This window comes from Anaerotignum neopropionicum, from assembly GCF_001571775.1.
Lineage (GTDB): Bacteria > Bacillota > Clostridia > Lachnospirales > Anaerotignaceae > Chakrabartyella > Chakrabartyella neopropionicum.
The window spans coordinates 576,482-691,824 of sequence record NZ_LRVM01000001.1 but is presented as its reverse complement, the minus strand read 5'-3'; the positions used below and the strand labels follow the sequence as shown (position 1 = coordinate 691,824).

Annotated in this window: 117 protein-coding genes, 1 tRNA gene and 2 other annotated features (2 of these 120 running past the window's edge); of the genes, 20 read left to right on the top strand and 98 right to left on the bottom strand. The window is 42.4% G+C overall.

Features of this window, described 5'->3' with window-relative positions; all coding sequences use genetic code 11:
* Both CLNEO_RS03310 and CLNEO_RS03305 read right to left on the bottom strand, forming a co-directional pair.
* Positions 1–661 carry the beginning of a hypothetical protein gene (locus tag CLNEO_RS03310; RefSeq protein WP_066084284.1) on the bottom strand. It extends 1,370 nt beyond the left edge of the window, so the window shows 661 of its 2,031 coding nt (coding positions 1–661); its start codon is at positions 659–661; its stop codon lies off the left edge, out of view.
* A 23-nt stretch (positions 662–684) separates the two neighbouring features.
* Entirely contained in the window at positions 685–933 is a 249-nt protein-coding gene (locus tag CLNEO_RS03305; protein ID WP_157723470.1) for a hypothetical protein, read from the bottom strand.
* Positions 934–1,217: 284 nt separating this feature from the next.
* On the opposite strand from CLNEO_RS03305, the gene CLNEO_RS03300 reads away from it, so the two are divergent.
* A complete protein-coding gene (locus CLNEO_RS03300; protein WP_066084278.1) occupies positions 1,218–2,225 on the top strand; it encodes a M23 family metallopeptidase in 1,008 nt (335 codons plus the stop codon).
* 322 nt (positions 2,226–2,547) lie between these two features.
* Here the strand turns inward: CLNEO_RS03300 and CLNEO_RS03295 are convergent, their stop codons facing one another.
* The 9 genes from CLNEO_RS03295 to CLNEO_RS03255 all read right to left on the bottom strand — a co-directional run bounded on the left by CLNEO_RS03295 (position 2,548) and on the right by CLNEO_RS03255 (position 12,421).
* Positions 2,548–3,453, bottom strand: coding sequence for a DMT family transporter (locus CLNEO_RS03295; protein WP_066084274.1), 906 nt, complete (start codon positions 3,451–3,453; stop codon positions 2,548–2,550).
* Positions 3,454–3,466: 13 nt separating this feature from the next.
* The gene (addA, locus tag CLNEO_RS03290) at positions 3,467–7,138 is read right to left on the bottom strand and encodes a helicase-exonuclease AddAB subunit AddA (RefSeq protein ID WP_066084271.1); all 3,672 of its coding nucleotides are present in this window, start codon (positions 7,136–7,138) and stop codon (positions 3,467–3,469) included.
* 20 nt (positions 7,139–7,158) lie between these two features.
* Entirely contained in the window at positions 7,159–7,740 is a 582-nt protein-coding gene (locus CLNEO_RS03285) for a hypothetical protein (RefSeq protein WP_157723468.1), read from the bottom strand.
* A gap of 327 nt (positions 7,741–8,067) precedes the next feature.
* Positions 8,068–8,271 carry a hypothetical protein gene (locus CLNEO_RS03280; RefSeq protein ID WP_066084264.1) on the bottom strand — a complete coding sequence of 68 codons (204 nt, stop codon included), beginning with the start codon at positions 8,269–8,271 and terminating at the stop codon, positions 8,068–8,070.
* Positions 8,272–8,406: 135 nt separating this feature from the next.
* Positions 8,407–8,679, bottom strand: a complete 273-nt coding sequence (locus tag CLNEO_RS03275) for a hypothetical protein (RefSeq protein WP_066084261.1) — start codon at positions 8,677–8,679, stop codon at positions 8,407–8,409.
* Between the two features lie 84 nt (positions 8,680–8,763).
* Positions 8,764–9,225, bottom strand: a complete 462-nt coding sequence (gene nrdR, locus CLNEO_RS03270) for a transcriptional regulator NrdR (protein WP_066084259.1) — start codon at positions 9,223–9,225, stop codon at positions 8,764–8,766.
* A gap of 80 nt (positions 9,226–9,305) precedes the next feature.
* Positions 9,306–9,572, bottom strand: coding sequence for a YlmC/YmxH family sporulation protein (locus CLNEO_RS03265; protein WP_066084256.1), 267 nt, complete (start codon positions 9,570–9,572; stop codon positions 9,306–9,308).
* A 189-nt stretch (positions 9,573–9,761) separates the two neighbouring features.
* Positions 9,762–11,726: a HAMP domain-containing sensor histidine kinase gene (locus tag CLNEO_RS03260; RefSeq protein ID WP_066084253.1), complete on the bottom strand. Its 1,965-nt coding sequence runs from the start codon at positions 11,724–11,726 to the stop codon at positions 9,762–9,764.
* The gene (locus tag CLNEO_RS03255) at positions 11,723–12,421 is read right to left on the bottom strand and encodes a response regulator transcription factor (protein ID WP_066084250.1); all 699 of its coding nucleotides are present in this window, start codon (positions 12,419–12,421) and stop codon (positions 11,723–11,725) included. Before CLNEO_RS03255 ends, CLNEO_RS03260 begins: the two co-directional genes overlap by 4 nt.
* A 197-nt stretch (positions 12,422–12,618) precedes the next feature.
* Between CLNEO_RS03255 and CLNEO_RS03250 the strand changes: the two genes are divergently transcribed.
* Positions 12,619–13,848, top strand: a complete 1,230-nt coding sequence (locus CLNEO_RS03250) for a glycosyltransferase family 2 protein (RefSeq protein ID WP_066084247.1) — start codon at positions 12,619–12,621, stop codon at positions 13,846–13,848.
* Positions 13,849–14,020: 172 nt separating this feature from the next.
* On the opposite strand, the gene CLNEO_RS16390 is transcribed toward CLNEO_RS03250, so the two are convergent.
* The 3 genes from CLNEO_RS16390 to CLNEO_RS03240 form a co-directional block, all read right to left on the bottom strand.
* A complete protein-coding gene (locus tag CLNEO_RS16390; RefSeq protein ID WP_278276611.1) occupies positions 14,021–14,149 on the bottom strand; it encodes a hypothetical protein in 129 nt (42 codons plus the stop codon).
* Positions 14,150–14,198: 49 nt separating this feature from the next.
* Complete coding sequence (locus CLNEO_RS03245) at positions 14,199–15,350, bottom strand: DUF2812 domain-containing protein (RefSeq protein WP_066084245.1); 1,152 nt, start codon at positions 15,348–15,350, stop codon at positions 14,199–14,201.
* 228 nt (positions 15,351–15,578) lie between these two features.
* Positions 15,579–16,007: a transcriptional regulator PerR gene (locus CLNEO_RS03240; protein WP_066084242.1), complete on the bottom strand. Its 429-nt coding sequence runs from the start codon at positions 16,005–16,007 to the stop codon at positions 15,579–15,581.
* A gap of 163 nt (positions 16,008–16,170) precedes the next feature.
* Between CLNEO_RS03240 and trmL the strand changes: the two genes are divergently transcribed.
* Entirely contained in the window at positions 16,171–16,659 is a 489-nt protein-coding gene (gene trmL, locus CLNEO_RS03235) for a tRNA (uridine(34)/cytosine(34)/5-carboxymethylaminomethyluridine(34)-2'-O)-methyltransferase TrmL (RefSeq protein WP_066084240.1), read from the top strand.
* A gap of 181 nt (positions 16,660–16,840) precedes the next feature.
* On the opposite strand, the gene CLNEO_RS03230 is transcribed toward trmL, so the two are convergent.
* From CLNEO_RS03230 to CLNEO_RS03215, 4 genes are all read right to left on the bottom strand, one after another.
* Entirely contained in the window at positions 16,841–17,875 is a 1,035-nt protein-coding gene (locus tag CLNEO_RS03230) for a PocR ligand-binding domain-containing protein (RefSeq protein WP_066084237.1), read from the bottom strand.
* A gap of 335 nt (positions 17,876–18,210) precedes the next feature.
* On the bottom strand, positions 18,211–18,495 hold the full coding sequence (locus tag CLNEO_RS03225) for a hypothetical protein (protein ID WP_066084235.1): 285 nt from the start codon (positions 18,493–18,495) through the stop codon (positions 18,211–18,213).
* 291 nt (positions 18,496–18,786) lie between these two features.
* Complete coding sequence (locus tag CLNEO_RS03220) at positions 18,787–19,899, bottom strand: aminotransferase class I/II-fold pyridoxal phosphate-dependent enzyme (protein ID WP_066084233.1); 1,113 nt, start codon at positions 19,897–19,899, stop codon at positions 18,787–18,789.
* A gap of 165 nt (positions 19,900–20,064) precedes the next feature.
* Positions 20,065–22,737 (bottom strand): calcium-translocating P-type ATPase, PMCA-type, encoded by a 2,673-nt coding sequence (locus CLNEO_RS03215; protein ID WP_242864143.1) that lies wholly within the window; start codon positions 22,735–22,737, stop codon positions 20,065–20,067.
* 90 nt (positions 22,738–22,827) lie between these two features.
* On the opposite strand from CLNEO_RS03215, the gene CLNEO_RS03210 reads away from it, so the two are divergent.
* Both CLNEO_RS03210 and CLNEO_RS03205 read left to right on the top strand, forming a co-directional pair.
* Positions 22,828–23,412: a manganese efflux pump gene (locus tag CLNEO_RS03210; RefSeq protein ID WP_066084231.1), complete on the top strand. Its 585-nt coding sequence runs from the start codon at positions 22,828–22,830 to the stop codon at positions 23,410–23,412.
* Between the two features lie 119 nt (positions 23,413–23,531).
* Positions 23,532–23,798, top strand: coding sequence for a hypothetical protein (locus tag CLNEO_RS03205; RefSeq protein ID WP_066084230.1), 267 nt, complete (start codon positions 23,532–23,534; stop codon positions 23,796–23,798).
* 342 nt (positions 23,799–24,140) lie between these two features.
* Here the strand turns inward: CLNEO_RS03205 and CLNEO_RS03200 are convergent, their stop codons facing one another.
* The 4 genes from CLNEO_RS03200 to CLNEO_RS03185 all read right to left on the bottom strand — a co-directional run bounded on the left by CLNEO_RS03200 (position 24,141) and on the right by CLNEO_RS03185 (position 28,669).
* On the bottom strand, positions 24,141–24,905 hold the full coding sequence (locus CLNEO_RS03200; RefSeq protein WP_066084228.1) for a MerR family transcriptional regulator: 765 nt from the start codon (positions 24,903–24,905) through the stop codon (positions 24,141–24,143).
* A gap of 126 nt (positions 24,906–25,031) precedes the next feature.
* Positions 25,032–26,987 carry a TRAP transporter permease gene (locus CLNEO_RS03195; RefSeq protein ID WP_330382548.1) on the bottom strand — a complete coding sequence of 652 codons (1,956 nt, stop codon included), beginning with the start codon at positions 26,985–26,987 and terminating at the stop codon, positions 25,032–25,034.
* A 170-nt stretch (positions 26,988–27,157) separates the two neighbouring features.
* Positions 27,158–27,607 (bottom strand): DUF1850 domain-containing protein, encoded by a 450-nt coding sequence (locus CLNEO_RS03190; protein ID WP_162266452.1) that lies wholly within the window; start codon positions 27,605–27,607, stop codon positions 27,158–27,160.
* A gap of 57 nt (positions 27,608–27,664) precedes the next feature.
* A complete protein-coding gene (locus tag CLNEO_RS03185) occupies positions 27,665–28,669 on the bottom strand; it encodes a TAXI family TRAP transporter solute-binding subunit (RefSeq protein WP_066084222.1) in 1,005 nt (334 codons plus the stop codon).
* A 424-nt stretch (positions 28,670–29,093) separates the two neighbouring features.
* On the opposite strand from CLNEO_RS03185, the gene CLNEO_RS03180 reads away from it, so the two are divergent.
* Entirely contained in the window at positions 29,094–29,807 is a 714-nt protein-coding gene (locus CLNEO_RS03180; protein WP_066084220.1) for a M48 family metallopeptidase, read from the top strand.
* A 73-nt stretch (positions 29,808–29,880) separates the two neighbouring features.
* A tRNA-Met gene (locus CLNEO_RS03175) sits at positions 29,881–29,954 on the top strand.
* 696 nt (positions 29,955–30,650) lie between these two features.
* Here CLNEO_RS03175 and fliJ read toward each other — a convergent pair.
* The 26 genes from fliJ to glgB form a co-directional block, all read right to left on the bottom strand.
* Positions 30,651–31,082 (bottom strand): flagellar export protein FliJ, encoded by a 432-nt coding sequence (fliJ, locus tag CLNEO_RS03165; RefSeq protein ID WP_066084214.1) that lies wholly within the window; start codon positions 31,080–31,082, stop codon positions 30,651–30,653.
* A 27-nt stretch (positions 31,083–31,109) separates the two neighbouring features.
* Positions 31,110–32,417, bottom strand: a complete 1,308-nt coding sequence (fliI, locus tag CLNEO_RS03160) for a flagellar protein export ATPase FliI (protein ID WP_201032849.1) — start codon at positions 32,415–32,417, stop codon at positions 31,110–31,112.
* Positions 32,404–33,282, bottom strand: a complete 879-nt coding sequence (locus CLNEO_RS03155) for a FliH/SctL family protein (protein ID WP_066084209.1) — start codon at positions 33,280–33,282, stop codon at positions 32,404–32,406. The genes fliI and CLNEO_RS03155 overlap by 14 nt, the downstream gene beginning before the upstream one ends.
* Positions 33,266–34,276 carry a flagellar motor switch protein FliG gene (gene fliG / locus CLNEO_RS03150; protein WP_066084206.1) on the bottom strand — a complete coding sequence of 337 codons (1,011 nt, stop codon included), beginning with the start codon at positions 34,274–34,276 and terminating at the stop codon, positions 33,266–33,268. The genes CLNEO_RS03155 and fliG overlap by 17 nt, the downstream gene beginning before the upstream one ends.
* A gap of 2 nt (positions 34,277–34,278) precedes the next feature.
* Entirely contained in the window at positions 34,279–35,886 is a 1,608-nt protein-coding gene (gene fliF / locus CLNEO_RS03145) for a flagellar basal-body MS-ring/collar protein FliF (RefSeq protein ID WP_066084203.1), read from the bottom strand.
* A 66-nt stretch (positions 35,887–35,952) separates the two neighbouring features.
* On the bottom strand, positions 35,953–36,255 hold the full coding sequence (gene fliE / locus CLNEO_RS03140; RefSeq protein ID WP_066084200.1) for a flagellar hook-basal body complex protein FliE: 303 nt from the start codon (positions 36,253–36,255) through the stop codon (positions 35,953–35,955).
* A gap of 17 nt (positions 36,256–36,272) precedes the next feature.
* Positions 36,273–36,716 (bottom strand): flagellar basal body rod protein FlgC, encoded by a 444-nt coding sequence (gene flgC, locus CLNEO_RS03135; RefSeq protein ID WP_066084197.1) that lies wholly within the window; start codon positions 36,714–36,716, stop codon positions 36,273–36,275.
* 23 nt (positions 36,717–36,739) lie between these two features.
* Positions 36,740–37,108, bottom strand: coding sequence for a flagellar basal body rod protein FlgB (gene flgB / locus CLNEO_RS03130; protein ID WP_242864142.1), 369 nt, complete (start codon positions 37,106–37,108; stop codon positions 36,740–36,742).
* A gap of 497 nt (positions 37,109–37,605) precedes the next feature.
* A complete protein-coding gene (ppdK, locus tag CLNEO_RS03125) occupies positions 37,606–40,251 on the bottom strand; it encodes a pyruvate, phosphate dikinase (protein ID WP_066084194.1) in 2,646 nt (881 codons plus the stop codon).
* Positions 40,252–41,136: 885 nt separating this feature from the next.
* Entirely contained in the window at positions 41,137–42,525 is a 1,389-nt protein-coding gene (locus CLNEO_RS03120; RefSeq protein ID WP_066084187.1) for a glycine--tRNA ligase, read from the bottom strand.
* Between the two features lie 81 nt (positions 42,526–42,606).
* Positions 42,607–42,787 (bottom strand) — a binding site (T-box leader).
* A 59-nt stretch (positions 42,788–42,846) separates the two neighbouring features.
* Entirely contained in the window at positions 42,847–43,575 is a 729-nt protein-coding gene (gene recO / locus CLNEO_RS03110) for a DNA repair protein RecO (RefSeq protein WP_066084183.1), read from the bottom strand.
* Positions 43,576–44,148: 573 nt separating this feature from the next.
* Entirely contained in the window at positions 44,149–45,051 is a 903-nt protein-coding gene (gene era / locus CLNEO_RS03105) for a GTPase Era (RefSeq protein ID WP_066084178.1), read from the bottom strand.
* Positions 45,048–45,503: a hypothetical protein gene (locus tag CLNEO_RS03100; protein ID WP_066084175.1), complete on the bottom strand. Its 456-nt coding sequence runs from the start codon at positions 45,501–45,503 to the stop codon at positions 45,048–45,050. Before CLNEO_RS03100 ends, era begins: the two co-directional genes overlap by 4 nt.
* 396 nt (positions 45,504–45,899) lie before the next feature.
* Positions 45,900–46,466 (bottom strand): uracil-DNA glycosylase, encoded by a 567-nt coding sequence (locus CLNEO_RS03095; protein WP_066084173.1) that lies wholly within the window; start codon positions 46,464–46,466, stop codon positions 45,900–45,902.
* Positions 46,467–46,609: 143 nt separating this feature from the next.
* The gene (gene cdd, locus CLNEO_RS03090; RefSeq protein WP_066084170.1) at positions 46,610–47,038 is read right to left on the bottom strand and encodes a cytidine deaminase; all 429 of its coding nucleotides are present in this window, start codon (positions 47,036–47,038) and stop codon (positions 46,610–46,612) included.
* Between the two features lie 13 nt (positions 47,039–47,051).
* Positions 47,052–47,522: an rRNA maturation RNase YbeY gene (ybeY, locus tag CLNEO_RS03085; RefSeq protein WP_066084166.1), complete on the bottom strand. Its 471-nt coding sequence runs from the start codon at positions 47,520–47,522 to the stop codon at positions 47,052–47,054.
* Positions 47,506–49,626 (bottom strand): HD family phosphohydrolase, encoded by a 2,121-nt coding sequence (locus CLNEO_RS03080; RefSeq protein WP_066084163.1) that lies wholly within the window; start codon positions 49,624–49,626, stop codon positions 47,506–47,508. The genes ybeY and CLNEO_RS03080 overlap by 17 nt, the downstream gene beginning before the upstream one ends.
* On the bottom strand, positions 49,595–50,596 hold the full coding sequence (locus tag CLNEO_RS03075) for a PhoH family protein (protein WP_066084161.1): 1,002 nt from the start codon (positions 50,594–50,596) through the stop codon (positions 49,595–49,597). Before CLNEO_RS03075 ends, CLNEO_RS03080 begins: the two co-directional genes overlap by 32 nt.
* The gene (gene yqfD / locus CLNEO_RS03070) at positions 50,562–51,800 is read right to left on the bottom strand and encodes a sporulation protein YqfD (protein WP_066084160.1); all 1,239 of its coding nucleotides are present in this window, start codon (positions 51,798–51,800) and stop codon (positions 50,562–50,564) included. Before yqfD ends, CLNEO_RS03075 begins: the two co-directional genes overlap by 35 nt.
* 13 nt (positions 51,801–51,813) lie before the next feature.
* Positions 51,814–52,077, bottom strand: a complete 264-nt coding sequence (yqfC, locus tag CLNEO_RS03065; RefSeq protein WP_066084155.1) for a sporulation protein YqfC — start codon at positions 52,075–52,077, stop codon at positions 51,814–51,816.
* Between the two features lie 523 nt (positions 52,078–52,600).
* Positions 52,601–53,395, bottom strand: a complete 795-nt coding sequence (locus CLNEO_RS03055; RefSeq protein ID WP_066084149.1) for an ABC transporter ATP-binding protein — start codon at positions 53,393–53,395, stop codon at positions 52,601–52,603.
* A complete protein-coding gene (locus CLNEO_RS03050) occupies positions 53,383–54,297 on the bottom strand; it encodes an ABC transporter permease (RefSeq protein ID WP_066084588.1) in 915 nt (304 codons plus the stop codon). Before CLNEO_RS03050 ends, CLNEO_RS03055 begins: the two co-directional genes overlap by 13 nt.
* A gap of 95 nt (positions 54,298–54,392) precedes the next feature.
* Complete coding sequence (locus CLNEO_RS03045) at positions 54,393–55,394, bottom strand: ABC transporter substrate-binding protein (protein WP_066084146.1); 1,002 nt, start codon at positions 55,392–55,394, stop codon at positions 54,393–54,395.
* Between the two features lie 228 nt (positions 55,395–55,622).
* Positions 55,623–56,075, bottom strand: a complete 453-nt coding sequence (locus CLNEO_RS03040; RefSeq protein WP_066084140.1) for a GatB/YqeY domain-containing protein — start codon at positions 56,073–56,075, stop codon at positions 55,623–55,625.
* Positions 56,076–56,103: 28 nt separating this feature from the next.
* The gene (gene rpsU, locus CLNEO_RS03035; RefSeq protein ID WP_022255363.1) at positions 56,104–56,280 is read right to left on the bottom strand and encodes a 30S ribosomal protein S21; all 177 of its coding nucleotides are present in this window, start codon (positions 56,278–56,280) and stop codon (positions 56,104–56,106) included.
* 268 nt (positions 56,281–56,548) lie between these two features.
* The gene (gene glgB / locus CLNEO_RS03030) at positions 56,549–58,759 is read right to left on the bottom strand and encodes a 1,4-alpha-glucan branching protein GlgB (protein ID WP_066084137.1); all 2,211 of its coding nucleotides are present in this window, start codon (positions 58,757–58,759) and stop codon (positions 56,549–56,551) included.
* A 218-nt stretch (positions 58,760–58,977) separates the two neighbouring features.
* On the opposite strand from glgB, the gene CLNEO_RS03025 reads away from it, so the two are divergent.
* Positions 58,978–60,603 carry an MBL fold metallo-hydrolase RNA specificity domain-containing protein gene (locus tag CLNEO_RS03025; RefSeq protein WP_066084135.1) on the top strand — a complete coding sequence of 542 codons (1,626 nt, stop codon included), beginning with the start codon at positions 58,978–58,980 and terminating at the stop codon, positions 60,601–60,603.
* 112 nt (positions 60,604–60,715) lie between these two features.
* On the opposite strand, the gene CLNEO_RS15710 is transcribed toward CLNEO_RS03025, so the two are convergent.
* The 7 genes from CLNEO_RS15710 to CLNEO_RS02985 all read right to left on the bottom strand — a co-directional run bounded on the left by CLNEO_RS15710 (position 60,716) and on the right by CLNEO_RS02985 (position 68,241).
* On the bottom strand, positions 60,716–60,874 hold the full coding sequence (locus tag CLNEO_RS15710) for a hypothetical protein (protein WP_157723465.1): 159 nt from the start codon (positions 60,872–60,874) through the stop codon (positions 60,716–60,718).
* A gap of 268 nt (positions 60,875–61,142) precedes the next feature.
* Complete coding sequence (locus CLNEO_RS03020) at positions 61,143–62,483, bottom strand: TldD/PmbA family protein (RefSeq protein ID WP_066084130.1); 1,341 nt, start codon at positions 62,481–62,483, stop codon at positions 61,143–61,145.
* A gap of 5 nt (positions 62,484–62,488) precedes the next feature.
* Positions 62,489–63,871, bottom strand: a complete 1,383-nt coding sequence (locus CLNEO_RS03015; protein WP_066084126.1) for a TldD/PmbA family protein — start codon at positions 63,869–63,871, stop codon at positions 62,489–62,491.
* The gene (locus CLNEO_RS03010; protein WP_066084124.1) at positions 63,865–64,428 is read right to left on the bottom strand and encodes a Holliday junction resolvase RecU; all 564 of its coding nucleotides are present in this window, start codon (positions 64,426–64,428) and stop codon (positions 63,865–63,867) included. The genes CLNEO_RS03015 and CLNEO_RS03010 overlap by 7 nt, the downstream gene beginning before the upstream one ends.
* Positions 64,429–64,773: 345 nt before the next feature.
* On the bottom strand, positions 64,774–65,565 hold the full coding sequence (locus CLNEO_RS03000; protein ID WP_066084118.1) for a divergent polysaccharide deacetylase family protein: 792 nt from the start codon (positions 65,563–65,565) through the stop codon (positions 64,774–64,776).
* 376 nt (positions 65,566–65,941) lie between these two features.
* Positions 65,942–67,312, bottom strand: coding sequence for an MATE family efflux transporter (locus CLNEO_RS02990; RefSeq protein ID WP_066084110.1), 1,371 nt, complete (start codon positions 67,310–67,312; stop codon positions 65,942–65,944).
* 443 nt (positions 67,313–67,755) lie between these two features.
* Positions 67,756–68,241 (bottom strand): zinc ribbon domain-containing protein, encoded by a 486-nt coding sequence (locus CLNEO_RS02985; protein WP_066084107.1) that lies wholly within the window; start codon positions 68,239–68,241, stop codon positions 67,756–67,758.
* 121 nt (positions 68,242–68,362) lie between these two features.
* Between CLNEO_RS02985 and CLNEO_RS02980 the strand changes: the two genes are divergently transcribed.
* The 7 genes from CLNEO_RS02980 (at position 68,363) to CLNEO_RS02950 (ending at position 76,307) form a co-directional block, all read left to right on the top strand.
* The gene (locus CLNEO_RS02980) at positions 68,363–68,542 is read left to right on the top strand and encodes a hypothetical protein (protein ID WP_066084104.1); all 180 of its coding nucleotides are present in this window, start codon (positions 68,363–68,365) and stop codon (positions 68,540–68,542) included.
* A 295-nt stretch (positions 68,543–68,837) separates the two neighbouring features.
* On the top strand, positions 68,838–69,413 hold the full coding sequence (locus CLNEO_RS02975) for a xanthine phosphoribosyltransferase (RefSeq protein WP_066084100.1): 576 nt from the start codon (positions 68,838–68,840) through the stop codon (positions 69,411–69,413).
* Positions 69,414–69,565: 152 nt separating this feature from the next.
* Positions 69,566–70,696 carry a BMP family ABC transporter substrate-binding protein gene (locus CLNEO_RS02970; protein WP_066084092.1) on the top strand — a complete coding sequence of 377 codons (1,131 nt, stop codon included), beginning with the start codon at positions 69,566–69,568 and terminating at the stop codon, positions 70,694–70,696.
* A 34-nt stretch (positions 70,697–70,730) separates the two neighbouring features.
* Positions 70,731–72,251 carry an ABC transporter ATP-binding protein gene (locus CLNEO_RS02965; protein ID WP_066084088.1) on the top strand — a complete coding sequence of 507 codons (1,521 nt, stop codon included), beginning with the start codon at positions 70,731–70,733 and terminating at the stop codon, positions 72,249–72,251.
* Positions 72,248–73,324, top strand: coding sequence for an ABC transporter permease (locus CLNEO_RS02960; RefSeq protein WP_066084082.1), 1,077 nt, complete (start codon positions 72,248–72,250; stop codon positions 73,322–73,324). Before CLNEO_RS02965 ends, CLNEO_RS02960 begins: the two co-directional genes overlap by 4 nt.
* A 1-nt stretch (position 73,325) precedes the next feature.
* Positions 73,326–74,255 carry an ABC transporter permease gene (locus CLNEO_RS02955; protein WP_066084079.1) on the top strand — a complete coding sequence of 310 codons (930 nt, stop codon included), beginning with the start codon at positions 73,326–73,328 and terminating at the stop codon, positions 74,253–74,255.
* Between the two features lie 405 nt (positions 74,256–74,660).
* Positions 74,661–76,307: a SulP family inorganic anion transporter gene (locus CLNEO_RS02950; RefSeq protein ID WP_066084077.1), complete on the top strand. Its 1,647-nt coding sequence runs from the start codon at positions 74,661–74,663 to the stop codon at positions 76,305–76,307.
* A gap of 55 nt (positions 76,308–76,362) precedes the next feature.
* Here CLNEO_RS02950 and CLNEO_RS02945 read toward each other — a convergent pair whose 3' ends face one another.
* The 6 genes from CLNEO_RS02945 to CLNEO_RS02915 form a co-directional block, all read right to left on the bottom strand.
* The gene (locus CLNEO_RS02945; RefSeq protein WP_066084074.1) at positions 76,363–76,893 is read right to left on the bottom strand and encodes a CDP-alcohol phosphatidyltransferase family protein; all 531 of its coding nucleotides are present in this window, start codon (positions 76,891–76,893) and stop codon (positions 76,363–76,365) included.
* 352 nt (positions 76,894–77,245) lie between these two features.
* Complete coding sequence (locus tag CLNEO_RS02940) at positions 77,246–78,628, bottom strand: TrpB-like pyridoxal phosphate-dependent enzyme (RefSeq protein WP_066084070.1); 1,383 nt, start codon at positions 78,626–78,628, stop codon at positions 77,246–77,248.
* 96 nt (positions 78,629–78,724) lie between these two features.
* Positions 78,725–78,967: a binding site (T-box leader), on the bottom strand.
* Positions 78,968–79,397: 430 nt separating this feature from the next.
* Positions 79,398–79,748, bottom strand: coding sequence for a CD1247 N-terminal domain-containing protein (locus CLNEO_RS02930; protein WP_157723463.1), 351 nt, complete (start codon positions 79,746–79,748; stop codon positions 79,398–79,400).
* Positions 79,749–79,859: 111 nt separating this feature from the next.
* Positions 79,860–80,423 carry an elongation factor P gene (gene efp, locus CLNEO_RS02925; protein WP_066084062.1) on the bottom strand — a complete coding sequence of 188 codons (564 nt, stop codon included), beginning with the start codon at positions 80,421–80,423 and terminating at the stop codon, positions 79,860–79,862.
* A 570-nt stretch (positions 80,424–80,993) separates the two neighbouring features.
* Positions 80,994–81,545, bottom strand: a complete 552-nt coding sequence (locus CLNEO_RS02920; protein ID WP_162266451.1) for a YqeG family HAD IIIA-type phosphatase — start codon at positions 81,543–81,545, stop codon at positions 80,994–80,996.
* A complete protein-coding gene (locus CLNEO_RS02915) occupies positions 81,502–81,849 on the bottom strand; it encodes a NifB/NifX family molybdenum-iron cluster-binding protein (RefSeq protein ID WP_066084583.1) in 348 nt (115 codons plus the stop codon). Before CLNEO_RS02915 ends, CLNEO_RS02920 begins: the two co-directional genes overlap by 44 nt.
* A 259-nt stretch (positions 81,850–82,108) precedes the next feature.
* On the opposite strand from CLNEO_RS02915, the gene CLNEO_RS02910 reads away from it, so the two are divergent.
* The 4 genes from CLNEO_RS02910 (at position 82,109) to CLNEO_RS02895 (ending at position 87,477) form a co-directional block, all read left to right on the top strand.
* The gene (locus CLNEO_RS02910; RefSeq protein WP_066084059.1) at positions 82,109–83,224 is read left to right on the top strand and encodes an aminopeptidase; all 1,116 of its coding nucleotides are present in this window, start codon (positions 82,109–82,111) and stop codon (positions 83,222–83,224) included.
* 428 nt (positions 83,225–83,652) lie between these two features.
* Positions 83,653–85,647, top strand: a complete 1,995-nt coding sequence (gene metG, locus CLNEO_RS02905; protein WP_066084055.1) for a methionine--tRNA ligase — start codon at positions 83,653–83,655, stop codon at positions 85,645–85,647.
* Complete coding sequence (locus tag CLNEO_RS02900) at positions 85,647–86,402, top strand: TatD family hydrolase (RefSeq protein ID WP_066084052.1); 756 nt, start codon at positions 85,647–85,649, stop codon at positions 86,400–86,402. The genes metG and CLNEO_RS02900 overlap by 1 nt, the downstream gene beginning before the upstream one ends.
* A gap of 280 nt (positions 86,403–86,682) precedes the next feature.
* Complete coding sequence (locus CLNEO_RS02895; protein WP_162266450.1) at positions 86,683–87,477, top strand: G5 and 3D domain-containing protein; 795 nt, start codon at positions 86,683–86,685, stop codon at positions 87,475–87,477.
* A gap of 94 nt (positions 87,478–87,571) precedes the next feature.
* On the opposite strand, the gene CLNEO_RS02890 is transcribed toward CLNEO_RS02895, so the two are convergent.
* The gene (locus tag CLNEO_RS02890) at positions 87,572–87,811 is read right to left on the bottom strand and encodes a helix-turn-helix domain-containing protein (protein WP_066084046.1); all 240 of its coding nucleotides are present in this window, start codon (positions 87,809–87,811) and stop codon (positions 87,572–87,574) included.
* 142 nt (positions 87,812–87,953) lie between these two features.
* Between CLNEO_RS02890 and CLNEO_RS02885 the strand changes: the two genes are divergently transcribed.
* Positions 87,954–88,133 carry a hypothetical protein gene (locus CLNEO_RS02885; protein ID WP_066084043.1) on the top strand — a complete coding sequence of 60 codons (180 nt, stop codon included), beginning with the start codon at positions 87,954–87,956 and terminating at the stop codon, positions 88,131–88,133.
* A 346-nt stretch (positions 88,134–88,479) separates the two neighbouring features.
* Here the strand turns inward: CLNEO_RS02885 and CLNEO_RS16035 are convergent, their stop codons facing one another.
* From CLNEO_RS16035 to CLNEO_RS02710, 36 genes are all read right to left on the bottom strand, one after another.
* A complete protein-coding gene (locus CLNEO_RS16035; RefSeq protein WP_162266449.1) occupies positions 88,480–88,902 on the bottom strand; it encodes a hypothetical protein in 423 nt (140 codons plus the stop codon).
* 587 nt (positions 88,903–89,489) lie between these two features.
* Complete coding sequence (gene thiI / locus CLNEO_RS02875; protein ID WP_066084036.1) at positions 89,490–90,665, bottom strand: tRNA uracil 4-sulfurtransferase ThiI; 1,176 nt, start codon at positions 90,663–90,665, stop codon at positions 89,490–89,492.
* Between the two features lie 12 nt (positions 90,666–90,677).
* Positions 90,678–91,826 (bottom strand): cysteine desulfurase family protein, encoded by a 1,149-nt coding sequence (locus tag CLNEO_RS02870; protein ID WP_066084034.1) that lies wholly within the window; start codon positions 91,824–91,826, stop codon positions 90,678–90,680.
* 11 nt (positions 91,827–91,837) lie between these two features.
* On the bottom strand, positions 91,838–92,563 hold the full coding sequence (locus CLNEO_RS02865) for a 16S rRNA (uracil(1498)-N(3))-methyltransferase (protein ID WP_066084031.1): 726 nt from the start codon (positions 92,561–92,563) through the stop codon (positions 91,838–91,840).
* Between the two features lie 3 nt (positions 92,564–92,566).
* Positions 92,567–93,544, bottom strand: coding sequence for a 50S ribosomal protein L11 methyltransferase (gene prmA / locus CLNEO_RS02860; RefSeq protein ID WP_066084028.1), 978 nt, complete (start codon positions 93,542–93,544; stop codon positions 92,567–92,569).
* A gap of 267 nt (positions 93,545–93,811) precedes the next feature.
* The gene (locus tag CLNEO_RS02855; RefSeq protein ID WP_066084025.1) at positions 93,812–94,546 is read right to left on the bottom strand and encodes a nucleotidyltransferase family protein; all 735 of its coding nucleotides are present in this window, start codon (positions 94,544–94,546) and stop codon (positions 93,812–93,814) included.
* A 16-nt stretch (positions 94,547–94,562) separates the two neighbouring features.
* Positions 94,563–95,549, bottom strand: coding sequence for an RluA family pseudouridine synthase (locus CLNEO_RS02850; protein WP_066084022.1), 987 nt, complete (start codon positions 95,547–95,549; stop codon positions 94,563–94,565).
* 11 nt (positions 95,550–95,560) lie between these two features.
* Positions 95,561–96,665 (bottom strand): peptide chain release factor 2 gene (prfB, locus tag CLNEO_RS02845; protein ID WP_096348788.1). Its coding sequence is split into 2 segments (ribosomal slippage): positions 95,561–96,589 and positions 96,591–96,665, totalling 1,104 coding nucleotides; the frame shifts between segments, so codons are not numbered across the junction.
* 391 nt (positions 96,666–97,056) lie between these two features.
* Positions 97,057–97,746 (bottom strand): C39 family peptidase, encoded by a 690-nt coding sequence (locus CLNEO_RS02840; RefSeq protein ID WP_066084018.1) that lies wholly within the window; start codon positions 97,744–97,746, stop codon positions 97,057–97,059.
* Entirely contained in the window at positions 97,691–100,264 is a 2,574-nt protein-coding gene (secA, locus tag CLNEO_RS02835) for a preprotein translocase subunit SecA (protein ID WP_066084015.1), read from the bottom strand. The genes CLNEO_RS02840 and secA overlap by 56 nt, the downstream gene beginning before the upstream one ends.
* A gap of 279 nt (positions 100,265–100,543) precedes the next feature.
* On the bottom strand, positions 100,544–101,188 hold the full coding sequence (locus CLNEO_RS02830) for a potassium channel family protein (RefSeq protein WP_066084011.1): 645 nt from the start codon (positions 101,186–101,188) through the stop codon (positions 100,544–100,546).
* Between the two features lie 12 nt (positions 101,189–101,200).
* Positions 101,201–102,547, bottom strand: a complete 1,347-nt coding sequence (locus CLNEO_RS02825; RefSeq protein WP_066084005.1) for a TrkH family potassium uptake protein — start codon at positions 102,545–102,547, stop codon at positions 101,201–101,203.
* Positions 102,548–102,574: 27 nt separating this feature from the next.
* On the bottom strand, positions 102,575–103,144 hold the full coding sequence (locus CLNEO_RS02820; protein WP_066084002.1) for an HD domain-containing protein: 570 nt from the start codon (positions 103,142–103,144) through the stop codon (positions 102,575–102,577).
* The gene (locus CLNEO_RS02815; RefSeq protein ID WP_066084000.1) at positions 103,141–103,728 is read right to left on the bottom strand and encodes a thymidine kinase; all 588 of its coding nucleotides are present in this window, start codon (positions 103,726–103,728) and stop codon (positions 103,141–103,143) included. The genes CLNEO_RS02820 and CLNEO_RS02815 overlap by 4 nt, the downstream gene beginning before the upstream one ends.
* Positions 103,729–103,944: 216 nt before the next feature.
* Positions 103,945–104,490 (bottom strand): ribosome hibernation-promoting factor, HPF/YfiA family, encoded by a 546-nt coding sequence (gene hpf / locus CLNEO_RS02810; protein WP_066083997.1) that lies wholly within the window; start codon positions 104,488–104,490, stop codon positions 103,945–103,947.
* Positions 104,491–105,177: 687 nt separating this feature from the next.
* Positions 105,178–105,705, bottom strand: coding sequence for an O-acetyl-ADP-ribose deacetylase (locus CLNEO_RS02805; protein WP_066083994.1), 528 nt, complete (start codon positions 105,703–105,705; stop codon positions 105,178–105,180).
* A 128-nt stretch (positions 105,706–105,833) separates the two neighbouring features.
* Positions 105,834–106,547, bottom strand: a complete 714-nt coding sequence (locus CLNEO_RS02800; RefSeq protein WP_066083992.1) for a M23 family metallopeptidase — start codon at positions 106,545–106,547, stop codon at positions 105,834–105,836.
* A 234-nt stretch (positions 106,548–106,781) separates the two neighbouring features.
* Positions 106,782–107,390: a C40 family peptidase gene (locus CLNEO_RS02795; RefSeq protein ID WP_066083989.1), complete on the bottom strand. Its 609-nt coding sequence runs from the start codon at positions 107,388–107,390 to the stop codon at positions 106,782–106,784.
* Entirely contained in the window at positions 107,387–107,740 is a 354-nt protein-coding gene (locus CLNEO_RS02790; RefSeq protein WP_066083986.1) for a hypothetical protein, read from the bottom strand. The genes CLNEO_RS02795 and CLNEO_RS02790 overlap by 4 nt, the downstream gene beginning before the upstream one ends.
* Entirely contained in the window at positions 107,724–108,026 is a 303-nt protein-coding gene (locus CLNEO_RS02785; protein ID WP_066083981.1) for a hypothetical protein, read from the bottom strand. The genes CLNEO_RS02790 and CLNEO_RS02785 overlap by 17 nt, the downstream gene beginning before the upstream one ends.
* Positions 108,023–108,322, bottom strand: a complete 300-nt coding sequence (locus tag CLNEO_RS02780) for a hypothetical protein (RefSeq protein ID WP_066083978.1) — start codon at positions 108,320–108,322, stop codon at positions 108,023–108,025. Before CLNEO_RS02780 ends, CLNEO_RS02785 begins: the two co-directional genes overlap by 4 nt.
* A 13-nt stretch (positions 108,323–108,335) precedes the next feature.
* On the bottom strand, positions 108,336–109,592 hold the full coding sequence (locus CLNEO_RS02775) for a phage tail spike protein (RefSeq protein ID WP_066083976.1): 1,257 nt from the start codon (positions 109,590–109,592) through the stop codon (positions 108,336–108,338).
* Positions 109,593–109,596: 4 nt separating this feature from the next.
* Positions 109,597–109,893, bottom strand: a complete 297-nt coding sequence (locus CLNEO_RS15700) for a hypothetical protein (protein ID WP_157723457.1) — start codon at positions 109,891–109,893, stop codon at positions 109,597–109,599.
* Positions 109,823–110,518, bottom strand: a complete 696-nt coding sequence (locus CLNEO_RS16150; RefSeq protein WP_201032847.1) for a replisome organizer — start codon at positions 110,516–110,518, stop codon at positions 109,823–109,825. The genes CLNEO_RS15700 and CLNEO_RS16150 overlap by 71 nt, the downstream gene beginning before the upstream one ends.
* On the bottom strand, positions 110,519–110,926 hold the full coding sequence (locus tag CLNEO_RS02765; RefSeq protein WP_066083973.1) for a RusA family crossover junction endodeoxyribonuclease: 408 nt from the start codon (positions 110,924–110,926) through the stop codon (positions 110,519–110,521).
* A gap of 8 nt (positions 110,927–110,934) precedes the next feature.
* A complete protein-coding gene (locus tag CLNEO_RS02760) occupies positions 110,935–111,231 on the bottom strand; it encodes a hypothetical protein (RefSeq protein WP_201032845.1) in 297 nt (98 codons plus the stop codon).
* Positions 111,228–111,770, bottom strand: a complete 543-nt coding sequence (locus CLNEO_RS02755; protein WP_066083970.1) for a hypothetical protein — start codon at positions 111,768–111,770, stop codon at positions 111,228–111,230. The genes CLNEO_RS02760 and CLNEO_RS02755 overlap by 4 nt, the downstream gene beginning before the upstream one ends.
* Before the next feature lie 4 nt (positions 111,771–111,774).
* Positions 111,775–112,284, bottom strand: a complete 510-nt coding sequence (locus tag CLNEO_RS02750) for a hypothetical protein (RefSeq protein WP_066083967.1) — start codon at positions 112,282–112,284, stop codon at positions 111,775–111,777.
* 12 nt (positions 112,285–112,296) lie between these two features.
* Entirely contained in the window at positions 112,297–112,785 is a 489-nt protein-coding gene (locus CLNEO_RS02745) for a siphovirus Gp157 family protein (protein WP_066083964.1), read from the bottom strand.
* Complete coding sequence (locus CLNEO_RS15695; RefSeq protein ID WP_157723456.1) at positions 112,782–112,934, bottom strand: hypothetical protein; 153 nt, start codon at positions 112,932–112,934, stop codon at positions 112,782–112,784. The genes CLNEO_RS02745 and CLNEO_RS15695 overlap by 4 nt, the downstream gene beginning before the upstream one ends.
* Complete coding sequence (locus CLNEO_RS02740; protein ID WP_066083961.1) at positions 112,927–113,109, bottom strand: hypothetical protein; 183 nt, start codon at positions 113,107–113,109, stop codon at positions 112,927–112,929. Before CLNEO_RS02740 ends, CLNEO_RS15695 begins: the two co-directional genes overlap by 8 nt.
* Positions 113,110–113,121: 12 nt before the next feature.
* The gene (locus tag CLNEO_RS15255) at positions 113,122–114,090 is read right to left on the bottom strand and encodes a pentapeptide repeat-containing protein (RefSeq protein WP_157723455.1); all 969 of its coding nucleotides are present in this window, start codon (positions 114,088–114,090) and stop codon (positions 113,122–113,124) included.
* Between the two features lie 39 nt (positions 114,091–114,129).
* Entirely contained in the window at positions 114,130–114,426 is a 297-nt protein-coding gene (locus tag CLNEO_RS02725; RefSeq protein WP_066083953.1) for a hypothetical protein, read from the bottom strand.
* Entirely contained in the window at positions 114,423–114,638 is a 216-nt protein-coding gene (locus CLNEO_RS02720) for a hypothetical protein (protein WP_066083950.1), read from the bottom strand. Before CLNEO_RS02720 ends, CLNEO_RS02725 begins: the two co-directional genes overlap by 4 nt.
* Positions 114,635–115,267, bottom strand: coding sequence for a hypothetical protein (locus tag CLNEO_RS02715; protein WP_066083947.1), 633 nt, complete (start codon positions 115,265–115,267; stop codon positions 114,635–114,637). Before CLNEO_RS02715 ends, CLNEO_RS02720 begins: the two co-directional genes overlap by 4 nt.
* Positions 115,264–115,343, bottom strand: the 3' end of a protein-coding gene (locus CLNEO_RS02710; RefSeq protein ID WP_066083944.1) for a hypothetical protein. Its footprint extends 106 nt past the window's final position; the window shows 80 of its 186 coding nt (coding positions 107–186); its start codon lies off the right edge, out of view; it ends in the stop codon at positions 115,264–115,266. Before CLNEO_RS02710 ends, CLNEO_RS02715 begins: the two co-directional genes overlap by 4 nt.

Genomic DNA, 115,343 nt, shown 5'->3' with positions numbered 1-115,343 from the left:
CTGATTCTTTGTTTTTTATATTTTTGTAATATAAATTACCGACATTATCCTCATTTATTCCAACTAAATAATATAACGCCTCATTATCCTCCGATGCCATTGCACCCCAAGCGGAGTAATAATAATTATATTCACCGCCAACGCTAATGGAATCATTCACCAAATAAGGCTCATTTTTTAAATCGAAAATATACAAGCCATTGTCCTTTGCGTAGGTTAGGGCGATATCCTTATTTTTTCCAAAACCCCCGCCTGTGGCATACCAACAGTAGCCCAAAAAACCGGCAAATACAACCAGTCCTAAAACTATCTTCCACCAAATTCCACCTTTTTTATTAGGAACATCTGAATTATTTTCCACATCCCAGGCGGAATTATCCACATTTTCCACAGGTTCTTCCACAGTGTTACCGTCATTCTCATCTTCATTCTCGTAGAAATCCACAGGCTCCACTTCCGTTTCCACAGATCCATCCCCATCTTTCACCTGCTTTTCCACAGAATTATCCACATTTTCTAAATTATTATCCACAGCGGCCTGTTTTGTCCCCATGTTATCTACATCCTGTTCTGCTTCATCCACATTGCTTTCCACACTTTTTATTTCCTTATCCACAGAAGTATCTGCCAACTCCTGTCCTTCTTTTCTTTGTTCTTCCAATTTAAAGCCTCCTTGTATTATTTCTAAAAATAATATTCTTTTATAATTCGTAACACCCTATGGCCCATTTTTGTTCCCTTGAAAACGCCTCTTTTCGCCAGAGCAAATCCGTGCCAACTTTTTTGTTTTTTATATTTTTTCATTTGTGTATTTTGTTTTTTATTTTTACAAAATAATCGTCGCCAAAGCAATGAAAAAGCATGCCTTCCTACATTTAAAACTATAAAACCTGCTTTTACATATTGCATCACTTTTTTTGGTTCCATATTCACAAAAACAACCCCTTCCACCGTAATAAAAAGCAGCAAACTTCCTCTCAGTTACAGTTCTTCATTTTTTTTCATGAAAACAGATTGCGTATTTTTAACAGAATTCTCATAGTGAAAACCGCTTTGACGGCCTTTCACATCATACCATATTTTGTTACTCTTAGAAAGCAAATCAACAATTATTAACTAATTGTTAACAAATTTGAATTTTTAATGAAATAAATATTTACAATTACCAATTTTTGTACTATAATGTTACATATAATTTAATTAGAAAGGATAAACCAATGGAACCCAACGAAAAGCTATCACCAGATAATCAGTCTTCGAAACACTTTTTGTCTCTCCATATTTCACACAAAGGGAACCAAAAAGCCTTTCATTTAAAAAAAGAACATACTCTGGCAATTTGTGTTGCTGCTTGTGTGTTTATCGGCGGATCTGCCGTTACCCTTGGTTCCTATTTTCATACGAAAAACGAATTGCTAGCCTCACAGCAAGAACTAATGGAGGCGGAACGTACCAATCGAAAATTAGAGCAAACCTCAGAGGTTTTGCAAGATGAGCATACCGAATATACACAAAATATTGATTCCCTGCAAGAAAAAGCGGCGGAATTGGAACAAAAAATTAACGAGTTGGAAGATGTAAAAAACAGCTTAAACGACCAGTTAAACCATATTAGCGCAAACGATAACGCTTCAGCAGAAATTTACAACGCCGTTGCCAGTTGTTTTGTAGAAGCAAAACCTGCAGCCGCTAACTTCACTCCTATTGTAACCACTTCCTTCAATAAGGTTACATCCCTAGGTGTTCAGCTGGATCGTATTGATTCCCGCATAAACCAAACTGGCTTATCGTTTTCTGTGGTGGCAACCGACGTTACCGAAACCCTTTCGGCATATAGTAACATCCCAAGCGGCCTGCCTGTTAACGGAATGCTTTCCTCCTTGTTTAACCCCAATGGACTTTCATCCATTAGCGATGGCAGAGTCCATTATGGTGTTGACATATCCACACGCAGCCGTATTCTTCCTATTGTTGCAACTGCAGCAGGAACCGTGATAGAAGCCGATTACCATTGTGCATATGGCAACTATGTATTAATTGATCACGGAAGCGGCTTTGTTACACGCTATGCCCACAATACGGAAAACCTGGTATCCCCGGGGGATGTTGTAAAAAAAGGCGATGTCATTGCAACAACGGGTGCTACAGGCCAATCTACAGGAATTCATTGCCACTATGAAGTCATATTAAATGGGGTTTTTCAAGACCCTATGGATTATCAGTAAACCAAAAGGGTGTCGACTTTGTCGACACCCTTTAAAAAACTCAATTCCTTCAAACTTTTTTCATCGTCTGCATACAAACCTTGGGCGTTGCCCTCTCACTTCCCAAGATAGGACAGACGGCGAAGCCGGCTTTTGCACAGCAAAAGTGATGACCCCCCACCTGCTTTTTGAAAAAAACAAAACCAAAAACTTTTATTAAAACCACATATTTATGGGGTTTTAGCGGATCAATGAGTGAAACCCTTGTAGGTATTCGAAAGCAAAACACTCAAAGTTTTGACTTTTTCTACGCTTTGAAAGGATGGCCCTAGGCCATCCTTTTTTATGCTTCCTCGCTTTTCTCCTCAATTTCCACTGCCTCAGGCATTTTTCCTAGGTTCATCAGCGCAACAGCGCCAACAACCAGTAAAATGCCCCCTATTTTTGAAATCGTAATACCTTCCTTGAAAACCAAAATCCCTACAATCGCCGCAACCACAGGTTCTATTGTAGCTGTTACCGACGCCTTGCTGGCAGACAAGCCGCTAAGGCCCTTTGTATAGCATAAATACGGCACAACCGTAGTCATGACTGCAAAGGTAATGTAAAGGGGCCATTGCCCTGTACTTGTAATTTGCAGCACAACATGCACAGGATTCACGCAAAAGCACATGAATACAGATGCCATGGTAAACGTATAAAAAGAAATTGTAAAGGAATTGTAGCCTCTACGCAAAGCAAATGTTCCGAAAATACTATATAATGCATAGCCAAAACCGGAGCCCAAGCCTGCCAAAAGCCCTAACGGTGTCAATAGAAATTGCCCTTCCAAAAGCCCTGTAATCAATCCGCACCCACATAGAGTCATAAGCAAAACAATTCCCTTACGCTTTGTCATCCGTTCCTTGAATAAAAAAATGGATAGCAGCATAACAATCGTCGGGGCAGTATATAGCAAAACCGCTGCAACCCCAACACTGGTTAAGTTGATGGCCTTTAAATAGCACCAGCTAAAAAAAGTAAAGCTTAAAATCCCTGTACCCACAAAATAAAAGAGGTCGCCTTTCTTTTTCAACCGAAAGCTTTTTTTATCCTTTACCAAAAGAAGGATCGCTAAAAATATTACGCTCACAACGCCCTTAATAAATAGCATTTCCATTTCGGTAAAACCGAACTTTGTAATTGCTTTAGAAAATAAACCAATTAGCCCCCAGCAAGCACCGGCAATAATAATCCACAAATAAGCCATAACGAAATCCTCTCTAAATTAAAATCTCCCGCCCCATGGCAAAAGAATAAATATAAACCTCTGTTACCGTTTTGCCCAAAGCCTGCTCCAACGCCCGCCGATATAATTCCAACTGCGTTTTGTACCGCTGGCGAAAAGCCTCCTCTTGATACATTCTATCACTTTTATAATCCAAAAGAATTATATTTTCGCCCTCTAAAAAGTAACAATCTATAATGCCGTTTAATAACACCATGTCATCAACATCTTGGTATACATCCTCTAAAAAAAGCTTTTTTGCCGCTACAAGCATGGCAAAGGAGCGCTCCTTCTCCATGGCATCCCCAGTTCTCATGCGTTTTGCTAAGGGAGAGGCAAAAAATTTCAGCAGTTCATCCCTTTTTAATGCCAAAGCCTCCCTCTGGGAAAGCTTCCCTTTTGTAATCATTTCTCCGATTAAAGCATCCAATTTTTCTTCGTCATATTCCTCACGAAAATCTGCATGCTCCATCACTGCGTGCATGGCCGTACCAATTTCCGCCGCAGTTAACGGCCTGTCCTTTTTCACAGCTTGGGGAAGCTTCAATTCTACGTTAGGCAGCCTCCCCTCGCCGGTTATTTCCTCCATATTTCGCCGCTTCACCTCGGAAATGGAAAGCTTTGAGGAAAGGGTTGCTGCCGCAATATGGGGATATTGCCATTTCAGCAAGTCAAAAATTTCTTCCTTCCTGCCGGTAAAATCCGCCTCGGTGTTCCATTGGGCAAAATAATTTTCCTGTTCCTCTGCCTCCGCCTTTTCCTCCGCTAATCGTAGCAGTATATCCCCTCTGTCTTTTAAGGTAAATATCCATGGGGAGGGTTCTTCGGGGAAAATTTCTGCTTCCCGGGGTATTTCATATTTCTCACAAAGCCCCTTCCCATGAGGATGGCGCAGCAATGCCGGCATTACCCAATCCAAATAGCGCTTGCACCGCCGCAAGCGAAACACCGATAGTCGACTTTCCCTGCCCTCAGCCACGCCTGCCCATTTTTTCACAGCTTTTTCCAAGTCCTTTACCGCTCCCGTTAAAATCAGCTTTTCCTTGGCTCTCGTTAAGGCAACATAAAGCACCCTCAGCTCCTCGGATAAATTTTCCAAGCGAATGACCTCTGCCAAAGCCGTTTTTGATAAGGTGCGGTATACCGCCCTTCTCTCCAAATCCTTATAATCCATGCCAAAGCCCCACTCCTGATGGGTAAGCACCGTTGCCCGTGCATCCATTTCATTGAATTGCTTCCCACAATCCGCAACAAAAACAACGGGAAATTCCAATCCCTTGCTCTTATGAATGGTCATCACCCGCACCAGATTTTCCCCCTCGCTTTGCAGCTTTGCCGATGCAGACTCCGCTTCCGCTGTTTTCATATCCTCCACATAGCGGACAAAGAAAAACAACCCCTTATGGCTCCCCTTTTCAAACTGCTCCGCCTTTTCCAATAGCAGCCTAAGGTTTGCCTGCCGCAAGCTGCCACCTGCGGTCATTCCCACATAATCATAATAGCCACTTTCTTCATAGAGATAGCGCAAAAGCTCATGAAGGGTCAATTCCTTCACCTTTTGCCGCCATTTTGTCAAATCCTCCATAAAAGCTTGAAGCTTTTCCTTTAATTTCAAGTCCTCTCCTTGCTTCAAATATCCCTCAATGCAGTCGAAAAACAGCCCATTTCCACCATTTAGGCGCATCTGCATCAAATCATCTGCTGAAAGGCTATACAAGGGAGAATGGAGCACAGAAATCAAAGGAATGTCCTGCCTTGGATTATCCAAAAGCCGCAGGAGATTTAAAACCGTATCCACCTCAGGCACATCATAATACCCTTCCGCCGTTTCCGCATAATAAGGAAGGCCTGCCTGTCCAAAAACATCATCAAGCACAGTCCCCCAGTTTTTCATACTGCGCAACAAAATTGCAATATCCCTATATTCCAAAGGACGATAACTGCCCCGTTCCTGATCCACCACGCAAAACCCTTCAGCCATCATTTCCTTAATTTTATTGGCAATTGCCATGGCTTCCAGCTGGCGGCGGTTTAACTCCTCCAATTCCTCCATGTCATCCTCCTCCAAAACGCTCTGGCTTTCCACCAAAAGCACCTCGTTGGCGCCCCCATGAAGGGCTTGGGTATCGGGAAAAACAGCCCCCGGATACAATGCCGCTTCGTCATTATAATCTACATCACCAAATTCCAAGGACATTAGCTGACGAAATAAAAAATTTGCCCCATCCAATACATTTTTTCGACTTCTAAAATTTTTAGAAAGTATAATTTTTCTGCATTTTCCGCCTTCCTCCAAAGGATAGGCCTGATATTTTCCATTAAAAAGCTGAGGCATTGCCAAACGAAACCGATAAATGCTCTGCTTCACATCCCCAACCATAAAACGGTTATTCTTCCCCTTGCTCTCTCCGGAAACAGCAGCTAGTATCATTTCTTGCACCATATTGCTGTCCTGATATTCGTCAATCATAATTTCATCGTACCGCTTTTGAACTTCCTCTGCCGCACCTGTAGGAATGACGTGATGCACGGTGCTTCCCTTTTCCACTAAAATTTGCAAGCAAAAATGCTCATAATCATGAAAATCGATCATGAGCTTTTCCTTTTTTGCTTCTTGAAAACGACAAAGAAACCCCGAAACCAACTGTGCCAAACCCTTTGCCACAGGATATAAGGAGCAAATCAACTCATTTTGCATCTCCTGTCCAAAGGAGAAATAGGTTTCCCCCAGCTTATTGCGCACCTCTTTTGCCTCGTTACGCAAAGTCTTGATTTCCTCTGCCACTTCCTTTTCCTCTCCACGGTAGCTTGGCAGTCTTTGAAATTCCGTTTGAATAAAGGCCATGTGCCACTGGGCATAACCGTATTCCAATGACTCCTCCAGTCCCTCCAGCCCTTCGGCTTCCTTTTCCATGCATTCCAAATAAGCCTCAAACCCAGTGGTTGCGGCGGCAACCTTCATTGCCCTTTCCAATAAATCCCTTGCAAAGGAAACATTTCCTCGGATGCCCTCCCGTATAATGTCAATCCATCTGCAAGAATCCACCGTGGCGCCATCCTCCAGCGCAAATTGCTCCGCCATTTCCTCCAATAAACCCACGGGGTCAGGATAGCCTTGGGCAAAATTGTAAAGCTGCAATATTAACTCCTTCAGCCTGCTGTCCTTCGTCTCCTCCCCAAAAGTTTCCAGCAATCGAAAGAAAACTTCATCCGCTTTTTGATAAAGCTCCTCAAAATAATCCTCTAAAACCTCTTGCTGTAACAGCTTCACCTCACCTGGATCGCCGGTTCTTACAGCAGGGTCAATGTCCAAAAGATGATAATACTCCCGAATGGTTTGCAAACAAAAGGCATGTATGGTTTTAATATCCGCACGGGCAAGCAATGTAAGCTGATTTTGCAAATGCAAATTTTGCGGCTCCTTTTCCAGCTTTTTTGCAATGGCCGCCCCAATTCTCTGGCTCATTTCAGATGCAGCCGCCTTTGTAAAGGTCACAACCAATAAGCGGTCAATATCCATAGGTGGAGCATCCGTTGTAATGCGTCTAATAATACGCTCAACCAATACCGCCGTCTTACCGCTGCCGGCAGCCGCCGAAACCAAAAGGTCACAACCCCTTGCCTCAATTGCCTGTAATTGCTCTTTTGTCCATCTGCTTTCCCCCATGGGCCATCATCCTCCAAAACTCATTCCCCCATGGCCCGCTCCATACGAACATGAAAAGGAACATATCCGGTAAACGAGCCCATAAAGCTACTATAGGAATTATACCAGAAATTCCCGATGAAAGCGAATGAAAATGCGGAAAGCTCCTTATCACCAAAAATATACCTTGCCGTTGTTTTTATAAATAAATCCTGAAAACCCGATTGATAAAGAAAGGCGCATCTTTGCAAAATATCCGCCATTTCCTTCTCATTCTTCGTTAAGTCATATACCTGAAACAAGTTGTCCTTCATATCCTCCCATGACAGACTCTTTTTTCGCCTTCTCACCATCCTGATTGTATGATGGATTGCCGCAAGCTTAAAAAAGCGCAGCATTGCTGTTTCATCCAAACGCTGAAGCTTATTTTTAAAATAATTATGCTCCATGGCTGTTTCCAAAAAGTTTTCATATGCATCTGCGGCAGTGCTTTGCGTACACTGCACATAATAATCACTATAAAAACGGTTTTCCAATTGATATGCTCTGTCTAAAAAATAAGTCTTTGAATATTCGATTAGCACCTTGCAGCGTTCATCTTTTTTTAGTCTTTCCTCTAGCACGGCGAAAACTCCCTTCAACAATAGGCTTTCTTACTCCTCTATTGTAAAGGAATATGGCCAAAGATGCCTTCTATTTCGTCCGCAAAAAAAGAAAGGCTTCCCCAAAAATCGGGAAGCCCGGCGGTGTAATCACTACACCAAGTAAAAACACTTTTTGCCAAACTCCTTTTAAAAGTCCAACCATACTAGAGGTTTTCCTTATACAAAACAATTTCTTTTCCAAAAAAACAAAGAAAACCTTCTTTTTACAACCTTTCGGTCACAAAACGAACCATTGCAAACCGCATTTCGGCCTTTTAAAGAAAAAGCCCTTTTTCGTGCGACAAATTAGCAGCAGCCACCGCTTCCAATCTGATTGCCCCAACCGCCACAGCAGCACAATAAGATCAGAATCCATAAGCAGGAGTTGTCATTTCCGCATCCACTACCGCCGCCAATGCCGCCAAGGCCGCCACCGCAGCAGCATAACAAAATAATAATCCACAAGCAAGAACTGTCACTACCACCACAACCAAAACCAAAACCACTCATACAATAATACCTCCTTAAGTAAATATGTTTTGCTTACATTTTTATCTTATGAGGTATTTTGTAAAATATTGCCTGTCTTTATTAATACTTTTTTCTTTCTTATTCATACAAAAGTCGGGAAATATCAAAACAAGCTCATGTGGGCAACACTAAATCCCCCACGGTAATCTCCACATGAAAGCCACCCATTTCATCGGCAAGGCTCACCAATAACACCCTTTCATGGTCTAAAAAATACAGCACATGGGTGGCGCTTCGTGTTTCGCCCAAAAAAATCAGCCCCTCTTTTGTGGCTTCGCCATATAACGTAACCTCAACACCTGCCGTTTTGTATTTTTCGCCAAAAAGCCTTGCCGTATTCTCTCCGTTTTTTGTCCAGGCAAACAACGCCTTTACCTTTTGTCCCATGGGAAACCTCCACAAATACTGTACAAAAAAGAGCCCTTTGAGCAAACACCCAAAGGGACTTTTTTGATGTAAAATAAAATACTTTTAAAGTATACCCCGCTTTTCGCTGAGCATTTTTTGAAGCTCATCCACAAATGTATTAATATCCTTAAACTGACGATAAACGGATGCAAAACGAACATAAGCAACTTCATCCAGCTCTTTTAAGCGATCCATCACCATGTTGCCAATCACCTTGCTGTCCACTTCCCGTTCCCCGCCGCCAATGAGTGTATTCTCCACATCATCAACCAACTCTTCAATTTGCTTTGCGGTAACAGGACGCTTATTGCAAGATTTCATGATACCGCCGATCACCTTCGTCTTGTCAAAAATCTCCCGCGTTCCATCCCGCTTAATTACAGTAATGGGAATCCTATCTATTCTTTCGTAGGTGGTAAAACGCTTTCCACAGCTTTCGCAAAGCCGACGGCGACGAATAACTGCGTTGTCATCCTGCGCCCTAGAATCAATTACCTTTGTATCTGCATAGTTGCAAAAGGACATTTCAAAATGGTATCCCCCTTTGTCTGAATTCTTACCAATTATCTATAATTATACGCAAGAATCACCCATCGGTCAAGAATTCATTCTTCGGCGATCAAAACCTCCACAGCATCCACCTCTACTAGAATAATATCGTCCCCAATGCGCTTTATACATCGCCATGGTACGAAATATAACCGCTCTTTGCAAAAAAAATTCCACTTCGCACCATCTTCCGGAATTATTAATGTGCAAATCTTCCCTGTACATGAATCAAATTCTAGATCACAAACAAAGCCCAACCGCTTTCCATCACAAATATTGATAACCTCTTTTTCCCTTAGGCACGAAAATCTCTCCCATCGCATGAATTCCCCAGCCCCTTCCCACTGCTTTTATACCAGTTTATGCCCCTTGGGCGTAAAATTCACCAAAATTCATAGGGACAAATACAATTTGCTTTTTTGATTTTCCAACGCAACCTTCCTTTGCTTTGCTTTTTCCCCACAAAAAAATGCCCGTCTTTCATGATTTCTGCAAGGCGGGCATTTTTTGGCTTATTTATTCTCTTCTAATTTATCTTCTTTTGTTTCCTTCGCTTTTGGGTGTTCCTCCGGCACTTTTGTGTTTTCCTCTTGTACCGGCGGTGGCGGTGGCGCCGGCGCCTTTGCTAAAGGACATTGCACATAGGCTTTAAATAAATCTCCCTCAATGGAAATGGTAAATCTCCCCTTTTGCAGCTCAACCAAACTGCGGGCAATGTTCAGTCCAAGCCCACTGCCCTCTGTGGAACGGGAGCTGTCTCCTCGTACAAAGCGCTCCATCAACTCATCAGGGGCAATATTCAGCTGATCTCTGGAGGTATTCTTCATAGAAATTACAGCAGCGTTTCCTTTTTTAGAAATTTCCACATAAACCCTTGTGCCTATTTGGGAATATTTACACGCATTGCTCAAAAGGTTGCTTAATATACGCCATGTTAAATTTCCATCTACCATGCCAAAAACAGGCTCTGCCGCGCTAACAACCACCTCAAGATTTGCTTGCTCCAGCTTTTCCTCATACTCTGCCACACCTTGATGCACCAATTCGCAAAGATCCGTTGGCACCAAATGGGTGGAGATATTTCCCGTAGATGCTTTGGAGGCCTCAACCAAATCCTCCGTAAGCTTTTTCAGTCTTCTGGACTGACGGTCTAAAACCTCCAGGTATTCTTGTGCTTTTCCTGTCTGCTCTTCTTTTTTAAGCAAGTCAACATAATTAATAATTGAGGTTAACGGCGTTTTAATATCATGGGAAACATTGGTAATTAACTCCGTTTTTAACCGCTCGCTTTTCATTTTCTGCTCCATGGCAATGGCGGCACCCTTGGACAGGCTGTTCAAATTGTTTCCGTGTCTGCGAAAAACACGAAACATCTTTGAGGTATCCACCTTGTAATCCAAATTACCATTGGCCAATTGCTCCCCCGCTTTTTTTAGATTTTGCAGCTGGCTTGCAACAGAGAGCACCAAAACCATTATAATGCAATTTACCAAAAAAACCCCCCCACTGTTATGGGAATTTGCAAAGTAAAATAAAGAAAGCATAAACCATGTCACTGCATATTTCCACGTCATAGGCAGGGCAGTAATTGTATCCCTTATGGTCACAAAAATTCCCACCACAAATTTCCATCCAATACGAAAAAACCAATAAGTAATAGAGTTTCTCCACCATTTCCCCATTTTCAGCCTTGTTGCAATGGTCATCAAGGCTGCTATGCCCAATACGGCTGTGTAAACAAGGACGCCGAATAAAAGGATTATGTCCCTAAAGTGATCAAAGGGATAAATCACCTGTAATCCCATTATAGGAACTACAGCCAGCATCATGAGTAAGCCAAAATAAATTTCCAACGGGATACGATCCTGAAGGTTTGGCGTAATTTCCTCGGTATTTCCCCTATGTCCAGCAGCGCAAAGCAAGTAAATGATGGAAGCAAAAAACGTCAATACACTTCCCAGCGCCAAAAGAAGCAGCCACATTCGAAACTCATGGGCTAATTCGTAAAGTCTATACGTCAAAAAATAATCATCATAGGCGGTTAATGGATTTTTTATATATGCCCGCAGCTGAAGCTCCAAGGGCGCATCGTAGGAAATCCAGCCTTCACTCACGGTATACGTTTCATAAACAGGAAAGGGGATGCTCTGCGCTAAAACAGCTGTTTCTGAAACATTTCCTTCCCCAACCTTTTCTCCGCCGGAGTCTATAATTACATATCCAAAATTGGTGTTTTCCACCCAATCTTCCAGGTCATCAGGATTATATTGATACATACCCATTACCCGATCCACATACTGATTGGTAATCCATTTGCACCAAGGCGTTTCGTAATAGGAAAGGGGCTTTCCGCTGTAAAAACCGCTTTCCCCGCCCACAACAACTGCGGATACGCTAATAAAACTCAAAACGGCAGAAATAACCGCAAGAAATAAGGCCAGCACTTTAAACCCAAGATTGTGGGTGACCTTTGTCATTCCTTTGCCTCCTTTTCCATTTTGTAGCCAAGCCCCCAAACCACCTTTAAATAGCGGGGTTCCGAGGGATTGATTTCAATTTTTTCTCGCAGATGACGAATGTGTACCGCAACAACACTGCCTGAGCCATAAGCATCTTCATTCCAAATTTGCTCATAAATCTGTGTGGATGAGAAAACACGTCCGGGATTTTCCATAAGAAGCTTTAAAATATTATATTCGCTAGGGGTTAAGGAAACAGGTTCTCCATCAATGGTAACCGTTTTGGCTTCATCGTCCAAGTCAATGCCGCCGATCACCAGATGGGACGCTTTTTTTGCCATGCCGCCCAAGGAGGTATATCGTCTTAGCTGAGAGCGCACCCGCGCCATCACCTCAATGGGGTTAAAGGGTTTGGTAATATAATCGTCTGCACCGATATTCAAGCCAAGAATTTTATCGCTGTCCTCACTTTTTGCGGTCAATAAAATAATCGGGATATTGGAGGACTCACGAAGCTTTGCCGTAGCCGAAATGCCGTCCATTTGGGGCATCATAATATCCATTAAAATCAAATGAATATCATTATTTTCCACTACCTGCAAGGCCTCTCTTCCCGTATTTGCAGTAAAAATTTTATAATTCTCGGTGGAAAGATAAATTGATAACGCAGAAACGATGTCCTTCTCATCATCACAAATTAAAATATTGTACATGCATTACACCTCCGTCATTCTGTAAATTCATTGTATAAAACTGCCCTTAAGAATCCAGCATGAAAAAAATTAATTTTCCTTTAAGATTCAGTTGTTTAGATTTTATTAAGATTTTTGTTAAGTTCTTCTTAAAATATATACCCTATATTTGGTGAAGACAATAAAAAAATTGTAATTTCTGAAAGGTGGTTCTAAAAGTGGACGAATTATTATGGGCCGCAGTGATCCTTGGAGCACTGTTGAAACTGATTAGCTTATATTTTGGAGGCATTGCCTGTTTTGCTTTAAAAAAAGAAATACCTTATCCTTCTGCAAAAAAAATGCGACGATTTGCAGTCATCACTGCCGCCAGAAATGAGGAAAGGGTAATTGGCAGCTTCATTAAAAGCGTACAAAAGCAAAACTATCCCATTGAATTGTTTGATGTATTTGTCATCCCCAATAATTGTACTGACAATACAGAGAAAGCCGCAAAAGCCCACGGTGCCGAGATTATCAACTGTCCCTTTTCAGTAACGTGCAAAGGGGATGCCTTGCATCAGGCAATGATACAATTACAGAAAAAAGGTTATGATGCTTTTTGTGTTTTTGATTCCGATAACATTGTAGACCCCAACTTTCTTTTAAAAATGAATGATGCCTTTCATGCAGGCGCAAAGGTTGCAAAGGGACGGCAACTTGCAAGCAATGCCCAGGATTCTTGGGTTTCCGGCTGCTATCATATTTATTTTAACCTTTTTCATCTGTTTTTCAATAAGGCAAGAGGCGTCTGTGGTCTTTCCGCAAAGCTGGTAGGTACAGGGTTTGCAGTAGATAAGGATGTTTTGAACCGCCTAGGCGGCTGGAATACCTCAACCATTGCTGAGGATGCGGAATTTTCTGCGCAGTGCGCCCTTTTGGGGGAACGTGTTTGGTGGGTTCCCCAGGCTATCACCTATGACGAACAGCCCACTTCCTTTCGGGTTTCCTTATTACAGCGCCGCCGTTGGTGCAGCGGCATTATGCAGGTAGGGAAGCTGCATTTGAAAAATTTAGTTAAGCGGCTTCATAGGCCAAACAGAGCCTATGCCGCAGATTTTTCCATGTTTCTCATAGGGGCCTTCGCCCAAGCCTTGTCCGTCTTTCCCCTAAGTCTTACCCTTTTGGCGGCAATCCTTGACGGTAAAGAAGGAATATTTAATTTCATGCAAGTTATGGGGCTTTACTTCGTATTTTATTATGTCATAATGTGCTTTGTGGCTGCAATACTTACCTTGCATGATGAAAATGGGAAAATTCCAAAGAAAATGCGAGCCGCAATTTTATTGTTTCCCATTTTTATGGCCTCCTGGATTCCCTTGCAGGTGATCAGCCTATTTCAGGAAACAAAAAGCTGGACAGAAATTCGCCACAACGGCCAAAGTAAAGATCGCATTCCCACAGCATAAATCGTCAACCCATAATCATAAAAGCGACAGAGCTAATCTCTGTCGCTTCAGTCTGTTAATAAAATCAAGACCTTAGGGCTTTGCCCTCAAACACCACAAGGGCTTGGGTCATCACTTTTGCTCCGCAAAAGCCAGCTTCGCTGTCTGCCCTATCTTGAGCAGTGAGTGGTCATCACTTTTGCTCCGCAAAAGCCAGCTTCGCTGTCTGCCCTATCTTGGGCAGTGAGTGGTCATCACTTTTGCTGCGCAAAGCTGTCCTACGGACAGATGGCACATCTTTGCCATTGCATCCTTGACCCATGATAATCCCATGAACATGGGATTTGCACAAAAGTTTTTGGTCTTGCTTTTTACGAAGCAGACGACTGCATAATAGCAATATAACTGTCCAGATGAGAAAGAATATCTGCCTCTCCCCAATATTTAATTTTTAAAATTTTATTGTCTTTTAACAAGAAGATGAACGCCCTGTTCTCCGATTTTTCAACCCAAGCCTGATCCAACCCTTCTTGCTCCACCTTTGTCGTATGATAAAGGCGCATCAAGGAATGCAGTGCCACATTTCCTAATTCACTGTATTTAAGTTCAATATAAGAAAAACTTAGATGGGGTTCATCCCCTATCACATTTTCGTCTGCATCATTATATGTTGTCCCCCCCTGCTCAACAATGTACTGTACAGGAGCTAATAACGAAGTTTTCTTACTCATATATGTATATCTATTAAAATATTCCATACCAGGAATGGCGGATTCAATCTCCTCTAGGGATACATAGGAAACTGGCAATTCGTTTTCAGTGATGGTAACAGGATCATTCGCCCCATTGAACTCTGATAATAAGGGAACAAGCATCAATATAAAAGCAAAAACTTGCAAAACCGTTTCCACACGAATCCATTTCGTAGTAGGCATATATGGCGAGTCCTCTTCCTCTTCCATCTCCATGCTTTCCAGTCTTCTTTTAAGGATTGCATAAGAACGATATTCACGAATCACCGCCATAATATTTAAAAATATCGCTAGAATATATGCATAACCAGTATTGATTTCATTGCCAAGAATATAATCATCTAGCCTAAAGTATAAACTTACTCCAAGCTGGAACCCCACCAAAACGAAAAAACCAAGCACTGCCAAAAGCATACTATTTCGCTTTTTTCCCTTTAAGTCTTCATAAATCCTTCGTTCTTCCTCTTTTGAAAAAGGAATGGGCTTTGGAAATTCTGTATCATTAGAAAAAACAAAAAAGAACTTTTCCACAGTTGTAACAAAATTCCATCCATTTTCTTCAAAAAGCTCCCTCATTTCCTTTGATGGAGCCTCATCTTTATCTTCAAGAGGAATAAAGCGGTATTTTATTTTTTGACAATGCCCATCTTCAAACACTGCTTTTCTTCCCTTAAAAGAGTTTAAAATGAACCCTTCTTCAGCCATTTGCTCTAACCATTGCTCCACAGTTGTGGTGTCAAATATATTCACAGGAATAAGTCGCTTTTCCATGGAAAGCCTCCTTACATGTTTAAATTTCTAATAATAGCATATTGACTATACCAATTTGACTAAATTTTGTCAACAAAATAGGCTAGTCCATAGGGACTAACCTTAAACTGTCAAAAATTTGTAAGTTTTTATTCGTAACCCCTAGGGTTCCACCAAGCAGATGTTCGCAGGCATAATCCTGTAGTTTCAAAATCTCGTAGAAAAGAAACACTTTATTCAGGCTTTCTTTCATGAATTCTCATTGTTTTCCCTGCGACATTTGCCGCAGATTCCATAAAGTATCAGCTGCTCACATCTTACTTCAAAATCCAATTCTTCGGCAATTTTTTTATGAATCTCCGTTAACTCCTCCAAGTATAAATCCCTTACCTTGCCACATTGAATACAAACCGTATGGGGATGGCATTTCACAACAGCATCATAGCGGGAACTACCTTCTCCAACATTCAGCTCCTGCACAAGGCCAAGCTGCTTAAAATAGTCTAAGGTTTTGTAAACCGTAGCCAAACTCATTGTTGGATTTGTAGGCTCTAATGCTTTATAAATGGTTTCCGCATTGGGATGCTCCGTGGTGTTTAAGAGCATATTATACACGGCAATACGCTGCGGTGTCACCTTTAACCCTTTTTCCTTTAAAATTTGTGCGGTCGCTTTCATAATCAAAACCCCTAAATGATAATTATTTTTATTTAATAATAATATACAAGAAGGAATTAGTCAATAGGTATTTTCTCCAATTTTGAACTCCCTGCCGTCAAGTATTGTTTTATTCTTACCTCTATGCTACAATTTATTACATAATTTAAAGGAGGAACGCAGTATGCATATCGTACTTTTAGAGCCTGAAATTCCGCAAAACGCCGGGAACATTGCCAGAACCTGCGCAGTTACCAACTCTGTTTTGCATTTAATCAAGCCCTTAGGCTTTTCTGTTGATGATAAATATTTAAAACGAGCAGGCTTAGACTATTGGAAGCTGCTTGATATTCGTTATTACGAAAACTTTCAGGATTTTGTGGAGAAGAATCAAGGAATTCGACTTTGGATGGCAACCACAAAAGCAAGGCATGTATATTCCGATGTAGAATACAAAGAAGACGACTTCATTATGTTTGGGCGAGAAAGCGCAGGGATTCCCGAAGAAATTCTTATGGCCCACGAAGAAACTTCCATCCGCATCCCTATGCTTGAAGCGGCAAGGAGCTTAAATTTGTCAAACTCCGTGGCAATCGTTATTTACGAAGCTTTCCGCCAGCAAGGCTTTCCCGGCATGCTTACCGAAGGTCAATTACACCGCCACACCTGGTAACCAAGGGAAGCAGCAGCAACCACTCCGCAGAAATCGCATTTTCATGTTTTATATGCACCAAACCTATAAACTCACAAAACCACCGGGCCTTCTCGAAAGACCCGGTGGAATCATTTTTTAACACTTCTATCATTCCTCTTTGATTCAAAATAGAACTTAATTCTTAGAAAACCAAGCTTTTTTACTGAAATAAATCCTCTAAGTTTTTCGCAATCACAACGGAACTATTTACCATCTTTTGCAGGTTTTCCATGGCTTCCGTCTGCTTGTTTGTATTTGTTACCGTTGCCGTGGAATCTTGAATGGTAAAATCAATCTTTTCCCTTATCTGTTCGTTTAAAACATCAATTTTTATAACGGTATCATTGGAGCTTTCAGAAAGGGTATGAATTTCCTTTGCCACAACTGCAAAAGTCCTTCCGTCGTTCCCTAATCTAGCCGCCTCAATGGAAGCATTTAAGCCTAACAGCTTTGTTTGGCTTATTATTTTTGCAATGGATTTAAGCACATCAGAAATCTCCTTGGCAACAGTGCTTACCTCTGATATTTTTTCGGATAGCTTGTTTTGACTTTGGCTCATCTCCTGTGCGGAACCTGTTAAGGTGCCTATTGTGCTAGAAATATCCCTAAAATTATTGGTTAATGCTTTCGACAATATTTCTATTTCCAATTTATTGTATCCATTCTCCGCCAGACCGTTTACGACGATAAATAAAACATCTGCCGCCGCCTGAATGTTTTTCTGTGGGACAACATCTATCCTTTGTGCCGCCGTCCATAATGCATCCGGGCTAAGGTTTAAATCCTTTGCGGTTCTTTTAATTACATCCTCCTTAGGCTGGCTATCTAAAATTTGCCCTCCCAAAACAGTCCCCAGATGGCATCCCTTTATAACAATTGGACAGGCAAAGTCCACCATATTTGCATGACAGGAGCCAATATAAGGCCGACCCATATGAACTGCCTTTTCTCCCATATCATGGTGGCAAGTAGCGCATCTGGCATCCCCGATGGATGACATATGTATATAATTATTACAAAATTCACGATAGTGACTTGGTGAAGTAATTTCCTTTCCTTCTCGATCCACGCAAACCGCCGCACAATTCATTCCCAAAGCAAAATTATCCAAAAAATCCTGCAGCACCCTAATATCAATAATATCTGTTACTTCCAGCTTGTCCAAATTAACCATACCATTGTTTAATTCTATCATCCCAATTCCCCCTTATGAACAGCTTTATCAAATTGTATCCTTATTTTAATGTTAACACCTTGCTAAACCCCTGTCAATGTAGGAAAACACAAAATATTTTTATCCATTTTTGGGGAAAAATGTCTTGTTTTGTTTTGTATGCGGAAATTTTTATTTTTTAATGTGCAGCTGCATTTTTAGAAATGTAAAACTTAATTATATGTTTAATCATAAAAATACACGCTTTAAATCTATTATTTATACCTTTCCCCTATACTGCTGTTTCCGTAGAAAACACCCCAATTTGAAAGACCAAAAATCCTTTCAACAAATGAGGTGTTCTCTTACGGTTAGTCCTATTTCGTTTCCATTCCTTCTATTGAAGCAAAAAACTGCTCGTATGTGTCCCCCCATTTTTTCCTAGGCTCCGTGGCACCAATGCAGCCGTCCTCTAAATCCGATAGATATCTTTGCCCCTGTTGATAAATTTCCCCTACGGTAATCCCACAGCCTAATTCCGTGGCCAGCTCACAAAGGGCCGCTTCCGGATCCCGAGCTTTCCTTGTTTCCAATATTTTTTTACGCAGCTTGCTGTCTATTCTCGCTTTTTCCTGCAATTCAAATAAACCGTCTTTTAACATTTTTATCACCTCCTTTTTTCAGTATTGCCAACAAAAAACATTTCAATGCTGAAAAAACCTGTAAAGTCATTTTCTAATAAAAAAGATACGCCTAAGAATATCCTTCAGCGTATCCATAAAGTCAAACTCCTGCGGGCTTTGCCCTCAAACACCCGCAAAGGTTTGGGTTCATCTGTTTACTCCGCAAAAGCCAGCTTCGCTGTCTGCCCTATCTTGGGCCGTGAATGGTCATCACTTTTGCTACGCAAAGCTGCCAAAAATTTTACAAAACCAAATATCTCCCCGCGTTTATTATATTATACCCATTGCCCTAGCACTTTCTTCAATGGCATCTGCGGCCAAATCCAAATCCTCTCTGGTATGGCCTGCAGAGAGTATCACTCTTAGGCGAGCGGCATTCTTGGGAACCATGGGGAATTGGATTGCCTGGGCGAACACACCCTTTTCAAATAAATCCTCGCTCATTCTTTGCGCCAGTGCTCCATCTCCAACAATCACAGGAATCACAGGAGTAACCGTGGTCCCTATATTTAACCCCAGCTTTGTAATCCTATTTGCAAAATATTCTCTGTTTTTCCATAATTTTTTCACATATGCCTCATCCTCAGAAATCATTTCTACCACCTTTAACGCTGCCGCCGCCAAGCAAGGGGCCATGGGGGAAGCCGTAAAAATAAAGCTTCTTGCTTTAGGACGGAGCGCCTCAATCAATTCCTTTGAACCAGCCACAAACCCGCCGGCTGAACCAAACGCCTTAGATAAAGAGCCTGTTTCCACAAATACACGCTTGCGCAATCCAAAATGGTCAACGGTGCCTCTACCCATGGGCCCCATAACCCCATCGCCATGGGCATCGTCCACCATGAGCATCGCCCCATACTTCTCTGCCAAATCAGCGATTTGAGGAAGGGGTGCCAAATCCCCATCCATGCTAAACACGCCGTCGGTAACAATCAGCTTTTTCCCTTCCTCAGGCTCCTTTAATCTTTCTTCCAAAGAAATCATATCCTTATGATGATAAACCTTCACCTGGGCACCGGAAAGGCGACAGCCGTCAATAATACTGCCATGGTTAAGGGCATCGCTATAAATAACATCGCCCTTTCCCACCAAGAATGGAATCACCCCCGTATTTGCGGAAACGCCGCAATTAAAAACAAGGGTGGCCTCTACCTCCTTAAATTTTGCCAACGCCTTCTCCAATTCGTCGTGCACCGGAAAGTTTCCCACAATATTTCGGCTGGCTGTAGGCCCCACGCCGTATTGATCCAACGCCGCTTTTGCTGCCTGTATTACGTCTGGATGACTGGCAAGCCCCAAGTAATTGTTGGATGCCATATTTACAACCTCTCGCCCATCTAGGTTAATCCGCGCCCCTTGGGGACTATAAACGGTTCGATACATATCCTTTCCCCTCTTTCTTTTCCATCTGCACTCATTGTCCCTTAATCTTACCTTTTTCCTATATTATAGCAAATTCAATGAATACAAACAATCCATATGCCACTGTCAAGAAAAAAACAAGCCTGAGGGACGGCTCAAGCTTGCCTTTTTGTATTTTTAAAATATTTATATTTGTTTTTTTGCTTCTCTGCGCTCCAAAAGCCTGTCTTTCCATTTTTCAAGCTCCACAATGGGTAACGGCAGCAACGCCAAAGCCGCCACAATAAGCCATTCCGTAACGCCCAAAGGTGCAACCTTAAACACCGTTGCCAAGGGCTGAGCCATGATAACACTTACTTGAAGTAATAGACCCATCATAAAAGCCCCCACCAACCATAAATTTCCAAACGGTCGAATCGCGAATAAGGAATGCTCCGAACGCATATTAAACGCATGAACCAGCTGTGATATGGAAAGCACGGCAAAAGCCATGGTTCTGCCTGTTACATACATTTTTTCACCATCAAAATACACATGTCCAATGCCAAAGGCCAGCAGAGCCAGCATACCAATCATCATACCCTCAACCATAATTTTGCTCCCCATGCCGCCCCCAAATACGGTGGTTTCCCGCGGTCTGGGAGGTCTATTCATGCAATCTTGCTCCACCGGATCCAACCCTAGCGCAATGGCCGGCAAAGAATCCGTTACCAGATTTACCCACAAAAGTTGAATGGGCAGTAGCGGCGTTGCCCAGCCAAAGCACATAGCGACAAAAATCGTAATAATTTCTCCTATATTACTGGATAACAAAAAATGTACCGCCTTACGGATATTATCGTAAATGCCGCGTCCTTCCCTTACCGCTTCTACAATGGTGGCAAAATTATCGTCCGTCAAAATCATATCCGACGCACCCTTTGCCACCTCTGTGCCGCTTTTTCCCATGGCACAGCCGATATCCGCCGCCCTTAATGCCGGAGCATCATTGACCCCATCCCCTGTCATAGCAACAACACTGCCATCCTTTTGATATGCCTTAACTATACGTACTTTATGCTCCGGCGCAACCCTTGCAAATACAGTACACTGGGCGGCGGCGGCTTCCAATTCCTCATCGGAAAGTTTGCTTAATTCCTGTCCTGTAATGCAGGTATCCCCTTTTTTGTAAATACCAAGCTGCGTAGCAATGGCCTGGGCCGTTAAGGCATGATCCCCCGTAATCATAACCGGGCGAATGCCCGCCTGCTTGCAAAGGGCAACTGCTTTTGCAGCCTCGGGTCTAGGGGGATCAATCATGCCAGCCATGCCGGCAAAAACCATATCCTGCTCCACTGCGTTTCCCTTTGTCAAGTCCGGCTTTTCCGCCCATTCCCGAAAAGCAACCGCAACTACCCTTAATGCTCCTGCTGCCATTTCACCGTTTTGCATCCGTGCTTTGCTTTTTTTGCTGCCGTCAAATTTCACCTGGGCATGTCCCTCTAAGCATTTACTGCAACGGTCAAATAAAATTTCCGGTGCCCCTTTGGTCACTGTCATCCACGTTCCATCCCCCATGGTATGAAGTGTTGTCATCATTTTTCGCTCCGATGAAAAAGGAATCTCTCCCACTCTTGGCATTTCCTCTTGCGCATCCTCGGGCTTAACGCCCCCCTCCTCCGCCGCCTCAGCCAGTGCTCGTTCCGTTGGTTCTCCTACCAACCTTTCTTTCTCTCTGTGACAATCATTGCAAAGAGCAAATAGCGTGAGAATGAGCTGCCTTTTCTCCTCGTCCTTTTGTTTTTCATAATCAGTAATCTTTACAACCTTCATTTTATTTTGCGTTAAAGTGCCGGTTTTGTCAGAACAAATAACCGCCGCACTCCCCAGCGTTTCCACTGCGGGCAAACGACGGATGATTGTGTTTTTCTTAGACATTCTTTGCATTCCAATGGCTAATACAATGGTCACTATGGCAGGCAGACCCTCGGGAATTGCAGCTACCGCCAGACTTACGGAGGTCATAAACATAGAAAAAGGCGGTTCGTTGCGCAAAAGGCCCATGGCAAAAATTACGGCACAAATTGCCAGCGCTCCAATGCCAAGAGTCTTCCCCGTTTGTCCAAGTTTTTTCTGTAACGGCGTTTCCTGATCATCTTGCTGGGCCAAAAGATCTGCAATACGCCCGATTTCTGTATCCATGCCCGTTGCAATGGCAATGGCTCGTCCGCTTCCCCCAACCACAAAACTACCGGAAAGCACCATATTTTTTCGATCGCCCAAGGCAGTTTCCTTGGGATATTTTTTTGTATCCTTTTCCACCGCCAAAGATTCCCCTGTGATTGCGCTTTCCTCTGTTTTTAAACTTCGGCTTTCGCTCACCCGTCCATCGGCGCATATGTAACCGCCTGTTTCAAGCAACATAATATCCCCCACCACAACGTCCTCCGAGGGAATTTCTCTGCGCTTTCCATCTCGAAGCACCACTGCCTTGGGTGCCGACATTTTTTTTAATGCCTCCAGCGCCTTTTGCGCTTTGCTTTCTTGTATTACACCCAAAAGGGCATTTAACACAACAATTGCAATAATAATAACGGAGTCGATAAAGTCCTTTTCCCCATTCAGGTAAGACACCGCAAAAGAAACTACCGCAGCCATCAAAAGTAGCATAACCATAAAGTCATTAAACTGGGCACAAAATCTTTTCATAATTCCAGTATTTTCTCCCTCGTGGCGAAGAAGATTTTTTCCGTTGGTCGCCAATCTTTTTCTCGCCTCGTCCATGGAGAGCCCATTTCCTAAAAAAGTCTCTAAAGACTGGCTCACTTCCTTTGTCTCTTGATTCCACCAATCCATATCCTCACACCCGTCCTTTGTCATTTTAGTCAGTTTGTCCTCTTTTTCATATGTATGTGGTCATGCCCAAAAAAATTCCTCCTGCATACTATAGAAAGCAGGAGGTGTTTCCTTATGGTTTTTTGTTTGCTGCTTGCCTTTTCCCTCAGCGTAGATGCTTTAGGCATTGGCATCTCTTATGGATTGCGCCGCATTACTTTCCCAACCACATCCAAATTTATATTAGCATTAGAGACTTTTTTCATGATGGAAGGTTTTATTTTAGCAGGCCGCGGGCTTGCACTGCTTCTTCCCTCCGCCACAGGCGAGACCTTAGCTGCCTGCTTTTTACTTCTGTTTGGTCTATGGCTTTGCTTACAGGGCTTTCGGAAGGCAAAAGAGCCGCCATCTCCGCTGGCAACGGTTCATCAGCCTTCCTCTTGCGATAAAGACGCATCCAAAACCTTGGAACCCAAGGAAGCCCTCCTGCTTGGTTTTATTCTTTCTCTCGATTCCTTGGGCATCGGCATCAGCGCCGCCGCCGCCGGCATAAGGGTTAGCAGTCTTCCCTTATTGGCGGCATTATTCCAAGTCAGCTTTCTTTCTATAGGGGCGTTTTTAGGCAAAAAGCTTGCGCTCTCCATAAAACTCAGGGAAAACCTATGGTCTGCCCTATCCGGCAGTATGCTTATTTTTATTGCACTCCTTCGCCTAATGTAACAGCCCTTAGAAAAAAATTTTTACTGAAAATAATAATTTCATTTGAATTTTCACCTTTTATTTATATGTTTTCAGCACCTTCAAATCGTGGTATACTTTACGAAATGGAGGTGATGGTTATGTTTACATTTTTTAATAGTCTTGCCGTTTATGCTGCCCACTCCTTGGAGGAACAGTCACAAATGCGCCAATTTTTGGAGCAGGCAGGCATCGAGCACTCTGTTTCGGCAATAGATAGAAACGCCCCCCAAGGGCTTTTCCCTGCAATTTCACCGGAGCTTTTATTTACCCAGACAATTGAATATGTTTTTTATGTGTATAAAAAAGATTTTGACACTGCCAAAACCCTAATCCAAGATCATTGGCGTTGGGAGGAAAATGTTTAATTGGTGCATATACCTTTATTGCAAGCTTATAAAAAGTTAAAAATAAAAAGTGCCAACATCACTAACACTTTTTCACTAAAAAACCCCACTCCTTGGCTTACTAGCCAAGGAGTGGGGCCTTTTTCAGCTTTATAAATTTTTTTCCCTCACATTTCCCCTCTAAATCTTAGGAAGTGCTGATTTAATGGAGGGTGTGCAGATAGTCGAGGAAATTTTTCAATTGGCAAGGGGAAAAACACAGCAATAGCAGCGCTATTTCGAGGCTTTTTGACGCTGTCCAAGTGGAAAATTTACCGATTAGCTATGCACACGAAATCAATCAGCGTTTCCCTAAAACTGCCTTTATATTTTGTCAACCCAAAATTCAATGGCATTTTTTAAAAATTCCGCACACCCCTGCACTTTTTTGTCATAGTATGCAGTAAAGCGTACATCTTTTACATACATTTCTGCCAAGCCCTTATGTGCTTGTTTTGAATAGGTTTTCCATGTCATCCCCAGCCATTCCTTGTGCAGTAAAACAATTGCCCTGCCTTCCTCATCTTCTGGCATCTTCCCACTCGCCACCCCATCCCTTAAGCGCAGAAGGATTTCATTCTCCAGCTTTTGAAAATGTTCAAAATCCCTCTCTGACATATTCTTTATTTTTTGTGTTGCCGCCTCCATGGAAGCATGGCCATACTTTTCCCGCACTTCCTGTCCGTATTTTTCCTCGTTTTCCTGTATCATTTTTTCCCGCAATATTTCAAAACGCTCCTTATCACTCATAACGCCCTCTCCTTTTTTTGTCAAAATTGTTTTTTTCACAATAGAAATCAACCCATCCAACCGTTTTTTCTGATTTTCAAGCTCCTGCAAATGGCCATACAACGCGGATAGAATATCAAAATCTCTTTGATACATAATATTTTTGATCTGATCTAAGCCAAGCCCCCGCTCCCGATAAAAAAGAATTTGCTGTAATAGCTCAACTTCTTTTTCGCCGTAAAAGCGGTATCCCGCAGCATTTGTTCTCAAGGGCAACAGCAGACCAATCTCATCATAGTATCGCAAGGTACGCGCGCTTACCCCCGCCAATTCCGATAATTCCTTAATGCCATATTCCATATCGCCACCTCCTATTGTATAAAAAGAATACATCTTGACGTAACGTTAAAGTCAAGTAAAATTTTAATTTCTTTTCTCATATAAAAAAACGAGTAGCTATTGCTACCCGTCTAATCATTTTAAAATCTATGCTGCCGTCTTCAATTCTCTTTTGCTTGCAATCAATTGCATAGCAACAATGGAGCCGATCACAATAATGCCCAGCACATCCGTACCTATGCTAGGATAAATTAGCATCAATCCACATCCGATAGAAATAATGCGCAGGATGGGATTTAAATCCCTAAGCATATATCCAATCATACCTCCCGAAATGGCAAACATACCAACAAATGAAGTAACTACTACCTGAATTACCTGCAAAGGTGTTGTATTAATAAATAACAACGCTTCGTTATAGGCAAACACATAGGGAATAATAAACGCCGCAATAGCAAGCATCGTGGCGTTAAACGCCGTTTTCATAGGATTCGCCCCTGCAATGGCAGACCCCGCATATGCAGCCAAAGCCACCGGCGGTGTAATATCCGCCACGATGCCAAAATAAAATACAAACATATTGGCAGCGATGATATCCATATTCATACCTGTAATCAAAATTGGCGCACAGGTTGTTGCCATAATGATATAATTTGCCGTCGTAGGAACGCCCATGCCCAAAATAATACAGCATACCATAGTCAGCATCAACGCAATAATCAAATTATTCCCAGCAATAGAAACGATACCGGAAATAAAAATCTGCCCCAATCCTGTCATACTTACAACGCCGGCAATAATCCCCGCCATACCACAAGCGGCTGCAACAGAAAGGGTTCCTTTTCCACCATTTTCCAATGCTGAAAAAAAGCCATTCACAGTCATACGATTCTCTTTGTTAAACATACTCACTGCAATTGCAACCAGAGTTGCAAAAATGGCAGAGCGAGACATGGTGTAGCCATCAATAATCATATACACCAACACAACCAAAGGCAAAAGCAAATAAATATTTTTCACCAGATGGCTGAATTTTGGCAATTCTTCTTTGGGAATCCCCATCAACTTCAGTTTTCTTGCCTTAAAGTGTACCATCAAAAAAATGCCGGAAAAATATAAGAATGCAGGCAAAATCGCCTTTTGAATAATGCTGGCATATTCTACACCGCACATTTCTGCCATCAAAAACGCTGCTGCGCCCATAATCGGGGGCATAATCTGTCCACCGGTAGAAGCTGCCGCCTCAACCGCACCGGCAAATTCTGGGGGATAACCTGTCTTTTTCATCATAGGAATGGTAACACTGCCCGTAGTCACCGTATTTCCTACGGAACTGCCCGAAACCATACCGCAAAGAGCACTGGAAATGACTGCAACCTTAGCCGGTCCGCCCGAGCTGGCGCCGGCAATGGAGTTTGCGCATTGTATGAAAAAGTTGGAAATACCCGTTGCCTCCAAGAAAGCACCAAAAATAATAAACAGCACAATAAACGTAGAACAAACACCAATGGGCACACCAATGACACCCGTTGTTGTGTAAAACAAGTTATAAATAATTCTTCTAAGAGGCAGACCCGTAGAAAAGGCATACAGTACAAATCCCGTTGCCACAAGAATAATAGGAATGCCTGTAACCCTGCGGCAAGCCTCCGTCAGCACCAAAATTCCAATAACCCCTAAAACCACTTCAAGCTGCCCAATTCTTGTTGCCTTCTGAATAATCTCGTTGAAATGTATCACATAATAGAAAAAGCTGGCTGAGCCTGCAATCCCTAAAATCCAATCATACCAGGGAATATGGTTTGGCTTTTGCGCCATACCCTTCTTTCTTGGATAAACAGTAAAAATCAAAATTATTACCGAGCCTAAAAATAAACAACGCCGAACCTGCTCACCCCAATTTGCAAATAGGTTCATATAAACCATAAATAAAGCGAATGCAATCAACATACATTTTACAATTATCTTTGGAATTCCTTCAAAGTGGCGTATATTTGCTTCTCTATCGTATTTTTTCATGACTGCTTCCAAATCCGCATCATTTACTTCTGCATGAAATGCAGCTATGTTTTCCAAAGATATTTTTTCTTTCTTTTTAAACACCGTATATCCTCCTTTTGTTCAGTATTTTTCAAAGTAACCAAACCAAATTTAGCATTTTACATATCTCAAGCAAAGGTCATTTTTCTTTAACTTCCTCTCAGAACCAAACAATATGCAAAAAAACAAAGCCTTCAAGGGTTTCAATAACTTTGAAACGAACAACCCCTTCTCTATTTCTTCCCCTTCTCATAGCCAATAGTAATAAATCTATCCTCACCGCAAAGCTGGCGCAGGCTGACTTCCTCTCCATTTACAACCAAAATATGATCATAAACCGGACTAACATTGTAAGAAAGGTCAAGCATCACCTTATGAAACCCGGAAACGATCATACTTCCATCCTCTCCGTAGGTTAATGTCTGCCCATCCTCCAGTTCTGTCTGCACCCCTGCTCCAAAGTTATAATAAACCGTTTCGTATACTACAATTTCTCCATTTTCAATCCGGTAGCGATCTTCCACCGGCGATTTGTTCACAGAATGCATGAATCGTACAGAAAATTCCCCGCCTTCTTCCATGGGGTAACTTACGAGAATATTGCCTGTTCTCCCGTTCCGCAATATCAGGCAATCTTCTGTGTGGTTCATATGAAAAATAGCAGTTGCAATAATGACAACCATTATTGCAACCACTATACCAACAATCTGCTTGAAGCTCATACTGCCAAATTGGAACAATTAGCTAAGAACGCCAATTTCTTTAAAGTACTTTTCAGCACCGGGATGGAAAGGAACGGAAATACCCTGCACTGCTGCCTCTGAATCCAATTCGGTAAATTTCGCATTACTATTTGCCAAAGCATCTTTGTTTTCAAAAAGTGCTTTTGTAAATTCATAAATCGCGTCTTCACTCAAATTATTACTTGCAATTAAGGTTGCACGAACGCTTAATGTCTGCACATCATCAGCAACGCAAGCATATGTGCCGCCGGGGATGATTGTCTTTGTATAGAATGGATATTCAGCCATTAAAGCTTCTGCATGTTCATCATCAATCATCAACAAATTAATATCTTTGGAAATTGCCAAGTCAACAACTGCTGTTGTAGGCGCGCCGGCTGTGATAAATGCCGCATCAATCTTCCCATCCTTGATGGAGTCCGCCGCATCGCCAAAGCTGCCGTTTACCTTGTTGATATCGCTGTTGATGTCAATTCCGTAAGCTGCCAAAATCTGTGTTGCATTAAATTCAACACCACTGCCTCCATCGCCAACATTAACGGTTTTGCCTTTTAAATCAGCAATGCTGGTAATGCCGGGAGCTGCAATAATCTGACAGGTTTCATCATAAACCCCTGCAATTGCAGAGAATGTATCGAATTTGCCATTTTGTACAAAAAGGTCTGTGCCGTTAAAAGCATAATACATTACGTCGTTTTGAACAATTGCAATGTCAGAAACGCCGTCATCAATGTCTAAGATATTTGCTTTGGAAGCACCTGAAGAAACAACCTTTAGGCTAACATTTTCCATCTCATTATTTAATACTGTAGCCATTGTACCGCCAACTGCGTAATATGTACCAGTTGTACCACCTGTACCCAAGGTTAATACCTGCTTGCCGGCAGGCGCTTTTTCTTCATCACCCTTAGGAGCATCATTGTTCGCTGCACCACCACAACCAGTAAACGCCATCATTGCGGTTACTGCCAAAGCTGTTAATGTTACTAAACTCTTTTTCATTTACCCATCTCCTTAATCTTTTCATTTTTGCATTATGCAAGTTATTTCATTTATATTCAATTTTCATTTTAGCATATATTATTTTATACTTCAATCCATAATTTATGGTTTTGCCCCCATGTCTTTATTTTAATTCATTTTTCCAATATTTTTTTACAAATTAGCGGCCTAATTATTTAAAAAACTAATATGTTTAAGCTTAAAAATGAATAATTATATAAATACTAAATAAATTACTTTTTAGCTTTTATAAAACACTATGCATTTTTTTCATTACTTTCATTAGTTTTAATTATTTTATAGAAAAAATCAGTGAATATATAAAAGAAATACGCATAAATTATTTTGTATTCCCGTGCTGGACAATCCCAATTGATGCGTGTAAAATAGATAGATAAATTGTTTATTGCAAAGGAGAATCCCCATGTCTATACACACAGTTCAATATAAAGGCATTGAATTAGAGTTTGAGCTGATTCGTAAAGATGTTAAATATATCAATCTCCGTGTAAATAAGCATGGAAATGTTGTGGTTTCTGCATCAAAAAAAGTTCCTTTTCCCATTATTAAAGAATTTGTAGAGTCAAAATCTCTTTGGATTATTACACATCTTGCAGAAATTGAAAAAATACGCCAAAATTTGCCCCCCTGTGGGTTTTGTAACGGAAAAACTCTTTATTATTTGGGGAACCCCTACTGTTTAGTAATTTCAAATGGGCCTTCAAAAATACAAATTCAGGGAGATAAAATTTTTATGTTTTCCACAAGCACCACGACAAATGCATTGCATAGCGAATATCTCTCTTGGCTAAAAGAACAGGCAAATATCAAATTCGAAGAAATTTTGCAGCAAATTTATCCCTTGGTTGAACCTTATGGAATTTTGCAGCCAACCATACAAATCAGGAACATGAAAACCCTATGGGGAAGCTGTACCACCGAGGGAAATACAATTCGCTTAAACCTCCAGCTAATGAAGGCATCCCAAGACTGCATCGAACAGGTTATACTCCATGAGCTGGTGCATTTTCGTTATAAGAATCACGGGGAGGGTTTTTATACGTTGCTCAGCCTATTAATGCCCGATTGGAAAGCTCGAAAAAATAAGCTAGAGTCGAACTTTAAGGATGGTGTGTGAAATTTGCGAATATGTTTTGTTGACAAATCTTTTCATAAGGCATATAATGAAATGTATAGTATATTTATATTGCCGCGGAGTGGAGCAGTCCGGTAGCTCGTCGGGCTCATAACCCGAAGGTCGTAGGTTCAAATCCTACCTCCGCAATCAAGAAAATCCGTAGAACTCAAGGTTTTAGGGATTTTTTATTGCAAAAAATATTGGAAATAACGGATTTTATTGTTTTTAGTGGAAATATATTCATAAAAATTTCATAAAAAACAAAAAGCATTGCCAGATTTATCAGTGGATGATTCCCTAACTACAAAGTTTAGTCTAAGAAAGATAAGAGTTATCACAAGAAATATATAAGTATTGCGTTGAATTTATAGGGTAGTAACATTAGTAGGAGGGAATTATTTTGGACTTTATACATTACTTTTGCATCATTTTTTCCGTTTTTGTTTTTCCTGTGTTTGTACATATGTTAAAACAAATCAAGGAAGACAAGCCTGTAATAAGCCATACAATTTTCCTTTCTGTTTTTCTATTTTGCTTTGTATCACTGGTTGTTAGAAATATGTTATAAATTTTAAAAGATACCTCTAAATTTTTCATAAGGCGCAATTCAAGCAATACTATTGCTTATAACAGAAATGTTTAGCAAACTTCGGAAGCAAACAGTACAAAATTTACAGTTTCCCCGATCAACCTTCGTTGTCCTGCGCAGTTTGGGAATTGTGGTAGTTGCCCTAATATTTTTAAGATCCTGCTTAGCTTTAATACAAAAAATCCCTCTGAATATTCATATCAATGATTTCAAAGGGTTTTTCTTAGTATTTTTATGTATCCAGCCTTCACTTTCTATAAACTTCGGGATACGAACTCTTCTATGTATAGTTCCTCGCATTTTTGAACTTCTTTATTATAGATTTCCAGTTTCTTTTCTTTCAGCTTTTCCAAGGTTGATGTTTCAATTTTCACTTCCACCACTTCGGCTCTTTTTTCTTCTTCCACTTTTTTCAACTTTTCAAGCTGCCTTTTTTCCTGCTGAATTTCCACTTCCAGCTTATAAAGAAAGCCGGAATACCCCATAGCTTCATTAATAGAAAGTCCCATCATTTTCTTCCCGTTAAACTCTGCATTTATACCTTTAAATTTTCCCAAAAGAGCCTCGATTTTTTCAATTTGCTCATTTACCAAGGCAATTACTTTGGCATGCTCAGCCTTTTTGCTCTCTAAACGCTGATTTTTAAAATTCATAACCGATTCAAGCTGAAAAGTAAATTTTTTCATTTTATCCCCCACATAAAAGGCCTACTGTTACTTGAGGATTTCCTCCATCTGCTTTAGCGTTTCCTCAAAAGAAAAATTTTCATCTACGCCTTGCTTCAAAAAGGCATTAATCTTGTCTATTTTGGAAATGGCAAAATCCAATTTATGGTTTGTCCCTTGCTTATAAGCACCAATAGAAATCAAATCGTTGTTTTTCTCATAAATACTTAAAATATCCCTCAATTTCGAGGCCAACTCCAAGTGCTTCTTATCAGAAATAGAATTCATTAATCTTGAGATACTTGCATTAATGTCAATTGCAGGAAAATGATTGCCATTTGCCAATTTCCTTGACAATACAATGTGTCCGTCAATAATACCTCTTACTGTATCCGCAATTGGATCATTGGTATCATCCCCTTCAACCAACACTGTATAAATTCCTGTGATAGAGCCTTCCTTAAAATTACCCGTTCGCTCAAGGAGCTTTGGCATTTCTGCATAGATTGACGGTGTATAGCCTCTTGCAATTGGCGGTTCCCCGATGGCTAGTCCAATTTCTCTTTGCGCCATGGCAAATCTGGTAAGAGAGTCCATCATAAGCAAAACATCCTTGCCCTGATTTTTAAAATATTCCGCAATGGCTGTGGCAACCAAAGGGCACTTCATTCTCAGCATTGCAGATTGGTCTGAGGTGGCAACAACCAAAACAGAACGTTTCAGTCCCTCTTCCCCCAAATCCCTCTCAATAAACTCTCGAACCTCTCTCCCTCTTTCCCCCACAAGCGCAATCACGTTAATATCCGTTTTTACTTTCCTTGCGAGCATCCCTAAAAGGGTACTTTTCCCTACGCCGCTTCCCGCAAAAATCCCCATTCTTTGACCCTTGCCAATGGTAAGCAAGCCATCAATGGCTTTAACGCCAAACTCCATTCTTTCTTGAATGGGAGGTCTGGTCAGTGGATTTGTTGCAACGCTGTCCACCGGAAAAAATTGGTTATAGTCAAGAGGTCCCAAGCCATCCATAGGTCTTCCCAATGCATCAATAATTCTGCCTTGCAAAAAATCTCCAACGGGTATTTTTAGGCATTCGTTTGTATTTTTCACAAAAGTCCCTGCTGAAACCCCCTTCATACTTTCATAGGGCATCAGCAAAATGCGGTCATCTCGAAAACCAACGGTTTCCGCCATAATTTGCTTTTTTTCATTTTCGTTATAAATCATACTAATTTCGCCGATACTGGCTTTTCTGCCGGAGGCTTCAATTGCTAGTCCAACAATATTTTCAATCTTACCGATATGGCTTATGGTATTTGACCGTTTAATGACATCCACCAATTCGTTAAACAATATCATTCCCTCCCAGCTTGCCAGCACTCTTTATGATCCCTCTAATGTTTTCAATTTGGGTGCTTGCACTGGCATCAATAATTTGATCCGGCAACTCAATAATACAGGTTCCCGGCGCCGAGTCCTCCATTACAATAATTTTAATATGTTCGGATAAATGGGAAAGTGCATCAAGCAACTCTGCATTTGACTCTACAACTAGAGCAGAATCTTGTTTGGAGATATAAATCTTTGCCCATTCTTTCAATTTCATTTTATTTGTGGCTGTAATAATCATTTTTTTAACGATTTCACCACTGGTTTTCAAGCTAATCTGAATTACCTTTTCCGCAATGGCAATTGCCACTTCCTTAAGCTCGTCTATGTTTTGTGAAATAAGCAATTGTTTTTCTTCTTCATATGCCTGAAGCATATCTCGCACTTGAAGGAGAAAGACCGCAGTTTCCTCATCCATTTCGGCTTTATGCTCATCATAAGCCTTTTGATAGCCGGCCTGAAAACCGTCCTCCATTGCTTGGTCAAAAGCACATTTCTTAATTTCTTCCCCATCCATTTGGGCTTGTTTTATAATTTCCTCCGCCTTTTTTTGGGCCTCGGCAATCACCTTTTTTTCTTTTTCCTTCAGCTGTGCCTCTTTTTTTTCAAGCTCTCGTAACATCAAGCTGCTATCAATGGATGCGGCTTCCTTCTCCTCGTCAACTTCTTGAACTCCCGCCGTTTCCTCTGGCTCCTGCGGCTCGTCCTTATCAAAGCAGGGAAAGTCAATTTTTTTACCGTTTTCATTTAGATGATCCTTTTTCTTAGAATCATCACCAAATTGATCAAAAAGAAAGGAATTTACTGAAAAATCACCATTATGCAATAATATCATCCTTTCCACCCTTGGAAACAACAATCTGACCTGCGTCCTCAAGCTTTCTGATTGCAGCAACAACTCTTTGCTGTGCATCCTCAACATCGCGAACGCGGACGTTGGTTGTAATCTCAAGCTCAGATTTAATTGTTTCTGTCATACGAGCAGACATATTTGCAAAGATAACATTTGCCACTTCACCCTGGGCACCCTTAAGCGCATATACAAGATCTTTTTGGTCAACCTCTCGAATAACTCTCTGTATGGAGAGATTATCCATTCCAACAATATCTTCAAATACAAACATTTTCTTGCGAATTTCTTCAACAAGCTCAATATCCTTCTTGCTCAATTCATCAAAGATATATTTTTCATCGCCTCGGTCAACATAATTCATAACCTCCGCAATATAATCAATACCACCAATTTTGGTATAATCTGTAGTCATTACAGAAGAAAGCTTCTTTTCTATTTCCTGTTCCACAATTTTCATAGCTTCAGGTGCAGCACTATCCATTCTTGCAATTGCCTCAACTACGTTTATCTTTCTTTGCTCAGGAAGCCCAGAGATGATACTTGCCGCCCGATCGGAATCCATATAGGAGAGCACCAGCGCAATGGTCTGGGGGCGCTCATTGCTCAATATGGAGAAAATAGACAAATCATCATACTTGCTTAAGAAAGAGAATACTCTTGACTTAAGGGTTTTCTCAACCTTGCCCAATAAATTGTGTGCCACCTCTTCACCAAAGGCCTTTTCCAAAACACTTCTGGCGTACTCCATGCCGCCTTCTGTAACAACCTTATGAAGCATACAGTTTTTATAAAACTCGTCTAAGATTGACTCGGTTACCTCTGAGGGTAAAAATCCTAATTTTGCAACTTCAATGGTAATCCTTTGAATTTCGTCTTCCGTTAAATATTTATAAACCTGTGCGGCCTTTTCTGCCCCAAGGGAGATAACGACCGCAGCAGCCTTCTGTTCCGGTGTTATTGTATTTTCCTTTGCCACTTTTATTCTCCCCCTCTTAGCCAAGTCCTAAGCAGCTGTGCTGAAATTTCAGGATTGTCACCTGCAAGGTCGCGCACCTTATTTTTCAATTCTAAGCCCCTCTCGTTTGACAGGTTTAGAATTTGGTTTTCAGTATCATCCTGCTGCTTTTGCTTTAGCCGTTGTAAATATGCCTCCTGAGAAATAGGTTCTGTTCTTTCCCCATCAAAGGCAGCGTTAAGCTGCGCCTGCTTCTTTTTCTTTCTTCTTTTGGTAATGATAAGAATCACCGTCAACAAAAGAATAAGAAATACACCCGAAGCAATTGACCCTATAATAATCCAGTTGTTTCTTCCTATATTGTCAAGATCCGTTGGTATTGCATCACTTCCAAAGAACGGCGCGGCAACAACGGCAATTTTATCCTCTTGATTTTCTTTGTCAATCCCCGCTGCATTAGCAATTAAACCCTTCAAATTCTTTTCAGAAATATTGCCTAGTGTTTCACTGTTAACTGCAACGGAAACAGAAATATCCTGGATACTGCCGGAGTCGATTTGTCCTTGCTCCGTAAGCTGATTTACTAAATAATCAATGGTACTTTGTTGTTTATAGTAAGATTCCGTGCCATCTGCGGTAACCTGAGTATATGTTGGCACTTCAGCATTGGTTTCTGTCCCGGGAACACCGCCAGCGGCCGTTCCATCCTTCACCATTTCAACGCCGTTGGTCTCTGTTCTAGGAATCCCCTTGTTCGTACCCTCTACCGGTGCTTTATAATTAATAATCTCACGGATTTTTTTATCCACATCAACCGTTGTTCTTACGGAAACCTTAACATTGTCCGCACCATAAATAGGACTTAATACAGCCAATATTTTAGCACGAATAGAATCATCCATATGCTTTTCAAACTCAAGCTTCAGCTTATTTGCCCCTTCGGAAATACTATCCCCCGATGAGGAAACATCATTCCCATTTCCGTCCAAAACCACAACATCCTCCATCTCCATGGAAGGTATGCTTTTGGAAACCAACCTTTGAATACCCTTCACCTGCTCCGCCGTAGGCGATCCACCATTGGTCATAACAACAACAACGGAAGCTTGTGCTTTTTGCGTACTGCTTTCATTCAGAACATATTTTTGTTCTTCTGCCAAGGCTATGGTAACCTTTGCATCCTTTACGCCTTGAAAAAGCCGTATGGTTGCGCCCATCCTGTTTTGAAGCTCAAACAGCTTATAGCTGTTTTTTTCAAAATCCGTCGTCGTTAAACCTATGTTATCCTTAAAAATATCATATGTAAAACCGCTCTTAGGATAACCTTCATATACAAGCTGGGCTTTTAGTTTTTCCTCTTGTTCTTTTGGAACATAAATAACACCATCTTTACCATATTTATACTCAACGCCCATCTCTTGCAGCTTGGTCATAATTTCAGTGGCTTCCTCTTGGTTCAATCCGCTAAAAAGTGTTTCGTACGACTTGGAAAAATTAAGAAAAACAGCAGTGCCCACTGAAAAAATAATAACCAGACAAGCCCCAAGCAATAGTGGTTTTCTCAGCTTTGGGTTTATTTTATTTAATTGATTTTTTCCCTTTTCAAGCAATTCCTTTAATTTTGCATTCAATCCGGTACCCCTCTTACGTTAAATTTTCTTTTTAATTTCAATGAATTATCAAACTTATCCCAAAAATTAAAGACTCATTTTCATTAATTCATTATAAGAATCTAGCGCTTTATTTCTTAAATTCACCAAAAGATCCACGGAAATCTGCGCCTTAGAGGCTGCAATTCCCAGTGAATGGGTGTCTTCGGACTGTCCTGTGGCAAACAAATACTGTTCTTTTGCTACATCATTTTGGGTTTCCACCACATTGGAAGCAGCCTCCAAAAAAATATTTCTAAAATCGTATTGACTGCTCGTCCCACTATTTTTTGTGTTTAAGTGTTCTAATAATTGCATTGGCTGCAATTTGTTTATTTGTGTTATTGACATAAATTCCCTCCGGTTTATTATCTACCAACCTCAAGCCCTTTCGTTGCCATTGCTTTTATTGCATTAAAAGCTGTAACATTTGCATCATACGCCCTTGATGCCTCCATACTGTCAATTGTTTCCTTTAAAAGATCAACATTGGGCATCATAACATACCCATCTTCATCAGCGTCGGGATGGGTCGGATCATATACCGACTTAAAAGGACTTTCGTCCTCCACAATTTCACTCACGATAACACCACGCTGCGTAGAAGCTCCACCAAATGCAGTTTTATTAAAAATTTCTTGGAAGCTCCCCTGCGTTCTGGGTTCAAAAACCACCATACGCCTTCTATAGGGATCTCCGCTCTCAGTTCGTGTTATGTTAGAATTAGAAATATTTTCCGAGATAACATCCAGCCTTGCTCTTTGTGCAGTTAAGCCCGATGCACTGATATTCATCGCATTTAAAAAAGCCACCAAAACCCCTCCTATTTACTTCTTTACTTCAATGCGCTCCGAATTCGGTCAAACTCGCTATTGATATTATTGATTGTCATTTGATATTGGATATAGGAGCTGGCCAATTCTACCTGTTCCACATCCATATTTACGTTATTGCCGTCCAATCGGCTGGATTCATCCTCTTTAGTATGCACTTTTATGAATGTTTGATCTATTTGATTCCTTATTTTACTTGCGCTTTCTTGATTATAAGAAGCCAATTTGTTCTTTAATTCATCCTGAAACGTAACATACTGCGCTTTATAGCCGGGAGTGGAAACATTGGCAATATTATTTAATGTCACCTGCTGTTTTTCCCATAAATAATCAGCCATTCTTTGAGAAACCAATATTGAATTATTAAACAATGCTACACACCTCTCTAACTTCCTGATAATAAAATTCTTATAAAATTACAACTTCCCTTATTTCATTATTAAGTCTGCTACTTTTAATTACAACATAAAGTACCAATGAAAACCTTCTTTGTTTCCAGCAACTGCCTTTCGGTTTCTGATTCGTACTCAGATTCTACCAACTCAATTTTACTATGTATAATTATTATAGAGAATTCCTTACTAAAAATCAACATTATTCCTGTATTTTTTATTTTATACGACAAAGTTTAATCTTTATTACATATTTAGTGTATATTTTCCATTATTACTGTCATTATTTATCAAATACAATTACTAAATAATTATAAAAGTGTAACTTGCTGGCTAAAAATATTTTTTTACGGAAAAATAGGACAACAAAAAACCGAAGCAGTATTTCTCCGCTTCGGTTTTTTATTATAAATTAACACAACCTTTTTGCATAAAATTTCATAATTTTACTATAACAGGCGATGTTTTTCAATCCTTTATTCGTGCTTTCTTGTTTCCCTTGGGAAGTTAATCTGTGCCTGTGCCGCTGCCAACCTTGCAATTGGAACACGGAAAGGAGAGCAGGATACATAGTCCAAACCAATCAAATGGCAGAATTCAACGGAGGAAGGATCGCCGCCGTGCTCACCGCAGATACCCAAGTGAATGTCAGGGCGAACAGGTAATGCCTTTTCAACTGCCATTTTCATCAGCATACCAACGCCGTTTCTATCCAATCTGGCAGTAGGATCGCATTCGTAAATATTTTTGTCGATATAATCGGCCAAAATTTTCCCAGCATCATCACGGGATAAGCCGTAGGTCATCTGCGTCAAGTCATTGGTACCAAAGGAGAAGAATTCAGCCTCCGTTGCAATTTCATCGGCTGTTAATGCAGCCCTTGGAATTTCAATCATGGTACCAACAAGGTATTCCAGCTCTTTACCCTTTGCGGCCATAACTGCTTTCGCTGTTTCAACCACAATGGTTTTCACAAATTTCAATTCCTTAATTTCGCCAATCAACGGAATCATAATTTCTGGCTTAATATTGATACCCAATTCAATAGAAACCTCAATTGCAGCTTCAATGATTGCTCTTGTCTGCATTTCGGCAATTTCAGGGTAGCTTACTGCCAAACGGCAGCCTCTATGACCCATCATAGGGTTCAATTCGTGCAGACCTTTTGCTTTCACTTTAAGCTCTTCCACAGACTTACCTGTTTCCTTTGCCAACACTTCAAATTCCTCGTCTGTGTTAGGCATGAACTCATGAAGAGGAGGATCCAGCAAACGGATGGTTACCGGTCTTTCCTGCATTGCCTTATAAATCCCCTTAAAGTCCTCCTTTTGGAAAGGCTCAATGCCTTTTAAAGCAGCCACTCTTTCCTCAACGGATTCTGAAAGAATCATTTTCCTGAACTTCATGATTCTATCGCCTTCAAAGAACATGTGCTCCGTTCTTGTCAAGCCGATGCCTTCTGCGCCAAAATCAATGGCTGCCTGAGCATCATGGGGTGTATCGGCATTGGTTCTAACCTTAAGGGATCTTTTTTCATCCGCCCAAGCCATGAATTTCCCAAAATCTCCGCTAATTTCAGGGTCAACCGTAGGAATATCCTCACCGTAAATATTCCCTGTAGAACCATCTAAGGAAATATAATCCCCTTCCTTAATGGTTCTGCCGCCCAATGTAAAGGTTTTCGCTTCTTCATTCATTTTAATTTCTTCACAGCCGGATACACAGCAAGTACCCATACCACGAGCAACAACCGCTGCGTGAGAAGTCATGCCGCCGCGTACCGTCAAGATACCTTGCGCGGCCGCCATACCTTCAATATCCTCAGGAGAGGTTTCCAGACGAACCAAGATGACTCTGTCGCCGCCTTCTGCCTGCGCCTTTGCATCCTCTGCGGTAAAGCAAACCTTACCGGCAGCTGCGCCGGGAGATGCGGGCAAGCCTTTTCCAAGGGGCTTTGCTGCCTTTAATGCCTTCTGGTCGAAAGCAGGGTGCAAAATCTGATCCAGCTGCTTGGGATCAACCTTCATCAACGCTTCTTCCTTGGTAATCAAGCCTTCCTCTACCAAATCAACGGCAATACGCAACGCTGCATTTGCAGTTCTCTTGCCGTTTCTTGTCTGAAGGAAGAACAGTTTTCCTTCCTCTACGGTAAATTCCATATCCTGCATATCTTTATAGTGATTTTCTAATTTATTTGCAATTTCCATAAACTCTTTGTAAACCTCTGGCATATCATCTGCCAGCTTTGCAATGGGATTAGGTGTACGAACACCAGCAACAACATCCTCGCCCTGAGCATTTACTAAATATTCGCCCAGCATTGCTTTTTCGCCTGTTGCTGCATTTCTTGTAAAGGCAACGCCCGTACCGGAGGTATCCCCCATGTTACCAAATACCATCATCTGCACGTTAACCGCAGTACCCCAGCTATAAGGAATATCGTTCATTCTTCTATATACAAAGGCACGAGGGTTATCCCAGCTGCGGAATACCGCCATTGCGGCTTCAAAAAGCTGCTCCTTAGGATTCTGAGGAAATTCCTTGCCCTGATCGTCCAAATAAATCTGCTTAAACATTGCTGTAACCTTTTTCAGATCTTCGGCTGTTAATTCCGTATCATAGCGCACACCAGCCTCTTCCTTAAACTCATCAAACTTTCTCTCGAATTTAGATTTGGAAACACCAATAACAACATCCGCAAACATCATAATAAATCTTCTGTAGGAATCATAAGCAAATCTGGGGTTGCCCGTTTTCTTAGCCAAACCCTCAACGGAAATATCATTCAAACCAAGATTTAAAACAGTATCCATCATCCCAGGCATAGACGCTCTAGCGCCGGAGCGAACGGAAACCAGAAGGGGGTTCTCGGGATCTCCCAATTTTTTGCCGGCAATTTCTTCAAGGTTACTCAGTGACACTTCAATCTGTGCAATCATTTCTTCTGTCAGTTTTTTACCGCCTTCGTTATAATCTGTGCAGGCTTCTGTTGAAATGGTAAAGCCTTGGGGAATAGGCAGACCTAACCTTGTCATTTCCGCGAGGTTCGCGCCCTTACCGCCTAAAAGGTTTTTCATGGCTGCATTGCCTTCGCTGAACATGTAAACATACTTCTTGCTCATACACATTACCTCCTGTTTTCCATCTGGATATCAGACTTGGAATTTTATTTCTGGAATTTTTGGAAAAACCAGTCCTTCTAAATTATAGCATTTTCCCTAGAAAATCACAATGTTATTCCTTGCGAGAAAATGCGTATTCTACTGTATTGTTCTAGTAATGAGCAAGTTCGTTGTCATTGTGCAATAATTTTTATAATTTTATTCTTTATTTTAATTCATGTTGCCAAAAAAAAATCGCCTCCAATTCATGTTGGTCGGCAATTTGCATTATGGGTCATTTAATGTCCCACTTAAATTTCTGCTTTTTCACTCTTTCGTGCTGCAGTTTTATCTATAAGTGGTAAGTATACAGCAGACTAAACGAATAGGCAAAAATTTTTTTTATTTTTATGTGATATTTTCCTTCTTTCTAAGATATTAGAATGAAAAGCTTTTCAAAAATAAAAGCAAGATATCACTCATTATGGAAGAATCAACATTTTTGCGAGTTGCCGGGCAAAATAAAGACAGGCTATCCATACGCTTAGTCAACTGCGCCAGGCACGAACATCACTGCCATTGTTTTCGGTGCACCCGAAAACAATGCAATCATTTGGATTAGGTCAAGACCTTGAGGCCTTTGCCCTCAACCACCCAAAAGGGTTTCGGATCATCACTTTTGCTACGCAAAGCTGTCCTTCGGACAGATGGCACTTCTTTTCCATTGCACCTTGACCCGAAAGGGGTGCTCCAAAAGAATTTTGGGGCACCCCTTAAATAAAAATTTGGGGTCTTGCTTTTTTCAAAAAACAAGTGGGTTTGGTCATCACTTTTGCTACGCAAAAGCCAGCTTCGCTGTCTGCCCTATCTTGGGCAGTGAGAGGGCAAAGCCCAAGGTTTTTATTATTAGAACTCCATTTTCCCTTTCAAGTAAGCAGTTAACTCATCAATAGGCATTCTGATCTGCTCCATGGTATCTCTGTCACGCACGGTTACGCTCTGATCCTCTTCAGATTCGAAATCATAGGTGATACAGAAAGGCGTACCGATTTCGTCCTGTCTGCGGTAACGCTTGCCGATGGAACCTGATTCATCAAATTCGCAGTTGAATTCCTTGGAAAGCATAGCGTACACTTCTGTTGCCTTTTCACTCAGCTTCTTGGAAAGAGGGAAAACCGCAGCCTTAACCGGCGCAAGCGCAGGATGGAAACGCAATACCGTTCTTACATCCCCCTCGCTAACCTCCTCCTCGTCATAAGCCTCGCATAAAAATGCTAAAGTCACACGGTCAGCACCCAAGGAAGGCTCAATGCAGTAAGGAATATATTTCTCGTTCTTTTCCTGATCGTAATAGGTCATATCCTGGCCACTCACTTCCTGATGGCATCTTAAATCGAAATTGGTTCTGTCCGCAATGCCCCAAAGCTCGCCCCAGCCAAAGGGGAATTTAAATTCAATGTCTGTGGTGGCGTTGCTGTAATGGCTCAACTCTTCCTGCTCATGATCACGCAGACGGATGCTGTCCTCATTCATATTCAGCTTTAACAGCCAATCCTTGCAGAAACTTCTCCAATACTCAAACCACTGTAAATCAGCACCGGGCTCGCAGAAAAATTCAAGCTCCATCTGCTCAAACTCTCTGGTACGGAAGGTGAAATTACCGGGTGTAATTTCGTTACGGAAAGATTTGCCAATCTGTCCAATACCAAAGGGCAGCTTCTTTCTGCTGGTACGCTGTACGTTTTTAAAGTTTACGAAAATACCTTGGGCTGTTTCGGGACGAAGATAAACCACGTTTTTCGCATCCTCCGTAACGCCTTGAAAGGTTTTAAACATCAAGTTAAACTGACGAATATCCGTAAAATTATGGGCGCCGCAAGAAGGGCAGGCAACCTGATGCTCGTCAATAAAATTTTTCATTTCCTCATTACTCCAACCATCAACAGCCGCTTCGGGCATATCGTGCTGTGCAATATAATCCTCAATTAATTTATCCGCACGGAAACGCTCCTTACATTCCTTACAATCCATCAAAGGATCGCTGAAGCCGCCAACGTGGCCGGAAGCCACCCAAGTTTGGGGGTTCATCAAAATGGCACAATCCACGCCAACATTATAAGCGCTTTCCTGAATGAATTTCTTCCACCATGCTTTTTTTACGTTGTTTTTCAGCTCCACACCGATGGGGCCGTAATCCCAAGTATTTGCCAAGCCGCCGTAAATTTCCGAGCCGGGGTAAACAAAGCCTCTGTTTTTGGCCAACGCAACTACTTTTTCCATTGTTTTTTCTGTCATAATAATTCCTCCTTCAAAAAAGTACGATAAGTTTTTTACCGAGGAAAGGCAATAAAAAAACTTCCCTCCCTCGCTGTAAAAGCAAGGGACGAAAGTCTGTCTTCCGCGGTTCCACCCTTATTGATCTATGCAGGCTGCATAAATCCACTCTTGTGAAGTCCTGCTCTAAAGTGCCCTTCCCCGTACTCTGCTGTCGTCTTTTCACCCACCGACGACTCTCTGAAAACATACTACGGATACTCCTCTTTTTCAACGCAGTTATTCAATTTAGCCTTTATGCTAACACTTTCCCCGTTTTCTGTCAATACCTATTTTCACAAGCTATAGTTCTTTGCTGAATTCACGGCTTTTTAGACGCACGCCCATATGTACCTCCAAATACCGCCGCAAAATTTCGTCCATTTGCACCATTGCTTCCTGGGAAAGTACAAAGGCAAAAATTTGCTTTTCCCCTCTTTGGGTAACAAAGGAAATTGCCTTTTGCACAGCCCCAAGCATTGGGACTTCTCCGCCACGGCAATGCTTGCGGCAAAGAAACTCACCATCAGCTTCATTGAAAAACAAGGGTTCTTCGGCTTTACCGCAAACCATACAGCCCTCATCGGATAACAAGCCGGAAAGCTGCAGATATTTCACCTCAAAAATACGAGAGATCAGCCTTGGCGGCACCTGTGTTTTTTCCAATGCCGTCAAGGTATACAACAGAAGCCTTAAGGTTTCATCCTGTTCCATTCCTGCGGGGCAGGTTTTCTCCACCAGCTCCGCCAAATAAACAGCTTCCGCCAGCTTATCCATATCCATTCGAATATCATAAAAGCTTTCAATTAGATCCGCCTGGGTCAAGGAATAAAAACCCTTGCCCGTATAAGCCATAAAATCACAATAAGAAAAAAGCTGCGTACCTGAAAGCAGCTTGCTTTTAGTGTTTTTCGCACCGCGGGCGTTCAGCATAACCCGTCCAACGTCCTTTGCCAGAACCAAAATGCGTTTACTGCTCTCGCCGTTTTGGCTTTCCCCAATCACAATGCCCCTTAACTTAACTACGCTCACTTTTCCCCCTCGTTTTCCATATAAAAGATTCAGTTCTCGGGACTCTGTCCCGAACCATACAAGCTGGTCAAGCACTTTTGCTTCAGATTGAAGACAAAATCAAAACCTTGAAGGCTTTGCCCTCAAACACCCACAAGGGTTGCCCCCTTGACCCACCTGAACCCGCATAGAATGCGAGTTCTATAAAAATTTTTGGTCTTGCATTTACAAAAAGCAAGTGAGGTTTGTCATCACTTTTGCTTCGCAAAAGCCAGCTTCGCTGTTAGTCCTGTCTTGGGCAGTGAGAGGGCAACGCCCCAAGGTCTTCCTATTTTAATAAATTTTAATAAAAATTCTTATTTTTTGAACTATCTATCATCCTCCGTCGGGGATTTGGTTTATCTCCCAAATTGGATTTGTAACGCAAATAATCTTCGATCTGACCCGTTTGTACAAACTTTTGCCAGTATGCCTTTTTATTCCGTTCGTCCATAAAACCGTCCCCTTTCTGTGGTTATGTTATGGAGCAAAATAAAAACCATACTGGTAAATTAATGCCAACAGTTCCAAAATAAGAGTTAATCACTGATTTTATCAGATATTTCGCTTATCGTATCCAAAATTTTTCAACAAAAAATCGCTATCCCGCCAGTCCTTTTTTACCTTCACCCAAAGCTCCAAATAAATGGGTGAGCCCAGCAAGCGTTCCATATCTCTTCTTGCCAAAGAGCCAATTTTTTTCAACTTAGCTCCCTGCTTGCCTATAATAATTCCCTTATGAGAATCCTTTTCGCAATAAATTATTGCTTCCACGTCCACCATATTCTGATCTTGACGCTTTTTCATGGACATAATTTCCACTGCAATACCATGGGGGATTTCATCTTGAAGCAGATACAACGCCTTTTCACGGATAATTTCAGAGGCAATTTGACGCTCCGGCTGATCGGTAACCATATCCTCGGGAAAATACTGAGGGCCTTCGGGTAAATATTTCTTAATCACTCGCATAAGCTCATCCGTATTACTACCCTTCATGGCAGAAATAGGCACAACCTCTGTAAAAGAATACAGCTTCCGATAAGCCTCAATGACCTGCAATAGCTTCTCCCGTTCGATGGTATCAATTTTATTAATCACCAAAACCACTGGTGTTTTTACATTTTCCAGACGGTCAATGACGTATTGATCCATCTCCATGACCTTCTCCGTAGGCTCAATGAGCATTAAAACCAAGTCCACCTCATTAAAGGTATTTTCCGCAGAACGCACCATAAATTCACCCAGCTTATGCTTAGGCTTATGAATGCCCGGTGTATCCAAAAATACGCATTGAAAGTCCTCTTTTGTCAAAATACTGGTGATTTTATTTCGTGTTGTTTGGGGCTTATGGGAGGTAATGGCAATTTTTTCACCGATCAGACAATTCATCAGCGTAGATTTCCCCACATTTGGTCTGCCGATTAGGGTAACAAAGCCGGAATGGAATTTTTTCATGCTTGTCCCTCCGCTTTTTCCGCCGCCATATACGCCTTATATTCCGCTTCCTTTACATCCCAATCCTTTTGCATGTCCAACAAAATCATATATTGCAGCCAACGATCGTTTTGGGTATCAATATCCTCTTGGGTTAAGCCCTTGATTAAGGTTAACGCCTGATAATATTTCATACCATTTTCCGCCGTCATATATTCCGACTTCATACCCAGCACAACACATATCTTGTTTGGCAGGGCATACCTTCTGATCTCCTCCTGCACGCCTTCGGTGCTTTTGCCCATTTGGCGCATAAATTCCATTGCGTTTTTATAATGCGCAACATATTCACTTTCCTTAATTTTTACCCGCTGTGCCTTCCATTGCTCCTCAATATACGCCACCACTTCCTCCATGGTTTTTGCGTTGGGTTTTACTTCGATATTTGCAAATTTTTCTTTTAAAGCATTCATTTTAAATTCCTCCTATTTCTTTATTGACCAAGTTCTTGGGACCCTGTCCCGAACCCTAAAAAGACAAGTTCTTGGGACACCGTCCCGAACCCTAAAAAGACAAGTTCTTGGGACACCGTCCCGAACCCTAAAAGACAAGTTCTCGGGACCCTGTCCCGAACCCTGCAAGCCTTTGTAAAGGCTTAAGCGAAACTTTACACGCAAAAATATTCATTTTTGCTCAGCATAAAGACAAAATCATGAGAGCTTAACCCTCAAAAATCACAAGAGTTTCATCCTTTACCCCTTAAAACCGCATAAATATGCGGTTTAATAAAAGTTTTTGGTCTTGCTTTTTTCAAAAAGCAAGTGGGTTTAAGCAAAGCCCAAGGTTACGCAGAACCAAGGTTTGTCCTTCTACTGCCCCTTCAGCTCGTCCCATCTTTTGCGGATTGCTTTCATATCCTCCCAGGCAGGGCGTTTTTTCTCCTCATCACGCAACAATGCCGAAGGGTGATAGGTGGCAATGAAATCATAGCCTTTTTTGGAAAACCAAATTCCCCTTTGGCGTGTAATACGAAATTCAGGGTCAATGATCGTAGTCGCCGCCACTCTTCCCAAGCAAACAATGATTTTGGGTTCAATTAATTTTAACTGGTATCTTAAATAGTTTAAGCAAGCCTGTTTTTCGTCCTCCTGGGGATCTCTGTTGCCTGGCGGTCGGCATTTTACAATATTGGTTATATACACCGTTTCCAAGGAAAGCCCTACGCTTGCCAGCATTTTATCCAAAAGCTTTCCTGCCGCACCAACAAAAGCTTGCCCCTGCAAATCCTCCTGCTGACCAGGGCCTTCTCCAACAAACAAAATGTCCGCCTTCGGGTTTCCCTTGCCGATGACCACATTGGTACGCAGCTCCCAAAGCCTACATTTTTTGCAGCTGTAACAAGTTTCTTCCAACGCTTCCCAGCTTTTTTGTGCCATAGTCCTCCCCCGCTTACTAAAGGAAGTGCTGATTTCATTAAGAGTGTACAGATGGTCGCGGAAATCTTTCCATTGGCAAGAAAAAAAACGTAGCAATAGTGAAGAACTATTGCGAGGCTTTTTGACGCTGCCAAGGGAAAAATTTACCGATCAGATGTGCGCATCGTATGAATCAGCGGTTCCTTAATATCCTCTCCACGAAAGCCCATGGGCAATAATTCCTTCAGCTTCATCACCTTTATGCCCTCTGCTTGGCTATCCAAAATCACTTCGCCCTCGGGCATAAATTCATACATCACCTGTCTGCAAATACCGCAGGGCGCTGCATATTCCTCTGAGCTGGCAACTATGGCAATTTTTTCAAACTCTCGCACGCCTTGCGAAATCGCCTTTGTTACTGCCGTTCTCTCTGCGCAAATGGTAGCCCCAAAGGAGGCATTTTCCACATTACACCCCAGAAAAACCGTTCCATCCTTTGCCAATAAAGCCGCACCAACCTTGAATTTCGAGTAAGGCGCATAGGCTTTTTTCATCGCTTCTTTTGCCAAAACAACCAATTCTTGATTTTCCATACAAACATCTCCTTTATTCTCGGGGGATTCCGGCTTTATTTAGTATTTCCCGTTGTTTTTGAAACATTTCCTTTTCTTCTTCTTCCTCCATATGGTCATAGCCCAAAAGATGGAGCATACTGTGGGCGGTCAAAAAAGCAAGCTCTCGTTTTACGGAGTGTCCATATTCCTCCGCCTGCTCCTTGGCGCGCTCCAAGGATATAATAATGTCCCCCAAAAGCACCTCATTTTTTTCATTGAAATCCGGCCGTTCGCCTTCTTCAAAGGTCAATAAGGGAAAGCTTAAAACATCTGTTGCTCCATCAATCCCACGGTACTGCTTATTGATTTGGCGAATTTCTTCATTATCCACAATAGAAATGCTGACCTCACAGGGCTTTGTAAAGTTTTCATAAGCCAAGGAATCATCGATTATTTTTTCAATCACTTGGGAATGCTCCAAAGAAAGCGCTTCCTCCGTTCGATTGTCAATGAGTATTGTCACTGTTTATCTCCTCTTTTCCGCTCTCTGCCTTGCGGGATGCCGCCTCAATTTCCTCGTTTTTGGGGTAGCTGACTCTTTCGTGATACATACCATGGAAAACCTCTATAAATGCATTTCGTATCATTTCCAATTCATGAATCCCTAAGCCGCTATGGTTTAGCTGTCCATCATCCAGCTTGTCCTTAATCAAACCCTGAATGGCACCCTCTACCTCCTCCAGCGTCTTTCCACTGCCCAGCATGGAACGAACAGCCGCCTCCACCGTATCCGCAAGCATCACCACTGCTGATTCTCTGCCCGTAGGGATGGGCCCGTCATAGCGATAATCCCCTTCATTCACATTCTCCGCACCATAGTTTTTTAATGCTTTAAAATAAAAAAATTTAACCAGAGACGTACCATGGTGTTCCTTCATAATGTTTATAATTGCCTTTGGTAAACCAAATTCCAATCCCAGCTCCGCCCCCGCTTTTGTGTGCTGGGTAATGATACGGGCACTGGATTTCGGCTCAATATCGTCATGGGGGTTATGCCCCGTTTGATTTTCTGCAAAAAACATGGGATATTTCAGCTTCCCAATATCATGATAATAGGCCCCCGCCCGTGCCAAAGCGGTGTTTCCGCCAATTTCATAAACTGCGGTTTCTGCCAAGTTTGCCACAATCAGGCTATGGTGATATGTACCGGGTGCTTCAATCATCAGTCTGCGTAAAAGCTCATTGTTAGGATTGGTCAATTCCAAAAGGCGCAAAGGCGTATTTGCCTCAAATACACCTTCCCAAAAAGGCAGGCTGCCAACGGCAATCACTACGGCAATCAATCCCATTACCGCACCCACGCCCGATGAAATGAGCAGCTGGGTAGTATATCCATCTCTGAAAAAAAGCCCCCCCGCAAACATAGTGATAAAATTTACCACTGCCATTCCCGCCGCAACAGGAACCATATGAGAACGTTTTACAGTTTTTTGAATCAACAAAGCCCCAAAGGAACCGCTGATGAGGGCATAGGTTAGAAATTCCACATCACCGCTAAAAATCATACAGGCTATGATGCTAAAAAAGCAATTCATTAGAAGTGCCATCCGCCGCCCAACTAAAAGACTGATCATCATAGAAAACAAGCATAACGGAATCAAGGTATAGTAAGGCAATAGCGCCATTGCTTTGCATAAAAGAATCATAATTGTGTATATCGTAAACATCATGCGGATTTCATTCTTTTTTAACACCGTTCCGCCTTTTTTCCAAAAGAAAAACAACCCAACAGCACCAAAAATCAAAAGAACAATTACAGTACTTCCTAAAAAGTGAAATAAATTTCCGTGTTTTTCAGCATCTCCAACAAGGTTTAAGGAAACCAGTCTGTCGTAAATATCTTGGGTAATGATTTCCCCCTCATCCACAATTTTTTGGTTCTTGCGAATCAACACACTACTGACTTCACTTCGTTTTTCCTCCCTAGCTGCTTCCATGGCGGCATCATCCAGCACAAGGTTGGGATCCAGCGCCGCCGCAACAATGGTGTAGGCCATATCCTTTAAATCAGAGCTCCAAGGTGTGGCGTCAAGCCCTTCCTTCACCTGAGTTTTGCCCTGCTCCAGCTCATCTGCGGAAATGCCTTCGCTATAAATTTGGTTCAATACCCCAACGCAATCCTCGGCAAACAAAATACGGTTTGCCAGGGACATGACCTGATAAGCCGTCAGCTGACGATTGCTCAGCACCACAGGGAGCTTCAAGGATGCTTCTTGCACCATTTGATAAAAATCATCCCCATTCTCCAGCTTCAAAATCAGATCGTTCAGCTCCTGAAATACATCGTTTACCTGCTTCGTGCTGTTTGCCTCTACGGTAATATCGCTCTTGTAAATTGGCCCAACACTGTTTGCTGCCGCTGTTTTCAGCTTTTCCGTAGTAACCTCATCCACCGTATCGCTGAGGGCGACATATCGTTTTGCAGCCACATCTCCCACCTGGACAATATCCTCATTTCTTCCATAAGGCCCAATTCCAATGGAAAGTACGGTTACAATCAAAGCAATGGCCAATAAAACCCATTGAAAATAGCCTCTAATACCTGCCTCTTTTGTCTTTTTTGCCATCCTGATCACTCCGCTTCTTGGTTTCAAATTTTTCATACGCCAGAATGATTTTTTGTACCAACGGATGACGCACAACGTCTTTATTGGTTAGCGTAATCATACCGATTCCTTCAATGCCCGATAAAATTCTGGTTGCTTCCATCAAGCCTGAGCGCTTCCCCTCCATTAGATCGATCTGTGTCAAGTCGCCGGTAATCACGGCTTTGGAGCCATAGCCAATGCGAGTTAAGAACATTTTCATCTGTTCCGGTGTTGTATTTTGCGCCTCGTCCAAAACAATAAAAGCATTATCCAGGGTACGCCCACGCATATATGCCAAGGGGGCAACTTCAATTAAGCCCCGCTCCATGTTTTTCAAAAAATTCTCCGCACCCATAATTTCATAAAGAGCGTCATAAAGGGGTCGTAGATAGGGATCTACTTTTTGCTGCAAATCCCCGGGCAAAAAACCCAGCTTTTCCCCTGCTTCAATGGCAGGGCGTGTCAAAATAATTCGCCCAACCTCATTATTTTTAAACGCGGTAATTGCCATTGCCATTGCTAGATAGGTTTTCCCCGTTCCCGCAGGCCCAACGCCAAACACCAAGGTATTATTTTTAATCAAATCAACATATTTTTTCTGCCCTAGGGTTTTCGGCTTCAAAGGTCTGCCATTTGCAGTAATGCAGATCAAATCGTTATAAACCTTTTCCACTTCCTCCAAGTTTTTCTCCTCGGCGGCAGAAATAAAATAATTCAAATTTTGATCCGTAATTTCCTCGCCTTTTTTCACCAAAGCCACCATGGAGTTCATCACACTCCAAGCCTTATGCACATTGCTCTCCTCACCGCTGATTTTCACGTCATCCCCACGGTTTACAATCTTCACCTTGCACTCTTTTTCAAGTTTCTTTATATTTACATCGAACTGCCCAAAAACAGGCAGCATCACCCTGTTATCCATTTGTATCGTTTTCTCCATCTGTGCCATCTATGGCATCCCGCCCTTTCTCAGCTTTTTGTTTTTCCTCAATTCGCTCTATCAATTCTGCCTGCCCTTTCGCAAGTACACAATCGGTATACTCCTCGTAATGCACATCAATTTTTTCAATTGTACCATATTGACTTAAGCTTTGTTTTGTCTTTTCTCTTAAGGTTTCCGCCAGCTCAGCCTTTGCTTCTTCCACTGTGCGGCTTTTTTTCTCTAGGGTATATATATTATATTGCTCTTTTTTTAAAGAAATAGGCACCTTATAATCGCCCAAGGCCAAATCTTTTTGAAAAATAATTTCTACATCCGCATCCTTATCTTCCAAGGATGGCCGAATAAAGTCCGCATCTTTGCCCCAAAAGCTTAAAATTTGATTCGCCTTTGTTTCGCCGGTATAAACCTTTTCATCGTATGTAAGGGGCAACTCCCCACTTAACCTCTGCCAAACCTTGGCCGTAACCGTGCCCTCTGCCGCCACATACTCCGTATGCTGCTCCTCCCCCTCCAGTCCAATTAAAACCTGAGAGGAAATCAGTACATCCCCTTTTTTTACAACGTCCCCTGCTTTCACCTGAGGCGTGCCCCTTTCCGCCGTTATTTTTAAAATAACACCATCCATGGCAGCAACCACATCGCAAGGCGTTTCCTTATCAACCACTTCAGTTTTTTCAATGGTTTCCGCTATCTTTATGGTTACATCGGTTCCCTTTATTCCTACACTTACCCAAGAAATATCCGGAAATTGAATCAATATTTCTTTTGTAATCTCCTCAGGGTTAACTCCTCTTTTCCAAACCGCAGGCTTTAGCCCCAATTCCTGGCAATAGCTTAGGATATCCGTGGCCGCTACCCGTTCATTTCCTTCCACACGAATCACCCAAATAAAGGAGGAGAGGAAATATAGGCCGATTGCAAAAAGCAAAATCCCCGCAGTCAAAACCTGACGCCCTTGAAAGCGCCGCAGCTTTCCCGGTAAGCCGCCATAGCCCCGTATCTCAAGCCTGCACCCGGTTTTCTCCGCACACATGGAAACTATATCCATACTTCCCAATGGCACTTTTATTTTCACTCCGGCACCATCAGTTCCCACGTCCCATAAATATACGCCCCGGTAGGAAAGCATATTCATAAAGCGTTCTGCAGCAAAACCGTTCACTTTTATCATAACATATCCACGAAAATAATACCATAATGCAAGAAACAAAATCCTCACCTCATCAGGTTAAAAATTCCAGGGCAATCAGCCTTCCCCGTATCACCAGCATTTCGCCGGTAAGCTGCTTTAGCCCCAAGCCCTGCCCACGGATACACAGCGTTCCCGCCTTTGTTCCAATGCGAATGCTTTCCTCGCCGTAGGTTAATATTCCTTTATGATTTTCAACGGTAATTTCCTCCCGCCCCGTTAAAGAAATCAATGGCAAATCCAGCGTAATCTCCTTTGGCAGGTCCAAAGCCTCCGACACGTCCCTGCGTAAATCCATTTTTTCATCACCATCCGCAAAACCGTTTGTTTACATTATGCGAAAAAACGTGAAGAAATACCTTGTCTGCCAATGTTCAATGCTTCCTGCCATAAGAATAAGCCTTCTATCAAAACAAAAAAAGTACGACCTCTTATCATAAGAAATCGTACTGAAGGGCTGTTAATGTTAAAAGATAAGGTCAAGACCTTGAGGGCTTTGCCCTCAAGCTTCCACAAGGGTTTCAGGTCATCACTTTTGCTACGCAAAAGCCAGCTTCGCTGTCTGCCCTTTCTTGGGCAGTGAGTGGTCAGCACTTTGCTACGCAAAGCTGTCCTTCGGACAAATGGCACTTCTTTGCCATTGCACCTTGACCCTTTTGCAACCGCATGAATATGCGGTTGCAAATTAAAAGTTTTTGGTCTTGCTTTTTTCAAAAAGCAAGTAGGTTTTCATCACTTTTGCTCCGTAAAAGCCAGCTTCGCCGTCTGCCCTATCTTGGGCAGTGAGAGGGCAACGCCCAAGGTCTTTCATGGCTCTTCTGTTACCCCAAAAGGGCTCTGTCATTTACAAACTCACTTCCACTTGCCACCGAGAATTTTTGCAGCAAATCCTCTACGGTGAGCTTCTGTTTTTCTTCCCCTTTAATATCCAAGATGATTCGTCCGTTGCTCATCATAATCAAACGATTTCCATGGGCAATGGCGTCCTTCATATTATGGGTAACCATCAAAGCCGTTAAGCCATTTTCCTCAATCATTCGATCGGACAGCTCCAAAACCTTTGCCGCTGTTTTGGGGTCCAAAGCCGCCGTATGCTCATCCAGCAAAAGAAGCTTGGGTTTTTTCAATGTCGCCATAAGTAAGGTGAGCGCCTGTCTTTGCCCGCCGGAAAGCAACCCAACCTTGGCTCTAAGACGTGTTTCCAAGCCTAAATCAAGGGTCTTTAAAAGCTCCTTATACCATTCTCTTTCCTTGGCAGTAATCCCCCAGCGAAGCCCACGGGATTGTCCTCTGCGATAAGCAATGGCAAGGTTTTCTTCAATTTCCATATCCGTCGCCGTTCCGTTCATAGGGTCCTGAAACACACGTCCTAAATAGATAGCTCTTTTATGCTCCGGCAATTTTGTAACATCAACACCATCAATCATAACCTGCCCGCTGTCCACAGGCCAAACACCAGCAACTGCGTTGAGCATCGTTGATTTTCCTGCTCCATTTCCGCCGATAATTGTTACAAAATCTCCTGCCTCCAGGGTAAGGTTTACGCCATTTAGCGCCCTTTTTTCGTTAGGTGAATTGGGATTGAAGGTTTTATAAATCTCTTTTAATTCAAGCATTTGCCTTCCCTCCTTTTTTTTCCGTGCTTCGTATAATACTGCCCTCTTAAATACGGCACCGCCAGGAAAACAGCTACAATCAACGCACTAACCAACTTTAAGTCTGTCGTTTCCAAGCCTAACTGCAATACAATGGTAATAACAACAAAGTACAAAATCGCTCCAAAAACAACACCAACCAAACGGAACGCAAAGTTATGGAACAGCTTGCCAAATAAAACACCGCCGATAATTACCGCCGCCAAGCCGATAACAATGGCGCCACGCCCCATGTTTACGTCTGCATTGCCTTGATATTGCGCATATAATGCACCGGATAAGCCAACCAAACCGTTGGAAAGCATTAACCCAATAATTTTCATTGTTTTAGTATTAATCCCTTGAGCTCTGGACATGTTTTCGTTGTTGCCTGTTGCACGGATAGAGCGTCCAAGCTCCGTGCCAAAAAACCAATATAAAATTACGATTACAATCACGCAAGAAATTGAGGCAACAAAAATTGCTTTTGGAATATTGCGCAAGCTTAAAAGCAAATTGTATTTATCAACGCTGATTGCCTGGTTGGACTTTCCCATAATGCGCATATTTACGGAATACAAACCCAGCTGTGTCAAAATACCCGACAAAATTGCGGGAATACCAAAGGTTACATGGAACACTCCAGTTACCAAGCCAGCCAGCATCCCTGCTATGGTTGCGCCAACCAAGGCAAGAAAGGGATGATAGCCTGCAAGCATCATCATAACCGCTACGGCACCGCCTGTACATAAGCTTCCGTCTACGGTCAAATCCGCATAATCCAACACTTTATATGTAATATAAACCCCCATGGCCAAAAGACCCCAAATGAGGCCCTGCGCCACAGAACCGGGTAACGCCTTCATTAATGCTATGACATTCATGCCATTCTCCCCCATTCTTTCGCATCTCTTTTGTAGAAAAAAGGGAGCGGTCAGTAAACTGCCCCGCTCTGCCTTTTATTTTTTTATAAGCTTAATTACTGAATTGCTTCAAATCCTTCTGGCAATGTCATGCCCAAAGCTTCTGCGATTTCAGCGTTATATTTTGGAACAATATTATCGGAAACAAAGCCAATCGGTGTTGTTGCAGGGTCTGCACCGTTTACCAAAATTTCATAAGCCATTTCACCGGCTTTTAGCCCTAACTCATAGAAACTGATGCTCAGAGTCGCCAAACCGCCTGATGCACACATACCTTCTTCCCCTGCAATAACAGGAATACCCGCAGGCACTGTTACATTTTTAATGATTTCCATATTGCTTGCCATTGTGTTGTCCGTAGGGATAAATACTGTGTCACAATCTCCTACTGCACTTGTAATGACAGCCTGAATTTCATTGGAATCTGCTGCAGTATACTCTTTGCTTTCGATCCCAGCTTCTGTCAAATATTGCTTTGCCTGTTCAGCCTGGAAGATAGAGTTTGGTTCCGCACTGCAATATACAATGGCAACCTTCTTTGCATCTGGGCAAACCTGCTGCAATAATTTAATTTGTTCATCAATGGGTGCCAAGTCAGATATACCTGTAACGTTTCTTCCCGGCGCTTCATTGGAATCAACAACGCCAGCTGTTTTAAAGTCTGTTATGGAAGTACCAATCACAGGAATATCCCCTGTAGCCGCAGCCGCAGCCTGAAGAGCAAGCGTTGCATTTGCCATAATCAAATCAACGTCGTCAGAAACAAATTTTGTTGCGATGGTTGTACAGTTTGTGCTTTCCCCCTGGGCATTTTGCAAGTCAAAGGTTACGGAATCACCCAAAAGCTCTGTCAGCTTATCCTGGAAGCCTTGTGTAGCTGCATCCAAAGCAGGGTGCTCAACCAACTGCAAAATTCCTACAGTATAGGCTTTCGCATCAGCATTCTCCCCCTCCGCAGGTGCAGGTGCCGCTGCTTGATTACCGCCACAGCCAGTCATGGAAATTACCATTGCCGCCATAGCCGTTGCAGCAACCAAACGTATTTTATTCTTTTTCATATCATACCACTCCCTCAAAAAAATAAACCACATACTTTAATGCATATATGCGGTTATGCTTTAAACAATTAAAGTAATTATAACATGCTTCCCACCAAAGTCAAGCAAATCTGTATTTATATTTGCACAAAAATGCTAATCTAATTCCATGCACTTTCACAAATTTCAAAAAAAAACAAAAAGACCTACTGGCTTTTTACCAATAGGTCTTTTAATTTTAACTAATGATTATTGATTGCCTTGGAGCATTTTCTTTACAAAACTGCCAACGATTTTGTTATCGGCACGACCTTTAACCTTCGGTGTAATCACCGCCATGACCTTGCCCATATCTTTAATGCTGGATGCACCGGATTCTTTTACCGCTTCTTCTACGATCGTCTGGATTTCGGCTTCGCTCAATTGCTCTGGAAGGTAACCTAACAAAATGTCGATCTCTTGATTGAGTTTTTCAATCAGATCTGTTCTTCCGCTTTTTTCATAGTCAGGAAGGGAATCTTTTCTGCTTTTCAACTGTTTGGTGATTACGTCAATAATGGCGTCATCCTCCAACTCGACTTTATTGTCCTTTTCGATCTGAAGAATACCCGAACGAATCAACTGAACAGTATCTTTTCGCACGGAATCCTTTTCTTTCATCGCAGTTTTTAAATCTGCAAATAATTGCTCTTTTAATGACATATCATCATCCCTTTTCGCCGTATAGATTTTATTTAAACTTGCGTTTTCTTGCGGCTTCGGATTTCTTTTTGCGCTTTACGCTGGGCTTGTCATAATGCTCTCTTTTGCGAACTTCGCCCATGATACCATCTCTGGCACACGTTCTTTTAAAACGACGCAGTGCGCTGTCTAAGGATTCATTTTCTTTAACTTTTACCTCCGACATGAATTTCCCTCCCTCCAGATGCGAGATTCGTTTGTTGCAAATGATAAAAATCCACGCCAGATTCGCCATTTTTACCATACATTAAAGAATTATACACAAAAAAGCAACAACCGTCAATATAGAGACTGTGATTTTCGTAAGAAAAAAATCAACCTCCCTACATCTTCCATCTTCTGAGGGGAATTCACTATATATTGATATCCAAAGCCTAGGGTGTCGACAAAATCGGCACCCTTTAAAAAAAAGCTCAGTTCCTTCATATTTTTTTTTAATTTTTATCCGTCACTTGCTCCAATACAACCATTCCAAGGGGCGGTATCTTTAAGAATATGCTTTGTCCAAAATGATTCCAAGGCGTTTCCTCCGAGAGAATTTCCTCTGTATTTTCCACGCCGCTGCCGCCAAACACAATCCTGTCACTGTTAAAAATTTCCTTGTACGCGCCTTCCTTAGGCACACCCAGACGAAAATCCAAGTGAACCACAGGCGTAAAATTACATATACAATAAATTTCTTTGTCCTCGCTGCGGCGGATAAAGGAAACAACAGAGGAATCCTTATCATCGCAATCAATCCATTGGAACCCATGCGGATCAAAATCCTCTTTCCAGAAAGCCTCGTTTTCCAAATAGAACGCATTGAGGTTCTTCATATAAGTTTGCATATGCCGATGATCAGCATATTGCAATAAATGCCAATCTAAGCTTCTCTCCTCGCTCCACTCATGATACTGCCCAAACTCGCCGCCCATAAAAAGCAGCTTCTTTCCGGGGTGCCCATACATAAAGCCATAGGCAAGGCGAAGATTTGCAAACCTTTGCCAGTCATCCCCCGGCATTTTACCAATCATGGAGCTTTTTTCATGAACCACCTCGTCATGGGAAAGCACTAAGACGAAATTTTCCGAATAATGGTAAGCCATGCCAAAGGTTAAGCGGTTATGATGATTTTTGCGAAACAGCGGGTCGTTCTTGATATAAAACAGAAAATCGTTCATCCAGCCCATATTCCATTTTAGAGTAAAGCCCAAGCCGCCCTCCTGGGGGTCCTTGGTCACCCCGGGCCATGAGGTAGATTCCTCGGCAATCATCATTGCCCCCGGCACGCATTCCTTCACAACGGAATTCATATGCTTTAAAAACTCCACAGCCTCCAAGTTTTCTCTGCCGCCATACTGATTAGGCAGCCACTCTCCCGCCTCTTTCCCAAAATCCAGATAAAGTATGGAGGCAACGGCATCCACCCTTAAACCGTCAATATGGTATTCCTTCAGCCAAAACAAGGCATTGCTGATAAGGAAGTTGCTGACTTCCTTTCTGCCAAAATTGAACATATAGGTGCCCCACTGTCTGTGCTCACCGCGACGGGGATCTGCGTGCTCATACAAAGCAGTTCCGTCAAAGCGCCCAAGGCCAAAGGAATCCTTGGGAAAATGGGCAGGCACCCAATCCAAAATAACACCTATGCCCTCTTTATGACAGGTGTCAATAAAATACTTAAATTCATCCGGTGTACCAAAGCGGCTGGTAGGGGCATAATAGCCTGTAACTTGATAGCCCCAACTTCCGTCAAAGGGGTGCTCCAAAATAGGCAGAAGCTCAATATAAGTGTAGCCCATTTCCTTAACATAGCTGATCAGCTTATCCGCCAGCTCTATATAGGTCAAAAAACGATTGTCCTCCTCAGGCACCCGCATCCACGAACCCAAATGCACCTCATATACATTCATTGGCGATTCATACGGGCTTTTCTTATCCCTCGCTGTAAGCCACCTTCTATCATGCCACTTATATTTCTTGGCATTGTAAAGCACAGAAGCCGTTTCGGGCCGAACCTGAGAAAACCTGCCGTAAGGGTCTGCCTTGTCCACCGGAGTTCCGTCACATTGTATCACATGAAATTTGTATTGGTCATTCTCCGCTAAACCGGGAATAAAAAGCTCCCAAACCCCGGAAACGCCCAAACGGCGCATAGGGTTGCGGCGGGTATCCCATTGATTGAAATTTCCAATCACACTTACACTTTTTGCACTGGGCGCCCAAACCGTAAATGCAGCCCCCGTGGTTCCACCGTGGCGAATCAACCGTCCACCCATTTTATCGTAAATTTCATAATGATTTCCGGCGCCAAATAAATATCTGTCATATTCGGAAATCGTGGGCAAAAAAGAATACGGATCATAGCTGCGCCAAGTGATTCCGCTGTCATTGGTAAATTCCAGCATATAGCGAAACCATTCTTTTCGATCCCACAGGAGTACCTCAAAAAAACCATCCTCATGGATTTTCATCATAGGATACTGTTTCTTTTTATTTTTCATATCAATTACGGTTATATTTTGCGCACCGGGCAAAAAGGCTCTTACGCCAATGGCTGCTTCGCCGTTAATTTCAATCTCATGCATCCCCAACACTCTATGGGGGTCATAGTGTTCGCCATTCACGATTTGAAAGATATCATATAATTCTGTTATTTCCATAATATCATCCCCTCTCTCCGTTGTGCCTTGCGCCCACCCAAAGTTTTTATTCTTATTATATACCACATGTCCACATCTTACCATACATAAAAGCAGGCATTTTCGACAGCACCTAATATAAATTTGACAAAAATAGAGTTGTCTTGTCATAGCCTTCAAATAAGGATATACTAAAATAAAAAAAATATCTAAAAATTGAACGTTAAGGGGGAATCCAAATGAAATTAATGTTTTTAGGCGCCGCCCACGAGGTCACAGGCAGCTGCCATTATATTGAAGCCTGCGGCAAAAGTATTTTGCTTGACTGCGGTATGGAGCAAGGGCGTGACACCTACGAAAATCAAGAAATTCCCGTACCGCCTTCTGCCATTGACTACGTTTTTCTTTCCCATGCCCATATTGACCACTCCGGACTGTTGCCCTTGCTCTACAAAAACGGGTTTCGTGGGGAAATTTTCGCAACAGAGGCAACAACGGATCTTTGCCGCATCATGCTTTTGGATAGCGCTCACATTCAAGAATTTGAAGCACAGTGGCGAAACCGCAAGGCAAAAAGAGCTGGAAAGGCGTCCTTTGAACCCCTTTATACCACCGAGGAGGCGTCTGCCGTTGCCTCTCACTTTGTTCCCTGCGATTATGAAAAAGAAGTTTTCGTAACGAAAGGAATTACCCTGCGCTTTACCGATGTAGGCCATCTTCTTGGCTCCGCCAGCATAGAAATCTGGCTGACAGAAGAGGAAACCACCAAAAAAATCGTGTTTTCCGGGGATATTGGAAATACCAATCAACCTATTATCCACGACCCCCGCTACACAAAAGAAGCGGACTATGTCATTATGGAAAGCACCTACGGCGACCGCTTACATAATGCGCCCCCTGACTATGTAGCAGAACTGGCCAGATATATTCAAGAAGCCTTTGATCGAGGTGGAAACCTGATCATCCCCGCCTTTGCCGTAGGACGAACCCAAGAAATATTATATTTTATTCGGGAAATCAAAGAACGAAAGCTTGTAAAAAATCATGAAAATTTCAAGGTTTATGTAGATAGCCCCCTTGCCATTGATGCAACCAAGATTTTTACAGAGAACCGCATGGACTGCTACGATACCGCTGCCATGGAATTAGTGAAAAAAGGCATTAACCCCTTGGAATTCAACGGTTTGGTTACAGCCGTAACCCCCCAGGATTCTCAGGCAATTAATTTTGATAAATCCCCCAAGGTTATTATATCCGCCTCAGGAATGTGCGAAGCAGGACGTATTCGTCATCATTTAAAGCATAACCTATGGCGTAAAGAATCCACCGTCCTTTTTGTAGGCTATCAAGCCATAGGAACCCTAGGCAGGATCATTATTGAAGGTGCAACGGAGGTTCGTTTGTTTGGCGAAACCATTACCGTCAACGCCCATATTGAACAGTTGGCAGGAGTAAGCGGTCATGCAGATCAAAATGGCTTGCTCCGCTGGATCAACCATTTTGATCCCCAACCCACAAAGGTGTTTGTTGTCCACGGCGATGACCTTGTTGCCGATGAATTTGCCCGTTGCCTTAGGGAAGAATATCAATATGAAGCCGATGCTCCCTTTAGTGGTGCCTGCTACGACTTGGCAAACGGCGCATTGTTGGCAGAGGGTGTAAAAATCTCTGTAACGCCCAAAAAATATCCTCAGCAAAAAACTGTTTCCGAGGGAGGAAAGCGGGCGGCCTATTTGGCGGAGCAGCTTGATTTGGCAGGACAGCGATTACTTAAAATCATTAATCAAAATAAGGGCGGCGCAAATAGAGATATGGAACAACTGTTGAAGCAGCTACAGGAATTTTCCGATAAAATAGAAAAATAATTTTTTCCTTTTTACAGCCTCATCAATTAAGAAAGTGTGCCAGAAAATTTAAAGGGCATCCTCGTTCATCAAAACGAAGATGCCCTACTTTGTGTTATGCGTGGATAAAAAATTAGCCCTCATTGCTTTTTAAATACTTAAGCATGCATTTTATGGCTAAAACCGACAGCGTAATGCCTAATCCTAAACGCCCGATTGCTACAACAATGGTATATATCGTAAAAAAAGTCCCCATTGAAAAAGCCGACTGCGCCATGGTTACTGTATCCATAGCTTCACCCCCTAAATAAGATCATAATCATCCTAATTTTTCCAGTATAGCATACCCATACTAACACAGTAAATAAATTTTTTCTTACAATTTTATTTTTTCAGACTGATGACCCAAGCCCACTTGTTTTTTGAAAAAAACAAGACCAAAACTTTTATTGAAACCGCATATTCATAGGATTTTAGACGGATCAATGGGTGAAACCCTTGCGGGTGTTTTAGGGCAAAACCCTCAAGGTTTTGACTTTGTCTACGTTTTGCAATAAATTTTATTTTCCTGCCACTGCAATTTTCCCAACCAAAACAGAGGGTGAGCCTTTTGCGCCAGCCGCAAAATACAAATCCACTCCTACGGACAAAATATCTAGCAAAAGAGCATAAAAATTCCCCGCAATGGTAATCTGCTCCACAGGTCTTGTGATTCTTCCCTTCTCCACCAAAAACCCTTCCGCCGAAAGGGAAAAATCTCCAGAAACAGCATTTGTTCCTGCGTGCAGCCCCATAAAGTCAGTAATATAAAGACCGTTTCCCATTTGACCAAGAAGTTCCTCTAACGTTTTTTCACCTTTTTGAATATAGAAATTGGTACACGCCGTTTTCACAGGCGCAGTCAAGCCTGCTTTAAAGCCGTTTCCTGTGGATGCCACACCATCCATTTTTGCAGATTTCCGATTATACAGTAGGGTTTTCAAACATCCCTTATCAATCACCGCTTTATTTTTTCCTGCAACCCCTTCGCTGTCAAAGGGTACAGAGGCATAGCCGCCCTCCAAAAGGGCATCATCCCGCAGGGTAACGCAGGAAGCCGCAACTTTATCCCCTAACTTATCCTTCAGCAAGGAAAACCCCTTTTGTACGTTTTCCCCAAAGAAAATACCGCTAAAGGAGGCCAACAGAGATGTCATGGCCTTTCCGTCCAAAACAGCGGCATAGGTACCACTATCCACCGTTCCCGCGCCAAGAAGAGCCGCACCCCGTCTTGCCGCTTTTCTGCCTGTTTCCTCAGGATTAAAATCTGCCCAATCAGTTCCCTTCCAAAAGGCAGAGCCTTTTTTGGTTTCCTCGCCATTTCTTGCAATAGCACTCACATAGCCCGAAGCGAAATTTTTGGTATAGGAAATATCTAAGCCAAGGCTATTGACAATAGCTACCTCTCTCTTTCCCATGCCCAAAACGCAATAATCCAAAGAGGCAATGCTTTCCGCACCGTTCAATGCCGCTTCCTCCATACGCTTTGCAAGCTGAATGCGTTTTTCCACGCAAACCTGCTCCAGCTCAGGATAATATCCGTGAAATTCGGGATATTCCTCGCCGCCAAACAAGTCCTCCCGTTCCTCCGCGGACATAAGCAGGGAGTTTTCCTTTGCCGCTTCAATTAAAAAGCCGATGCTTTCTTCCTCCAAGTGCTCGGAAAAAGCATACCCTGTGCGCCCTTTATAGGTTCCACGAAAGGACACCCCTGCTTCGCTGCTATTTTCGTAGTTGGAAACCTCTCCCTCCATCAACAAAATCTCGAAGCTTTCGCCACCTAAATAAAATACCTCGCAATCGCTAAAACCTTGTTTTAATGCCTGATTTATGATTTGCTTTTGAAAAGCCTTTTTCTCCAAACTCCTTACCCCCTTCCGCCAACGGTGATTTCTTTGACACGAATCATAGGCTGTCCAACATCCGTGGGAATGGAGCCGCTGATACTACCGCACATCCCTTGGGCACGGGCAAGATTGTTACCCACCATATCTATTTTTTGCAAAACCTCCGTGCCCTTTCCGATTAAAGTAGCACCCCTTACAGGCTCGGCAATTTTTCCATCCCGAATCATGTACCCCTCCAAAACGGCAAAATTAAAGGAACCTGTTGCCGGGTCAACACTGCCGCCGCCCATTTGTTTTGCATATAAGCCAAACTCCGTATTCCCCAAAATTTCCGTCGGTGTGCTCTTTCCATTATCAATAAACGTGTTTGTCATGCGGCTTGTGGGGGCAAAACGATAGCTTTCCCGTCGGGAGGAGCCTGTGGATTTGGCGCCCATGCGCCGTCCGTTTAATTTATCCACCAAATAGGAGCGCAAAACTCCGTTTTCAATCAAAACATTTCTTTGGGTCGGCGTTCCCTCATCATCCATGGCGGCAGAGCCCCAGCCGTTGGGAATGGTTCCGTCGTCAATGGCGGTAACCACAGAGGAGGCAATTTGCTGTCCCATTTTTCCGCAAAAAACAGAAGCATTCCGCGCCACCGCCGTCGCCTCCAAGCTATGACCGCAGGCCTCATGGAAAATTACCCCGCCGAAGCCATTTTCAATGACAACAGGCATTCTCCCCGCTGGGCAAGGCTTCGCCCCCAGCATGGTTACGGCAATGCGAGCCGCTTCTCTTGCCCTTTCCTCCACGTCAATTTGCTCATACAATTCAAATCCCACGGAACCCCCAGGCCCCAAGTGTCCACTTTGCTTTTCCGTGGCTGAAGAAGCAATGGCTTCTACGTTAAAACGACTGCGCACCCGCTGTTCCTCCGCCCACAAGCCCTCGGAATTTGCAATGAAAACATTCTGCACAACATCAAGGCAATTTGCTCTGGTTTGCGTAATGAGCGAGCTGTAATTTTTCGCCGCTTCCGATGCCAAAAAAAGCTTTTCCGCCTTTTTCCGCTTTTCCACCTCATCAGGCATGATGCGAATGGGATTTCTGCAAGAAAAGTTCATTTTCCTCCAGCCCTGCAAAGCATATACCCGTTCTCCTCTTGCGGCCGCCGCCGCTTCTCTGGCGATGCGAATGAGATTTTTTTCCGAGGTATCATTGGTAAAGCCATAAATCGCCTTGTTTCCAAAAAACAACCGTATGCCCACGCCATAATCCAAGCCGCTTTGGGCGGACTCCACCCTTCCGTTTACAACGCTCAGCGTATTTCGCTTGGTTTCTTCCATATATATTTCCGCAAAATCAGCCCCTGTTCCCAAGGCGGCCAATACGGTATTTTCCACCACATTTTTCTTTAGCATAGACCTCCATCCCTTCTTCGTTTTTCTTCCATTTCCTCTAAGTATTGACTAACCGCTTCCAAATAATGCAATAAGCCGTTCCCCGTTTTTTGTATTCGATATTTTTCTTCAAAAGCCTCAAGGGGAATAGATTTTCTTCCGCCCTGTTCCGCTTTCAGCCAAAAGTCCTCCAAAATTTCAAAAGGCAGCAAATAATAGGCATCCAAGGCAGTAAAATGCACCAGAAGAAAAGCCAACCCTCGCTGTGCCCGAAAATCTGCCATAAATTCCATCTGGTGCTGATGTATATTTTGCAATGGAAGGTGCTTATGGGCGGTCTCCTTTGCATCAAAGCAAACGGGAATACCCTGCGCCACACCGATATAGTCTACTGTGCTTTGCTTTTCAAAATAGGCTAACGTAATGGTTTTGTTTTCTTGGTTGATCTTTACCGGTGTAATCGGCGTAGGAATTTTTTGAAATAGCGCAAGACCCCTCTGCCGATATTTTTCATTGGTAAAGTTAATATTTTCTTCGAATGAGCTACCTCTTAGCCCCCTTGAATTCCAGTGAGACATACTTCCTCCTCATTGCCGTTCCTATTCTACAAGAACACCTCAGCGATCAATAAAGTCAAAATCTTGAGAGCTTTGCCCTCAAACACCCACAAGGGTTTCACCCTTGACCCCTAAGAAACCCCATGAACATGCGGTTTGTATAAAAGTTTTTGGTCTTGCTTTTTTCAAAAAGCAAGCAGGTGGTCATCACTTTTGCTACGCAAAAGCCGGCTTCGCCATCTGCCCTATCTTGGACAGTGAGAGGGCGGCGCCCAAGTTTTTCGACATTCTGATTATACCATATCCCCCAAGAAAAGAAAATTGAATCTATCCGTCAAAAGATTCTTCAAATATTGTTGTTTTGATTTATTCTTCTATCAAATCCCCTGCGGCAACAAAGGTTATTCCTGCTTCCTCCAATTCAGGAATTAGGTCTTCAATTGCCTTTTGGGTAACTTCCCCACCTTCGGGGCCAACATGGCCGATTGCAAGGGCTTTTCCATCCCTTAAGGCAATTTTCCCAGCCTTGCGCAGATTTTCCTTCACCGTTCCCACGTCGTTTGTGCCATCTAAAAATACGCTTCTGGCGAAAAACGGCACACCTTTTTCCTCCGCCAATGCTCTTCCTTGGCTTTTCGCAGTAGTCACGCTGTCAATAAAAAAACCGTTTTCCTCTTTGAGTATATCCAATACGACTCCAAGACACCTTGTGTCCTCCATGATGGCCGAGCCCATATGATTATTCATCCCCACAGCATCGGGCAAAATGGAATATGCCTCCTCCACCACAGCCTTAATTTCCTCGTCGGTCATTTTTCGAAAAACGCCCTTATCTCCCACCCATTCGGGCTTACCCGTCAAGGCCTCCATAGGCATATGTATAATAACTTCCTTCCCTGCTTCCACCGCTTTTTTTGCATTTTCCACGGAATATTGGGAAAAGGGCATTACCGCCGCCGTGAAAGGAACGGGCAAGGCTAGCATTTTATCCGTACCCTCCCCGTTATACCCAAAATCATCAATGACAATGGCAAGCTTTCCCGTGGAAGCCATATTTGACACCTTTACCGCCTGTCTTGCGGCAGTCAATCTACCACCTACAAAGCAAAAGGCAAATAACAATACATAACAAAAACTGTTTTTCCAAAATTTCCTCATTTTTCTCAGCCCTTCTATGCCGTTTGTTCTTAACATACACGAAAAATTTGTCCAATATTCCGTATTTTTACCCATAGAAAAACGAAAAAAATATTTATCTGACGAAGTTCAAAGACAAAACCTTGAGGGCTTTGCCCTCAAACACCCACAAGGGTTTCACCCATTGACCCATCTAAAACCACATGAATATGCATTTTTAGTAAAAGTTTTTGGTCTTGCTTTTTTCAAAATGCAAGTGGGTTTGGATGGAACAGCGAAGAAAACGCTGCCATCACACAGTGATGGTTTTGCGCAGCAAAATTCCTGACCCTACGCCCATGGTTTGTCATCCATCTGGTGAAAAAATATATTTCTTTTTCGTCTTTTAAGTTTTATTCTAATCTGCAATATTGTAGACCTGCTTCCAAGTATGAAATTCATAGAAAACCATAGCTATCGCCAGTAAAAACGCCATGGTATCCGCTATGGGTGCGGCAAATAAGGCACCCTCCAGACCAAATCTCCTTGAAAGCAATAATGCCAAGGGAATCAAAAAAATAACCTGTCTTGCCAGCGCAACTAAAAGGGCTTTCATGGGCTTACCCACCGCCTGAAAGAAGGAAGCGGTAATCTGCGGCGGCCCATACAGAAAAAACGCCAGCATATATGCCCGAAAGCAGTCCCTTGTAAATTCCAAAAACAAAGGCTCATTTTGTACAAAAATTTCCGCAATAATGGTACCGCCCCAACGGAAAATACTAAACCAAAGAAAAGAAATGACAAGAGAAGCAACAAACCCCACACGATAGGTTTGCCGCACCCGTCCAAACCGCTTTGCGCCAAAATTAAACCCATGGATGGGCTGCGTTCCAGCTGCCAGGCCAACGAACATGGAATGGGCAATCTGATATAATTTCGTCATAATGCCATAGGCGGAAAGGGTAATTTCACTGCCATAAACGCTTATTTCCCCATAGCGCCGCATTAAATTGTACATTACGATTTGTGTGGCAGCCGTAGCCATCTGCATACAAAAGCTGGGAAAACCCAGTTTAAAAATAGAAAAAACGTACGCTCTCTCCAGCCTGATTTTTTCCTTATGTAGGCGTAAATGCTCCATCCTTGGCAGATACGCCAAGGCAAGCCCTCCCGATATCATTTGTCCTGCAATGGTGGCAAGGGCTGCCCCCTGCACACCCATGTCACACCAAAAAATCAAAATCGGGTCTAATACCAAATTAATTGCCGTCCCAATCATCATGGTGCGCATCATATAGCCTGGGTTTCCGTCTGCCCGAATGATTGCCGTTAGTGCCATGGTAAACATGGAAAAGGGAAAGCCCCATAAAATAATTCCTGTATACGCCGCAGAAATATCAATCACCGCCGTGGATGCGCCAAAAAATAGCAGCATAGGCTTTAAAAATATTATTCCACCAAAAAAAATTACTGCCCCTGCCATAAAAAGCAGTAAAAATCCGTTGACAAAATATCGTTTGGCAATCTCTCCTTCGTCACGTCCCAAAGAAAGGCTGATATTGGCGGCACATCCATCCCCGATTAATAGGGATACCGCCGCTACCAAAATAAAAAGAGGAAAGCTAACATTGGTGGCCGCCACACCATCAATCCCAACGGCACGGCCAATAAAAATTTGATCTACAATATTATATAGGCTGTTTACCATCAAAGTCAGCGCCGTAGGGACTGAGAATTTGAACAGCAGCCTTCCAACCTTTTCCGTACCCAGTACATTTTCCTGTGCCATACGCTCCCCCTTAGAAAAAAGACATATGAAAAATAACAAACTCTCTGGACTCTTTCCCCAAGCCTGCAAACCTTAAAAAAGCTTGCACAAAACTTATATGCAAAAATAAATTTTACCATCAAAAAAGCATCCTACCCCATTTGATAGAATGCCTTCCTTTTTCTTTGAATTTTCGAGAAAAAGGCACACCACCAATGTGAATTTTCGTGACCTTCTCCCCTCATTCCCACTGAATGCCGACTTTTCTTTTCATCTTATCCTTCTTTGGCTTACCTCACACTCTCATTCTTTGCCGCCCATATGGTTTCTCCTTACGCCAAAGAATTTTTCATTTCATTTATATATATGCCAAGCCCTATGGAGAAAATTATATTTCCAACTCAAATTAGGCGTCTAACCTTTTTTGATGGTAACACATGGAAAAAAACAAGTCAACGATATCCTTACTTCGCCTCTGTGCCACAGAAAATACAAAACCGCTGCCCTTCTTTTATTGCCCCACCGCAATTGGAGCAAAACCTAGGCACAGCCGCTCCTTTTTCTTCAGCCACACCAGGCAAAGCAGACTCCTCGGTTTTCGGAATTTCACTTTCTGCTTGTTCTTCTTTCTCTGCCTGCAAACGCTTTGCCTTTGCCCGTTCCTCTAAAATCCCTTCTCGTTCCTTCTTTATTTTTTCAATTTCCATTTCCATTTGACGAATACGGTCTTGACTTACAACAACCTTATCGCAAATCAGCATTGCCTCGTCATCCAATTTTTCGCCAACGGCAAACTTCGCCCAATAGTGCTCTCCCAATTCCCTTTGATAATATTGGATATTTCCTTTTTCAATGGAAATCTCTCCCGTCAAACGGTTTGTTTCCAAGCTGTCGCCGGCTTTTTCCGTTAAGCTTCTGGCGGCCTCGCCTAATTTATCAAAAAATTCCATTTACCTCATTCCTTTCCAAAAAACAACTCCCATAAATTATACATGCATTCCAGCACAAAAATCAATTCTCGCTGAATCATTTTTCTGCTTTTTTCACATAATAATTACAGGAGGTGAAAGTATGAAAATTTTTCAAGATATCTCTACCCTTCGCCCTGAATTAGTGCAGGAAATCGCTCATAACGATGCGGATATGAAACGTTTTTACACCTTAACCACCGAAGAACGGTCAGATATTCTTGGTCGTATTGCCCTGCACAACTCACTGGCTGAATTGGAAAAGGCAAATGGCGAAAAATAAGTTGATCTGTTTTAGGAGGACAACTTTATTCGTTGTCCTCCTTTTTTTAAACACTTACAAAAAAAAACACAAGGCAGCGTTGTTTTTCAAATTGTTGTCATTTTCTTTCATTACTTTTCCCCAAACCCTAGTAGATTTATTATGGTTTTTCCGCTTATTTTTCCATCATGCTTATACATGGTAACAAAAAATTATACAATTCGACTTTACCCTATTTACATCGTGATTTTACAACCGTATAATAAAAATACCTTTTTTATTAACGAGTTTTATACATAAGAGGGAGCCATCTATCATGGAATTATTAAAACGCAGAATTATAAACGACGGAACAGAGATAGGCACAGAGATCGTTAAGGTGGATTCTTTCTTGAACCACCAGATGGATATTGGCTTATTTATGGCATTAGGCAAAGAGATTTATCGCCGCTTCGGGAGCATGGGGATCAATAAAATCCTTACCATCGAAGCATCGGGCATCGGCATTGCCGCCATTACAGCCATTTATTTTGATCTTGTGCCTGTTGTTTTTGCTAAAAAATCCCAACCGAATACAATGACTGAGGGTTTTTATGGTGCTCCTGTGAAGTCTTTCACCAAAGGCACAGTTTCTATTGCCAAAGTGTCCAAAAAATATTTAGAAAAAGATGACAAGGTCTTAATTCTTGACGATTTTCTTGCCCACGGTGAGGCGGCTGCAGGGCTTGCAAGCCTTGTTGAACAAGCAGGGGGAACCGTTTGCGGCATTGCCGCCATTGTGGAAAAAGAATTTCAAGGTGGCAGCAAAAAGCTGCGGGAGCTTGGTTATTATGTTGATTCTTTAGCTGTGATTACAAAAATTGAGGACGGAAAAATCTTTTTTAAAGATTAATGCGTCCTTCTTTGCTGTTTTCTGTTTTTTCTGGTATTATTGCAAAGGAAGCATTTTCATTTGGTTATATCGCCTTCAAAAAAAAGGGGAGGGCGTTTAACATACCTGTCACTATTTTATTACTATATGTTTAAAAGAAAAGGAGAGAAACCATGAAAAAGTTTACAAAATTTTTGGCATTGGCGTTGGCAGTAACAATGTCTATGACAGCTCTGGTTGGCTGCGGCGGCAGTGCTTCTAAACCTGCAGATCAAGCAGCAGAAGCTGGCGATACAGCAGAAGCAACAAAGGTTGGTTTTATCTACATTGGCTCTCAGAATGATGGCGGTTATTCTCAGGCACAGCACAACGGCACAAAGGCTGTGCAGGAATACTTTGGCGATAAGGTGGAAACCATTATTGCTGAAAACGTAGCAGAAGAAAAGCAAACTGTAAAAACCACAGCAATCAATATGATTGATCAAGGCTGTACAATTGTCATTGGTACAAGCTTCGGCTTTATGGATGCCTTGGACGAGCTGGCAGAAGAATACCCTGATGTGACTTTCTTACATTTCTCCGGCAACAAAATGAATGATACAAACTTTGGTAACTACTTTGGTGCTATGGAAGAACCCAGATACCTGTCCGGTATGATTGCAGGTATGATGACAAAAACAAATAAGCTGGGCTACGTTGCAGCATTCCCCTACACAGAAGTTCATATTGGCATTAATGCCTTCACATTGGGCGCACAGAGCGTGAACCCCGACGTTGAGGTTAAGGTTGTTTACACAAACAGCTGGGGCGATCCCGCCGGTGAAAAAGCAGCGGCAGAATCTCTTTTGGCACAGGATTGCGATATTATCACACAGCATGCTGACTCCGCAGGTCCTCAGCTGGCAGCAGAATCAGCAGGCAAATTGGCAATCGGCTACAACCTTGATAACTCCGAAATCGTTCCCGGTGCTTTCTTGACAGCTCCCGTTTGGCATCACGATAAGTACCTGGTACCTACCATTGAAAAAATTATTGCTGGCACTTATGTTCCCGAATCCTACTACGGAACCATGAAGGACGGTTATATTGGCCTTGCACCAATGACAGACTTGGTACCTCAGGATGTACAGGATAAGGTGAACGAAGTAGCAGCAAAAATGGAAGCAGGCGAGTTCCCTGTATTTGCCGGACCTATCTATGATACAGACGGCAGTGTGCTTGTTCCCGAAGGCGAAGCTCTGGACAGAGCAGGCATCTGGACAGTAATGCAGAGCTTGGTAAAGGGCGTTTCCGCTGTAAACTAAAAAATCCCCTTTTTATAAGATTAGGAGAAAAAATATGGAACCCGTAATAGCAATAGAAATGAAAAACATTTCCAAAGCTTTTGGGTCCGTTAAGGCGAATGAAAACGTGAATCTCACTGTATTTAACGGTGAGATTCATGCGCTATTAGGAGAAAACGGTGCGGGAAAAAGTACCCTCATGAGTATGCTTTCCGGCATCTATACTCCCGATAGCGGTTCCATTTCTATTCTGGGCAAGGAAGTGGAATTTTCCTCCCCCAAGGACTCTATTGCTTTAGGCATCGGAATGATTCATCAGCATTTTAAACTGGTGGATGTCATGACGGCAAAGGAAAACATGGTTATGGGCAGCAAAGGCATTGCTTTGCGTGGCAAACAGCTAACGAAGGAAATGCAAGCCATTTGCGACCGGTATGGTCTGGATATTAAACCCGATAAAAAAGTTTATGAAATGTCTGTAGGTGAAAAACAGACGCTGGAAATCATAAAGGTGTTGTACCGTGGGGCTAAAATCCTTATTTTGGATGAGCCAACGGCAGTTTTAACCCCTCAGGAGATCAAGCGTCTTTTTGCCATTTTAAGAAATATGAAGGAACAAGGCTGTGCCATTGTAATTATCACCCATAAGCTCAATGAGGTTATGGAAATTTCCGACCGTATTACCGTATTGCGCCGTGGGCAGTCCATCGAAACCGTGGAAACAAGGGATGTGGAAGTAAGCCGTCTGATTGAAATGATGGTTGGCAAAAAAGTAGATTTAGCGCTGGAAAAACCCCACTGCTGTCAAGATACACCCTTGTTAAAGGTTGATGGTCTTTACGTTTCCACAAAAGAAAACAAGCATGCTTTAGAGGATATCAATTTCGACCTATTTCCCGGCGAGATTTTAGGTGTTGCTGGCGTTGCCGGTAGTGGTCAAAAGGAAATCTGTGAAACCATTGCAGGGCTTCTGCCTGCGGAGAAGGGACGTATTTTCTTTGAAAATGCAAATATTTTAGGGAAAACCCCCCGAGATATTATCCGCCTTGGTATCCGTATGGGTTTTATCCCCGAGGATCGTTTGGGTATGGGCTTAGTCGGCTCTATGGATATGGTGCATAACATGATTTTAAGAGATTACCCCAATCAGCCCGGCTTTTTCCTTCGTAGAAAAGAAAGTACAAAAAAAGCGGAGCGTTTGGTGGAACAGCTGGAGATTTTGACCCCCAATGTGCATCACCCCATTAAAAAGCTTTCCGGCGGAAATATTCAAAAAGTACTTTTGGGACGGGAAATCGACTCCAACCCAAAGGTTTTAATTACCGCATATCCTGCAAGAGGCTTGGATATCGGTGCTTCCTATAAAATTTATGATTTACTGAACGAGCAAAAGAAAAGGGGCGTCGGCGTGCTGTTCATCGGCGAAGATTTGGACGTTTTGATGGCCCTTTGCGATAGAATTATGGTATTTTGCGGCGGTAAAATGACAGGTATCGTTAACCCCGAAGAAATTACAAAAGAAGATATCGGACTTTTAATGGCAGGCGGTTCGTTGGAGAAGGGGGTGCAGTCATGATTCCTTTAAAAATTGTAAAACGGGATGATCTGCCCCGCAATAAAGCAATGCTGATTCGTATTGCTTCTGTGGCACTTTCTATTGCGTTTGCAGGCTTGGTCATTGCCCTTTTGGGCTATAACCCAATTACCATTTTTACCTCCATGGTAAAGGGTGCCTTGGGTACAAAAATCCGTGTTCAGCAAACAACATTAAAGGCGATTCCCTTGCTGATTACCTCCTTAGGTATTTTAGTGGCCTTTAAAATGAAGTTTTGGAATATCGGCGGCGAAGGTCAAATTATGATGGGTGCTTTTGCGGCTTCCGCCGTTGCACTGAATTTAAACCTTCCAAAGCCTTTGATGCTTTTATCCATGGCCGTTGCCGCCATGGTTATGGGCGGTCTTTGGGCATTTATTCCCGCATTCTTTAAAGCAAAAATGGGTACAAATGAAACCATCTTTACCTTGATGTTAAACTATTTGGCAATTAAATTTGTAACCTATCTGCAATATGGTCCTTGGAAAGACCCCGCCGCCCAAGGATTTCCAAAAATTGCCACCTTTTCCAAGGAAGCAATTTTACCTTCCGTTGGCGGTGTGCATATGGGATGGATTATCGCCTTAATTTTAGTGGTTTTGGTTTATGTTTTTTTGAACCACACAAAGAAGGGTTATGAAATCTCTGTCGTTGGGGAAAGCATTGAAACTGCCCGTTATGCCGGCATGAATATCTCCTCTGTTATCATTATTTCCATGCTGCTTTCCGGCGGACTGTGCGGCTTAACAGGTATGATTCAGGCCTCTGCAGTGGAGAAAACCTTGTCCGCCTCCCTCTCTGCCAATTACGGCTTTACGGCAATTATTACCACTTGGCTTGCTGGTTTAAATGCCATTGCTACGCTGTTTGTCTGCGTTGCCTTTGCAATTTTGGTACAGGGGGGCAACTATATTCAAATTTCCATGCAGGTTCCCGCCTCTGTTGCGGATATGATTCAAGCAATTATTTTATTCTTTGTATTAGGCAGCGAATTTTTCCTGCAATATAAGGTTACTTTCCATAAGTATTTTAAAGTGAAAAAGGAGGCGAAATAATATGCTAGTCGGTTTTCTTGCTGCGGCTATCATCGCGGGTACTCCCCTTCTTTTCGCCACCTTGGGCGAAATCTTTTCCGAAAAGGCAGGTCATCTAAACCTAGGGGTGGAGGGCATGATGTATATGGGTGCCATTGTCGGGTTTATTGTGGGATTAAATACCCATAACCCCATCCTTGCCATGCTGGGGGCAGTTTTTGCAGGCAGTGCGGGTGCATTGCTATATGCCTTTTTAACCGTATCCCTTCGGGTAAATCAAACAGTTTGCGGCTTAACACTGACCATTTTCGGCGAAGGCTTTGCCAGCTTTTTAGGTCAAAGAGTGATGGGCTCTATTGTTCCGGGGGATATCAAAAGCTTTTTTGTGGCAAGGCCCATCCCTCTGCTTTCCTCCATTCCCTATATTGGGGAAATCTTTTTTAAACAAGACGTTTTTGTCTATTTTGGGTACCTTACCATTATTTTGGCAACCTACTATCTGTTCCGTACCAAAAAGGGCTTAAACCTTCGGGCAGTAGGCGAGAGCGCTGCGGCGGCGGATGCTTCGGGGATTAACGTAACCTTGTACAAGTATGCTCATATCCTTTTGGGCGGTGCGTTGTGCGGCTTGGGCGGCGCCTATATGTCCTTGGTAACCGTTCCCGTTTGGCAGGAGCATATTATTGCTGGGCGCGGTTGGATTGCTGTTGCATTGGTTATTTTCGCTTCCTGGAACCCAATCAAAGCCATGCTTGGTGCATTCCTATTCGGCGGTTTATCCATTTTGGGCTTTCGTTTGCAGAGCATGGGAATTCGCATTTCCCAGTATCTGATTGACATGCTTCCCTATGCGGCAACCATTATTATTGTAATTATCAGCACAAGAAAAAATAAAAAAGAAGATATGCCTCCGGCGGATTTAAATAATCCCTATTTCAGAGAGGAGCGTTAAGGCTGAAAACCTTGGACGCCGCTCTCTCACTGCCCAAGATAGGGCAGACGGCGAAGCCGGCTTTTGCGTAGCAAAAGTGATGACCCAAACCCTTGTGGGTGTTTGAGGGCAATGCCCTCAAGGTTTAGACTTTATCGACACCCTTTCAAAAAGCTCAACCTTCAATGTTTTTTAAAATAGCAGAGAAAAAAGCCTGTTTTCCATGATTTTTCGCCTGGGAAAGCGGGCTTTTTTTATTATTAGGCATTTTTATATAAATTTTTCAAATATGCACAAAAACTTTTCTGTAAACCTCACTAAAATCCCCATTTTTACTGTTGTGAAAGCATCTTAGCTTTGTTATGATAAGCAGGTGCGATTTCTAAGCAAATTTTAATTTTTCATATATCGAAAGGGGATATTCTTATGCTGCGCAATTTTGCAGACAGCTTAAAACAAGAATTCATGGGTTACAACGCTTCTAAATTAACAAAGGATTTAATGGCGGGCCTTACCGTTGCGGCGGTTGCCTTGCCTTTGGCCCTCGCCTTTGGTGTGAGCAGTGGCGCCACTGCGGCGGCAGGCTTAATTACCGCAATTATTGCGGGGCTTATTATGAGCCCCTTGGCAGGTGGGTATTACCAAATTTCCGGGCCTACGGGTGCAATGGCGGCAATTTTGATGTCTTTGGTTGCTGCCTACGGCATTGACGGTGTTTATATTGCCACCTTGATTGCTGGAGGTATATTACTGCTTTCAGGACTCCTTCGCCTTGGCAAGCTAACCTCCTTTATTCCTGCCCCTGTAATCACGGGCTTTACCTCGGGCATCGCCGTAATTATTGCCTTAGGGCAGATTGATAACTTCTTCGGTACCCACTCCCAAGGCACCTCTGCCATTGCAAAATTATTCAGCTATGCACATTTAGGCTTTTCCCCTAATTTGAATGCATTGCTTTTGGGTGCATTTGTCGTATTATTTATGGTTTTCTTTCCGAAAAAATGGAACGCTGTTGTTCCTGCGTCCTTACTTAGCATTATTCTTGCCACCGCAGCCTCCTCTTTTTTGAAGCTGGATGTGGCCGCTGTGGGAGAAATTCCAAAAACACTTATTCCTGAAAGCCGTTTGACTTTAGCCGCTTTAAACCTAGAAACTGCGGGGAAACTGATTGCCCCTGCCTTTAGTATTGCCATTTTAGGCATGATTGAAAGCCTTTTATGCGGCGCCAGCGCTGGCAGAATGACAGGCGTTCGCCTCAACAGCAATCAGGAATTAATCGCCCAGGGTGTGGGGAATATTCTGCTTCCCTTTTTTGGCGGCATTCCGTCTACCGCTGCCATTGCTCGTACCAGTGTTGCCGTAAAATCCGGTGCGCAAACCCGTTTGGTTGGTATTTTTCATGCAATAGGCCTTTTAATTTCCATGTTCCTTTTGGCCCCTGTCATGTCTCAAATTCCTCTGTCCGCCTTGGCAGGGGTGCTTATGGTTACGGCATGGCGCATGAACGAATGGGAATCTATCCATTATATCTTTTCCCATAAATTTAAGGGCGCAATGCTGGAGTTTGTGGCAACCATGACGGCTACCATCATTTTCGATCTTACCATAGCCATTTTGGTTGGTGTTTTAATCGGCTTGGTATTCTTGGTAACACGCCTTTCCTTTATAGAAATCAACTACGAAGACGTGGATATGAGCCGCATGAACATAACAGACCCCATTCTTTGTGAAAGATACAAAAATGCAAAGGTTGTTTATATTACAGGCCCCATGATTTTTGCAAACACACAAGCAGTGGCTGATATTGGCACAAAGGTTGCAGGTGCCGACACCGTTCTTTTTTCCATGCGGGGTGTTTCCAATATCGATATTTCCTGCGCTCAAACCCTGCGGGAATTGATTGAAGGCCTGCGCAATCAAGGGGTAGATGTGGCGCTTTGCGGCTTGCCGGCACGTACCATGAAAATGATGCACCGCACTGATTTAAAAAATATCATCGGCGAAGAAAACTTCTATTGGAGCGTGGAGCGCGTTCTCCTTACAAACCGCCCAAAAGCAAATTTAGCCGCATAATAAAACTTCATTACATAAAAAAGGGATATTGCCATGTTGTGTGGCAGTATCCCTTTTATTTCATAAACAGGCTTTTCCTATCTCTTTGCAATTCCTTTTGAGAAAGATTCAAGACCAATTCTTCTATTGCGGCAATTGTTGCAATTGTACAAAGCACGACCGCCGTAACCTCCAGCCCCCAAAAATAATACAGCACTGGAAAGCAAAATAGTGCCGCTCCTGTGATTTTATTGAAATAGGTATGTAAAAAAGCCAGCGCCCGATACCGAAGGATTCCAATAACAAGGGAACATATTTTGATAAAACAAATTCCCCCGATCCAATACCATGCCCATGTTGGCAAAAACATCACCGGTAGAAAGCGGTACAGCAAAATAAAAACAAAAATGCAGTCCGCAATACTATCCAAGGTTGCCCCCAAAGAGGAGCTCAGTCCAAACCTTCTTGCAATATAACCATCCAAAGCATCACTGATACCACAAAAAAGATATAGTACAAAAAAACCCCTTGAAAATGGTTCCACCAATAGCAACAAAAATGCGCCAATGATTCTTGCAACAGTTAATATATTGGGAATAAGCCGCATTTTGCCACCTCAAAAATTATATTTTCTTTAGCCTAGCATAAATATTCCTTCACCACAAGAACTTTCCACAAGAATACGTTACAGGCTCAAAACAAACCTTGGGCGTCGCCCTCTCACTGCCCAAGATAGGGCAGACAGCGAAGTTGACTTTTGCGCAGCAAAAGTGATGACCCAAACCCACTTGCTTTTTGAAAAAAGCCAGACCAAAAACTTTATTAGCCCCCCCCGTATTTCCGGGGTTTTGGATGAGTCTGGGGTAAAACCCTTGTAGGTATTTGAGGGCAAAGCCCTCAAGGTGTCGACTTTGTCGACACCTTGAGTACCCCTAGCTTACACAAACCAATCAAAAATCCTATTTATTTTGAGGAATATTGGGGATTCCTGCAAAGCCTTCTTCCAAGTCAGCATCCGAAGGAATATAGTCGTTCATTACGCCATCATTGAATTTTTCATAGGCAACCATATCAAAATATCCTGTGCCTGTTAAGCCAAAGAGAATTGTTTTTTCTTCTCCCGTTTCCTTACAGCGCAATGCTTCATCCATGGCAACACGGATTGCATGAGCACTCTCAGGCGCAGGCAAAATGCCTTCTTCCCTTGCAAATAACTCCGCTGCCTCAAATACGGCGGTTTGCTCCACGGAGCATGCCTCCAGCAACCCTTGATGGAACAATTCAGAGATTACGGGGCTCATACCATGATACCGCAAGCCTCCGGCATGGTTTGCAGAAGGAATGAAACCACTGCCTAATGTATACATTTTTGCCAACGGTGTCACCATGCCCGTATCGCAGAAGTCATACACATATTTTCCTCTTGTTAAGCTTGGGCAGGAAGCAGGCTCCACGGCAATAAATCGATACGCCCTTTCTCCTCTGAGCATTTCGCCCATGAAAGGAGAAATCAACCCGCCAAGGTTTGAGCCGCCGCCGGCACACCCAATGATTACATCGGGAACAACGCCATATTTATCCAAAGCGGCTTTTGCCTCAAGCCCAATTACAGACTGATGTAAAAGCACCTGATTTAACACGCTGCCCAATACATAGCGATACCCTTCCCGTGTTACCGCTGCCTCTACGGCCTCGGAAATTGCACAGCCTAAGCTGCCTGTGGTATTTGGATGCTCTGCCAAAATCTTTTTGCCGACCTCTGTTTTCATAGAAGGAGAAGGTGTTACCTTTGCGCCGTAGGTACGCATTACCTCTCTACGGAAAGGCTTTTGCTCATAGGAAACCTTAACCATGTAAACATCGCAATCCAAACCCAAATAGGCACATGCCATGGATAGCGCCGTCCCCCACTGACCTGCTCCCGTTTCCGTAGTCACCCCTTTTAGCCCCTGTTTCTTTGCATAATACGCCTGAGCGATGGCGGAATTCAGCTTGTGGCTGCCGCTAGTATTATTCCCTTCAAATTTATAATAAATTTTTGCCGGTGTCTGTAGCTTTTCTTCTAAGCGGTAAGCACGAACCAAGGGGGAGGGACGATACATTTTGTAATAATCCTGAATCTCTTGGGGAATATCAATATAAGCATTTGTATTGTCCAGCTCCTGCGCCACCAATTCTTCACAAAATACCGGGGCCAATTCCTCCGCCTTCATAGGCTCTAGGGTACCGGGGTTTAATAGGGGCGCCGGCTTAATCTTCATATCTGCACGCACATTGTACCATTGCTTGGGAATTTCGTTCTCATCCAAATAAATTTTGTAAGGGATTTCCTTGTTTTTCATGCTTTTTTCTCCTCTCAATACGATAATTTTTCGCCTGTTGGGAGATAGAAACGTTTTTAATGCAACAAAAAAGCTCCTGTCCCAACAAATATCCTTTGCAGGGACAAGAGCAAATATTCACTCCTGCGGTGCCACCCGGCTTGGTACAAAAAATGTACCCTCTCATGACATACTAACATATGTCCTCGTTGATAACGGAGTATCCGCTCCGGCTTGCATACTAACCGTTCTGCGCGCCCTCAGGAGGCCATTCCTCTCAAAAATCCACACCGCCGTTCCACCCTCGGCAGCTCTCTGTTGTTTCTTCTTGAAAGTACTTTTCTCCCTCATCGGTTTTATTGGATAAATTTTACGATGAAATTGTATCTTTGTCAATACAAGTCAATACAAAAAATTCAATTTGGTAGTTTTTCGTGTCTTTTTACGATTTTTGCTTTTTTTTCTGGTTATTTTTACAACCACGCCAAGCAATTATTTTTATTTCCAACAAAAAAAGGATTTGACAATTTGCCGAACCCTTAGATTGTAGAATAACCTATTTTATAAAACAGAAGGGTTTGGGAAACGAAGAGTTTCCCAAGTGGAATCCGTAGGATGAGCTTTGCCCATCCGAGGAAAATAGGGCGTTTCAAGACCTTTTGGTCGCAGGAACACATCTATTTGTCCTCTGCCAACTTGAAAAAAGCTTGAAGGAACTGAGCTTTTTTCAAAGGGTGTCGACTTTATCGACACCCTGAAGATTCGACAATTTGCCGAACCCGTCCCTTTTTTAAAAGCTTATATCGTCTGTATTTGCGGTTCCCATTGGTATAGCACTTCCACATTTTGGACACTGAATTTCCGTTTCCGCCTCCATGGTTTCGCCGTCCACATCAATTTCCTCGCCACAACTGGGACAAATAAAGGAATAGAAAAATATGGGCTCATTTTCCTCATCTTCCCCATATTCATCCAAGCCTTCCATATCCTCATCATCCATGAAAGTTTCCAGCATAAACGCCATATCATCCAAAATATCTAACATGCCGTGGAAGATCTTTCCCTCCTTGCTGTTCTCATCAAAGCCGCTTCCATCGCACACACCTCGAAGATAAGTAATTTTTTTTTCAAAGTATTCCATGCCAAAAGCCCCCTTTTTCATACTTTCAGGAATTCTCAAAGTACCGCCAAAACCAAAAAATAAAATTGAAAGCCCTCCCCAAAAACGATATAGGGTAACTTCCCAGCTTTCTTAGGCGTTTGATCTGCCTAAATATTCGCCTGTTCTTGTGTCAATTTTAACCACTTCATCCTGATTGATGAACAAAGGCACTTGAATTTGAGCGCCTGTTTCCAAAATTGCAGGCTTTGTCGCACCCTGTGCTGTGTTCCCAGCAAAACCAGGCTCTGTTTCTGTAATTTTCAATTCTACAAACAAAGGAGGTTCAATACCAAAAACCTGTCCATCATAAGAAAGAATTTTCACAACTTCATTTTCCTTTACAAATTTCAAGAAATCACCAACCTCGTCGGCATTGATTGCAATTTGTTCATAGGTTTCGGAGTTCATAAAGTGATATAAATCACCATCGTTGTAAAGATATTCCATATCCTGTCTTTCAATGTGTGCTCTGGGCATTTTTTCAGTAGGTCTAAAGGTTTTTTCCAAAACAGCCCCTGTTTTCAAATTTTTAATTTTTGTACGCACAAACGCTGCGCCTTTACCGGGCTTCACATGCTGGAATTCCAAAATTACATAGGGTGCGCCTTCGTATTCCATTGTTACACCATTTCTAAATTCACCTGCAGAAATCATTCGTATTTCCTCCTCAAATTCATTGCACTCAGTCAAAATTTTTGTATTTATAACAGACAGCGTTATAAAACACTCCAGAACGTAGACAAAGTCAAAACCTTGATGGCTTTGCCCTCAAACACCCACAAGGGTTTCATCTCAGCACTTTGCTGCGCAAAGCTGTCTTTTAGACAGATGGCACTTCTTTGCCATTGCACCTTGACCCTTTAGAAACCGCATAAACATGCGGTTTTTATATAAGTTTTTGGTCTTGCTTTTTTCAAAAAGCAAGCAGGTGGTCATCACTTTTGCTACGCAAAAGCCAGCTTCGCTGTCTGCCCTATCTTGGGCAGTGAGAGGGCGGCGCCCAAGGTTTGTCTTTAGTCTGTAGCGTTATAAAACGCCCTTGAAATCAGCTTGAGCTTATCCCCCTCTGTTTTCTTTCGTAAGGCTCTCTTTTTTATACCCTTACAATAGTCCGTTAGCCTTTCATGCTTTCTTTCTTTAAAAATAAGCATATCCTTATACATTTTAATAGAAAACCCTTTTAATTTCAATAAAAACTTAATGAAATACCGTATTTTCTATTATTTATTTTCTGTTCCGCTTAAAATATACCTTTAATACCTGTTTTTCCAATCCTCGCTTTACCTTTGTAACCAGCTGATCCCTGTTACAAATGGGCGCGGTAAGAATACAGGTAAGTCCCGCCCTGTGGCCGCACCACATATCCGTAAAAATCTGATCCCCAATCATGGCTGTGTTCTTGGCAGAAAGCTCCAATTTTTCCAATGCAAGCCTTAGCTTGCGCACACCCGGCTTTCCCGCTTTATGCACCGCCAGGGTTTTCAAGTTTTTATTAAAGAGTTTTACCCTTTCTTGATTATTATTGGAAAGAATACAAAGGCGAAAGCCTTGCTTTTTTAAAAATAAAAATAGCTCAATCAAATCATTCTCAGGCTCCGCAATGTCAAACGGGGCCACCGTATTATCAATATCAAACACCAGCCCTTTGATTCCCCTTGCCTTCAGCTCCTCCAAAGGCAGCTCATAAACCGACTTCACATAAATATCCGGAAAAAACCGCTCTAAAATCATGTTATTCCAACCCTTCTTCATCCTTGCTCCAATATGCATTTTCATCCACATTCCCCAGCCGTTCGCCGCTTAAATAACGAATCATAATATCGTCTGCATCGCCACTGACGCCATAAATCAGCTCTACCCGCTTTAAACGCAAAATATTTCGCACCCCGGAACGTATTTTTCCGCAAATCACAACGTTAATTGCTTCTTCCATTAAAAAGCGCCCCAAATCCTTTGCGCCAATGGGAACAAGCTCCTTTGATTTTACCAATTCAATTTCCACTTCATATATGGTAAATTCCTCTGCTCTTGAAAAAAAAGCTTCAATTTTTCCATTCCTTGTAGGTATTGCTACACGCAAAAAACCCCCCCCAAACGCTCGGCTAATTTTACGGTTTTCACCGCCCACGGCTTCCTTTTTTCTTGTCACCGGCACCCATGCTTTGGATGATGCCTGCTTCTCAAAAAGGGAGAAGCTTTCCATGCAGTGAAAACATATGGTTATTGTATCCGCTTTTTTGGTTATTTGTCAATTTTCTCTATATTATTTTTGCATATATTTCAAATAAAGTGTAAAATACTACCTGTAAGTATTTTTACAAATAAAGGAGCTGATTGCATTGGATGAAAGAATAAAAACCTTGGCATATAACTTAGTAAACTATTCTTGCCGCCTGCAAAAGGGAGAAAAATTATTAATCAATTGTAATGGGGTTCATCCCGCCCCATTGGTAAAGCAAATAATTAAAGAAGTTTATAAAGCGGGGGGAACGCCTTTTTTACAAGTTATGACAAACTCTTTGGAAAGAGAGTTGCTTTTGGGTGCCACCGAGGAACAGCAAAAAATCATGGCGGAGGTAGACAGCCGTCTGATGGAGCAGATGGATGCCTTCATCGGCGTTCGTGGCGAGGATAATATAACGGAACAGGCAGACGTGCCGGGCGAAAAGCTGGATTTGCAAAACCGCCTTTATACCGACCCTGTGCATCACGGCATTCGTGTACCCCATACGAAATGGGTGGTTTTGCGCTACCCCACACACGGCATGGCACAGTCTGCCCACACCAGCTTGGAGGACTTTGAGGATTTCTATTTCAACGTTTGCAATCTGGATTACAGCAAAATGAGCAGTGCTATGGATTCTTTGGTGGAATTGATGAACAAAACCGACAAAGTGCGCCTTGTGGCTAAGGATACAGATCTTACCTTCTCCATCAAGGACATTCCCGCCGTAAAGTGCGCCGGCCGCTGCAATATCCCCGACGGTGAGGTTTATACCGCCCCTGTAAAGGATTCCATTAACGGTGTTATTACCTATAATACCCCTTCGGAATACAACAGCTTTACCTTTGAGCATGTGAAATTAACCTTTAAAGACGGAAAAATTATTGATTGTGACGGAAACGACAAGGAGCGCCTTGAAAAAATCTTTAATTCCGACGAGGGCGCAAGATATGTGGGAGAATTTGCCATTGGTGTCAATCCTTACATTACAAAGCCCATGAATAATATTTTATTTGACGAAAAAATTGCCGGCAGTATTCATTTTACCCCCGGTAATTGCTATGATGACGCTTTTAATGGCAATCACTCCGCAATCCATTGGGATTTGGTCTTGATTATGACTCCGGAATACGGCGGCGGGGAAATTTGGTTTGATGATAAGCTAATCCGCAAGGATGGAGTTTTTGTTCTGCCTGAGTTGGAAGTCCTAAACCCGGACAAATTAAAATAATGACAAAAAAAGTGGAAAAACAAGGCTTTTTTGTTGACATAGGTCTTTAAAATATAGTAAAATCCTGTTATATGATAAACTGGCTGTGAAAAGAAGAGTAAACGGTACGCTGTGTGAAAGAGAGCCTGAACGGTATTTTTTACCTAGCTGAAAAAAGGTACAGAAGCACCCGTTGAACATGGTCTTGGAGCTGCGCACCGAAAGAATTACTTCTTTAGGCTGCGACGAGGGCGCCCGTTAAAGCGCAACGGTACTTTCTTTTGTACCTACTAAGGTCTTTTTTGCGAAAAAAAGACAAATTAAGGTGGTAACACGGTGAATATCCGTCCTTTGTATTTTTTATAAAGGACGGTTTTTTATTTCTTAGAACTTTACACAAGGGTTGAAAAGTACTGCCAGTGAATTGACATAAAAAAGGAGAGAGAACAGTGGAAAAAGAAAAATTTTATATCACCACCCCCATTTATTACCCCAGTGATAAGCTGCATATCGGCCATTCCTACTGCACCGTTGCAACGGATACCATGGCGCGCTACAAAAGACTTCGTGGGTTTGATGTTATGTTCCTTACAGGAACGGATGAGCACGGTCAAAAAATTGAGCGTATTGCAACTGCCCAAGGCAAGGAGCCAAAAGAATATATTGATAATGTAGTTGTAGGCATCAAAGAATTATGGAAAACCTTGAATATTTCCTACGATAAGTTTATCCGCACCACCGACGATTACCATGTAAAGGCAATCCAAAAAATCTTCACTCAACTTTACCAGCAGGGGGATATCTATAAAAGCTCCTACGAGGGCTGGTATTGCACACCATGCGAATCCTTCTTTACCGAGCATCAGCTGGTAAACGGGAAGTGTCCCGACTGCGGACGTGACGTGGAATTGGTAAAAGAGGAAAGCTATTTCTTCCGTCTTTCCAAATATCAGGATCGTATTTTGAAGCACATGGAAGAGAATGCAGAATTTTTGCAGCCCAATACCCGTATGAACGAAATGATTAACAACTTCTTAAAGCCTGGCCTGGAGGATTTGGCGGTTTCCCGTACCTCCTTCAAATGGGGCATCCCTGTAGAGTTTGACCCCGGCCATATTGTATATGTTTGGATTGATGCTCTTTCCAACTATATCACAGCTTTGGGTTATGGCTCTGACGATGACAGTCTGTTCCAAAAATATTGGCCCGCTGACATCCATGTGGTAGGCAAGGAAATTGTTCGTTTCCATTCCATTATATGGCCTGCAATGTTGATGGCATTAAATATCCCTCTGCCCAAGCAAATTTTTGGTCATGGCTGGCTGGTAATTAACGGCGGCAAAATGTCAAAATCCGTGGGGAACGTAGTTGACCCTAACGTTTTAGTGGAAAAATACGGCGTAGACGCCATCCGCTACTTCTTGCTTAGAGAAATTGCCTTTGGTCAGGATGGTAACTTCAACAATGAAGCCTTGATTCAGCGGATTAATTCCGACTTAGCAAACGATTTGGGCAACCTTGTTTCTAGAACCGTTGGTATGATTGACAAATATTTCGGCGGCAAACTGCCCGAGGCCCGCACCCAAACACCCTTTGATGCAGACCTGGAGGAGATGGCCTTAGGAACTGCTCAAAAAGTGGAAGCTGCTATGGAAAAAATGTTCTTCAGCGATGCTTTAATTGAAATTTGGAACTTAATCCGCAGAACAAATAAATATATTGATGAAACCCAACCTTGGATTCTTTGCAAGGATGACGAAAAAAAAGGCGAGCTGGCTGATGCTTTGTACCATGTTGCGGAAAGCATCCGAATTATTTCTATCTTAATTCAACCCTTCATCCCTAACACACCGGGAAGAATCTGGGCACAATATAACATTGACAGCAGCCTTGTGGAATGGGATATGGCAAAGGAATGGGGCTTACTTCCCATAGAATTGAAGATTGAAAAGGGCGAAACCCTTTTCCCTCGTATTGATATAAAAAAGGAACTAGCAGAGCTGGAAGCGGCAATTAAAGCCTCTCAGTCTACCGCCGTTGCAAATCAAACAAAGGAAGAACCAAAAGAGGAAAAGAAGGAAGCGCCAAAGCAGCATGATGAACCCGAATATCCTGCGGAAATTAGCATTGATGATTTCTGTAAGGTACAACTTAAGGTGGGCGAGGTCATCTCAAGCGCTGCTGTGGAGGGTTCGAAAAAGCTTTTGCGCAGCATCATTAAAATAGGTGATGAAGAAAGAGTCATTTTCTCAGGGATTAAGCCATGGTATAGCCCTGAAGAAATGGTTGGCAAAAAGGTAGTGGTTGCCTATAACTTAAAGCCAAGAAAAATGATGGGTGAGCTATCTTACGGAATGATTCTTTGCGCCGACGACGGAAACGGCAATCTGAGTCTTTTGACCACCGAAAAGAAAGACTTCCCCAGCGGAAGCGAAATCAGCTAATGTATTTTGAATCTCATGCCCATTTTGATGCCATACAATTCAAGGAGGATCGGGAGGAGCTTTTAGGGCTTCTCCCCTCTTGTGGTATAGACTATTTGGTGAACGTGGGGTGCGATGTAAAAAGCTCAAAGCAAAGCATTCGCCTGGCTGAACGTTATGACTACATTTATGCCGCTGTAGGCATTCATCCCCATGAATTGTATGATATGTCCTCTAAAACCATGGAAGAGCTCCGTCGGCTTTCCCAACATAAAAAAGTAGTTGCCCTTGGGGAAATGGGCTTGGACTATTATTATGATACGCACCCCAGAGAGCTTCAGCAATTTTGGTTTCGTCAGCAGCTTCGCCTTGCGGAATCTGTTAACAAACCTGTAATAATTCATTCAAGAGATGCATCCCAGGAAACCTTTGATATTATCGCCGCAAGCAACGTCCGCCGTGGTGTGATACACTGCTATTCGGGCGCAGCGCCAATGGCGGTGGAATATACAAAAATGGGCTATTATATTGGCATTGGTGGAGTAGTAACCTTCCCAAATTCAAAAAAAATAGCGGAAGTGGTGGAAGCCCTCCCCCTGGAGAAGATTTTGATTGAAACTGACAGCCCCTATTTGGCACCCATACCCAATCGAGGTAAACGAAATGACTCCAGAAATTTGGAATTTATTGTAAATAAAATCGCTGAAATAAAAGAAACAACCCCAGAAATTGTAGCTGAAATTACTGGTAAAAATGGACAAAATTTATTTTTTTAAAAAAAAGTTGCATAAATGTTACAAATGTGTTAATATACTACTAGTAAAGTAAAGATATATCCCTACGATATGTCTTTATTTTTGCAGTTGTTTGTAAATTATAAAGAAAAAACATGCGGAAGTGACGACTCCCCCGCGTAAATACGACTGCGGCTCAATGCCCCAAAGGGGCTTGGGCAAAGGCATAAAGATCTATATGTCTATCATAAATACGAGAGGAACAGCCCCAATGCCCTTCCCACAAATCGGCAAAAGCTGGGTAATGTTCAAGGAGGAAAAAATGAAAACGCATCTTAGAGTATTTGCTATCGTGGTATTTATATTGGTGATTGGCTGCGGCACAGCCTCTGCTTATAGCAAACTTAACACACAGTCTGTAATTGTTAATTTGGACGGCGTACCCCGAATGGTAACCACCGACGCCCAAACTGTCGGTGAATTGTTGAAGGAGCTTTCTGCCACCATCGACACAGGATACCTTTTAGAAGATTTTAACGAAGCAGACGCTGTAACAAATATGATGGCCATTTCTCTTACCTCAGTAACGGAAAAAATTGTTGCCACAACAGATGTTGTACCTTACAAAGTAATTGAGAAAGCTTCTGCCACATTGCAACCCGGCGAACGTCGTGTCGTTCAAGAAGGGCAAGAGGGTCAAACCTCAGTTGTAAGCAAGCAAATATACCACGGCGATCAATTTGTTAGTTCTGAGTTGGTAGAAACGAAAGTTGTTACGGATGCTGTTGACGAGATTATAGAAGTTGGTGCTTCTAACGTCATTAACGGTATGACTTATAAAAAAGCAATTAATGCAAAAGCAACAGCATATACCCCCTATGATGCCGGTTGTAACGGTATTACAGCAACAGGAACGAAAGCAACAAAGGGTGTTATTGCTGTAGACCCCAAGGTAATTCCTTTGGGCACTAAGGTATACGTTCCGGGCTATGGCGTGGCGATTGCTGCGGATACAGGCGGTGCAATTGACGGCAACCGCATTGATGTTTGCTATGAAACCAAAAGTGAAGCTTATTCTTGGGGGGTGCAAAACGTAACGGTTTACGTTTTATCCTAACCAAAGAAAATAAATATATAACCGCGATAAAAAAGACCAAGTCAATGACTTGGTCTTTTTCTCTTATCTATCCCTAAATAAAACGTATGCGTTTTTAATCTTCAAGATTATTTTCATCAAATAATGGGGATGTAAAAAATTCTCCAATACCTATTTCTAAACCCAAACACATTTCATGTATGATTCGAAGTTTAACGGAATCATAAGAACAGTTCATAACATTACCTATCGTTGAACGAGGAACACCACTTCTCTTAAATAATTCATATTGGGTCATTCCTTTGGATATTAAAATTTCTTCTAATCTTTTACTAATCGCTTCGTTTAATCTCATAAGCCCCTCTGTCCCTGTAGCTATACTATATTAATTATAGAATTTAAAAAAATGAAATTAGTCCCTTTACATGTACTAACCGAAAATTTTATGATAATATATGTAAAAAGGAATTTTAGATACATTCAGAGGGAGAGATAAAATGAGCAACCGAAAGATATATCAAAAAATAGCAAAAGAAAACAAAATAAATATGTGTGAAGTCAAACAGTCTATGCAATCAGCACTAGACTATGCCTTTGGAAATCCAAACAACCAAAGTATCATAAAAGCATATCAGAATCAAGTACCACGCAGGGGCGAAGTGCCAACACCCGATTGAATTTATAAAATATGCAGTACAAAAATTGAGAAATGAAACATAATTGATTGTTCGTTTTATTCCATACAGAAAAGAGGTGTTCGCAATAACTGCAAATACCTCAGACTGTCGAAAAACCTTGGGCGCCGCCCTCTCACTACCCAAGATAGGGCAGACGGCGAAGCCGGCTTTTGCGTAGCGAAAGTGATGAAAACCTGCTTGCTTTTTGAAAAAAGCAAGACCAAAAACTTTTTATACAACCCGCATATTATGCGGGTTAAGATGAGTCAAGGGTGAAACCCTTGTGGGTGTTTGAGGGCAACGCCCTCAATATTTTGACTTAATCTTTTTTCATGGAAAGAACTATTTATTTGGCTTCGTCCTTCTTCCAACGTCTAAGAACAGGAAAAGCAAGAATTGGAATAATGGCTAAAACCAGGGAAATCCAAAACGAAGGATAAGTTATTTCTAAGCTTGTTTCAAAAATATTGTCTACAGAAACAAAAGGTGTATACCATGTGAACATCTGCCAAATATAAATAATAGGAAAAGTGACCAGGCATAGCTCTGTTATAATAGAAACAATAAATACGCCCAATTCGTCTTTCGGTTCATTGTTATAAAATACAACCAATACTGCCATTTGCATCATGAAATAAGGAAAAAAAAGAAATCCCCACACATACCCCTCCATGCTGGGTTCAAAAGAAAACCATGGTAAAAACAGCCCTGCCCAAGAAAGCAACACAATTCTTGCAAACGTCTTTTTTTCCCACTTAGAAGCAAACATTCTATCCTCTTTTACTATATTTGATTCAATACTATCCTTCTTTCGCCGTCGCAGAAAAGGAAATGCAAAGATTGGAATAAAAGAAAGGAGAAAGGCAATCCAAAACGTAGGCATCGATGAATATAAGCCTTCTGAAAAACAATCTTCAAAAAAATAAAACGGTGTGTTCCACGACATCATTAGGCAAAGATATATGATTAGAAAGGAAATCAACAGTAATTCTGTTAACATAGGAAAGACTATGCCTCTCGTTTTCTCTTCCATTGCCTTGCTACAGAAAACAGCAATTAGCATCCCTTGTATCATAACAAAAGGAAAAGCGAAAATTCCCCAATAATATAGTCCTTGGTCAATGCGAAACCACAGCAACAGCAGCCCTAACCATGCTATAGCCATGCAACTTACAAAAATCTTTCTTCTCCGTTTTGAAGCAAACATTGGCTAACACCTCAAAGTCCACGGCCACCGACTAACCGCTTAAGCCTACATAAGGCTTTCCTATTACTTTACTCGCAAAAATTATGATACAACGACTACTCATTATTACATTCTATCTTTTTTCATTTTTAATTTCCATTAAAAATTTTTTACAAGTCAATAATTTCTGCATTTTGAACAGATTCTTCCAGCAGTCTGTCCAATTCTGTCAAACGGCGCTCAGATTTTTCAATAAAACTCAATCTAGGCTTTGTAACGGGGTGCTTCGCCACAAAAACCGTACAGCAATCCTCGTAAGGTCTTGCGGAGATTTCAAAAGTACCAATTTTTTGGGCAAGGTTAACAATTTCCTGTTTATCCATCCCAGCCAAAGGCCGCAATACAGGCATTTCACAAACAGCATTAATGGCGAAAATCCCTTGCATGGTCTGGCTGGCAACCTGTCCCACGCTTTCACCGGTAATCAGTGCCATGGCGTCGTCCTTTTTGGCAATCATCTCTCCCGCACGCATCATGGCACGTTTCAAGTGAATAGTAAGCTTATCATGGGCAACGTTATCCAATAAATACAGCTGTAATTCTGTAAAAGGCACCACATACAGACGGAATTCCCCTGTAAAATCGGCAATTCTTTTTGCCAAATCAATAACCTTCTCCTTGGCCCATTCGCTGGTGTAAGGGGGGCTGTGGAAATAAACGCCTTCCACCTCAACGCCGCGTTTTGCCATCATCCAAGTGGCCACAGGGCTGTCAATGCCGCCGGAAAGCAGGCTGACTCCCTTGCCTGAACTACCGTAAGGCAAACCTCCGTAGGTTTTAATTACTTTTGAGTGCACATAGGTACTGTTTCTGATTTCAATATTCAACATTACATCGGGGTTATGCACATCCACCCTTAAATTGGGCATTTGCTCCAGCAGATACTCCCCAACCTTCATATTGACATCCATAGAGGGCATCGTAAAGCCCTGATTCGCCCTTCTCGTACGAACTTTAAAGGAAATCTGCTGGTCGCCATACTGCTCTTTCATGTGCTGTAAGGATTCTTCTAAAATCGTTTCAAAGGTCATATCCGCCAAACGAACACCGGGGCATACCGCCACCAAACCAAAAATAGGCACGATTCGAGGAATCAGCAAATCGTAGTCCAATTCGCCGCCTCTATCCTCAACAATCAATCTCCCCGGATCTCTTACCACATAATAATTACCCATTGGGTCAATATTTCTACGGATTGCCGAAATCAATCGGTTAATAAAAATGTAACGGTTATTGCCTCTCATAGCAATTTCACCGTATTTTATAATTAAAACCTTTTCTGCCATAACGCTGCCCCTTTATCTATTATATTTTCTCAAAAACGGCACAGATTTTTCCAGTGCCGCCAAGCAAATCTGAATTTCTTCCATAGTATTATATCTGGAAAAGCTAAAGCGAACCGCCCCTTCTATTTCCGAAAAGGGCATGCCCATTGCCATTAAAACAGAGCTTCCTACTTTTTTCTTGCTGTCACAAGCAGAGCCTGCGGAAACAAAAATACCCTTACTTTCCAAATCATGAAGCAAAACTTCACTGCGCAAGCCTTGAAATGTAACATTTAAAACATAGGGACTTGCGCCTTCCAAGCCATCCCCATTGATTTTGGTATTGGGCATGGCCAAAATCCCCTCAGCTAGAGCTTTCTTCAAGGCTGACACATGGGCAATGCTCTCTTGCATATGGTTAAAGGCTTCCTCTGCGGCAATGCCTAAAGCCGCCACAGCAGGGCCGTTTTCCGTGCCTGCTCTTTGCCCCTTTTGCTGACCGCCGCCAAGAATAAAGGGCTTTACCTTGGTACCCTTTCGCATGTACAGCATACCCACGCCTTTAGGCCCGTGAATTTTATGTCCACTCATGGTTAAGAGGTCTATCTTCATTTTTTCCACATCTATAGGGTACTTGCCAAAGGCCTGCACCGCATCCACATGAAACAGGGTTTGGGGATTTTTTTCTTTAATCAGCTTGCCGATTGCCGCCCCGTCCTGCACAACGCCAGTTTCGTTATTTACTAAAATGATACTCACCAAAACGGTATCGGGGCGGATGGCCGCCGCCAATTCTTCCAAAGAAATATGCCCTTTGGAATCAACCAAAAGCCAAGTTACCTCGCACCCCTCCTCCTCCAATGCCTTCATGGGATTTTTCACAGCAGGATGCTCAATCTGGGTTGTAATGAAATGTCTGCCGTGCCTACGATAGCCTGCCGCCGTGCCAAAAATTGCCCAGTTATCCCCTTCTGTACCTCCACTGGTGAAGAATACTTCTTCCTCCTTACAATGAATGCCACGGGCTAAAATCTGCGCCGCATGGCGGATTTCCTTATCCACCGCCAAGCCCATGATGCTTACGGAGGCAGGATTTCCAAACTGCTCTGTGAGCATATATGTCATTTTTTCCGCCACAGCAGGCAAAGCCCTTGTGGTAGCAGCATTATCCAAATATATCATTTGTTTTCCTCCTAACCTAATTCGTACAGCAAAATAGCTATGGCAGTCATGCCCGCCGTTTCTGTACGCAAAATCCGTTTCCCAAGGGTAACGGGTAACACGCCTGCATCCATAGCCCCTTGAACCTCCTCTTCTGTAAAGCCCCCCTCAGGGCCGATAAAAACACCTATTTCCGCTCCAGAAAAGCCTTCCACAAAGGAGCGAATCCCTCTGTTTTCCTCTTTTTCATAGGGAATGATTGCGCTGGATAAGGTTTTTGCTTCTGCTAAAGCTTGAGAAAAGCGCAGAACCTTCGGTGCAATTTCGGGTATTTTACCCCTTCCGCTTTGCTTTGCCGCCGCCTCGGCTATTTTTTGCCATCGCTCCAGCTTTTTTTCCTCTTTTTTATCCAACTTCACAATGCACCGCTCCGTAGAAACGGCCACAATACGGTCCACGCCCAATTCTACGCATTTTTGCATAATCAATTCCATTTTATCCGCCTTGGGCAAGCCTTGATAAAGGGTAATTTTCGTTTTCGGCTCCGACCGACAAGGCTCACTGGAAATAATCTCCGCCGTAACGCCTTCCTCCAAAGAAGCAATGCGGCAAAAATAATCCGTCCCCAGTCCATCACAAAGGGTAATTTCCTCCCCCTCACGAGAGCGCAGTACAGTTTTGATATGCTTTGCATCCTCCCCAGTAACTTGGATGAGGTTTTCTTTTATTTGATGGGGTTCCACAAAAAATTTTGGCATGTCTTATCCCTCATATCGAGCCGCAATGGCTACCCAACCCTTTTTCTCTTTTACTTCCAACACAGAATAACCTCCCGCATCCAATGCTCCCAGCACATCTTCCTTACGTTCAATAATAATACCACTGCAAAGAAAAATACCCCCGTCCTTAATATAGTCAGGCACTTTTTTTGTCAGCGCAATGATCACATCGGCAACAATATTTGCCTCCACCATATCATACTTTTTCCCGCTGTATTTTTCATGAAGGGCTTCGTCCTCCAAGATATTTCCTGCACAAACATGGTATTTTTCTCTGGGAATATCATTCCGATCGCTGTTTTCATAAGCAATCTCCATGGCATTGGGGTCGATATCCACGGCATCTGCTTCCTTTGCTTCCAATAAAAGGGACGCAATAGACAAAATGCCGCTGCCACAGCCAATATCCAAAACCATATCGTCTTTTTTCAAATAGGTTTCAATTAATTCCATGCAAAGCTGGGTGGTTTCATGGGTTCCTGTGCCGAAAATATGGCCGGGGTCGATTTTTAAAACCACCTTGTCTGTCGGCTCCGTTAATTCCTCCCAAGAGGGCTTAATCATGATTTTTTCGCCTACGGGAAAGGGCTTAAAGTATTTCTTCCAATTATTTGCCCAATCCTCCTCCTGCACGTTTTTCATGGTCATTTCCAAGGTGCCTAAATCCAGCTCCTTTTCCTGCTCTTTTATAACAGCCAACGCACTCTTGATTTGCGCCAACTGCTCCCTTCCATATAGGTTGTCCCTCAAAAAGAAAGTAATCCCTGTTTCCAGCTTTTGCTTTTCCTCTACCAATTCATCGGCAATATAGTCCCAATCTCTGTTGGGGGAGTCCAAAAACTCTTGAAAATCCGCTTCATCGCTAATCATCAGCCCTGTTAGGCCGCATTCATACAGCAATCCCGCCACAGGCTCTAACCCCGTTTGGCTTACTGCTACAAAAACCTCAATCCATTCCATGGTTTTTCTCCTTATTTATGCATTTTCAACTTTATTCTTTATCAAAACAAAAAAACCGCTGGGACGCGCTCTCATAAAGAAGCAAGTTTTTTTACTTCCTTACGGGAGAGCATCAAGCGGCTATTTCCTTGTCAGCCGCCGCAATTGAATTGGACTTAAGGAAACGTGATCTAATGAAAGGTGTGCAGATGATCGAGAACATTTTTTGACGCCGACAGACGAAAAATAAACCGACCAGCTGTGCATCTGTAATGAATCAGTACTTCCCTAATCCTCAAACATTTCGCATACCTCACGATAGCTTTCGGGCGTACCAATATCGTAGCACTCTCCTGTAAATGTATAGGCATACACTTCCTTTTGGCGATACAGCCAGGCTGGAAAATTTCCAGGTGCATCGGGTTTATTCCCCTCCGCCAAATAAGTGGCAAAAAGGGGTACGGTTTCCCGCTTATATAGGTATGTTGCAAAAACAACAGTATTCGACTTTGGCTGACTTGGTTTTTCCTCAATATCCAGAACCATGCCCTTTTCATCCAAAAGAGCAATGCCAAATTGGGATAGGGATGCCTCATCTTCCCAAACCTTTACGCATACACAATCCCTGTCTTTCTCATGGAAAAAGTCAACATAGTCCTTTAAGGAATAGGTAAAGAAATTATCCCCCGCAATGACCATCAGCGCATCATCAATTTGCTTTTCATCAATGACAAAAGCAATATCGCCGATGGCACCACGTTTGTTGCTGTCATCCGTCGTTCCGTCGTCCAAAATAGAAACAGGAACCTTGCTGTGTACCATTTTTGCCCAGTCTAAAAACTGTTCATAAAAACGGCTGTTTGTAACCACATAAATTTCATCCAAACCATCTACATGGTTCATTTCATCAATAATATAATCAATAATTGGTTTTTTATTGATCGGAAGCAAAGCCTTAGACTTATGCACAGTTAAAGGGTACAGCCTTGTGGCATAGCCTGCCGCCAAAATAATGGCTTTCATATTTGCGCCTCCTTCGTTACTCCAACTCTACATTTTTCCCAAAAATATCCTCTACAATCTGCTGAAATACCTTCGGTAACGGTGCAATGAGCGTCTTTCCCTTTAAATAGCCTAAAGAACCGTTTGTGTCGGAAAAAACAAGCCTTGCTCCATGTAAAAATTGATTGGACAGCCCAAAAACCTGTCTGAACTCTTGATTTACCTTGGTATCTCCATATTTTCGATCTCCTACAACCGGATGCCCCATATCTTGCATATGAGCACGAATTTGATGGGTTTTTCCTGTGATTAAGTGAATTTCCAAAAGGGTATAGCCACTATGATAGGCTAGATGGCGGTAGCGGGTAATGCTTTCTTTTCCGTGAATCCCCGCTTCCTTTGAGATACGCACCTGATTTTTCCCCTCCTCCTTGGAGAGAAAAGCGGAAATTTCACCGGCCTCTTTTACCTCACCCCGAACCATTGTAAGATAGTACTTGTCCACCTGACGGCTGCGAATGGCTTCATTCAAGCTCTGCACGCCCTTTAAGGTTTTCCCCGCCAAAACAATACCACTGGTATTACGATCCAAACGGTTGCACAGTGCAGGGGTAAAGGTACTCTCCATGGAGGGCGCATATTGGCCTTTCTGATATAAATAAAACAAAATTTGGTCAATGAGCGTATCCTTATCCTCACTTTTTTCAGGATGAGTCAAAAGTCCTGCCGGCTTTGCCACCGCAAGAACGTCATCATCCTCATAAATAACAGCAAAATGACGTTTTGCTTCGGGAAGAATTTTCTCCTCCATGAAAGAAGTCATGGTTTCTTCGGAAAGATACAGCGAAAGGGAGTCGCCCGCCCGGAGCAGCTCATTCCCTTCCGCTTTTTTTCCATTATATTTGATGCGCTTTTTGCGCAGCATTTTATAAATAAAAGCTTTAGATGCCTTATTCATATATTTCAGCAGGAATTTATCCAGCCTTTGGTTTTCCTCGTTTTTGGTAATTCTGATCTCTTTCAATACTGTCTCCTTTAGCTATGAATCCAAGCAAGATATGCGCTGATAAAGGGATCGATTTCCCCATCCATAACAGCACCTACGTTGCCTGTTTCCTCGCCTGTACGATGATCCTTTACCATAGTATAGGGCATAAAAACATAAGAGCGAATCTGACTGCCCCAGCCGATTTCCTTTACGTCCCCTCTAATTTGGGCAAGCTTTTGCATCTGCTCCTCAATTTTTAAGGCAAGGAGCTTGCTTTTGAGCATTTTAAAGGCTCTTTCCTTATTGCTAAACTGACTTCTTTCATCCTGGCATTGCACCACGGTTCCCGTTGGAAAGTGGGTAATACGAATGGCCGAAGAGGTTTTATTGATATGCTGACCACCAGCACCACTGGCACGGTAGGTATCAATACGAATATCATCCGTCTTTACTTCGATCTCATTATCGTTTTCAATTTCCGGCATAACATCGCAGGAGGCAAAGGACGTGTGTCGTCTGCCTGAGCTGTCAAAGGGTGAAACACGAACCAAACGATGAATGCCTTTTTCGGATTTCAGGTAGCCATAGGCATTTTCGCCGTTTACCTGTATGGTAACAGATTTCAAGCCGGCTTCTTCGCCGTCAAGCATATCCAGAATTTCCAACTCATAGCCGGCTTTTGCCGCCCACTTGCTATACATACGAAACAGCATATTTGTCCAATCGCAGGCTTCGGTACCGCCGGTACCCGCATGAAGAGTGACAATGGCATTATTACGGTCATATTCTCCATCCAGCATGGTGGCGATATGCAGCTCTTCATACTCTTTTTCAAAGGTAACACGCATTGCCTTTACTTCTTCATAAACGCTGTCGTCTTGTTCCTCAATGCCCATTTCGATTAAGGTAAGAATATCTTCATAGGTAGTAACCAATGTTTCAAACTTACTAACCTTGGTTTTCAGCGCTTTTAGCTGCTGCAAGGTTTTTTGGCTTTTTTCCAAATTCCCCCAAAATTCGGGGTCTGCGGAAAGCTCTTCTAATTCTGTGATCTTCTCCTTTGCGCCAGCGACGTCAAAGTGAAGCCCCCATTTCCTCTAATTTTTCGTCGTAAGCAGAAAGCCCCAGACGGATCTGTTCTAATTCGAACATTTAAAAATCAACTCCTTTAAAATAAAAAAATATAGTTCTGTGCAAAATACAAGGTCAAAGGCAAAATGAAGTTCAAGGTCAAAGACAAGTTCAAAACCAAGTTCTCGAGACGCTGTCCCGAACCTTGCAAGCCTTTGAAAAAGATTGACCTAAACCTTATATGCAAAAATATACATTTTTGCCGGTACGGCTATTTACTCTAAAACCACATGTATATGCAGTTTAGGGTAAAAGTTTTTGCCTTGCTTTTTTCAAAAAGCAAGTGGGTGCAGGGTGGAACAGCGAAGAAAACGCTGCCATCACACAGTGATGGTTTTGCGGTGCAAAATTCCTGACCCAAAACCCACGGTCTTCACCTTCAGGCTCTATGAAACAATTTGTTTATCCAAAATTATTTTTCGGCTTTTTCAAATACAATATAATTTCCGGAAAACGACGCCTCAACTTCCGCAAGAGAAGCCCAATGCGCCGGCCAATTATATTCCAAAAAACAGGAAGGATGATGCACCAGAAAAGCCAAAGGCTTTCCTTCCCCATCCACCTCACAGCCATAAGCTACCACCAAATGACCGCCCTTGCCATAAGGATTCCCATTTTCGTCAAGCTTTCCGCCGGCAAATCTAGGGGAAATAGAAATGATGCAGGGCCTTCCCTCCAAAATTTCCATCGCAATATCCTGAGCGTTTTTCTCCCGGTGGGCAATGCCCAAAAGACCGTATTCCGCCGCCATTTTTGCAAGGCCTTGATGAATCCATCCAACTCCGGGTTTATAGGCTTCCTGCAAAAGTCCCTTGTGTATCATTTCACCTTGTCCTTCACAGGCAGGCTTTCCTTCTTGCTGCAAAAAAGCATCAAGTATCATCCGCAAGGAGGCAATGCCACACCCCCGCATTTCCCAGTTTAAGCCTTCCTCAAAGTCCGAAAAACCGTCTTTTTCCCAGCTTGCCTCCGTCACCCTTTGGGTATAAAAGGGGATAGGAAAGGGTATTTCTATGATTTTATTCATATCATCCCCCCAATCGTTCTTATCTGCCGCAGCAATGCTTATATTTCTTGCCACTGCCGCAAGGGCAAGGATCATTACGCCCAACCTTTTCATCACTGCGCTTTTTGGGCTGCTTTACCGCCGAATCGTCCTTATTTGTAAACATAGGCTGCTGAACCTCTTCACGCTTCACCTCCGTTTGGATGCGAATACGATATAGAATTTTCAGTGTATCCTCTTGAATATTATTGCTTAATTCCTCAAACATATCATAAGAAACAAATTTATATTCCATCAAAGGATCTCTCTGGGCATATGCATGCAAACCAATGCCTTGGCGCATACGATCCATTTCATCAATATGATCCATCCATTTCTGGTCAATGACACGAAGCATGATTACTCGCTCCAGCTCACGCATACGCTCTGCTTCGCCAATTTCCTTTTCCTTCATTGCATAAAGCTGTTCCCCAAGCTTTGTCAGATTTTCCTTTAATTTATCTTTGGTCATTTGTACCAAAGCCTCATCCTTAATGTTCACTTTGCCCACAGGAATAATTGTGGCAAAATGCTCGCTGAAGGAAGTCATATCCCATTCCTCAGGCAGCTGCTCATCGGAAATATGGGTATTCACACAGCGTTCCACCACCTGACGAATCATAGCAATGATACTGTCACGCAAATCCTCACCATATAATACACGGCGGCGTTCACCGTAAATAATTTCACGCTGCTCATTCATTACCTGGTCGTACTCCAGCAAATGCTTACGGATGGCAAAGTTGTTACCCTCTACCTTCTTTTGGGCATTTTCAATTGCCTTTGTCAGCATTCCCGCTTCAATGGGGTCATCCTCGCTCATTCCCATGGCATCCACCAGCTTCATGGTCTTTTCCGCGCCGAATAGACGCATCAAATCGTCCTCCAAGGAGATATAGAAACGAGACTCACCGGGATCGCCCTGACGTCCGGAACGGCCGCGCAGCTGATTATCAATACGTCTGGATTCGTGTCTTTCCGTACCGATAATTTTTAAGCCGCCGATTTCCGCAACACCCTCGCCCAGCTTAATATCCGTACCACGGCCTGCCATGTTGGTTGCAATGGTTACTGCATTCATCTGTCCTGCAAGGGCAACGATTTCCGCTTCCTGCGCATGATATTTTGCGTTCAAAACCTGATGCTTAATGCCCTCTCTTTTCAAAAGCTTGCTTAATTCCTCGGATTTATCAATGGTTACCGTGCCCACCAAAACAGGCTGGCCCTTTTCATAGGCCTCCATTATATCCTTTACCACCGCACGGAATTTCCCTGCCTCGGTTCGATATACAACGTCCTGCATATCCTTTCTTTGCACAGGTCTGTTTGTGGGGATTTCCACAACGTCCATACCGTAAATATTACGGAATTCTTCTTCCTCTGTTTTTGCGGTACCGGTCATACCCGATTTTTTCTTATATCTATTAAAGTAATTCTGGAAGGTAATGGTTGCAAGGGTTTTGCTTTCCCTTCTAACCTGTACGTTTTCCTTTGCCTCAATTGCCTGGTGCAAGCCATCGGAATAGCGTCTGCCGGGCATCATACGGCCTGTAAATTCATCAACGATGACAATTTCGCCCTCGGCAATCACATAATCCTTATCTAAATGCATATTGTAATTTGCCTTCAGTGCATTATTGATATGATGCTGCAATTCCAAGTTTTCGGGGTCAGAAAGGTTCTCAACGGAGAAGAATTTTTCCGCTTTTTCCACACCCTCCTGGGTCAATACAACAGACTTTGCTTTTTCATCCAAAACAAAGTCCCCTTCCTCTTGCAGTTCTTCTCTAAGCAAGGGATTCATTGCCTCTTCTTCATTTAAAATACGGCCCTTTTTCAATTGCTTCACAAAAAGATCTGCAACACGGTACAAATCCGTAGATTTTGAGCCACTGCCGGAAATAATCAACGGCGTTCTCGCCTCGTCAATCAAAACAGAGTCGACCTCATCGATAATGGCAAAGTGCAACTCCCTTTGTACCATGCTTTCTTTTCTGACTACCATGTTATCACGCAGGTAGTCAAAGCCATATTCGTTATTGGTACCATAGGTAATATCACAAGCGTAAGCCGCCCGTCTATCTTCATTGTCCATATTATTTAAAATACAGCCTACGGTTAAGCCGAGGAAACGGAAAACTTCACCCATCCACTGGGAGTCACGCTGCGCAAGATAATCATTTACCGTTACAACGTGAACGCCTTTTCCCTCCAGCGCATTCAAATATGCAGGCAGGGTTGCAACCAACGTTTTACCTTCACCTGTTCTCATTTCGGCAATACGCCCCTGGTGCATAACGATACCGCCCATTAACTGCACAGGGAAATGGCGCATATTTAATACATGGGGGCGTGAAGACGCCTCACGCACAACCGCATATGCTTCAGGCAGCAAATCATCCAGCGTTTCGCCTTTTTCCAATCTGTCTTTGAATTCCTGTGTTTTTCCTCTCAATTCTTCATCTGTCAAATTCTCATATTGAGGAGCCAGATCTTCGATCTTCTTCAGAATTGGCGTAATACGCTTAATTTCCTTGTCGCTATAGCTGCCAAATATTTTTTCAAAAAAACCCATTATGGTCCACCTCATTCTTTCTTCCTGCCCCAAAAACGGGCAGACTATTACATTCTCATAGTTTAACATTAGAATACCCCCGTAGGCAAGGATAATTTGCCCCATTCGGGGGTTCTTAACAAAGATTTAAGCTTTCTATGTTATTTTTAGAAAAACTTGCATGATTATGTGTTTTTTTTTCACCTTTTACTAATTTTGAATGTAAATATATCGCCAATATTAGCCATCAAAGTCTTAAAAAACAGGTGTACTGTTTCATCCAAAAATCCAGCGGCATTTTTATTTAATTACTTTTTGAATATCATCAATATGGCCTAATACCATCAGATGCTCTTCTGCATGGAACGTATAATCTATACGAGGCATAGGAAAAATTTCCTCTCCTATTTTTGTCGCCATAATATTCATATGATACTTTCTTCTAAAATCCAATTCCCCTATGGTTTTGCCGACCCATTCCAGGCGGGGCTTGATCTCCATAATATAAAAGTCATCGGAAATTTCAATGCAATCGAAAATATTGTCGGAGCTTGCGCGAACAGCAACACGATCCGCCCCCGTCTTTTCAGGATAAATGACCTCATCCGCACCATTACGCAGCAAAAACTTCGCTTGGATGTCCTCATCTGCTTTACTATAAACCTTGTTTGCGCCCATTTCCTTCAACAAGCTGGTAATTTGCAGACTGTTTTGAAAATTTGTACCCATACAAACAAAGCACGCATCAAAGGAAGCAACATCAAAACTGCGCAGCACGTCCGGGTTGGTACAGTCCCCAATTTTTGCGCTGGTAACATAGGGAAGCATATCCTCAAGATTCTCCTGTTTCTCATCAACAATCATGATTTCACAGTCCTGTCTCTCAAAGCTTCGACACAAATGATGTCCGAAAGACCCCATACCAATGATTAAAAAAGATTTCATATCATCTCACCTTTATCCGATTATAATTTTCTCCGTAGGTAACGTCACGGGCGGTTTTGCCTTTTTTTCCAATAAAGCCGATGCCAGGGAAACACTTCCCACTCTGCCTAAAAACATCACCAATGTTATTACCCCAGCGGAAGCAGCTGTTAGCTGTCTTGTAATGCCTGTGGACAATCCAACCGTTCCCATAGCTGAAAACACCTCAAACATCGCATCTATCCCCGAAAAAGGCTGCAAAGCACAAAGAATCAATGCCCCGATTAAAACAACCCCCAGGTTAATTGTAAAAATAGAAATGGCCCTTCCCAACGCATCCGGCATAAGGCTTCTACCAAAAACAGTTGCACTTCCCTCTCGCCTCACTCCGGAAATCATATATAGCACAAAAGCAGCACACGTTGTTGTCTTAATACCACCTGCCGTTGAGCCGGGGCTGCCACCAATAAACATCAGAAGTATTGACAATAGCTTGCTTCCCTCACTCATACTTCCGGTGTCAATGGTATTAAAGCCTGCCGTCCTGCAAGTAACGGACTGAAACAAGGCTGACACCATGCGTTCCTTCATGGGCATTTCCGCCCCTGTTGCAGAACGTTCAAATATGAAAAACAGCAGGGCACCGCCAAAGATTAAAATACCTGTGGTTGCCAACACAACTTTTGTGTGCAAATAATATCTTTTCCATTGCAGTCCATGCTTATATAAATCTTCCCAAATAAAAAAGCCGATACCACCAATAATAATTAATGCCATCACTGTAAAATTTATCAAAAAATCGTTGGCATAAGGCACTAAGGAACAAAAAGGCTCTTTGATTCCCATCAAGTCAAAGCCGGCGTTGCAAAAAGCGGATACAGCGTGAAACACACTGTAAAACAGGCCTTTTGTCAAACCAAATTCCGGAATAAAACGAATTGCCAATAACGCCGCACCAATCCCTTCTACAATCAAGGTTCCGGTAACAATTTCTTGGGTTAAACGAATAATCCCTCCCAACTGGTAGGCATTAATGCTTTCCACCATTACCTCCCGCTCACGTAAGCTTATTCTACGGCGCACCAACAGCATAAACCGCATGCCAATTGTCATAAAGCCCAAGCCGCCGATTTGGATTAAAATCATAATCACAAGCTGGCCAAATAAAGTCCAGTGTGTACTGGTATCCACCAACACAAGCCCCGTTACACAGCAAGCAGAAACGGCGGTAAATATAGCTTGCAATAATGTGGTATTTCCCTTTACCGCGGAAATAGGCAAAAGTAATAAAATTGTACCAATCATGCATACACAAAAATAGCCAATAGCAACAATTTGTAAGTTGGACAGCCGCAGCCGTCCCGATCCAACCTTTTTCATAAAATACAATCTCCCCCATTCATGGGATTAAGGGCATTCTGTTTTTATTTTTCTTTTCGTTGCCTCAATTGCCGCCAAACGCAGGCGCTGCAACACGTCATCTGCCTTTTTTGCCTCCTCTGTCCCATAGGTTTGATTCAGCTCATATTCCAAAGGCAGCCAACTGGAAATGGGTGCTTCATTATGTTGAATCACCGCCTCCAGCTTATCCAAAGCTTTATAAATTTTAGCCTCTTTTGTTACCAATGTCAACATCTCTTCAAATAACGCCTTAAATTTATCCCTTTGGGGCTGAGGGAGGGTATCCATTAGCCCAAAAACCATCTGATCCTCATAAGCAGAATCAGCCTCCGTTTTTAAAAACGAGGGAATATCTCCTGTTATGGCCTCCCCCAGATCGTGGAGGATACACATACGAATAATTTTGTTAAAATCGACATCGGCAATTTCATCCTCCAGCAATAAAGCCATCAGCGACACACGCCAGCTATGCTCCGCCACACTTTCAGCTCTTCCTGTGCTGGTTACGGAATGCCTTGTATTATTTTTTAAATTTTCTGCAATATGGATAAAATCAAAAAATTCTTTTTCTGTCATTCTTCCAGCTCCTTTTTGGTCGCTTTCTTCCAACAGCGATAGCACATAGGACGATAACTTTCGCTACCGCCCAAAAACACCTGCTCACCCTCTGTAAGAACATGGCCCTCTTTGTCTAATCTGGCGTTTACCATAGCCTTGCTGCCACAAGCGCAAACCGTTTTTAATTCCGAGATGGAATCAGCCAGTTCAAACAGTCTTGCACTTGCCGGAAAAAGCTTTGTGCGAAAATCCGTCCTTAAGCCAAAGCAAAGCACGGGAATATGATAAGTATCCACAATATGTCGCAATTGTTCCACCTGAGATGGCATTAAAAACTGTGCCTCATCCACGATGATTACCTCATAAAATTCTTTTTCTCTGGCTTGAAATACCGCGAATAAGTCAACCTCTTCGCCGATGGCATCCGCTTTTTGCTCTAGGCCAATTCGGCTGCGAACAATGTTTGAACCATCTCTTGTATCCCTTGCAGGCTTAAGCAGCCAAACATGCATCCCTTGTTCTTCATAGTTAAATTTTGTAATCAGTGCTTGGGCAGATTTTGAACTGCCCATCACACCGTATCTAAAATATAGCTTCGCCATACTACCCCTCCATTATGATTCCCCATTTTTCTGTTCTTCATCATATCATAAAGCCTATAGAATTTCGAGTTTTTTCTATAGGTTTTTTCCAACGAATGAGATTCACAAAAATATTCCTTACAGAGGGAACTTCATCCGCCCAGAATCAAGCGCATACCCATGAAAACTCCATAAAAAAACAGGGATGAAATATCACCCCTGTTTTGTCGGCTAATATTAATATTCCGGCTCAATCACGCCATAAGATCCATTCTTTCTTTTGTAAACAACGTTCAATGCGTCTGTTTCTCCATTACGAAATACAAAGAAATTGTGACCAATCATCTCCATCTCCATAACAGCCTCTTCGGCATCCATGGGCTTTACTTCAAAATGCTTCACTCTTTCGATTTTATACAGAGGCTCTTCGTCCAATTCAGCCTCTGGAACCAAAATCGTCTGATATTCCGCCATATAATTTTCGGCATTCTGGCGTACCTTTGTGCGCATCCGTTTTTTATAACGCACAATCTGGCCGTCCAAAATATCCACCGCTTTATCGAGGGCAGCTATCATATCATAATCGCTCACCTCTGCGCGAATAATTCTCTTGTTCATAGGAATCGTCACTTCTACTGTTGAAACAAGCTTCTCCAAACTCAAAGTAATGGTAGCTACCGCATCCTCCGGAAACAGCTTATGAATGCGATCCATCTTGTGTTCCACAGCTTCCTTTGTCTTGTCCCATACGTCAATGTTCTTACCGATGATGTTATATAACATAAACAACAACTCCCTTCGTGATCCTTTTTTTGAGGATCTTGTTCCACTGCCTCATTTCCTTAAAAGAGGTATTTCATAAAAGGTTATACCTTTATATTAATATAATTCGTCATAAAGTAAAAAAATCCTTTTCCTCTGTAAGAAAAAAACAAAAAATTCTATATTCTTTATTTTTCTATTGGGTTTGTCTGAATTTAAACGAAAAAAAGCGTATATCCTCTTTGTTCGGTTTACAAAATATTTCTTCTACCCTCGTATAATTTTATATTTTACAGAATTTTGTCCAATTTTTAGTAGATTTTGCCTTCGACAAAATAAGCAATTTCTCATTTTTTTCTACAGTTTATGCCCTTGCTGACCTGTGGATAATGTGTATAACTTTGTGCATAACTTGGATTTAAAGGGTTTTTAATGTGGAAAAAACAAAGAAGTTTTCCACATTATTCACATGCTGGAAAAAAAACATTTCGACAAACAAGTAGACATAAAATTTTTACGAAAGTTCTGCTTTTCTGTTCGCCACATCTTTATTATGCGTTTTTCCTAAATTAATATGTTTCCTTTCTTTATTAAAGCTGCAAAAAATTTATTGTACATATCCTCAAATTTTTGCCAAAAAAAGCAGACAGCAAGAATATACTGTCCGCTCAAAACAATTCATGAATTTTATTTATAAATCCGCAATGCTTACACGAAATCTTTTCCTTTATATTCCTCAAAAGCATTAATATATGCCTCTTTTGTGTCTTCATCAAAGCAGATCATGATCACTTTTTCCAAAGAAGTATCCAGCTGCAAAAAGCTGCATATCACATTCACAGCAATTTTTGCCGCCCGCTCAACAGGAAAACAGTATACACCGGTGCTAATCGATGGAAACGCAACGGTTTTCAGCCCGTTTTCTTTGGCAAGACGCAACGAGTTTTCGTAGCAGTTTTTCAACAGCTCATCCTCTCCCCATTTGCCGCCTCTCCAGATAGGTCCCGGCGTATGGATTACATAATTGGCCTTAAGATTGTACCCCTTTGTAATTTTCGCCTCGCCCCGTTCACAGCCATTGAGGCTTTTACACTCTTCCAAAAGCTCCTCGCCGGCAGCACGATGAATTGCACCATCAACACCGCCGCCCCCTAAAAGGGACGTATTTGCTGCATTTACGATAGCGTCAGTTTTTGCCTTTACGATATCTCCTTTTACGATAGAAAAACGTTGCATACCAATAACCCCCTATCTTTAGAAACAGCTTATTCCCTTACGTTTCATTGTAGCTGTTTTTTAGAAGTTCGTAAAGGCATTTTCGCAAAAAATTACTTTTTTATAAATTTCTTCCTTAGTATAATCCGTTAATCCTGAATGGTTTTTTCAGGATCCACAGTTTCGCCATCCTTCTCCATGGCAAATTGAACATGACTGCCTAAGGCAATTGTATACTTTGTGGGTTCACCCACCGTACCAATTTTTTGGCCCTTTTCTACAGTTTCGCCGACCTTTACGGAAATATCCTCCGCCAGCTGACTGTATGTAGTCAGCCAACCATTGTCATGCTCAATTATAACAGTATTTCCCTTTTCTTCATCCTTTGTAATTTCTTTTACCGTTCCCTTTTGGGCTGCCACAACCGCTGATCCCGCCTGAGCAGAGATACTGATGCTGTCATTTGTATGATACTGATTCAAGGTAGGGTCATAAATTGCACTCTCCACGCTGTAGGGCATGACAATTTCTCCCGAAAGGGGATAACCAAAATTAGACTCTGTCGAGGCTGTAGCCTTTGGTTGGGGAGCCGTCTGCACAACAGGGGGTTTTTCTTCGTTGGTCTGATTCTGCTTTTCCAGCTTGGTTTCATCCACCTTCGGGGTCTGTGCCATGGTAACAGGCTGCAATTCTCCTTCAGTAGACTGAATCACTCTTGCTTGAGATTGTGTTTGCGGCGGCACAGTTTCTTTATAATCCACTGCCTGCCAGACAACGCCTGCACCTACAGCCAATAAACACAAGCATCCGCAAATCGTTGCGGTCCATATTGCCGTTCTCTTATTCTTATTTTTATTTTTCATATATTGCACCTCCAAGGCTATTGTTGCCAGCCTTTTGGGCTTTTATGCAATATTTTCAAATGAAATAAAATGCACTGCGAACCATTGCGGAACATAGCGGAAATTTGCAAGCAAACCGCGTAAACTCGGCATTTTATTAAAATGTAAAATTCTCGCTTTTGGAATGTTGTAGAATTTATTTTTGACGTTTTTTTGACGGCAATAAAAAACAGCCCCCGAAATGGGGGCTTATTTCTATCTATCTAATGTGGGTACGCTTCCTTTGTTGCCAACCTTCAACCCAAGCACGTTCGCAATATCTCTAGTCTTGATATATGTAATACCATCCTTGCGGATCATATCAACAATTTGTTCCTCGCCGTACACAATAATTTTCCCTTTTTCAACCATTTCTGTTTCCTCCTCTACATATTCAATGTCACTAATTTTAAACCAGTGCGTAAAATCTCTCTTGGCTACCTTAGTCCGTACAGTGCCGTATGCGCTCCCCATTGCTTCGATGATTTCACCATTACCAATGTATACCCCTATATGTCCTTGGTGCCACACAGCCACACCGGGAGGGGCTAGGGAGATCGTATTGATTGGCTGCAGCTTATTTTCTGCGGCGAATTGGCTTGATCCTTTCAGCTTGCCCGTGTACCAGCTAATCAGACCAGAACAATCTACACACACTTGACCCACCTTGTTTTCGTCCGAATTCCATACCATTTTAGAACCGTATGTATTTTTCAGATAGTCATAGTTGGCTTGTGTCATGACCTTGCCCTTCATTCCGTAAACGTATTTTGTGCCAAGTTTGGTTTTGACGAATTCAACCAGACCTAAATTTGTTAAACTCATGCAGTTTCCCCCCTTACAACCTCTTGGATAGCTTTATTCTGCTGCAATAGCGTTTTCATTTGCTCTAACGCAGCATCCACCCAACCAGAAAAAACATTAAAAGAAATCACTTTTGCCACCGCTGGGAATCTTGTTATAAATAAATCGTATACATATCTTAATTTAAGTTGCCCTGTGCCACCGCCTAGGGCTGTTTCTGCCTGTATGCAAGCGTATAATAACCATTCCTTGATTGTTTCTATCTGCTTCTTACTGGGTAGCCCATAGAAGCGATAAACAGCCACAGCGGCTATCACTGCGATGGCAAAAATACCAAATACAATAAACCAATTCTCAACCAGCCACGTCATTATTATTATCCCCTTTCAAATCACTCATGAATGCTTGTTTATCCTCTTGCTGTCTTTTTTCTTCCAACAATCTTACTTTTTCCTCTTCTCTTGTTTCCTTAAATGACTTCATGAAATACCCAAGCATCACCCCGATAAGGCTTGTTACAACGGTAATTGACAGGGTTTCAGCTATCTGTTCACGCCCCAAAAAGGCAAGAAGATAGGAAAGCTGTAAATCAAATAAGGCGGCAATGAGAATCCATTTGACCGCCTGTTTGGAGAATGTCCGCTTTTTCTTTCTCACGGCATCACACCCCCGGAAAGTATATATCCAATCAATGCCCCGACAATTACCGTGATTGCGGTAGACACCACGCTTTCCCACCGCTTAGCAGGTTTTTCCGCTAGGCACTTTACATCAGCCTTAATCTCGCTTACGTCTTTTTTTATGTAGCCTTGTTCCGTTTCCATCTTGGCAAAGGCATTGGTCAGCTGTTCCAAATTGTCTTGCCGTTCCTCCACCTTGTCCAACCTGTGTTTATTGCTCTTGCTTCGCTGGTCTACTTCAACTAATTTTTCTGAAATTTCATCATGTGTCATTTTACCGCCCCCTTTATACGATGTTTCCGTCTGCATTTATAATTGTTTTCCATGTGCCGTTTACACCTGTACTGCTGTGCCTTAAGCCGTAACTGCCAAAATGGAACAACTTTGTCGCATCCGCTGTGCTTGTGCCATCTACGCAGATATAAAGCCCCATGCTATCAATGGTTACCTTCCCTGAAATCAAGCCATATACCTGTTTTACCTCTGTGCTTGCGCTTGTAGCCGCCGCAAGGCTCTTTTCTCCGCTGGTAACGGATGATGTCAAATCGGGTACAAAATCGCCCAATTCCACGCTATTGTATCGTTCAAGTAAGCAATCCCATTCATATGAGATAACCTTTGCTTTCTTGTGGAATCCCATTTTTACATTGGATACCGTCACCACGTCACCTAGTTGAACCTCTTCCAGAATGGCGTAATCTGCGTATTCGACCGTCTTTGATAACTCTTGAAAATCAGCCTTGATATTTACTTTTGGCAAATCACATCCACCGTCAAATAGCTCCTGTACGGCATCGGGAAGTTGAGCGGCGGTCAAACTGCTGTCCTCAAAAACATAAATTTTTGGATACTGATAATTGCCGATATGTGGGCTGTCCCGATACGCCCCCGACATAGCCACGCCATTTTTTCCGTAAGCGTAAATTCTGGTGGCTACCTCTGAAATATCCTCGCTGACTTCCAAACCTACTAGGTTTTTGCCGTATCGAATAGCCACGCCCCGATCCTGCCCGATTGAGGTTTTCATGGTCACGGTAAACCCATCACGCAGAATCTCACCGCCAAACGCTTTGACAAAACTGGTTGTATCATCATCCATACTCAATAAGGCAGTTATTGGGTTGACCTTGGTCAAATTTACCGTTCCTGTGCCGCTCATTGTTGTGGATAGTGTAAATGGTTGGGTAAATACAAAAGCCGCTTTAATGGCGTTTAAAATGGCTTGTGGCGTACCTGTTGCATTGACGGTTAAACAAAGATTATCCAGCAAATCATAGAAGATGTGACGGGCATTGACTTTGATCCCTTCCATATCCGGCTTAACATGATAAATCCGAAACGGCTGTTTTCCCCTCGGCGTGGATGCATAAATAATCCGCTCCTTTTCAAGCTTCTCCCACTTCCCCCATTCGTCATAAGGGTGTTCCATTTCCAACTCATAAACACCGTTTAATTCCTCTGTGACACTACAAAGGCTCGGGAGCAATGCCCCCAAGCCTAATGTGTCAAATGCTGTGCTATTTTTTTCGTGTATGGTAATCATCAAATCACCCCATTAACCCCAACAACTCAGTATACTGTTCCTCTGTGATGCGGTCATTGAGAAGGTAAATGTCCATCTTGCTTAGGCTCCTGCGCTTTTCCATGCACTCGCATTCTTGCATATACTCATACCCATTTTCGAAAACCATGATATTTCCTTTGTTTTTGCAAACAGGGCAGTCGAACCCGGTTAAATTTCCTTCTCTGCTGTTATAGGCCTTTGCTTTATCATCACAAGACCATTCCGTTGTATTTACTGTTGTCGCTCTCCTTAGGCTTTGAAGATGCTCCAGACCTTCCACCGCTGTCACCTCTTTCCCAATTCCTTACGGCTGCTTTCCAATCCTTCATTTTGTTTTTACCAACCATCCAGCCTTTACAAGCGTAGAAGTCAATAAATCTTTCTGCATCAACGCTGTTTTTTCTTTCAGTGCAGTATTCTTTTACTTGTTCAATGGTGGGTGGGGTAAAAACGGTACGTTTTTTACTACTCTCTTTTAAACCTTTATCTAAACCTAAACCTAAACCTAAACCTAAACCTGTGTTATCATTTTGTTTACATTCTGGAAACATTTTGTTTCTATCGTCAAAAGAGTATGATTTATTGCCTTTTATCAGCAATCTGCTAACCTCTTCTTGATAAACTGTAGGCGTGTATCTATCACCTTGGATGGTATTGTGCATCTTCCAGTGCTTAATAACGATCACGCCATCGTCGAATACCAGAACAAATCTTTTTGCGATAAGAATTTTTAAATCATCATCACTTGCGCCGATCATGCGCTGTATTCTTTTTGGGTTTCCGATAAACCCATCATCATCTGCACGCATATTTAGATGGAGGTATAAGCATTGGCTTGACAGTGGCATATCAAGAAAGGCATCGCTGTCCAAAATGTGCATTGTAAACATTCTTTTTTGTGCCAATCATTCCACCTCCTGCAACCACACAACCGTCTTAGGGTTTTCGGAATACTCTTTCTTTGCCGACAACATGAATATTTGCCCATCGTCCTTGTATGCCGTCTTATTCAGCGCATCCAGAACGGTTTTTAACAGGTTGTCCAAGTCTGGTTTTTTTGTATGGAATACCTTACCAAGAAGAATTTCTTTGACCGTCTTTTTTGGTGTGCTTTTTGGTATTGGCATATAAAACGCCACCTGCACCGCTAAAGGCTTTTCCGTCGGGATTAAATTGCCGTATTTCGCATCCCAACATTGCTGTATGTATTTCTCGGCATCCTTTGTTTTCTTCGGCGTGTAGGTGCCAAATTTACAAACTCTAGGGCGGCCTTTTGCTACTGGTGCGCCGGGTATTTCGATTTTAAATTCCATGTTTCACCTCACAAATAATTCCTGCCAATAAGGTTCATAAAATATTGCCGTGAATTTCCGTCGGATTCAAATTGCCGCTGACAATCCTGTTTAATTCTCGTATCTAATTCTTTGTTAAAATGAACCCCGTTGTTGCTCATATTATGTAAATCAGGTATAAGCCAAACCCAAAATCCAAACTTGTCCGATACGCTTCTATTTTTGCCTGCGTAAATATGGTGTTTGTGTAAAATATTGGTTCTTCCTGTCAAATAACATTGTTTTTCTTTTCCTTGCAAAACCGATACCAAATGACTACCTTTCACTTCCACGCCTCCTTTAACTGCTGCAATTCGTCAGGTGTTAATGTTTCAATGCCTTGGTCTTTACAATCTTGGACAATGCCGTCAATCAACCTTGACATTTGCTTTGTGTTGTATACGCTGCTACCGTAGTATAAGGCGATTATTGTAAACCCGTCATGATTGGAATAATCTAATTTTTCAGCAATCCACCCAGTGCCGTTCAAGCTCCAACTATGTATCAATGTATCAACTGATTTTTCATCAATCTCGACTTCACGAAAAACACCAATATCTTTTATATGTTGCCGATAAACCTCAAGCTTTGCGATATTTAATTTCTCTGCTAATTTATCGCACAAAACCCACATATAAGCGTTTGCATCTAGGCTTCTATTCTTGCGGAACTTGCTGACTTTCAAGGTCAGCTTGTCCGCATTTAAAGAGTTAAATTTTTCTTTTAAGGCATCGACTTCATAGCTTTTGTAATCGGTTTCAAATGATATTTCAATTTTATTAGAAATAATTTTTAAAACAGGGTTATTTGCTGTCAATGTGAACATTTAATCACTCCTGCTCTTTTTGGGTGTAAACAAAAACCCTCTTCTTTGTTTTTAAATTTCTAATTGATAACCCTGTAATTACCTTGTTTTCGACTTTTATTTTTTCAACGGAAAATTTATCGAACGTAGTTTTTTTGCCGTTTTTGTCAGAAATATTCATGTCACTAGCATTCACCCATACAAATGGGGCTGTATATAGTTCCCTGCCTATTCCCCAGTTAAAACACGCCCTTTTAAAGCTGTCAGATGCAAGCCCTTTTTCTTTCTCTGTGTTGCTCTCGGTGCCTGTATCTTCTTTGGAAATCCATTGTTGCTTTTCGGCATCCCATATGGATACGGTGCAATTTGCATTATCTCTACTGTGCTTGCGCTCCCAACCTAATGCGCCTACGGTTTCATCGAGAATATTCATGTCACATCTAGCATCTTTGTATAATAGTAGCGCACAGCCTTTTTCGCTAATCTGCGCCACCCTGACGTCGATTTCATCGGCTTTTAAATCTCTGAATTGCATAATATGTACCCCCTACCTAATCGAAAGATGTTCACCACGTTCTTTTAATATTGCAAACTTAAGGGTTTCTCCGCCCTCCAAGGCTTTTCTGATTTTTTCATTATCGGTTTCGGCAACAATTTTTTTATAATCTTCCGGAACGTCTCCAAAAACATCAATAGATTGCTTCCCACCGTTTTTAGCAATTGAAAAACTAAACATTGGTGTTTTGAACTTTGTATTTCCTGTGATTTTCATAGCCGTAAACAAATTATCAGAAAGAACTTTCTTCCTAGCTTCATAGCGTTTTTTTCTTTCGGTAAGGCGTTTAATTTCTTCCTCGATTGCAACAATATCGCCGTCGATATTTTTCATAATTTTGGCGTAGTTTTCCGCCTTTTCCTCAATCTCAAATTCCGTAATTTCCATGGTGTCGGCTATGGCCTGTTCGTCATATTCCTCAGACAAAAGCATGTCCTGTAATTGTGTGTAATTTTCGGTTAATTCGTACAATGTACTCATTTTGCATCCTCCTTTTTCTTGCAAATCTCTTCCGGGTAGCTACTTCCGTTCCCGTACCAAATGCCGCCAATATACTTCCAATCCGCTAGCACCTCGAATGGTGCCTTATGTACTGGGCAAATTAGCATCACGCCGTAAAAATCATTCATTCGGCTCACCGCCCAACATTGCGATAATGTCCTTGGTTGACATGGTTTCTCTCAATGCGACAAAAGCCTTTAACGCCTTAATTCTGCCGTTCTGTTCCCAAAATTCCTGTTGGTCGGTTTCGGGAATTATCTCTGCTGATAGTGGCGTTTTCTTTCCAAACTTATCGAATTCCATTTGACATTCCTCCTATATCTCAATTCCTGTAATTTCCAAAAATACTTTTTCATCGAAATTCGGCAAATCCATAACTGCCTTTTTATCATCATCATCCAGTTTTTTCCACATCATTTTGCATGCTGTTTTAAAATCAACTGTTTTTAAGTAGCCACCCATAATTTCATGCTCTGGATGCACTGCTTTTTCTTCAACACTCATGTTTTGTGAATAAATCCACCATGAGTTTTCGTAATTCCAGCGTAAAACTTGCATTCCTTTGAGCGATGTAATGCTATCCCTATTTAAATCCGTAGGGATATTAAACATCGCAATCTTTTGGCGTTCGGAATTCAAGAAACCTGTGGAAAAATCACAACTGTTCCAGTCGCCTGTGTTCCGGTTGCCTGTGTTCCGGTCGCCTGTGTTCCAGTCGCCTGTGTTCCGGTTGCCTGTGTTCCGGTTGCCTGTGTTCCAGTCGCCTGTGTTCCAGTCGCCTGTGTTCCGGTCGCCTGTGTTCCGGTTGCCTGTGTTCCGGTTGCCTGTGTTCCGGTTGCCTGTGTTCCGGTCGCCTGTGTTCCAGTCGCCTGTGTTCCAGTCGCCTGTGTTCCGGTCGCCTGTGTTCCAGTCGCCTGTGTTCCGGTTGCCTGTGTTCCGGTTGCCTGTGTTGCAGTCGCCTGTGTTGCAAAGTCCGGTACAATCATTTCCTTCATTGACGATTGTCAGCAACTCGTGCCACGGGATTTCACGCACAATCAAAATTTTGTCGGTAACGCTTTTATTGTCGCTACTCTCGACCAAACCTAACGCTTCAACCTCTGCAACATTGTTATTACTGTTAAAATTGTAATAATTAAAACAATCGCTTGCTTTTTGGCAAAAATGAAACCCTTTTCCGCACATTTCAATATTTCCGTTGTGAACAAATTCTTTTCCGACCTCATATTGAAAATCTCTGCAAGTCCAGTCTGGATTGAAAACTTTATAACCTTTAATTCCCATGATTGACATTCCTCCTAGTTTCATCTAAACTTAAAGTGATTATTTATCTCTGTCCCCTTCTGGAATTGCAGTTCCTTGGGGACTTTTTATTGCAATTCTTTCGGTCAGCTCGTCAAACAGGCTCACCCAAGAATATGTAAACACTACGATCAAGAAATATTTTAGAACTGGGTTATTCGGTAAAGCATCGTACATGGCGAAAATAAACCCGATATTCGCCGCAAAAGCAAACAACCATATAAACACTACCTTTGCAACCAGAACCGCTCTAGCACGTTTTAAACGGCTCACTCGGCGGTCAATTATTCGTTGTTGCCGTCGTTCAGCTTCACTCACATTATTTCCTCCCTTTTCCATCCATTTACCCCGTGCCACGCCCCATTGAACGTGAACACCGAATAATCAATTTTGTTTTCAATCGCTTCTCTTTTCATCCTTGCCCGGCTACAATCGGGGCATATGTATCCTTTGCTTGTGTCCGCGTCTTTGTCGATTTTCCACATAACGCCGCACTTTGAACAGCGGACACGGCGGACGTATCGTTTCATAGCTGACCACCCCACTGTTCCGCCATCGCTTTGGCTATTCCGGGGAAGGTTTTGGCTCTGTTTTTAGCATCATCGCCACGTTTTGCGGCTCCGTATTTGTTGCGGTCTTTTCTACCTGTACCAGCTGGTACATATGGCCCTATTGGTTTTGCATCTGGTGAAGTGGGTATTAATTGCGGCAATCCTTTAAGCCATAGACGAGTTTTCTTAGTGTAAGGATGTTCGTTTTCGGGGTCGTACTCATATGGTTGTATCTCTTGTGAATGTCGTGGCATTTGAAATACTTTGCTTGAAACAGGGTTTTCTATTGCGATTCTGTCGCAATCAGCATTGTAGAATTTCAAAAAAAATCCCTTTGCTTCTAAGCCTTTCATGTATCTTTCTTCATTTAAAACGCCTTTTTGTGGATAAAGCCTACACGCTCCTGCATTGCTTAAATATGTGCAAGGAGGATGGGCGATAATCATATCCCATTTGATTTTTAATAATTCGAGTGCATCGCCCTGTATATGCCACTCAGGATGGCCGCCACTGCACGGTTCTATATCGCAAGAATACGCTTCATGACCTAGCTTTCTTAGTTCGATTGTTACCGCTTGCGATTCCTCACAGGCTACTAATACTTTCAAACATTACCACCCCATCTTTTCTGCATCCGATACAATTCAGCCTGTTGCAGTAGGTCATTAACTGTCTTGTCACTGG

Excerpts from the sequence above, each read along its gene's own strand:
- CLNEO_RS03240 (WP_066084242.1), bottom strand. The coding sequence starts at position 16,007 with ATGAAAGCGACCGCACAAATTTTAAAGGAAAAAGGGTTAAAGGTGACA.
- CLNEO_RS03045 (WP_066084146.1), bottom strand. The coding sequence starts at position 55,394 with ATGAAAAAGAATAAAATACGTTTGGTTGCTGCAACGGCTATGGCGGCA.
- era (WP_066084178.1), bottom strand. The coding sequence starts at position 45,051 with ATGAAAAAATTCCATTCCGGCTTTGTTACCCTAATCGGCAGACCAAAT.
- addA (WP_066084271.1), bottom strand. The coding sequence starts at position 7,138 with ATGGGGGAAAGCAGATGGACAAAAGAGCAATTACAGGCAATTGAGGCA.
- CLNEO_RS02895 (WP_162266450.1), top strand. The coding sequence starts at position 86,683 with ATGAAAACGCATCTTAGAGTATTTGCTATCGTGGTATTTATATTGGTG.
- nrdR (WP_066084259.1), bottom strand. The coding sequence starts at position 9,225 with ATGTCCTTTTGCAACTATGCAGATACAAAGGTAATTGATTCTAGGGCG.
- prmA (WP_066084028.1), bottom strand. The coding sequence starts at position 93,544 with ATGGAATGGATTGAGGTTTTTGTAGCAGTAAGCCAAACGGGGTTAGAG.
- thiI (WP_066084036.1), bottom strand. The coding sequence starts at position 90,665 with ATGGCAGAAAAGGTTTTAATTATAAAATACGGTGAAATTGCTATGAGA.
- CLNEO_RS03280 (WP_066084264.1), bottom strand. The coding sequence starts at position 8,271 with ATGAGTGGTTTTGGTTTTGGTTGTGGTGGTAGTGACAGTTCTTGCTTG.
- CLNEO_RS03275 (WP_066084261.1), bottom strand. The coding sequence starts at position 8,679 with ATGGGACAAAAGGTAAAGGCGTTGTTTGCCTGGACAAAAAACGGAGAG.
- cdd (WP_066084170.1), bottom strand. The coding sequence starts at position 47,038 with ATGGAAAATCAAGAATTGGTTGTTTTGGCAAAAGAAGCGATGAAAAAA.
- glgB (WP_066084137.1), bottom strand. The coding sequence starts at position 58,759 with ATGGAAATAACAGAATTATATGATATCTTTCAAATCGTGAATGGCGAA.
- CLNEO_RS02820 (WP_066084002.1), bottom strand. The coding sequence starts at position 103,144 with ATGACAGAAAAAGAATTTTTTGATTTTATCCATATTGCAGAAAATTTA.
- CLNEO_RS02975 (WP_066084100.1), top strand. The coding sequence starts at position 68,838 with ATGGAATTATTAAAACGCAGAATTATAAACGACGGAACAGAGATAGGC.
- CLNEO_RS02940 (WP_066084070.1), bottom strand. The coding sequence starts at position 78,628 with ATGAAAAACAAGGAAATCCCTTACAAAATTTATTTGGATGAGAACGAA.
- CLNEO_RS02945 (WP_066084074.1), bottom strand. The coding sequence starts at position 76,893 with ATGCGGCTTATTCCCAATATATTAACTGTTGCAAGAATCATTGGCGCA.
- efp (WP_066084062.1), bottom strand. The coding sequence starts at position 80,423 with ATGATTTCTGCAGGTGAATTTAGAAATGGTGTAACAATGGAATACGAA.
- CLNEO_RS02865 (WP_066084031.1), bottom strand. The coding sequence starts at position 92,563 with ATGCCAAAATTTTTTGTGGAACCCCATCAAATAAAAGAAAACCTCATC.
- CLNEO_RS02930 (WP_157723463.1), bottom strand. The coding sequence starts at position 79,748 with ATGGAATACTTTGAAAAAAAAATTACTTATCTTCGAGGTGTGTGCGAT.
- CLNEO_RS02920 (WP_162266451.1), bottom strand. The coding sequence starts at position 81,545 with ATGAAAATGCATATTGGAGCAAGGATGAAGAAGGGTTGGAATAACATG.
- CLNEO_RS02775 (WP_066083976.1), bottom strand. The coding sequence starts at position 109,592 with ATGATTACCATACACGAAAAAAATAGCACAGCATTTGACACATTAGGC.
- CLNEO_RS02955 (WP_066084079.1), top strand. The coding sequence starts at position 73,326 with ATGCTAGTCGGTTTTCTTGCTGCGGCTATCATCGCGGGTACTCCCCTT.
- CLNEO_RS03220 (WP_066084233.1), bottom strand. The coding sequence starts at position 19,899 with ATGTATCGAACCGTTTATAGTCCCCAAGGGGCGCGGATTAACCTAGAT.
- CLNEO_RS02805 (WP_066083994.1), bottom strand. The coding sequence starts at position 105,705 with ATGCAACGTTTTTCTATCGTAAAAGGAGATATCGTAAAGGCAAAAACT.
- CLNEO_RS03015 (WP_066084126.1), bottom strand. The coding sequence starts at position 63,871 with ATGCTAAAGAAAAATGTGGTGGAAAATACCGTATTGGCCGCCTTGGGA.
- CLNEO_RS02825 (WP_066084005.1), bottom strand. The coding sequence starts at position 102,547 with ATGAAAAAGGTTGGATCGGGACGGCTGCGGCTGTCCAACTTACAAATT.
- CLNEO_RS03200 (WP_066084228.1), bottom strand. The coding sequence starts at position 24,905 with ATGGAATATGGCATTAAGGAATTATCGGAATTGGCGGGGGTAAGCGCG.
- CLNEO_RS02960 (WP_066084082.1), top strand. The coding sequence starts at position 72,248 with ATGATTCCTTTAAAAATTGTAAAACGGGATGATCTGCCCCGCAATAAA.
- CLNEO_RS03215 (WP_242864143.1), bottom strand. The coding sequence starts at position 22,737 with ATGACAAAGGACGGGTGTGAGGATATGGATTGGTGGAATCAAGAGACA.
- CLNEO_RS02870 (WP_066084034.1), bottom strand. The coding sequence starts at position 91,826 with ATGATATATTTGGATAATGCTGCTACCACAAGGGCTTTGCCTGCTGTG.
- hpf (WP_066083997.1), bottom strand. The coding sequence starts at position 104,490 with ATGTTATATAACATCATCGGTAAGAACATTGACGTATGGGACAAGACA.
- CLNEO_RS03010 (WP_066084124.1), bottom strand. The coding sequence starts at position 64,428 with ATGTCTCACTGGAATTCAAGGGGGCTAAGAGGTAGCTCATTCGAAGAA.
- CLNEO_RS03180 (WP_066084220.1), top strand. The coding sequence starts at position 29,094 with ATGTCTATACACACAGTTCAATATAAAGGCATTGAATTAGAGTTTGAG.
- CLNEO_RS02840 (WP_066084018.1), bottom strand. The coding sequence starts at position 97,746 with ATGATCCTTGCCCTTGCGGCAGTGGCAAGAAATATAAGCATTGCTGCG.
- trmL (WP_066084240.1), top strand. The coding sequence starts at position 16,171 with ATGCATATCGTACTTTTAGAGCCTGAAATTCCGCAAAACGCCGGGAAC.
- CLNEO_RS16035 (WP_162266449.1), bottom strand. The coding sequence starts at position 88,902 with ATGTTTGCTTCTAAGTGGGAAAAAAAGACGTTTGCAAGAATTGTGTTG.
- CLNEO_RS02970 (WP_066084092.1), top strand. The coding sequence starts at position 69,566 with ATGAAAAAGTTTACAAAATTTTTGGCATTGGCGTTGGCAGTAACAATG.
- CLNEO_RS03230 (WP_066084237.1), bottom strand. The coding sequence starts at position 17,875 with ATGATAGAATTAAACAATGGTATGGTTAATTTGGACAAGCTGGAAGTA.
- CLNEO_RS03155 (WP_066084209.1), bottom strand. The coding sequence starts at position 33,282 with ATGATATTATTGCATAATGGTGATTTTTCAGTAAATTCCTTTCTTTTT.
- CLNEO_RS03100 (WP_066084175.1), bottom strand. The coding sequence starts at position 45,503 with ATGAATGCTTTAAAAGAAAAATTTGCAAATATCGAAGTAAAACCCAAC.
- CLNEO_RS02740 (WP_066083961.1), bottom strand. The coding sequence starts at position 113,109 with ATGGAATTCGATAAGTTTGGAAAGAAAACGCCACTATCAGCAGAGATA.
- CLNEO_RS03185 (WP_066084222.1), bottom strand. The coding sequence starts at position 28,669 with ATGAAAAAGAGTTTAGTAACATTAACAGCTTTGGCAGTAACCGCAATG.
- CLNEO_RS02990 (WP_066084110.1), bottom strand. The coding sequence starts at position 67,312 with ATGGCACAGGAAAATGTACTGGGTACGGAAAAGGTTGGAAGGCTGCTG.
- CLNEO_RS03265 (WP_066084256.1), bottom strand. The coding sequence starts at position 9,572 with ATGCGATGGGAGAGATTTTCGTGCCTAAGGGAAAAAGAGGTTATCAAT.
- CLNEO_RS15255 (WP_157723455.1), bottom strand. The coding sequence starts at position 114,090 with ATGGGAATTAAAGGTTATAAAGTTTTCAATCCAGACTGGACTTGCAGA.
- CLNEO_RS03120 (WP_066084187.1), bottom strand. The coding sequence starts at position 42,525 with ATGACAGAAAAAACAATGGAAAAAGTAGTTGCGTTGGCCAAAAACAGA.
- CLNEO_RS02755 (WP_066083970.1), bottom strand. The coding sequence starts at position 111,770 with ATGTTCACATTGACAGCAAATAACCCTGTTTTAAAAATTATTTCTAAT.
- fliI (WP_201032849.1), bottom strand. The coding sequence starts at position 32,417 with ATGATATTGTTTAACGAATTGGTGGATGTCATTAAACGGTCAAATACC.
- CLNEO_RS02795 (WP_066083989.1), bottom strand. The coding sequence starts at position 107,390 with ATGAGTTTAACAAATTTAGGTCTGGTTGAATTCGTCAAAACCAAACTT.
- CLNEO_RS03050 (WP_066084588.1), bottom strand. The coding sequence starts at position 54,297 with ATGAATGTCATAGCATTAATGAAGGCGTTACCCGGTTCTGTGGCGCAG.
- CLNEO_RS02790 (WP_066083986.1), bottom strand. The coding sequence starts at position 107,740 with ATGACGTGGCTGGTTGAGAATTGGTTTATTGTATTTGGTATTTTTGCC.
- rpsU (WP_022255363.1), bottom strand. The coding sequence starts at position 56,280 with ATGTCGGAGGTAAAAGTTAAAGAAAATGAATCCTTAGACAGCGCACTG.
- ppdK (WP_066084194.1), bottom strand. The coding sequence starts at position 40,251 with ATGAGCAAGAAGTATGTTTACATGTTCAGCGAAGGCAATGCAGCCATG.
- fliE (WP_066084200.1), bottom strand. The coding sequence starts at position 36,255 with ATGTCAATAACACAAATAAACAAATTGCAGCCAATGCAATTATTAGAA.
- CLNEO_RS02965 (WP_066084088.1), top strand. The coding sequence starts at position 70,731 with ATGGAACCCGTAATAGCAATAGAAATGAAAAACATTTCCAAAGCTTTT.
- CLNEO_RS02855 (WP_066084025.1), bottom strand. The coding sequence starts at position 94,546 with ATGAAAGCCATTATTTTGGCGGCAGGCTATGCCACAAGGCTGTACCCT.
- yqfC (WP_066084155.1), bottom strand. The coding sequence starts at position 52,077 with ATGGATTTACGCAGGGACGTGTCGGAGGCTTTGGACCTGCCAAAGGAG.
- secA (WP_066084015.1), bottom strand. The coding sequence starts at position 100,264 with ATGGGTTTTTTTGAAAAAATATTTGGCAGCTATAGCGACAAGGAAATT.
- CLNEO_RS03205 (WP_066084230.1), top strand. The coding sequence starts at position 23,532 with ATGTTTACATTTTTTAATAGTCTTGCCGTTTATGCTGCCCACTCCTTG.
- CLNEO_RS02900 (WP_066084052.1), top strand. The coding sequence starts at position 85,647 with ATGTATTTTGAATCTCATGCCCATTTTGATGCCATACAATTCAAGGAG.
- CLNEO_RS15695 (WP_157723456.1), bottom strand. The coding sequence starts at position 112,934 with ATGAATGATTTTTACGGCGTGATGCTAATTTGCCCAGTACATAAGGCA.
- CLNEO_RS03300 (WP_066084278.1), top strand. The coding sequence starts at position 1,218 with ATGGAACCCAACGAAAAGCTATCACCAGATAATCAGTCTTCGAAACAC.
- CLNEO_RS03055 (WP_066084149.1), bottom strand. The coding sequence starts at position 53,395 with ATGCTTGAATTAAAAGAGATTTATAAAACCTTCAATCCCAATTCACCT.
- CLNEO_RS03190 (WP_162266452.1), bottom strand. The coding sequence starts at position 27,607 with ATGGTTGTCATTATTGCAACTGCTATTTTTCATATGAACCACACAGAA.
- CLNEO_RS03040 (WP_066084140.1), bottom strand. The coding sequence starts at position 56,075 with ATGTCATTAAAAGAGCAATTATTTGCAGATTTAAAAACTGCGATGAAA.
- CLNEO_RS03295 (WP_066084274.1), bottom strand. The coding sequence starts at position 3,453 with ATGGCTTATTTGTGGATTATTATTGCCGGTGCTTGCTGGGGGCTAATT.
- CLNEO_RS03095 (WP_066084173.1), bottom strand. The coding sequence starts at position 46,466 with ATGGCACAAAAAAGCTGGGAAGCGTTGGAAGAAACTTGTTACAGCTGC.
- CLNEO_RS02765 (WP_066083973.1), bottom strand. The coding sequence starts at position 110,926 with ATGGAATTTAAAATCGAAATACCCGGCGCACCAGTAGCAAAAGGCCGC.
- CLNEO_RS03245 (WP_066084245.1), bottom strand. The coding sequence starts at position 15,350 with ATGGAAAAGCGACTTATTCCTGTGAATATATTTGACACCACAACTGTG.
- CLNEO_RS02745 (WP_066083964.1), bottom strand. The coding sequence starts at position 112,785 with ATGAGTACATTGTACGAATTAACCGAAAATTACACACAATTACAGGAC.
- CLNEO_RS02950 (WP_066084077.1), top strand. The coding sequence starts at position 74,661 with ATGCTGCGCAATTTTGCAGACAGCTTAAAACAAGAATTCATGGGTTAC.
- CLNEO_RS02890 (WP_066084046.1), bottom strand. The coding sequence starts at position 87,811 with ATGAGATTAAACGAAGCGATTAGTAAAAGATTAGAAGAAATTTTAATA.
- CLNEO_RS02800 (WP_066083992.1), bottom strand. The coding sequence starts at position 106,547 with ATGAAAAATAAAAATAAGAATAAGAGAACGGCAATATGGACCGCAACG.
- CLNEO_RS03080 (WP_066084163.1), bottom strand. The coding sequence starts at position 49,626 with ATGGCAAAAAAGACAAAAGAGGCAGGTATTAGAGGCTATTTTCAATGG.
- CLNEO_RS03025 (WP_066084135.1), top strand. The coding sequence starts at position 58,978 with ATGAAATTAATGTTTTTAGGCGCCGCCCACGAGGTCACAGGCAGCTGC.
- CLNEO_RS03225 (WP_066084235.1), bottom strand. The coding sequence starts at position 18,495 with ATGTTAAAAGACGGTTTATTTGAATTGCAGGAAAAAGCGAGAATAGAC.
- CLNEO_RS03260 (WP_066084253.1), bottom strand. The coding sequence starts at position 11,726 with ATGACAAAGGTCACCCACAATCTTGGGTTTAAAGTGCTGGCCTTATTT.
- CLNEO_RS02780 (WP_066083978.1), bottom strand. The coding sequence starts at position 108,322 with ATGACACATGATGAAATTTCAGAAAAATTAGTTGAAGTAGACCAGCGA.
- CLNEO_RS03075 (WP_066084161.1), bottom strand. The coding sequence starts at position 50,596 with ATGGCACAGATGGAGAAAACGATACAAATGGATAACAGGGTGATGCTG.
- fliJ (WP_066084214.1), bottom strand. The coding sequence starts at position 31,082 with ATGAAAAAATTTACTTTTCAGCTTGAATCGGTTATGAATTTTAAAAAT.
- CLNEO_RS02980 (WP_066084104.1), top strand. The coding sequence starts at position 68,363 with ATGAAAATTTTTCAAGATATCTCTACCCTTCGCCCTGAATTAGTGCAG.
- CLNEO_RS03000 (WP_066084118.1), bottom strand. The coding sequence starts at position 65,565 with ATGAGGAAATTTTGGAAAAACAGTTTTTGTTATGTATTGTTATTTGCC.
- CLNEO_RS03210 (WP_066084231.1), top strand. The coding sequence starts at position 22,828 with ATGGTTTTTTGTTTGCTGCTTGCCTTTTCCCTCAGCGTAGATGCTTTA.
- CLNEO_RS02720 (WP_066083950.1), bottom strand. The coding sequence starts at position 114,638 with ATGAAACGATACGTCCGCCGTGTCCGCTGTTCAAAGTGCGGCGTTATG.
- CLNEO_RS03255 (WP_066084250.1), bottom strand. The coding sequence starts at position 12,421 with ATGTACAATATTTTAATTTGTGATGATGAGAAGGACATCGTTTCTGCG.
- CLNEO_RS02985 (WP_066084107.1), bottom strand. The coding sequence starts at position 68,241 with ATGGAATTTTTTGATAAATTAGGCGAGGCCGCCAGAAGCTTAACGGAA.
- CLNEO_RS02830 (WP_066084011.1), bottom strand. The coding sequence starts at position 101,188 with ATGAAATCTTTTTTAATCATTGGTATGGGGTCTTTCGGACATCATTTG.
- CLNEO_RS02885 (WP_066084043.1), top strand. The coding sequence starts at position 87,954 with ATGAGCAACCGAAAGATATATCAAAAAATAGCAAAAGAAAACAAAATA.
- CLNEO_RS15710 (WP_157723465.1), bottom strand. The coding sequence starts at position 60,874 with ATGGATACAGTAACCATGGCGCAGTCGGCTTTTTCAATGGGGACTTTT.
- CLNEO_RS02815 (WP_066084000.1), bottom strand. The coding sequence starts at position 103,728 with ATGGCGAAGCTATATTTTAGATACGGTGTGATGGGCAGTTCAAAATCT.
- CLNEO_RS02750 (WP_066083967.1), bottom strand. The coding sequence starts at position 112,284 with ATGCAATTCAGAGATTTAAAAGCCGATGAAATCGACGTCAGGGTGGCG.
- CLNEO_RS16390 (WP_278276611.1), bottom strand. The coding sequence starts at position 14,149 with ATGGGTCAAGGATGCAATGGCAAAGATGTGCCATCTGTCCGTAGGACA.